This is a genomic window from Kitasatospora sp. NPDC022785 (assembly GCF_055561295.1).
In genome coordinates, this window is sequence record NZ_JBVHHB010000017.1 from 1 (window position 1) to 113,107 (window position 113,107).

92 protein-coding genes and 4 pseudogenes (1 of these 96 cut by a window edge) are annotated in these 113,107 nt (G+C 73.3%); 43 read left to right on the forward strand and 53 right to left on the reverse strand.

The features are described 5' to 3' along the window. Positions 1-268: 268 nt before the first annotated feature. The 6 genes from ACZ3YO_RS24310 to ACZ3YO_RS24335 form a co-directional block, all read right to left on the reverse strand. On the reverse strand, positions 269-493 hold the full coding sequence (locus ACZ3YO_RS24310) for a hypothetical protein (RefSeq protein WP_465572813.1): 225 nt from the start codon (positions 491-493) through the stop codon (positions 269-271). Between the two features lie 104 nt (positions 494-597). Beyond that, positions 598-1,662, reverse strand: coding sequence for a DUF2637 domain-containing protein (locus ACZ3YO_RS24315; RefSeq protein ID WP_465572815.1), 1,065 nt, complete (start codon positions 1,660-1,662; stop codon positions 598-600). After that, on the reverse strand, positions 1,659-2,228 hold the full coding sequence (locus ACZ3YO_RS24320) for a WhiB family transcriptional regulator (RefSeq protein ID WP_465572818.1): 570 nt from the start codon (positions 2,226-2,228) through the stop codon (positions 1,659-1,661). The genes ACZ3YO_RS24315 and ACZ3YO_RS24320 overlap by 4 nt, the downstream gene beginning before the upstream one ends. A 108-nt stretch (positions 2,229-2,336) precedes the next feature. Next, complete coding sequence (locus tag ACZ3YO_RS24325) at positions 2,337-3,044, reverse strand: ATP-binding protein (protein WP_465572821.1); 708 nt, start codon at positions 3,042-3,044, stop codon at positions 2,337-2,339. Then, positions 3,044-4,093, reverse strand: a complete 1,050-nt coding sequence (locus tag ACZ3YO_RS24330) for a hypothetical protein (protein WP_465572824.1) — start codon at positions 4,091-4,093, stop codon at positions 3,044-3,046. Before ACZ3YO_RS24330 ends, ACZ3YO_RS24325 begins: the two co-directional genes overlap by 1 nt. A gap of 1 nt (position 4,094) precedes the next feature. After that, a complete protein-coding gene (locus ACZ3YO_RS24335; RefSeq protein WP_465572826.1) occupies positions 4,095-4,415 on the reverse strand; it encodes a transcriptional regulator in 321 nt (106 codons plus the stop codon). A 931-nt stretch (positions 4,416-5,346) separates the two neighbouring features. On the opposite strand from ACZ3YO_RS24335, the gene ACZ3YO_RS24340 reads away from it, so the two are divergent. Together ACZ3YO_RS24340 and ACZ3YO_RS24345 are read left to right on the forward strand one after the other, a co-directional pair. Next, entirely contained in the window at positions 5,347-6,294 is a 948-nt protein-coding gene (locus ACZ3YO_RS24340; RefSeq protein ID WP_465572829.1) for a quinone oxidoreductase family protein, read from the forward strand. A 106-nt stretch (positions 6,295-6,400) separates the two neighbouring features. Then, on the forward strand, positions 6,401-7,255 hold the full coding sequence (locus ACZ3YO_RS24345; protein ID WP_465572832.1) for an IclR family transcriptional regulator domain-containing protein: 855 nt from the start codon (positions 6,401-6,403) through the stop codon (positions 7,253-7,255). 369 nt (positions 7,256-7,624) lie between these two features. Here ACZ3YO_RS24345 and ACZ3YO_RS24350 read toward each other — a convergent pair whose 3' ends face one another. Both ACZ3YO_RS24350 and ACZ3YO_RS24355 read right to left on the reverse strand, forming a co-directional pair. Continuing rightward, positions 7,625-8,287: an aspartate/glutamate racemase family protein gene (locus ACZ3YO_RS24350; protein WP_465572834.1), complete on the reverse strand. Its 663-nt coding sequence runs from the start codon at positions 8,285-8,287 to the stop codon at positions 7,625-7,627. A 57-nt stretch (positions 8,288-8,344) separates the two neighbouring features. Beyond that, complete coding sequence (locus ACZ3YO_RS24355; protein ID WP_465572836.1) at positions 8,345-9,508, reverse strand: hypothetical protein; 1,164 nt, start codon at positions 9,506-9,508, stop codon at positions 8,345-8,347. A gap of 140 nt (positions 9,509-9,648) precedes the next feature. Between ACZ3YO_RS24355 and ACZ3YO_RS24360 the strand changes: the two genes are divergently transcribed. Continuing rightward, complete coding sequence (locus ACZ3YO_RS24360) at positions 9,649-10,836, forward strand: UDP-N-acetylglucosamine--N-acetylmuramyl-(pentapeptide) pyrophosphoryl-undecaprenol N-acetylglucosamine transferase (RefSeq protein ID WP_465572839.1); 1,188 nt, start codon at positions 9,649-9,651, stop codon at positions 10,834-10,836. 60 nt (positions 10,837-10,896) lie between these two features. Here the strand turns inward: ACZ3YO_RS24360 and ACZ3YO_RS24365 are convergent, their stop codons facing one another. Genes ACZ3YO_RS24365 through rfbB form a run of 4 tightly spaced genes read right to left on the reverse strand, consistent with a single transcriptional unit; the run spans position 10,897 to position 14,474 of the window. Then, positions 10,897-11,343 (reverse strand): arsenate reductase/protein-tyrosine-phosphatase family protein, encoded by a 447-nt coding sequence (locus ACZ3YO_RS24365; protein WP_465572841.1) that lies wholly within the window; start codon positions 11,341-11,343, stop codon positions 10,897-10,899. Next, on the reverse strand, positions 11,340-12,482 hold the full coding sequence (locus tag ACZ3YO_RS24370; RefSeq protein WP_465572844.1) for a DegT/DnrJ/EryC1/StrS family aminotransferase: 1,143 nt from the start codon (positions 12,480-12,482) through the stop codon (positions 11,340-11,342). Before ACZ3YO_RS24370 ends, ACZ3YO_RS24365 begins: the two co-directional genes overlap by 4 nt. Continuing rightward, complete coding sequence (locus ACZ3YO_RS24375) at positions 12,479-13,483, reverse strand: ATP-grasp domain-containing protein (RefSeq protein WP_465572846.1); 1,005 nt, start codon at positions 13,481-13,483, stop codon at positions 12,479-12,481. The genes ACZ3YO_RS24370 and ACZ3YO_RS24375 overlap by 4 nt, the downstream gene beginning before the upstream one ends. A 4-nt stretch (positions 13,484-13,487) precedes the next feature. Next, positions 13,488-14,474, reverse strand: a complete 987-nt coding sequence (rfbB, locus tag ACZ3YO_RS24380) for a dTDP-glucose 4,6-dehydratase (RefSeq protein WP_465572849.1) — start codon at positions 14,472-14,474, stop codon at positions 13,488-13,490. Between the two features lie 535 nt (positions 14,475-15,009). On the opposite strand from rfbB, the gene ACZ3YO_RS24385 reads away from it, so the two are divergent. Further along, a complete protein-coding gene (locus tag ACZ3YO_RS24385; protein WP_465572851.1) occupies positions 15,010-16,005 on the forward strand; it encodes a hypothetical protein in 996 nt (331 codons plus the stop codon). Here the strand turns inward: ACZ3YO_RS24385 and ACZ3YO_RS24390 are convergent. The 6 genes from ACZ3YO_RS24390 to ACZ3YO_RS24415 form a co-directional block, all read right to left on the reverse strand. Next, positions 15,944-16,432 (reverse strand): LuxR C-terminal-related transcriptional regulator, encoded by a 489-nt coding sequence (locus ACZ3YO_RS24390; protein ID WP_465572854.1) that lies wholly within the window; start codon positions 16,430-16,432, stop codon positions 15,944-15,946. The genes ACZ3YO_RS24385 and ACZ3YO_RS24390 overlap by 62 nt on opposite strands. 86 nt (positions 16,433-16,518) lie before the next feature. Continuing rightward, positions 16,519-17,151 (reverse strand): hypothetical protein, encoded by a 633-nt coding sequence (locus ACZ3YO_RS24395; RefSeq protein ID WP_465572856.1) that lies wholly within the window; start codon positions 17,149-17,151, stop codon positions 16,519-16,521. A gap of 246 nt (positions 17,152-17,397) precedes the next feature. Further along, on the reverse strand, positions 17,398-18,255 hold the full coding sequence (locus ACZ3YO_RS24400; protein WP_465572858.1) for a hypothetical protein: 858 nt from the start codon (positions 18,253-18,255) through the stop codon (positions 17,398-17,400). After that, complete coding sequence (locus tag ACZ3YO_RS24405) at positions 18,252-18,872, reverse strand: hypothetical protein (RefSeq protein WP_465572860.1); 621 nt, start codon at positions 18,870-18,872, stop codon at positions 18,252-18,254. Before ACZ3YO_RS24405 ends, ACZ3YO_RS24400 begins: the two co-directional genes overlap by 4 nt. A gap of 343 nt (positions 18,873-19,215) precedes the next feature. Next, positions 19,216-19,785 (reverse strand): hypothetical protein, encoded by a 570-nt coding sequence (locus ACZ3YO_RS24410; protein ID WP_465572862.1) that lies wholly within the window; start codon positions 19,783-19,785, stop codon positions 19,216-19,218. Beyond that, positions 19,782-20,222: an ATP-binding protein gene (locus ACZ3YO_RS24415; RefSeq protein WP_465572865.1), complete on the reverse strand. Its 441-nt coding sequence runs from the start codon at positions 20,220-20,222 to the stop codon at positions 19,782-19,784. The genes ACZ3YO_RS24410 and ACZ3YO_RS24415 overlap by 4 nt, the downstream gene beginning before the upstream one ends. 256 nt (positions 20,223-20,478) lie before the next feature. Between ACZ3YO_RS24415 and ACZ3YO_RS24420 the strand changes: the two genes are divergently transcribed. Further along, complete coding sequence (locus tag ACZ3YO_RS24420) at positions 20,479-21,822, forward strand: hypothetical protein (RefSeq protein ID WP_465572867.1); 1,344 nt, start codon at positions 20,479-20,481, stop codon at positions 21,820-21,822. On the opposite strand, the gene ACZ3YO_RS24425 is transcribed toward ACZ3YO_RS24420, so the two are convergent. The 4 genes and pseudogenes from ACZ3YO_RS24425 to ACZ3YO_RS24440 all read right to left on the reverse strand — a co-directional run bounded on the left by ACZ3YO_RS24425 (position 21,819) and on the right by ACZ3YO_RS24440 (position 25,242). Next, positions 21,819-22,847, reverse strand: coding sequence for an NAD-dependent epimerase/dehydratase family protein (locus ACZ3YO_RS24425; protein WP_465572869.1), 1,029 nt, complete (start codon positions 22,845-22,847; stop codon positions 21,819-21,821). The two genes, ACZ3YO_RS24420 and ACZ3YO_RS24425, sit on opposite strands and share 4 nt — an antisense overlap. A gap of 510 nt (positions 22,848-23,357) precedes the next feature. Then, a pseudogene (locus ACZ3YO_RS24430) lies at positions 23,358-23,507 on the reverse strand (IS630 family transposase); the annotation flags it as partial. 269 nt (positions 23,508-23,776) lie between these two features. Next, a complete protein-coding gene (locus ACZ3YO_RS24435) occupies positions 23,777-24,814 on the reverse strand; it encodes a hypothetical protein (protein WP_465572872.1) in 1,038 nt (345 codons plus the stop codon). Continuing rightward, positions 24,814-25,242 (reverse strand): hypothetical protein, encoded by a 429-nt coding sequence (locus ACZ3YO_RS24440; RefSeq protein ID WP_465572874.1) that lies wholly within the window; start codon positions 25,240-25,242, stop codon positions 24,814-24,816. The genes ACZ3YO_RS24435 and ACZ3YO_RS24440 overlap by 1 nt, the downstream gene beginning before the upstream one ends. Before the next feature lie 304 nt (positions 25,243-25,546). On the opposite strand from ACZ3YO_RS24440, the gene ACZ3YO_RS24445 reads away from it, so the two are divergent. Both ACZ3YO_RS24445 and ACZ3YO_RS24450 read left to right on the forward strand, forming a co-directional pair. After that, positions 25,547-25,987, forward strand: coding sequence for a hypothetical protein (locus ACZ3YO_RS24445; RefSeq protein ID WP_465572877.1), 441 nt, complete (start codon positions 25,547-25,549; stop codon positions 25,985-25,987). Between the two features lie 52 nt (positions 25,988-26,039). Further along, a pseudogene (locus ACZ3YO_RS24450) lies at positions 26,040-26,507 on the forward strand (winged helix-turn-helix domain-containing protein); the annotation flags it as partial. Between the two features lie 11 nt (positions 26,508-26,518). Here the strand turns inward: ACZ3YO_RS24450 and ACZ3YO_RS24455 are convergent. Continuing rightward, positions 26,519-27,718, reverse strand: a complete 1,200-nt coding sequence (locus ACZ3YO_RS24455) for an IS110 family RNA-guided transposase (RefSeq protein ID WP_465572879.1) — start codon at positions 27,716-27,718, stop codon at positions 26,519-26,521. 204 nt (positions 27,719-27,922) lie between these two features. On the opposite strand from ACZ3YO_RS24455, the pseudogene ACZ3YO_RS24460 reads away from it, so the two are divergent. Further along, positions 27,923-28,532 (forward strand): annotated as a pseudogene (locus ACZ3YO_RS24460) (transposase); the annotation flags it as partial. Positions 28,533-28,800: 268 nt separating this feature from the next. Here ACZ3YO_RS24460 and ACZ3YO_RS24465 read toward each other — a convergent pair. Further along, positions 28,801-30,387: an FAD-binding oxidoreductase gene (locus ACZ3YO_RS24465; RefSeq protein WP_465572882.1), complete on the reverse strand. Its 1,587-nt coding sequence runs from the start codon at positions 30,385-30,387 to the stop codon at positions 28,801-28,803. A gap of 336 nt (positions 30,388-30,723) precedes the next feature. Further along, a complete protein-coding gene (locus ACZ3YO_RS24470; protein WP_465572885.1) occupies positions 30,724-31,056 on the reverse strand; it encodes a hypothetical protein in 333 nt (110 codons plus the stop codon). Positions 31,057-31,159: 103 nt separating this feature from the next. Between ACZ3YO_RS24470 and ACZ3YO_RS24475 the strand changes: the two genes are divergently transcribed. Then, entirely contained in the window at positions 31,160-31,855 is a 696-nt protein-coding gene (locus tag ACZ3YO_RS24475) for a TetR/AcrR family transcriptional regulator C-terminal domain-containing protein (protein ID WP_465572887.1), read from the forward strand. A gap of 290 nt (positions 31,856-32,145) precedes the next feature. On the opposite strand, the gene ACZ3YO_RS24480 is transcribed toward ACZ3YO_RS24475, so the two are convergent. Next, a complete protein-coding gene (locus ACZ3YO_RS24480; RefSeq protein WP_465572889.1) occupies positions 32,146-32,784 on the reverse strand; it encodes a TetR/AcrR family transcriptional regulator in 639 nt (212 codons plus the stop codon). A gap of 194 nt (positions 32,785-32,978) precedes the next feature. Here ACZ3YO_RS24480 and ACZ3YO_RS24485 point away from each other — a divergent pair, with 194 nt between their 5' ends. From ACZ3YO_RS24485 to ACZ3YO_RS24505, 5 genes are all read left to right on the forward strand, one after another. Next, complete coding sequence (locus tag ACZ3YO_RS24485) at positions 32,979-34,193, forward strand: FAD-dependent monooxygenase (protein ID WP_465572892.1); 1,215 nt, start codon at positions 32,979-32,981, stop codon at positions 34,191-34,193. A 461-nt stretch (positions 34,194-34,654) separates the two neighbouring features. After that, on the forward strand, positions 34,655-38,692 hold the full coding sequence (locus ACZ3YO_RS24490; protein ID WP_465572894.1) for a Pls/PosA family non-ribosomal peptide synthetase: 4,038 nt from the start codon (positions 34,655-34,657) through the stop codon (positions 38,690-38,692). Positions 38,693-38,820: 128 nt separating this feature from the next. Continuing rightward, positions 38,821-40,152 (forward strand): M1 family metallopeptidase, encoded by a 1,332-nt coding sequence (locus ACZ3YO_RS24495; protein WP_465572896.1) that lies wholly within the window; start codon positions 38,821-38,823, stop codon positions 40,150-40,152. Positions 40,153-40,310: 158 nt separating this feature from the next. Further along, positions 40,311-40,652 (forward strand): hypothetical protein, encoded by a 342-nt coding sequence (locus tag ACZ3YO_RS24500; protein ID WP_465572898.1) that lies wholly within the window; start codon positions 40,311-40,313, stop codon positions 40,650-40,652. 39 nt (positions 40,653-40,691) lie between these two features. Continuing rightward, a complete protein-coding gene (locus ACZ3YO_RS24505; protein ID WP_465572901.1) occupies positions 40,692-41,843 on the forward strand; it encodes a polymorphic toxin type 44 domain-containing protein in 1,152 nt (383 codons plus the stop codon). Between the two features lie 125 nt (positions 41,844-41,968). Here the strand turns inward: ACZ3YO_RS24505 and ACZ3YO_RS24510 are convergent, their stop codons facing one another. Continuing rightward, positions 41,969-43,942: a HEAT repeat domain-containing protein gene (locus tag ACZ3YO_RS24510; RefSeq protein ID WP_465572904.1), complete on the reverse strand. Its 1,974-nt coding sequence runs from the start codon at positions 43,940-43,942 to the stop codon at positions 41,969-41,971. A gap of 109 nt (positions 43,943-44,051) precedes the next feature. After that, positions 44,052-45,725: a carbohydrate binding domain-containing protein gene (locus ACZ3YO_RS24515; RefSeq protein ID WP_465572906.1), complete on the reverse strand. Its 1,674-nt coding sequence runs from the start codon at positions 45,723-45,725 to the stop codon at positions 44,052-44,054. A gap of 320 nt (positions 45,726-46,045) precedes the next feature. Between ACZ3YO_RS24515 and ACZ3YO_RS24520 the strand changes: the two genes are divergently transcribed. The 3 genes from ACZ3YO_RS24520 to ACZ3YO_RS24530 all read left to right on the forward strand — a co-directional run bounded on the left by ACZ3YO_RS24520 (position 46,046) and on the right by ACZ3YO_RS24530 (position 49,581). Beyond that, positions 46,046-47,425 (forward strand): serine hydrolase domain-containing protein, encoded by a 1,380-nt coding sequence (locus ACZ3YO_RS24520; RefSeq protein WP_465572909.1) that lies wholly within the window; start codon positions 46,046-46,048, stop codon positions 47,423-47,425. A gap of 330 nt (positions 47,426-47,755) precedes the next feature. Beyond that, the gene (locus ACZ3YO_RS24525; RefSeq protein WP_465572911.1) at positions 47,756-48,757 is read left to right on the forward strand and encodes a GNAT family N-acetyltransferase; all 1,002 of its coding nucleotides are present in this window, start codon (positions 47,756-47,758) and stop codon (positions 48,755-48,757) included. Continuing rightward, entirely contained in the window at positions 48,754-49,581 is an 828-nt protein-coding gene (locus ACZ3YO_RS24530; RefSeq protein WP_465572914.1) for a lysophospholipid acyltransferase family protein, read from the forward strand. Before ACZ3YO_RS24525 ends, ACZ3YO_RS24530 begins: the two co-directional genes overlap by 4 nt. A 158-nt stretch (positions 49,582-49,739) precedes the next feature. Here ACZ3YO_RS24530 and ACZ3YO_RS24535 read toward each other — a convergent pair whose 3' ends face one another. Beyond that, a complete protein-coding gene (locus ACZ3YO_RS24535) occupies positions 49,740-51,353 on the reverse strand; it encodes an MFS transporter (RefSeq protein ID WP_465572917.1) in 1,614 nt (537 codons plus the stop codon). 171 nt (positions 51,354-51,524) lie between these two features. Here ACZ3YO_RS24535 and ACZ3YO_RS24540 point away from each other — a divergent pair, with 171 nt between their 5' ends. The 4 genes and pseudogenes from ACZ3YO_RS24540 to ACZ3YO_RS24555 form a co-directional block, all read left to right on the forward strand. After that, positions 51,525-52,208 carry a TetR/AcrR family transcriptional regulator gene (locus tag ACZ3YO_RS24540; RefSeq protein WP_465572919.1) on the forward strand — a complete coding sequence of 228 codons (684 nt, stop codon included), beginning with the start codon at positions 51,525-51,527 and terminating at the stop codon, positions 52,206-52,208. 155 nt (positions 52,209-52,363) lie between these two features. Beyond that, positions 52,364-53,350: a prolyl aminopeptidase gene (pip, locus tag ACZ3YO_RS24545; RefSeq protein ID WP_465572922.1), complete on the forward strand. Its 987-nt coding sequence runs from the start codon at positions 52,364-52,366 to the stop codon at positions 53,348-53,350. Between the two features lie 131 nt (positions 53,351-53,481). Then, positions 53,482-55,095, forward strand: a complete 1,614-nt coding sequence (locus tag ACZ3YO_RS24550; RefSeq protein WP_465572924.1) for a lipase family alpha/beta hydrolase — start codon at positions 53,482-53,484, stop codon at positions 55,093-55,095. Next, positions 55,086-55,557, forward strand: a pseudogene (locus ACZ3YO_RS24555) (IS5 family transposase); the annotation flags it as partial. The gene ACZ3YO_RS24550 and the pseudogene ACZ3YO_RS24555, both read left to right, overlap by 10 nt. 70 nt (positions 55,558-55,627) lie before the next feature. Here ACZ3YO_RS24555 and ACZ3YO_RS24560 read toward each other — a convergent pair. Beyond that, on the reverse strand, positions 55,628-56,185 hold the full coding sequence (locus ACZ3YO_RS24560) for a MarR family winged helix-turn-helix transcriptional regulator (RefSeq protein WP_465572927.1): 558 nt from the start codon (positions 56,183-56,185) through the stop codon (positions 55,628-55,630). A gap of 76 nt (positions 56,186-56,261) precedes the next feature. On the opposite strand from ACZ3YO_RS24560, the gene ACZ3YO_RS24565 reads away from it, so the two are divergent. The 3 genes from ACZ3YO_RS24565 (at position 56,262) to ACZ3YO_RS24575 (ending at position 60,570) form a co-directional block, all read left to right on the forward strand. Beyond that, positions 56,262-57,536: an MFS transporter gene (locus ACZ3YO_RS24565; protein ID WP_465572930.1), complete on the forward strand. Its 1,275-nt coding sequence runs from the start codon at positions 56,262-56,264 to the stop codon at positions 57,534-57,536. A gap of 49 nt (positions 57,537-57,585) precedes the next feature. Continuing rightward, on the forward strand, positions 57,586-58,584 hold the full coding sequence (locus ACZ3YO_RS24570) for a YdcF family protein (RefSeq protein WP_465572933.1): 999 nt from the start codon (positions 57,586-57,588) through the stop codon (positions 58,582-58,584). Positions 58,585-58,938: 354 nt separating this feature from the next. Then, complete coding sequence (locus ACZ3YO_RS24575) at positions 58,939-60,570, forward strand: extracellular catalytic domain type 1 short-chain-length polyhydroxyalkanoate depolymerase (protein ID WP_465572936.1); 1,632 nt, start codon at positions 58,939-58,941, stop codon at positions 60,568-60,570. Positions 60,571-60,638: 68 nt separating this feature from the next. Here ACZ3YO_RS24575 and mca read toward each other — a convergent pair whose 3' ends face one another. Continuing rightward, positions 60,639-61,520, reverse strand: coding sequence for a mycothiol conjugate amidase Mca (gene mca / locus ACZ3YO_RS24580; protein WP_465572938.1), 882 nt, complete (start codon positions 61,518-61,520; stop codon positions 60,639-60,641). Positions 61,521-61,735: 215 nt separating this feature from the next. Continuing rightward, the gene (locus ACZ3YO_RS24585) at positions 61,736-63,097 is read right to left on the reverse strand and encodes an MDR family MFS transporter (RefSeq protein ID WP_465572941.1); all 1,362 of its coding nucleotides are present in this window, start codon (positions 63,095-63,097) and stop codon (positions 61,736-61,738) included. Positions 63,098-63,373: 276 nt separating this feature from the next. Here ACZ3YO_RS24585 and ACZ3YO_RS24590 point away from each other — a divergent pair, with 276 nt between their 5' ends. Together ACZ3YO_RS24590 and ACZ3YO_RS24595 are read left to right on the forward strand one after the other, a co-directional pair. Next, entirely contained in the window at positions 63,374-64,018 is a 645-nt protein-coding gene (locus ACZ3YO_RS24590; RefSeq protein WP_465572944.1) for a TetR/AcrR family transcriptional regulator, read from the forward strand. 126 nt (positions 64,019-64,144) lie between these two features. Then, positions 64,145-64,825 (forward strand): DUF6445 family protein, encoded by a 681-nt coding sequence (locus tag ACZ3YO_RS24595; protein WP_331741229.1) that lies wholly within the window; start codon positions 64,145-64,147, stop codon positions 64,823-64,825. A gap of 255 nt (positions 64,826-65,080) precedes the next feature. On the opposite strand, the gene ACZ3YO_RS24600 is transcribed toward ACZ3YO_RS24595, so the two are convergent. Then, complete coding sequence (locus ACZ3YO_RS24600; protein WP_465572946.1) at positions 65,081-65,725, reverse strand: endonuclease; 645 nt, start codon at positions 65,723-65,725, stop codon at positions 65,081-65,083. Between the two features lie 65 nt (positions 65,726-65,790). On the opposite strand from ACZ3YO_RS24600, the gene murQ reads away from it, so the two are divergent. Continuing rightward, positions 65,791-66,720, forward strand: coding sequence for an N-acetylmuramic acid 6-phosphate etherase (gene murQ, locus ACZ3YO_RS24605; RefSeq protein WP_465572949.1), 930 nt, complete (start codon positions 65,791-65,793; stop codon positions 66,718-66,720). A 51-nt stretch (positions 66,721-66,771) separates the two neighbouring features. Here murQ and ACZ3YO_RS24610 read toward each other — a convergent pair whose 3' ends face one another. Then, complete coding sequence (locus ACZ3YO_RS24610; protein ID WP_465572951.1) at positions 66,772-67,143, reverse strand: Lrp/AsnC family transcriptional regulator; 372 nt, start codon at positions 67,141-67,143, stop codon at positions 66,772-66,774. A gap of 394 nt (positions 67,144-67,537) precedes the next feature. Between ACZ3YO_RS24610 and ACZ3YO_RS24615 the strand changes: the two genes are divergently transcribed. Beyond that, the gene (locus ACZ3YO_RS24615; RefSeq protein ID WP_465572954.1) at positions 67,538-68,458 is read left to right on the forward strand and encodes a Rieske (2Fe-2S) protein; all 921 of its coding nucleotides are present in this window, start codon (positions 67,538-67,540) and stop codon (positions 68,456-68,458) included. A 141-nt stretch (positions 68,459-68,599) separates the two neighbouring features. Here ACZ3YO_RS24615 and ACZ3YO_RS24620 read toward each other — a convergent pair whose 3' ends face one another. The 6 genes from ACZ3YO_RS24620 to ACZ3YO_RS24645 all read right to left on the reverse strand — a co-directional run bounded on the left by ACZ3YO_RS24620 (position 68,600) and on the right by ACZ3YO_RS24645 (position 75,315). Beyond that, on the reverse strand, positions 68,600-68,833 hold the full coding sequence (locus tag ACZ3YO_RS24620) for a hypothetical protein (RefSeq protein WP_465552286.1): 234 nt from the start codon (positions 68,831-68,833) through the stop codon (positions 68,600-68,602). A gap of 159 nt (positions 68,834-68,992) precedes the next feature. Then, a complete protein-coding gene (locus ACZ3YO_RS24625; RefSeq protein ID WP_465572958.1) occupies positions 68,993-70,267 on the reverse strand; it encodes an MFS transporter in 1,275 nt (424 codons plus the stop codon). Positions 70,268-70,637: 370 nt separating this feature from the next. After that, positions 70,638-71,915 carry a sugar ABC transporter permease gene (locus ACZ3YO_RS24630; protein WP_465572961.1) on the reverse strand — a complete coding sequence of 426 codons (1,278 nt, stop codon included), beginning with the start codon at positions 71,913-71,915 and terminating at the stop codon, positions 70,638-70,640. Then, a complete protein-coding gene (locus ACZ3YO_RS24635; protein ID WP_331741217.1) occupies positions 71,912-72,700 on the reverse strand; it encodes an ATP-binding cassette domain-containing protein in 789 nt (262 codons plus the stop codon). Before ACZ3YO_RS24635 ends, ACZ3YO_RS24630 begins: the two co-directional genes overlap by 4 nt. A 107-nt stretch (positions 72,701-72,807) precedes the next feature. Further along, entirely contained in the window at positions 72,808-73,902 is a 1,095-nt protein-coding gene (locus ACZ3YO_RS24640) for a sugar ABC transporter substrate-binding protein (RefSeq protein ID WP_465552292.1), read from the reverse strand. Positions 73,903-74,274: 372 nt separating this feature from the next. Continuing rightward, the gene (locus tag ACZ3YO_RS24645) at positions 74,275-75,315 is read right to left on the reverse strand and encodes an AraC family transcriptional regulator (protein ID WP_465572965.1); all 1,041 of its coding nucleotides are present in this window, start codon (positions 75,313-75,315) and stop codon (positions 74,275-74,277) included. A gap of 149 nt (positions 75,316-75,464) precedes the next feature. Between ACZ3YO_RS24645 and ACZ3YO_RS24650 the strand changes: the two genes are divergently transcribed. After that, a complete protein-coding gene (locus tag ACZ3YO_RS24650) occupies positions 75,465-76,340 on the forward strand; it encodes an MBL fold metallo-hydrolase (protein ID WP_465572968.1) in 876 nt (291 codons plus the stop codon). Between the two features lie 87 nt (positions 76,341-76,427). Here ACZ3YO_RS24650 and ACZ3YO_RS24655 read toward each other — a convergent pair whose 3' ends face one another. Further along, positions 76,428-77,210, reverse strand: coding sequence for an NAD(P)-dependent oxidoreductase (locus ACZ3YO_RS24655; protein ID WP_465572971.1), 783 nt, complete (start codon positions 77,208-77,210; stop codon positions 76,428-76,430). A 71-nt stretch (positions 77,211-77,281) separates the two neighbouring features. Between ACZ3YO_RS24655 and ACZ3YO_RS24660 the strand changes: the two genes are divergently transcribed. Then, positions 77,282-78,241 (forward strand): LysR family transcriptional regulator, encoded by a 960-nt coding sequence (locus tag ACZ3YO_RS24660; RefSeq protein WP_465572974.1) that lies wholly within the window; start codon positions 77,282-77,284, stop codon positions 78,239-78,241. Between the two features lie 58 nt (positions 78,242-78,299). Here ACZ3YO_RS24660 and ACZ3YO_RS24665 read toward each other — a convergent pair whose 3' ends face one another. The 4 genes from ACZ3YO_RS24665 to ACZ3YO_RS24680 all read right to left on the reverse strand — a co-directional run bounded on the left by ACZ3YO_RS24665 (position 78,300) and on the right by ACZ3YO_RS24680 (position 85,563). After that, complete coding sequence (locus ACZ3YO_RS24665; protein WP_465572977.1) at positions 78,300-78,653, reverse strand: hypothetical protein; 354 nt, start codon at positions 78,651-78,653, stop codon at positions 78,300-78,302. A gap of 92 nt (positions 78,654-78,745) precedes the next feature. Beyond that, on the reverse strand, positions 78,746-81,172 hold the full coding sequence (locus tag ACZ3YO_RS24670; protein ID WP_465572979.1) for a SpoIIE family protein phosphatase: 2,427 nt from the start codon (positions 81,170-81,172) through the stop codon (positions 78,746-78,748). Continuing rightward, on the reverse strand, positions 81,169-85,044 hold the full coding sequence (locus tag ACZ3YO_RS24675; protein WP_465572982.1) for a hybrid sensor histidine kinase/response regulator: 3,876 nt from the start codon (positions 85,042-85,044) through the stop codon (positions 81,169-81,171). Before ACZ3YO_RS24675 ends, ACZ3YO_RS24670 begins: the two co-directional genes overlap by 4 nt. Positions 85,045-85,194: 150 nt before the next feature. Continuing rightward, entirely contained in the window at positions 85,195-85,563 is a 369-nt protein-coding gene (locus ACZ3YO_RS24680) for an STAS domain-containing protein (RefSeq protein WP_465572985.1), read from the reverse strand. 245 nt (positions 85,564-85,808) lie between these two features. On the opposite strand from ACZ3YO_RS24680, the gene ACZ3YO_RS24685 reads away from it, so the two are divergent. Both ACZ3YO_RS24685 and ACZ3YO_RS24690 read left to right on the forward strand, forming a co-directional pair. Further along, entirely contained in the window at positions 85,809-86,132 is a 324-nt protein-coding gene (locus ACZ3YO_RS24685) for a plasmid stabilization protein (protein ID WP_465572988.1), read from the forward strand. A gap of 429 nt (positions 86,133-86,561) precedes the next feature. Continuing rightward, positions 86,562-87,107, forward strand: coding sequence for a DUF6328 family protein (locus ACZ3YO_RS24690; RefSeq protein WP_465572990.1), 546 nt, complete (start codon positions 86,562-86,564; stop codon positions 87,105-87,107). Positions 87,108-87,120: 13 nt separating this feature from the next. Here ACZ3YO_RS24690 and ACZ3YO_RS24695 read toward each other — a convergent pair whose 3' ends face one another. Further along, entirely contained in the window at positions 87,121-87,522 is a 402-nt protein-coding gene (locus ACZ3YO_RS24695) for a hypothetical protein (RefSeq protein WP_465572993.1), read from the reverse strand. A gap of 374 nt (positions 87,523-87,896) precedes the next feature. On the opposite strand from ACZ3YO_RS24695, the gene qcrB reads away from it, so the two are divergent. After that, positions 87,897-89,552 carry a cytochrome bc1 complex cytochrome b subunit gene (qcrB, locus tag ACZ3YO_RS24700; protein ID WP_465572996.1) on the forward strand — a complete coding sequence of 552 codons (1,656 nt, stop codon included), beginning with the start codon at positions 87,897-87,899 and terminating at the stop codon, positions 89,550-89,552. A gap of 101 nt (positions 89,553-89,653) precedes the next feature. Here the strand turns inward: qcrB and ACZ3YO_RS24705 are convergent, their stop codons facing one another. Further along, complete coding sequence (locus tag ACZ3YO_RS24705) at positions 89,654-90,124, reverse strand: hypothetical protein (RefSeq protein WP_465552316.1); 471 nt, start codon at positions 90,122-90,124, stop codon at positions 89,654-89,656. Positions 90,125-90,548: 424 nt separating this feature from the next. On the opposite strand from ACZ3YO_RS24705, the gene ACZ3YO_RS24710 reads away from it, so the two are divergent. The 4 genes from ACZ3YO_RS24710 to ACZ3YO_RS24725 all read left to right on the forward strand — a co-directional run bounded on the left by ACZ3YO_RS24710 (position 90,549) and on the right by ACZ3YO_RS24725 (position 93,293). After that, positions 90,549-90,968 (forward strand): hypothetical protein, encoded by a 420-nt coding sequence (locus ACZ3YO_RS24710; protein WP_465573041.1) that lies wholly within the window; start codon positions 90,549-90,551, stop codon positions 90,966-90,968. Further along, on the forward strand, positions 90,965-92,050 hold the full coding sequence (locus ACZ3YO_RS24715) for a polyprenyl synthetase family protein (RefSeq protein ID WP_465573043.1): 1,086 nt from the start codon (positions 90,965-90,967) through the stop codon (positions 92,048-92,050). Before ACZ3YO_RS24710 ends, ACZ3YO_RS24715 begins: the two co-directional genes overlap by 4 nt. Before the next feature lie 138 nt (positions 92,051-92,188). Next, the gene (locus tag ACZ3YO_RS24720; RefSeq protein WP_465573045.1) at positions 92,189-92,857 is read left to right on the forward strand and encodes a cupin domain-containing protein; all 669 of its coding nucleotides are present in this window, start codon (positions 92,189-92,191) and stop codon (positions 92,855-92,857) included. Positions 92,858-92,960: 103 nt separating this feature from the next. Continuing rightward, positions 92,961-93,293, forward strand: a complete 333-nt coding sequence (locus ACZ3YO_RS24725) for a hypothetical protein (RefSeq protein ID WP_465573047.1) — start codon at positions 92,961-92,963, stop codon at positions 93,291-93,293. 2 nt (positions 93,294-93,295) lie between these two features. Here the strand turns inward: ACZ3YO_RS24725 and ACZ3YO_RS24730 are convergent, their stop codons facing one another. After that, positions 93,296-94,888, reverse strand: a complete 1,593-nt coding sequence (locus ACZ3YO_RS24730) for an outer membrane protein assembly factor BamB family protein (protein WP_465573049.1) — start codon at positions 94,886-94,888, stop codon at positions 93,296-93,298. A 158-nt stretch (positions 94,889-95,046) separates the two neighbouring features. On the opposite strand from ACZ3YO_RS24730, the gene ACZ3YO_RS24735 reads away from it, so the two are divergent. Continuing rightward, complete coding sequence (locus ACZ3YO_RS24735) at positions 95,047-95,703, forward strand: NADPH-dependent F420 reductase (protein WP_465573051.1); 657 nt, start codon at positions 95,047-95,049, stop codon at positions 95,701-95,703. Positions 95,704-95,808: 105 nt separating this feature from the next. Here ACZ3YO_RS24735 and ACZ3YO_RS24740 read toward each other — a convergent pair whose 3' ends face one another. Together ACZ3YO_RS24740 and ACZ3YO_RS24745 are read right to left on the reverse strand one after the other, a co-directional pair. Further along, on the reverse strand, positions 95,809-101,352 hold the full coding sequence (locus ACZ3YO_RS24740; RefSeq protein WP_465573053.1) for a non-ribosomal peptide synthetase/MFS transporter: 5,544 nt from the start codon (positions 101,350-101,352) through the stop codon (positions 95,809-95,811). Continuing rightward, positions 101,349-106,358: an amino acid adenylation domain-containing protein gene (locus ACZ3YO_RS24745; protein WP_465573055.1), complete on the reverse strand. Its 5,010-nt coding sequence runs from the start codon at positions 106,356-106,358 to the stop codon at positions 101,349-101,351. The genes ACZ3YO_RS24740 and ACZ3YO_RS24745 overlap by 4 nt, the downstream gene beginning before the upstream one ends. A 385-nt stretch (positions 106,359-106,743) precedes the next feature. On the opposite strand from ACZ3YO_RS24745, the gene ACZ3YO_RS24750 reads away from it, so the two are divergent. Beyond that, a complete protein-coding gene (locus ACZ3YO_RS24750; RefSeq protein WP_331742603.1) occupies positions 106,744-107,181 on the forward strand; it encodes a YchJ family protein in 438 nt (145 codons plus the stop codon). Between the two features lie 102 nt (positions 107,182-107,283). On the opposite strand, the gene ACZ3YO_RS24755 is transcribed toward ACZ3YO_RS24750, so the two are convergent. Further along, positions 107,284-108,363 carry a polysaccharide deacetylase family protein gene (locus ACZ3YO_RS24755; protein ID WP_465573058.1) on the reverse strand — a complete coding sequence of 360 codons (1,080 nt, stop codon included), beginning with the start codon at positions 108,361-108,363 and terminating at the stop codon, positions 107,284-107,286. A gap of 92 nt (positions 108,364-108,455) precedes the next feature. Continuing rightward, positions 108,456-108,971, reverse strand: a complete 516-nt coding sequence (locus tag ACZ3YO_RS24760; protein WP_465573060.1) for a hypothetical protein — start codon at positions 108,969-108,971, stop codon at positions 108,456-108,458. Between the two features lie 83 nt (positions 108,972-109,054). On the opposite strand from ACZ3YO_RS24760, the gene ACZ3YO_RS24765 reads away from it, so the two are divergent. Next, positions 109,055-109,603 carry a GNAT family N-acetyltransferase gene (locus ACZ3YO_RS24765; RefSeq protein ID WP_465573062.1) on the forward strand — a complete coding sequence of 183 codons (549 nt, stop codon included), beginning with the start codon at positions 109,055-109,057 and terminating at the stop codon, positions 109,601-109,603. A 12-nt stretch (positions 109,604-109,615) separates the two neighbouring features. On the opposite strand, the gene ACZ3YO_RS24770 is transcribed toward ACZ3YO_RS24765, so the two are convergent. Further along, positions 109,616-110,545: a carbohydrate kinase family protein gene (locus tag ACZ3YO_RS24770; protein ID WP_465573064.1), complete on the reverse strand. Its 930-nt coding sequence runs from the start codon at positions 110,543-110,545 to the stop codon at positions 109,616-109,618. A 407-nt stretch (positions 110,546-110,952) separates the two neighbouring features. Between ACZ3YO_RS24770 and ACZ3YO_RS24775 the strand changes: the two genes are divergently transcribed. From ACZ3YO_RS24775 to ACZ3YO_RS24785, 3 genes are all read left to right on the forward strand, one after another. Next, a complete protein-coding gene (locus tag ACZ3YO_RS24775) occupies positions 110,953-111,183 on the forward strand; it encodes a hypothetical protein (RefSeq protein ID WP_465573066.1) in 231 nt (76 codons plus the stop codon). Positions 111,184-111,690: 507 nt separating this feature from the next. After that, complete coding sequence (locus tag ACZ3YO_RS24780) at positions 111,691-112,212, forward strand: SigE family RNA polymerase sigma factor (protein WP_465555023.1); 522 nt, start codon at positions 111,691-111,693, stop codon at positions 112,210-112,212. Continuing rightward, positions 112,199-113,107: the 5' portion of a hypothetical protein gene (locus tag ACZ3YO_RS24785; RefSeq protein WP_465573068.1), read on the forward strand. It continues 6 nt past the right edge of the window; the window shows 909 of its 915 coding nt (coding positions 1-909); the start codon lies at positions 112,199-112,201; the stop codon falls past the right edge of the window. Before ACZ3YO_RS24780 ends, ACZ3YO_RS24785 begins: the two co-directional genes overlap by 14 nt.

Here is a 113,107-nt window from a genome sequence, read left to right on the forward strand (position 1 = left end):
AAGCCCGTCCCGGCCAAGCCCGCCGCCGACGCCACCACGGCGCCGGCCGCACCGGCCGCACCCGCCACCAAGGCCCCCGCCGCCCCCCCCCCGGCGCCCCCCCCCGCCCCCCCCCCCCCCCCCCCCCCCCCCCCCCCCCCCCGGGGAGCCTCCGCCCCGTTCGGGGCGGGGGCGGGGTAAGGACTCCTTACCCCACAACTTGCTCCGCCAGGAGCCTGATCACGGTCACTCCCCGGTCCCGGCGTGGTGCCGTCCCGATCGGTGGCGGTCACCGGCTGGCCTCGGTGTCACGCCGGCGGATCTCGCGGACGAGGTCCTCGACGAAGTCGATGGCGAGGACGGGGTGGTGAAGGGTCCACGGGCGGGAGTGCGAGGTCCGCCAGACGCTCCGGATGCCGTCCGGACCGGTTTCGACGCGGTAGAGGTGGCCACGCCGGTGGAGAACGGCCAGCCAGGAATCCGCCTCCGTCCAGGCGGTGGGGGTGCTGCGCATCAGCGGCTCCGGTTCGGTGAGGATCCTTGCGGGGGTATCGGCCGGGGTGACCTGGTCGGTCACCCCGGCCGGCGGGGCGTCGGTCAGTCCCGGTCAGCGATGACCTACTGACCGTGCTGGGGCCGGAGCTGGGCCATCAGCTGGGTCAGGGTGTCGTTGGACAGCGGGATCCGCTGATCGCGGATCGCCCGGCTGACCACCTTGCGGGTCAGCTTGCCCTCCTCCTGAGCTGCACGACGGGCTATGGCCAGCAGCTCCTCGGTGTCCAGATCAGTACGGCGGTCACTGGTCAGCCGCTCGGCCCGGTCAGTGACCTGGGAGCCGCCCGTCCGACCGGCGGCCACCGGACGGTTGGTCACCGGACTGGCGACCGGGTTGGTGGCGGCCGGTCGGTCACCCACCGACCGGTCGTTGTCCGGGCGACCGCCCTGGTCGGCAGCCTTGGTCAGGCTGACCGGGCTGACCCGGGTCACGCTCGCCGGGGCGACCGCGTTGGTCTTCGCGAGGCGGCTGACCGGCTGACCGGCGAGCACGGTCCGGCTGACCGGAGAGGCAGTGACCGAGCCGCTGTCCGGCTGACCTGCCGTACGGTGACCGGCCTCCCTCCTGCCGGTGTCCGCGGTCCTGGTCAGGGGCGCCGGCAGGTCGCTTCGGACGATCGAGCCGAATGACCGACCGGGGTCAGCCCCGGCCGCTCGGTCACCGCGGTCGTCCGGGTCGGTCGCGGTGACCGGTCCGCGGGCGATGAGGATGTAGAGGTGGACGGCACCGGCCAGGGCGAGCGGGGCGATCGTCGACAGCACCGCGACCACCGTGTCGCCGAGCCGCAGGCCTCCGTCGGCGGCATGCAGCTGGTTGAGCCTGACCGCGTGCAACGCGTTCGCCCACAGGCTGGCGGCGGTTGCTGAACCGAAGAGCAGCCACACGTAGGCGCGGGCCCGGAGCTGGGCGTCGCGCATCACCAGCAGCGCGCGCACGCCGTAGGCGATGAATCCGTCGACGACCAGGGGGAAGAGGTAGGTGAGCAGGCCTCGGACGTGGATCGCGGCGGCCATCTGCTGGAGCGCATCGTAGGACAGTGCGCATCCGGCCGTGCCGAGGGCGATGACGACGGCCCGGTCCCAGCCGGTGACAGGAGTCGAGGCCGGTCCGACTGAGGTGGCGCTCATGCAGCCGCCCCGAAGTCGTGGCGGCCGAGGCCGGTGGTGGTGCTTTCCACAGCCGAGGCGGTGCGGGCGGCTTCCTCGGCGATCTGCCGGTGGCGGATCGCTCGTCGGGTCTCACGGTAGAGCTTGAGCGCGTGCTCCTCTGTGATCTTCAGGAGCCGGGCGAGGCGCTCGACCGTCATTCCCTGGCGGTACCCGGCGAGGACGACGGCGCGGCGTTCGGCCTTGGTGAGGTGGACGTCGCGGCCGGCCAGGGTGGCGTTGACCCGGCTGTAGTCGAGGCGGTTGGCCAGGTTGGTGTGCAGGGGTTCGCGTTCCTGCTCGGTGAGGCCGCCCCTGATGCCGTGGGTGTCGCCCGCTTCCAGGGCGGCGTCCAGGCAGGCGCGGCGCACGGGGCACTGGGCGCACAGCGCCTTGGCGGTGGCGATCCTGTCGGCCTCCTCCGGACCGGGGAAGAACACCTCGGGATCGACGGGGTTGTGCTCGGTCGGGGAACAGACGGCCCGTTCCTGCCAGGTGTGGTCGCCGAGGGAGCGGTGGCGGACGGGGATGGTCGTGGTGCTGGTCATGCGGGGGTGCTCCGATCGCTCTCCGCGCGCAGGGCGGCGCCGGCGGAGAGGTGCGCTGGGTCGGTGAGGGTGTGGCGGCACGCCAGGAGCGGCCGGGGCGTCGGACGTTCAGGCGGCGCGCTGCAGGCGTCTGCGGTCGACCGGCTCGAACTCGACCCGGGTGGTCATCTGGGCGAGCCGGGAGGTGACGCGGTCACCGAGGTACGTCCTGAGGTCACTGATCCGCAGATTGGTGGTGATCAGGGTCGGCAGGCAGTGGTTGTAGCGACGGTTGATCAGCCGGTAGGTCTGTTCCTCGACGAACTCGCTCGACTTGGCGGCGCCGAGGTCGTCGAGGATCAGCAGTGGCACCCGGCTGTAGGCCGCGAGCACCCGCTCGGCGTCCGTCCCGGCACTCGGCCGCAGCTCGGCGTACAGGTCGGCGGCGGCGGTCGCACGCCAGCGCACGCCGATGCCGGCCTGCACCAGGGCGCGGACCGCGCCGTACGCCTCGTGGGTCTTGCCCGCGCCGACGACTCCGGCCATCAGCAGGCTGGGGCCGGTGGCGAGTTGGCGGCGGGCGCCGGTGCTCGGGGCGACGGCCTGGGCGGCAACCTGCCGCACCCAGGCCAGGACCTGCGGGTGCTCGGCCACCGCCTCGCGGTAGCGGGGAAGCATCCCGGCGGACAGGGCGTCCAGTGCCGAGTACGGCTCAGCGTCGTCGGGCAGGGCGTCGACGGCGGCTCGGTCGATGCCCCGGGAGGCCAGGATCCGGGCCATCCGGTCGAGGACCGTGGCGCTGTCGGCGAGGGTCTGCGGGTCACGGCTGGGGCGCATCACAGCTCCTCGGCGTAGGCGGTGGCGGCGTCGACCGGGTTGGTCCACGCGTGGTGGGCGGGCACGTTAGGCCGCAATCCCGGCCGGGCCAAACCGGCGCTTCCTGCGTTCATGGCGTCGTTGACCAGGCTCGGCAGACGGGAGGGGTGGCCCTGGATCTCGGCGAACCGCCGCAGCCCGGCCCGGACGTGCTCCGCCGCGATGCCCTCGGCGAGCAGTGCCTTGGTGACCTTGCCGAGGTGGCCGATCACGCTGCCTGGAGGCCGCTCGGCGCAGGCGGCGACGTACTCGCCGACGAGTTGGTTGGCCGAGACGCTCGCGTCGGGCGCGTCGCGCCCCGTAGGGAAAGAAGATCCAGGATCCAAGATCCTAGATCCAGGCGCAGAGGGCTCCGGGAGGTTTCGGGGAGCCTTCGGCGAATCCTCGGCAATTCCCTTCTGACCTGCGGTTTTCTTCTGGCGCTCGACAGGCTGCTGCTCGATGTCGAGCAGGGTGTCGAGCACGGCGGCGGAGGTGGGCAGAGCGGGGGCGGGAGGCGCCGACAAGGGCTCGACGGGCCGAGCGAGGGCTCCCGAAAGGTCCGCCGAACCGTCGGCGAAGCCTCGGGGAGCATTCGCCGAGGACGCCGCGACGCCGACGGGCTCGGCATGCGAGGCAGCGGCGAGCCGGGTGCACGGGCCCTTGCAAGGGCCGCACCGCTCCGGCGCGCAGTGCGGGCAGCAGGGCAGCCGGGACAGGCTCGGCTTGTCGATCTTCTGGTGGCGGTCCCACGTGATGTAGTGGAGGTACCGCTTGCCGTCGCAACCGGTGTACCGGTGAATCAGCCCGACGCGCTCCATCTGCATGAGGTGGTCCTCGACGTCGACCGGTGTCTGGTCGGCACGCACCACCCACAGCTTCCCGTAGATGACCGCCGCGTGGTCCTTGTGACGTCCACGGTCGTCGCACTCGGTGGCCAGGCCGAAGAAGGTGCGCTCGGCGTAGATGGTCAGCTCGGCGAGCGTCTCGGAGACATAGGCCTCGGGCTTGACCGGCCGGATCCGCGACATGTCAGCGGCCCCTGGTGGTGGCGCCGTGGCTTCCGCCGGGGACGAGCTGCCCGGTGGCGAGGTCCAGGGTGTGCGGGCGGGACCAGTCCGCGTCCGGCCAGGTCCGCAGGACCCAGCGTGCGGCAATGCCGGCCTTGATCCGGCTCAGCCGGATCGGAGTGCCCTCCGCGTTCGTCGCGCGGGCGTAGGGGTGCGGCCACTGGGTGGCGGGATCGTTGAGGCTGACACGGATGGCGGTCGCGCCTGGGATCATGCCTCTGAGCTGCACCGCGAGGCGGCGGTGGCGGCCTGTTTCCGGGCAGGCGAGGGTTCCGCTGGGCATGGCGAGCATGCGATACTCCGGCTGTTCGTAGGAGCGCGCGGCGGTTCTCTCGTGCAAGGAAGTCCCGCCGCTGCGTGGTGGTGAATCGGTGCCCTTCGGGGCGCCGGCCCGGCGTCCAGGAGTTGGTAGCTCCAGGGCGCCGGTCGCTTTTCCGGTCCTCGCGGACCGGGACGGTGAGGTTGCCCTCCCGTCGTTGTTCGCCGCCTGCTGTGGCGGCGGGAGCACGACCATAGGGGGACCGGGCTCACAGATCCAGCCCGTTAACGGCCCTCCTGACCAGGCATGACGCGCTCTGCCTCGTCGGCCCCAACCCCCAGAGCGTCCAGTGGCTCCGCTCGGCCATGACTACGGCGGGTTGCCGCGGAAGCGGTCGAGGCGCCGGCAGGACGTGGCAGCACGTCCTGCCGGCGCCTCGACTGCGCTCTCACTCGCGGTGACACCTGTCCCGCGTGGGTGACCTGGCCATGCCGGCCGACCCAGCCACTTACCGTCACCGCGTTTGCTGAGACATCGTGACTTGACTCCCTATCAAACAATCTGCGCAGGTCTGATCCGCAGGGAGGACATTAGGTTTCGACGCGGATATCGGTCAACAAATTCGAGGTATCTACGCGGGTAGCAGGACGCAATTTTCAGGGACTGAGAAACGATCTTGATTCGACCATCGATGAACGCTCCGCAACCAGGCGTGCGGGGCGACCCACCACGATCCACCTGCCCATTTCACGGTGAGCGAGCAGCCGATCGCAACTACTCAGAGCGACGTGACCAATACCACTTGATACATGATCTTGGAATCCCACATAAGCTCTCCCCTATACGCGCAGGCGGAATCGACCGCTTCCCTGCCAGGTATATTCCATGTCCGAAGCGCCGCAAGGGCGTGATGCTTCGTCAAGAAACCACCATGCAACATTTAGGGTTTAACAACATGCGAGCCATTGCTGTGAGGCAGTTCGGCGGTCCCGAAATGCTGGAACTGTGCGACATGCCCGAGCCGGCGGTCCGTCCCGGCCACCTGAGGCTCCGCACCCGTCTGGCGGGCGTCAACTATGCCGACATCCACCTGCGCGAGGGCACGTACCCCGCTCCGATGCCCTGCCCCTTCATCCCCGGGAACGAGGTCCTCGGCACCGGCGAGGACGGGCGCCGCTTCGTCGCGCTCGGGCGCGGCGGTGGCTACGCCGAGACCGTGTCGGCCCACAAGAAGCTGGCCTTCGAGGTGCCGGACAGCGTGGGCGACCACGACGCCATCGCGCTCATGCTCCAGGGCAACACGGCCTGGCACCTGCTCAACACCGACCTGCGCCTGACCGCCGAGGACACCCTCCTGATCCCGGCCGCCGCCGGAGGTGTCGGTTCCCTCGCCGTCCAGCTCGCCAAGCGCGCCGGCGCGAAGGTCGTGGCCATGGCCGGCACCCAGGCCAAGCGCGAGATCGCCACCGCCCTCGGAGCCGATGCCGTCGTCGACTCCTCCACCACCGAAGGCCTCACCGAGCGAATCGTCGACGCCGCCGGCGGACACGTGACGGCCGCGCTCGAAATGACCGGTGGAGACGTCTTCCACTCCACCCTCGACGCCCTGACGCCGCGCGGACGGCTCAGCGTCTTCGGAGCCGTCACCGGCGTCAACGGGCTCGTACCGATCACCCAGCTCGTCGCCGGGTCCAAGTCCGTGACCGGTTTCTGGCTCCCCAGCCTCTACCCGTCGCGCACCCACCTCAACGAGTCGATGAACGCCCTGTTCACCGCCGTCGCCGACGGCTGGCTCAAGCCGCTGCGCGGCCGCAGCTACCGGCTCGGCCAGGCCCGGCAGGCACACCACGATCTCGCCGCCCGTCTCACCACCGGCAAGGCCGTCCTCGACCTGGACAGCTGACCGCCCCGGTCTCCGATAACCCTCGCCCGCCCGCACCACGCGGGACCGCGGCAACCGTGGTCGCGTCCTCGGTAGGCGCGCCAACCCTCAAACGGAACCACCAACCATGACCAGCACCGTGAACGACAGCGTGCCAGGGCAGCGCCGGCACGTCGCACCAGCGGGCCGCCCGGCCTCTTCCCTCGCTGCTCGCGCCTACGCCGTCCAGCAGGCCTTCACCCGCCTGCCGGGCGAGGTCCACGCCCTGCGCGAGATCGCCGACGCCGCCGGGCTGGACCGCGCCACCACCCACCGCATCCTCCAGACCGGCGTCGCCGACGCCGACGGCGTCTTCGAACAGGTCGGGCGGGGCCTCTACCGGCTAGGCACCGCAACCGCCCGAGCCGGGGTCCAGGCCATGGCCCACACCCCCAACGCCGCCTCCACCCACCACTTCCTCGAACGGCTCAACCGCGCCACCGGCGGCCTCGCCCTGTTGTACGTGCTCAGCCCGCTGGGCGGTGCCCGCCGCCTGTGCACCGACTACGTGCTCGGTGACCTGGACCCCGCCGAGGTGGGCATGACCGCTGAGGACGTCGTCTCCGTCTCGCGGTCGCTTCGCACCGGCGCGTCCGGGCGGGTAATCCTGGCCCACCTGCCCCGGAGCATCCAGGACCAAGTCCTCGCCGAGGAAGTACCCGCGACCGCCGGCCCCGGCGTCATTCGCGACAACGACGCCCTCGCCGCCTCGCTCGCCGAGATCCGACAGCTCGGCTTCGGCGTCGGCCGCCAGGAGTGCATGGCCGGCTGGGACTCGGTGGCCGCGCCGGTCCTGTGGCGAGACTCGATCATGGGCGCCGTCCTCATGCTCAAGCCGAGCAGGGAAATGCCCGCCGACCTGCGACCGCTGATCTACCACACCCTCAGGACCGCCGAGGACGTCAGCCGACTCACCGCGACACCACTCTCCGCCGTCGTGTAGGCGCAGCACTGCCCGGCGAATGCCGACGCTGCCGCCCCGCGATTGTCCCGCGGGGCAGCAGCGATCGACGAGGAACGCCTGGGCCACTGCTCGCTGCCCGACGCGCCGTCGAATGGTCGAGTTCCTGGCGACCCCGGGAAGTGCCGACCCCGAACAGGCCCAGGCCGGAGCGCCGGCGCGACCGTCACCGAACTGCTGCGCCACGCGGTGGGGGCGGACGTCCAGGCACAGCGCAGCATCGCTGCCCAGCTGCTCGTCGACCACCGCGGGCCGCAGGCCGCCGCCGGGGAGGAGCTGGGGATCAACAGGTCGACGCTCTGTGAGTTGTTGTCCGGTCGGTAGGTGCAAGGGCGGCGGCGCATGCTGCGACTAGGCAGTCAAGGCTGTCGACGACGGGCGTGAGCGGGGCAAGGGCGTCGCGCAGGACGGTGAGGTCGGTGCAGCCCAACAGAACGCCTTCCGCGTCGGGGACGTCGAGCAGTGCGGTTCGCAACGCGTCCAGGTCGATCGCCTGGAGGTCGCCGCCCACGCACTGTTCGAGCAGCTGGTCGATGCCCGCTTGCCTGGGGGTTGGATCAGTTCGATGCCGTGACCGTTCGCGGTGGCGTAGGCGGCGCCGTTGAGGCTCGTTCCTGTTGCCAGCAGAAGGACGCGCTTGAGTCCGTGTGCTGTGGCGGTCTCGATGGTCGCTTCCACCATGTCGATGAGCGTGAGGGTCCTGCCGGTGAGCAGGGGGTGCAGAAACGGGTGGAAGGAGTTGCAGGGCATCGCGATGGTCGTGCAGCCGGCGTGTTCGAGTGTGTCCAGGGCAGTGGTGAGCAGGTCGGTGATTTGTGCCCTGTCGGGGTCGGTGAGGTTGCCGGCCAGTACGGCCAGTTCGAGGTCGACGGGCATGGGCAGGCTGTGGATCACCAGGTCCGGGGATGCTCCGGTGCGGCGGCGGACCTGGTCAATCAGGCTTCGGTAGAACTCGACGGTTGCCACGGGGCCGACGCCGCCGATCACGCCGAGTCGCTGTGCGGGTGGCTTCACGTTGCTTCACCTCGGGGGTAGTCGGGGGTGCTTGCGCTCGCGTGCGGGCTCGCTGAACTACCGGTGGGCGCCGGCGAATGCGGTTCGGGCGAGGGGGAGGTCGGTGTAGGGGGTGTCGAGGAGGGGGCGGCCGAACATACGGGCGCCGAGGTGGCGGTAGTAGTCGTCGCGCAGCCTCCACATCGCGCCGGCGAGGATCGACAGCTGGCGGGGCCGGTGCTGTGCGACGGCGGTGGGGTCTACGGACTTGGCGGTCTGGAGGACGTCAATGGTGGTGTCGGTGAGGCCGGTGGTGCCCATGCGGTCCCAGATCAGGCACAGGGTGGTGGTGTAGCGGGCGCGCTCGTCGGTCAGGAGCAGGCCGGCGTAGGCGAGGAGCGCGAGCTGGTAGGCGGCCATGACGTCGGCGGCCGCGGGGGCGAGGCGCTGTAGTTCGTCCGGGAGGTCTCCGGTCGCGGGGGCGAGGAAGCGGGCGATCAGCCGGATGAACAGGTGGTGGGCGTGGTCGTGGCCGATGCCGAGGGGCCGGCCGCGTTCGCGGTCGGTGACGAGCTTCTCGACCCGGGCGGCCGGCAGGACCGGCTCCCACTGCGTGCGTGCCTGAGTGCTGAGGATGTCCTTGTGGCGGGTGCAGCCGTCGACGCCGGCTGGGGCGAGGGCGCGCAGGGTCTCCAGGAGGAGTTTGCGCAGCAGATGGTCGTCGGTGTCGTGGCGGTGTTCGGGTTCGGTGCCCGGCATGAGGTAGGTGGCGAGTTGGTGGGTGATGACCTGGAGGGAGTCGTTGGGGCCGAGGTCGGGGGTGGGGATGGTGGCGGGTGCGATGGTGCCGGTGAGCGGGGAGCCGGCGGCCAGGGCGAGGTCGCGGGCGAAGTGGGAGCGGGCGTGCGGGAGGTCGCTTCGGTACAGCGGCCAGGCGGTGGCGGTGATCTGCGGGTAGAGGCGGGTGAGGTGGTCGGTCAGGCTCTGGGCGGTGGTGGTGCCGTCGGCGCCGTCAGGTAGGACGAGAGCGAAGTCGATGTCGCTGCCGAGCTCCCAGCGGCCGTTGCGGTTGGTGACGGCGGCTTCGCCACGGCCGATCGACCCGGACACCAGCAGTGTCGTGCCTGGGGCGGCGCGTTCGATGTGGTCGGCCGCCCGTCGGAAGAGGCCGTTGAGGTGTGCCTGGGCCTGGTCGCGGGCTTCGGCGGCGATGGAGACGGTGTGGTCGAACGCGGGGATCATCGTGGTCTCCCAGATGTGTGAGGTGGGCGGGGTCGGCCGGCGTTCGGGGGCGGGTTGGAGGGAGATGGCCTGCTATCGTCCGCAATGTGCCGCCCCACCGGCTAACTGTGTTGGTGTCAGAGGGATTTGGGAGCTAATACGTGAATAGCGATGGCGTCGAGCACCTTCCGCGGCGGGCCTTCCGGTTGTTGGTGACGGGTGGTGGAACGGGCGGTCACACGTACCCGGCTCTGACGGCCCTGCGGGCTCTGGAGCGGCGTCTGGAGGCTTCGGGGCGGTCGCTGGAGGTGCTGTGGGCGGGGACGGCGGACGGGTTGGAGGCCCGGGTCGCCGCGGCGGAAGGGATCGAGTTCGCGACGGTCGCCACCGGCAAGATCCGGCGTTCGAGCAACCCGTTGAAGATGGTGTCGCCGGCGAACATCCGGGACATGGGCCGGGTGCCGCTGGGGGTCGCTCAGGCCCGGTCGCTGATCTCCCGGTTCGCTCCCGACGTGGTGCTGGCGACCGGCGGCTACGTCGCGGTTCCGGTGGGCGTGGCGGCGAAGATGCGCGGCTGCCCGCTGGTCATCCACGAGCAGACGGTGCGCCTGGGGCTGGCGAACAGGACGCTGGCGCGGCGGGCGACGCGCATCGCGGTGTCGTCGGAGTCGACGCTGGCGCTGCTGGCCGACGGGGTGCGTCCGGCGGCGGTGGTGACCGGCAACCCGGTCCGGCCAGAGGTCCTGACCGGGCATGCGTCGAAGGCGATCGAGGCACTGGGCCTGTGGTCGTTCGACCAGGCCAGGCCCACCGTGTACGTGACCGGCGGCGCCCAAGGGGCGCAGCAGATCAACGACCTGGTGCGGGAGGTGCTGCCGTGGCTGTTGTCCCAGGCGAATGTGGTCCATCAGTGCGGTCCGAGTCATGAGGCGGGGTTGCGGCAGGCGGCCGCGGCGCTGCCGGCCGAGCTGGCAGGCCGGTATCTGGTGACTGGGTTCCTGGGTGCGGAGCTGCCGGATGTGCTGGCGCTGGCGGACGTGGTGGTGTCGCGGTCCGGCGCGGGGACGGTCGCGGAGCTGACCGCGCTGGGGAAGGCGTCGGTGCTGATCCCGTTGGGGACGTCGGCGGGCAACGAGCAGGAGCACAACGCGCGTCATCTGCAGGACAGCGGGGCGGCACTCGCGCTCGTGGGCGAGGCCACGGGCGGCGCGCTGCGCGAGGCGGTGGCTCCGCTGCTGGCCGATCCGGCCCGGCGGGCCGACATGGCGCAGCGGGCCCGCTCGCACGGTCGCCCGGATGCCGCGGAGCGGTTGGTGGACCTGCTGCTGTCGGTGGCCGCGGGCGGCTGAGGGCCGGTGGGTGGTGCGGCCGGTCCGCCCTCTCGGGGGCGGGCCGGCCGCGTCGTGATGTCAGGGCAGGTAGGGGGCGGCGCCAGCTTCGATGATGGCGGCGCTGGCCGCGAACTCGCGGGGGCCCTTGCCCATGGGGTCGGGGACGTCACTGCCGTCGGCGAGGTAGAGACGCAGCTTGTGCTCGTTGCGGGGCCCGGCGATCGGGTGCAGCTGGTCGAGGACGGAGCGGTCCATCGCCAGGACGAGGTCGGCCCAGGTGATGAGGGGCCGGTCGACCTGGGTGGGGTGGTGGTCGGTGAGGTCGTAGCCGAGGTGGGCGGCCGCGGTGATCATGTCGGGGTGGGCGGTCTTGCCGACCCACATGTCGATGAGGCCGGCGGTGCGGACGTCGAGGGTGGGGCCGGCCTTGGTGGCGAGGACGGCGCCGGCGAGGGGGCTGCGGCAGTAGTTGCCGAGGCACACCGTCAGGATGCGTCGGGCGCGCACGGGGGTGGGGTTGGTCATCGGGGGGCTCCGGTGCTGGTGAGGGCCTGCTGGAGGGCGGTGGTGACGTGGTGGATGTCGTCGTCGGTGAGGTGCTGGTGGAAGGGGAGCGTCATGATCTGCTCCCCGAGGCGTTCGGTGTCGGGCAGGGGCCGGTGCCAGGGCGTGAACGCCGGCTGGGTGTGGTTGGGCGGGTAGTGCACGCCGACGCCGATGCCCTGTTCGTGCATGTGCCGCCAGATCTCGTCGCGGTGGGGGACGGTGATCGCGCACAGGTGGGGGACGGAGTGGTCGACGTCGACGTCGACCAGGGTGACCGGCAGGTCGGCGAGTGCGGCGCGGTAGGTGCGCCACAGGTGTCGGCGGGTGGTCTCGGCGGTGGCGAAGTGGGCGAGCTGGACGGTGCCGATCGCCGCGTTGATCGCGGACATCGGGTAGCGGAACCCGGCGCTGGTGACCTGGTAGGTGGTGGAGGCGGCCCGCTGGTCGGCGCTCGCGGTAATGCCGAGCAGGCGCAGTTCGCGCAGACGGTCGGCTTCGGCGGCAGTGCGGGGGATGACCATGCCGCCCTGGCCGCAGGTGAGGTTCTTGATCGGGCCGAAGCTGAAGCAGGTCAGCTGCCCGGTGGCGCCGACGCGGCGGGTGCCCTGGTAGGAGCCGAAGGCGTGGGCCGCGTCCTCGATGACGGTGATGCCGTGTTCGGCGAGGTGGGGGTGGATGGGGCCGAGGTCGATGGCGCGGCCGCCGTAGAGGACGGGCATCACCGCGACGGTGTCGGCGGTGACGGCTTCCAGCAGCGTGGTGGGGGTGACGCAGCCGGTGGCGGGGTCGACCTCGGCGAAGCGGGGGTGGGCTCCACAGGCAAGGATGGCCTGGATGCTGGCGGTGAAGGTCAGGGAGGGCACGATCACCTCGTGGCCTCGGCCGATCCCGGCGGCCACGAGCGCGGTGTGCAGGGCGGCGGTGCCGGTGGCCACGGCGACGGCGTCGGGGACGCCGAGGAAGCGGGCGACATCTCGTTCGAAGGTCTCGGTGACGGCGGTGTGGCCGTAGTGGCCGCTGTCCAGGACGCGGGCCACGGCCTGGTGCTCGGGTCCGTACAAGTAGGGGCTGGCGTTGCGGGTGGCGTCGGGCCGCTGGAGCGCCGGGCTTGCGGTCATCGGGGGGTGTCCTTCCATGCGGGGTGGGTGGCGCGGTCGCCGGTGGCGAGGGTCTCGATGTACTTGGTGAGGAAGACGCCGGGCCGGTAGGCGAGTCGGCTGTGGTCGACCGGGTCGCCGAACAGGCCGTTGACGGCCTGGCCGACGAGGTCGGCGCCGGCGGCCTCGCTCAGGGCGAATCCGCCGGCGACGCGTACGTTCAGCTCGGTGATCAGGACGCGGTGCGGGCCGTCGTCGGTGATGAAGCCCTGGACGCAGCACAGGCCCTGCGCGCCGACCGCGGCGAGGGTCTGCTCGACGCGCTCGGCGACCTCCTGGTCGTGGAAGGTGGTGGCCACGGCCGCGAGTCCGGCTTTGACCAGGTCGCGGTGGCGCAGGACGGCGGAGGCGCGGGAGGTGCGGTCCACGACGCAGTCCGCAGTGAACTCGGTACCGCGGACGCGTTCCTGGATCAGCGGCTCGGGCACCAGTTCGCACAGCACACGGGCCTGCTCTCGCGTGTGGCAGAAGAAGACGTTCTGCGCGCCGTGGCCGCGGCGGGGCTTGACGACGAGCGGACGACCGTCGTCGGGGACCGTGTCGAGCTGCTCGGGCAGGTAGATGCGGGGGGCGGGGATGCGGTGCGCGCGCAGGGCGGCGTCGAAGGCGGCCTTGTCGAGGCAGGTCTCCACCGCGCTGGGCTGCGGCAGCCACAGGCGCACGCCGGCGGCGGCCAGGTCGTGCTCCAGGTCCAGCAGCGGCGCGAGGTCGTTCTCGATACCGACCATGATCGCGTCGGCGGCCGTCTCCCGGCACAGCCGCATCATCGCCTCGCCGTAGCGGGGGTCGTCGGCGCGCGGGGTGGTGCGGGCGGTGACGCCGGGCAGGAGCAGGCCCGGGGCGAGCGGGTGGGCGTCGGTGGCGATCACGTGCTGGCCGCGGCGCTGGAGGGACCGGGCAAGGTCGAAGCCGGGGTTGGCGCCCATCCCGGTGACGACGATGCGGCGGGGTTCGGTCGTCATGCGGTCACTTCCCTGCGTAGGTGGGGACGGCCTCCGCCGGCAGCGGCCAGCGGGCGGCGTGGTCGCGGTACCAGGCGACCGTCGAGGCGAGGTGGTCGTGCAGCGGCCGGCTGGGCCGGTAGCCGAGGGTGCCGGCGATCTTCGACCAGTCCATCGCGTACCGCTCGTCGTTGGACTGGCGGTCGGGGATGTGGCGCACGCTCCCGGGTCCGGCGCCGCAGGCCCTGAGGATGAGCTCGGTCAGGGCGACGGTCGTCAGGTCGGTGCCGCCGCCGATGTTGTAGACCTGCCCGGGCACGCCACCGAACAGGACGAGTTCGATGCCGGCGCAGTTGTCCTCCACGTGCAGCCAGTTGCGCACGTGCTGGCCTCGGCCGTGGATGGTGACCGGCTCCCCCTGCAGCAGGAGGGTGACGAACCGCGGGATGACCTTCTCCGGGTGCTGCCGCGGCCCGAAGTTGTTCGAGGAGCGGGTCACGCACACCGGCACGCCGTAGGTCTGCCGGTAGGACAGCGCCACCAGGTCGGAGGCGGCCTTCGACGCCGCGTAGGGGACGGTGGGGCGCAGCGGGGAGTCCTCGGTGGCGCAGCCGGTGGGCAGCGGCCCGTACACCTCGTCGGTGGAGACGTGGACGAACTTCTCGATGGAGGCGTGGCTGGCGGCTTCGAGGAGGGTCTGGGTGCCCGTGACGTTGGTGGTGAGGAAGCCCCTTGCGTCGAGGAGGGAGCGGTCGACGTGGGATTCGGCGGCGAAGTGCACGACGGCGTCGTGGCGCTGCATGAGGCTGTCGACGAGCGGGCGGTCGAGGATGTCGCCGTGGACGAAGTGGAGGTGGGGTGAGTCCCACGCGGCGCCCAGGTTGGCCGGGTTGCCCGCGTAGGTGAGGAGGTCGAGCACGGTGACGCGTTCGATGTCCGTGCGCTGCAGGAGGCGGTTGACGAAGTGGGAGCCGATGAAGCCGGCCCCACCCGTGACAAGAATCTTCTGCACGGTGGGTACTCCTCTGCTGGGAGTGGTGGGGAGCCGGGCGGGCGACGGTGAATTGCCCGCGTCTGCGACCGACCAAGCTGATCCCGCCAGCACTCAGGCACGGAGAGTGACCGACGGTGGGGCCGAGGCATCTGTCCCATCGACCGGAAGGCCATGAAAGCGCGGACCGGGGAGCCGCCAACACCCCAGATTTGTCGGCATTTTGGGCGCGTGATTCACCCATTCGGGTCGTTCTTCGACGCGGCCGCCCGCTGCTACGCTGACCGCCCTTCCTCAACGGAACGCCGATGCCCGGGGGGCCACAGTGGTCAACGAGGCGCTGGTCACGGCCAGAACGCTGAAGGAACTCACGCAGGAACAGGTCGCCGAAGCGGTCCAGGACCGCATACGCGAGCTGATGATGCGTCAAGTCCGTTCGAACACAAAGCCGGTCAGGCCGACCTCGTTTGACGCCAAGGCCGTGAGCCGGTTAGAACGGGGAGAGGTCACATGGCCCGGGCGCGACGTCCGGGACGCCCTGTGCTACGTACTCGGCGTGACAACCCCGAGCGCACTGGGGCTGTACTCCAAGAGGGCCCAACCGCTCGCCGAAGGGGTGAGGACCTCGCACCGCCGTACCCTCCTCGCCGGTTCACTCGCCGGCCTCGTTCCCGTCCCGTCCCTGGCCCCGTTGCCGGAGCGCCTCGGCATGGACGACCTCGCCGCCATCGAGGAACGCGTCCACGCCCTCAGCGCGCTGGACCGTCAGAGCGGCGGCGCCCCCGTACGCCACTACGCGCTCGACGAACTCGATCGCACCCTGCGCCTGACCAAGGCGTCCATGCTCCCGGGCGTACGCCGCCGACTGTGCGCGGCAGTCGCCCACCTGGCCAACCTCGCCGCCTGGTCCTCCTTCGACGCCGGCCACGGCGCGCACTCGCGACCTGTCTTCCACCTCGGCATCGACGCCGCCCGGGAAGCCGAGGACCCGGACGCCCTGTGCCACCTGGCCACCAACCTCGCACGCCAGGAGATCCAGGAACGCAACCCCGCCCAGGCCCTCACCCTGACCGCCATGACGGCCGGCGCCGCCCTCTCCCCCGCCGCGCTCGCCATGGTCGAAGCGGTCAAGGCCCAGGCCTACGCCCTCCAGGGCGACGAAGGCCAGCTGCTGCGCCGCATGAACAACGCGGAGACGCTCTTCAGCAGGTCCACCGACCCGCACAGCGGACCACGGTGGACCTGGTCCATCACTGCGGAGAAGCTGAACAGCGACACCGGCTACGCCCTGTACCTCGCCATGGTCACCACCGGCAGGCACGCCCCGGACCTAGTTCGGACCCTGCGCGAGGCCGAACAGCGCACCGACCCGTCCCGTGCCCGGGTGAAGGCAATGGTCTCCACCCGCCTGGCCAGCGCCCTCTACGCGCAGGGCAAGCGCGAGGAGGCCGACCACTACGCGGCGTCGGCGTCCTCTCTGGCGTCCAGCGTCAGCTCCGCCCGGCTCGACCTGGCCCTTGCCGAGATGCGGACGATGGCGACTGCGGCCTGACGCCTGCCGCGCACCCCTGCCGGTCGTCGACGCACCGGCAGGGGTGCCGGCCGGGCAGCAGGTCGAGGGAGTGCAATGCGTGGACCGCACAGACGCTGCCCCCCACCCCGAGCCGCCGTCCGAGCTGGTACAGATCGGTCTTGATGGTGTTCTCGCTGAGGAATAGCCGCTTGGCGATCCCGTCTACGGTAAGACCGCGAGCGCGCAGCTCGACGATCCACAGCATGCGACCGGTGATCCCCCCCTCAGGCGGCAGGATGCCGGGAATCGGCGCGAGCAGGCCCACACGACAGCCGATGTCCACGGCCTGAATCCGGCCGGCAGCGCCGAGGCCCTGATAGAGGCTGAAGATCCGACGACGTACGCCGACTTCGGAGATCCCGGTGCCGGTGGCGATCTCCGGATTGCTCAGCCCGGTGGCGATCATGGTGAGGACACGGTGCCGCTCGGCGTCCAGGTCGATCCGGTGACCGCAACTCGGGCAGGGCCGGCCGCTGACAACGTGGGGCCCGGTCACGACATCGATCCGAGGGTCGCCCGGGCACCCGTGCGGCAGCCGCACGGGTGCCCGGATGGAAGGCGCCTGAGCCCGTGCAGAAGGTAGACGGCGTGGGCGGCGTTGCGGGCGCCGATCCGGACCTGGAGCAGACGTACCTGCCCGTTGACGGTGTGCCTGCCGATGCCGAGGGCGAGCGCGGCTTCCTCGTGGGTGAGGCCGCGGGTGATGGGCTCGAAGGCGCGCAGCTGGCCGCCGGTGACCCGGGCGGCCGTGAACGGATCGCCCGGGGGCGGGGTTAGCAGGCCGGTACGGCAGGCGATGTCGACTGCCTGGACGGTGGTGGCCGCGCCGAGTTCCCGGTAGGTTGCCCGCGCCAGCCGGCCCACTGTGCCGATGCTCGAACGGAGACGGCCCGCGATCGCCTTGTGGGCGAGGCCTTCGGCCAGCAGCGCGAGCGGCCGGTGGTGCCGGCCGCTGAGGGTGAGCGCCGCACCGCATCGCGGGCAGGGCCGGGCAACCGGCGGCGCGGCAGCGGCCCCGGAAACGGCGCCGAGGGGGCACCGGACGGTGGCCGGCGCCACGGTCATAGACCGCCGGCCAGGCACGCCACCGTGGGCGCCCGCATCCAGCAGGGACACGACGGCCATGGTCTCCTTCTCAGTAGGAACGGGACTCGGCTCCGGGCACCCCGGTACCAGGGCCACCGCCGGTCAGTACGAGCGCACGGTCGCCGGCGTCGAGGTCCAGGCTCACTCGGGAGCCGACACCGGCCGGAAGGCTGGTGCCAGTGGGCGGCCGACGCGCGGGCCCGGGTTCCCCAGAGCCCCGGGAACGCGCGCCGGGCCGCTTTCTCTGCCGCCACCGCGTTGCTCCCCGGGCGGCAGAGGTTCAGGTCAGCCGGTCGCCGTCTCCGCGTAGGCCTTGGCGAGGACCGTGGGGTCGGTGCCGGTGATCTGGGCCATGGTGGGCAGCTGGCCGGGGTGAGTCAGCAGATGCAGGACCAGGTCGTGGCCGCCGAGGTCGTCGAGCGCGGCCACGAAGGCCTCACCGATGTCGTACGGGCCCCGCCGCCCCTCGTGCTGGCCCTGGCCCAGGGTCCACAACAGGCTCGGCTCGGGCTCGCCGTCGATCCGACCGACCACGGCCTGGCCGCAGTATTCGACCATCGCCCTGCGCTGAACCCACTGGGCGTGTCCCTCGAAGACCGGTTGTGAGGCGATCATCTGGTCCTGCGGCAGGCCGGCGGCGAGGGCACGAGCGCCGGAGGCCAAGTGCTCCCAAGGCATGGTCGGCCAGACCAGCAGCTGGCCAAGGTGAGCCAGCTCGTGGGCGAACGCGCCGACCAGGTTGCGGTCGGTGGCCCGAAGGGCCGAGAGGACAGCGGGTATGACGACCAGCTCCACACTGCCGTCCAGGCGATGCGCGACCGCTGCCCTGACGCCCGGCCACGACCTGCCGGCGTTGGTCCCCATGGCAATGCGGCCCGCCTCGACCTGGCCCAGGAGCACGTTGCGCTCGGCGGAGTCCGCGCCGAACTCTTCGGCGGCACGGCGGCCGCCGGCCTCGGCGTGTTCGGCCATCAGGTCGACGAAGCCGTCCGGGTACACCAGGCGCACGGTGATACCGGCGGGCAGGGGCAGGCCGGAGTGGCGTTCGGCAAGGGGCGCGGCGAGGTTGAGGAGGCGGTCGACGCGGTCGCGCACCGTGGTGGTGGCGTCGGCGTCGTTGTGGAAGGTGAAGGTGGGAGTCACGGTGTCCTTCGCTCTGGTGGTGTGGCGCCGGCCGGTGGTCGGCGCCAGGGTCGGTGGCCGGCCGGTACGGGCTCCCGGGCCGGGCTGAGTTCGGCACCGGCGGCCCGCTGCTTGGAGGCGCGCCGGGGAGCGGGTTCGGCACGGGTCCAGTTCCGCTCGGCGGCGGCCAGGGCGTGCAGTCGCATCGCCTGGCCGGCCCCGTAGGTGGCCGTCTCGTTGGCGGCGTCGGCCGCCGGCCGCGCCTGCAACAGTTGCCTGCTGGCGCGCAGCGCCCCACAGACCCGGCGCAGCAACTCCAGTTGTCGGTCGGGGTCCTCGTCGGCCAGTTCGATACCGGCGATGGCGTCGAGCCAGTCCGCGCACGTGCTCAGGAAATCGAGGGCGTCGCGGGCCAGTCCCAGGTGGACACCGACGCGCGCCAGCTCGCCGCAGGCCTCGGCCAGCTGTTCGGTCGACGGCGTGAGGAGTGTGGGGGCGCCCCAGCGGCGCAGGTCCGCGGCGATGCGGCTTCGCGCCTCGTCGGTGGTCAACCGCGGCAGGTGCCCGTCCTCGGGAAGCTCCGGCGCGACCCCGGCCCCCAGGCTTGCCGGTGTGGCCGCCTCGTCGTCCACTCCCACCCGTTCCGTCCCTCTGGCTCGCGTTCCGACTGTTCTGCTGCGTGGTGGCGGGGCCCGGACCCCGACCGTCAGTCCGGGCCCCGCCTGTTGTGCCGGCCGGCAAATCGGCCGCCATGGCCCGCCGCCGCGTCCCCTCCGGGCGCGACGGTCGGCCAGACGCACGTCTCCCCGAAGGAGTCACGGGAGGACGGCGGCGCTCGCGGTGAACGTGGCGTGCCCACGGGGGTGGGGCACGCTGTTTCTCCCGCGGCCCGTCCGCTGTCGGACGGGAACCCCCGGTCCTGGCGGCCGAGTCAGAGCCGCTGATCGACCGCCAGGAGTCACAAGCCGGGCCGGAGCCCGATCACGCCGAACCGGCGGCTCTTCGGCCGGCGGCGAAGAAGCCGGCGACCGCGCTCACCGACCCGGGTCCGGCGGTCATAGCGGTCACGGCGGCGCCGCTGTCCGCGGGGTCCGTGGCGAAGTGGGCGTACTCGGCGGCCACAGCGCCAAGCACCGTCCGGATGTCCATGAGGCGACCGATGCCGTCGGGCTCGACCACCCAGACCGGCGCCCTGCGCTGCTCCACGGCCCGGACGGGCGGCGGGCACAGCAGCGCCCCGTCCCTGAGCAGCCGTACCCCGGGCTGGTCGACGAGCATCGTGGTCGGCGCGACGAGGAACTCGACCGTGCCGCGGCCGACGCTGTGCAGCACGGGTCCGATCGGATCCAGCCGCTGCACTGCCCGTATCCCGAGCGTGGCACTCACCTGCAGGGCCGCGAGGTGTTTCAGGGGGATCTCGGCCAGGTCGCCGGAGTGCCAGGTGTCCAGGCAAGCGACCGCGTCGCGGTGGAAGCCGGCGAGCCAGCGCAGCCCGGCGAGGTTGGCGGGCGGGATGGCGGACGGAACTTCGTGCTGTCGCGTGCTCTTCACGGGGAACTCCTCAGCGAATCGTCCGCGGCGAGAAGAACCCTCGCCCACACCTTCTTGGCCGTGGGGGTCGCCGCCACGTCCATGTCGTCCGCGAGCTCGCGGACGAGGATCAGTCCGCGGCCGCTCTCCCCACGGGGGACAGAGAGCCTCGGCAACGACAGGTCCGGGCGCGCATCCAGGACCTCGATCCGGCAGTCGCCATCGATCTCCTGGAGCCGCAGATCGACCGTGTCGCCCGGCCGGCTCGCGTGCCGGATGGCGTTCGTCACCAGCTCCGAGCAGATGGTGACAAGGTCGTCCGCTCGCTCGCCTTCCCATCCCCACTCGGTGAGCACCGAGCGCACGGCTCGGCGCGCCATGGCAACCATCGTCTGCGTCGCCTCGAGGGTGGTCCCCCACTGGCGGAGACCTGATCTCGGCTGCTTGACGGCCACCATGTGCATCGCTCCCGTCATCAGGAGCGTCTGCGCGCCCCGTTCTTGGTCCGCTTGCGGGGATCAACAGTGGACTGGTTATCGGGACATAACCACCGCCTAGGCAGGGACATATGGCCCTCGTTCAGGTGACACGACGGACAGAGTGCGGACAGTTCGCCAGCACTTCTCCATGGCCTCTGTGATCAGCGGCCCAGTGGTGGTAGGCAAGGGGACGAAGGTAGTTCGCAGCTGGGGCGGCGGCCCCGAAGGGACCGCGATGAGCACACTGTTCGATGTCTTGGTCTCTCAGGCGAGGATGGACTTCCGTAGCTTCCTCGCCGAGTACAAGCAGGTCGCGAGGGCTCTCTACCAGGAGAGCAGCGATCTCGCCTTCAGGAACGCCACTCTGACGGAGAAGAGCTTCGGGCGGTGGCGTGCGGGCGATGTATCCCGGCCCCATCACCCGACTCCCGCGATCCTCAAGCGCATGTTCGACATGCCCGCGCACGAACTCCTCGCGCCCTGCACCGACGAGCAGGTCCGAGCGCTGCAAGCAGCGCCGGCTCCTGTGCTCGATGAAAGAGAACTCGCCATGACCGCACGAGACGCCCGGGCCCACGCGGCCGACGCGGCCTCACAGTTGCTGCCCGACCTCAGCCTCGACCAACTCGAGGACGACCTGGTGCGCCTGGTCCGGGCCACGAGTCTCACACCACCCCACGTGATCTTCATGCAGGCGAAAGAGCTTCTCGGTCTCGCGACAGTGATGTTGGACCGTACTCAGGTGTTGTCGCAGCGGGGGCGCCTGTTCCTCGTCGCCGGCCAGGCATCAGCACTGCTGGCCGCATGCGCGTTCGACCTCGGTTCCATGCCGAACGCCTTCGAGCTGACGCGGGCAGCCGCCCTGTACGGCCAGGTCGCCGAACACGGGCCGCTTCAGGCCTATGCCCACGGCTACCTGGCCGTGCTGTACTACTGGAACGGCAACCCCGCCCAGGCTGTCCGCCAGATCGAGCAGGCGCAGTCCTTCCCCGGCGTCGGTGCCACCGGTACGGCACGGCTCTCCGCGATCGCGGCGCGCGCCTACGCGCACCTCGGCCGCGCCGAGGAGGCCCACCAGGCGATAGAACGCAGCGTGGCCGACCGCGGTCCCGCCGTGGACGATCTTCACGACAAGGTGGGCGGCGAGTTCGACTTCAGCGTGGAACGGGTCGCGATGAGCAACAGCTCCAGCCTCCTGCTGCTGCGGGACGGCGCCGGGGCCGAGGCCTCGGCCCGGCGGTCGTTGGAACTGATCGCGGCTCGTTCCGCAGGCTCCAGCCCGCTGGTCGTGGCTCCCCAGGCCGGCGCAGATCTGGCCACCGCCTTGTTGATGCGCAACGACCTGGACGGTGCCGCTGACGTTCTCCGCCCCGTCTTCAGCCTTTCCCGGGAGTGGCGCGGGGCAGGCCTCACCGTCCGTGTGAACGCGATCCGGGCCGAACTGGCGTCGCCGACCTTCCGCAGCGCGCAGCTGGCTCGGGACCTCGCGGAACAGATCGACGACTTCACGGTGGTCGCTGCACCGCAGATCCTCGGGCCCGGCCCGGTGCGGCTCGCCGTCGACCCACGGACCGCCTAGCGGATGCTCTCCAGGATGGCGTTCTCCTTGGCCGGGTCGATGCCGTGCCTGTCCCAACGCCGATGAGGTACAGGCAGGTTGCCCTGGCTCAACCAGGACCACGTGTCGGCGACGGTCTCCACGAGCGGCCGGCCGCGGAAGCCGGCCGCGACCGCCGTTGACGAGTCGATGACCGAGACGCCGGGGTGGGTCCACCACAGCGGGAGTTCCGTCCACTGGCGCAGGCCGCTGCGAAGCAAGACCTCGTCCTTGACCCACACCAGCTCTCCGGAGCTGCCGGTCACGTCCAAGCACGCCTGCAGGAAGCCGCCCATCGTCTCCTGGCCGGTCGGTGCGGCGATGTTGTGGACCTGGTGACCGACGCGCAGGGCCTGGTCGAGCGCGAACGCTGCGACGTCCCGGACATCCACCGGCTGGATGCTCCTCGCGGGATCCCCGGGCGCGAGGATTCGGCCGCCGTGTTCGGCCCGTCGCAACCACCACGGCAGCCGCCCCACGTACTCCCCCGGTCCGAGGATCACGCTGGGCCGCAGAAGGCTCGTGCGACTGAGGCCGAACGTCTCGATCACCGCACGCTCGGTGCCGGCCTTCCGCCGCCCGTAGTAAGGATTGACGCCCGACGCTCCCTCCGGCGGCTGGCCGTATTCCGGGCCGGCGTCAGCCGGAGCCTCCCACACCGGCGAGTCGGTAATCAGCGGCTCGGTGGGCCACCCCTCGTACACCGCCACCGTGGACACGTACACGTACCGGCCGGCGACCGGTTCCAGGGCGCGGGCGCCGGCGAGTACTGCTCGCGGGTAGAGCGCAGAGGCAGAGGTATCGATCACCGCGTCCCACGGGCCGTGCGCTGCCAGTCGCGCGAGGTCTTCAGGTCGCTCTCGATCGCCGTGCACAGCGCTCGCGCCGGGAACGGGACTTCCAGACTGCCCGCGCGTGAACGTCGTCACCTCCCAGCCTCGCGTCAGGGCATCACTCACGACTGCCGGGCCCAGGAACCAGCCTCCGCCCAGTACAAGGATCCTCATGCGGGCGATCCTGCCAGTCCGGCGCCGCCGCGCCCAGCAAAGCCTTGAGCTCGCTACCGCGCTACCACTCCCACAAGAGATCGAGGTAACAATCCAAGGCCAGCTGGAGCCGGGCCTCGCGGCCGTTTCACCAAACCGCTCGAATCGCCGTGATCGCGGAGGCGCCTACCCGAATGCTGCTCTCGATGATCGACTGGCAAGGCAAGGTGATCCGCAGCAGCTCGGCACCGCCTCCGGCCACCCGTAGAGTCTGACCATTGCTTGCCTCTGCCTGAAATCCCAAGGCAGTGCTCACGCCGCATTCAGGACCGCGAGGCCGAAGTCTTCGAAGCCGGCTGGCTCGCGGTGCGTTGCTTCGAGCAGGAGGTCGGGCCTGAGAGACATCAGCTCCTGACCGAGGAGACGAGTCTTGTCTGGAAGGCTCTGCGAGCGAGGACCCGGCAGGGCGCATCCACTCCCTCAGCCGGATCCCGACCGGCTACTGCCCGAACAGCTACTGACTTCGGCTTTTCAGGGTGGTAGGTCGAGGGAGAGGCCGGTTCCGGTGAGGAAGCCGTCGAGGACGTCGGGGCGGTACTGGAGGCGTTTGAGTCGGTTGCGGACGAGGGTTGCGCGCCGGTCGAGGGCGACGCTGGCGAGGTTCGCGAGGCTGTGCTTGACTGCTCGCACTCGGCCAGGGCCGTGTGCATCCGCGCGGAACATCCGGCGACATGGACCGCCGAGAGTGCTCCCGGTGGGCCCGTGTGTAGCCCCAGGGCTACACACGGGCCCACCGGCGCAGAGTGGGTCCAACGTGCGGCGGGCGGGGTTCGGACCGGCACAGCCGAAGCGGGGGCTCTACAGGCCTTGGGCTCTACAGCGCCCAGCTCGCCCTTGGCGGAGGCCCTGGCCGCGGCCCGGGTCGGTGCCCGCACGCTCGTTGCGAGCCGTCAGAGGAGCGTGTAGACGCCGGCGTCTACACGCGGCTCGCCCTCAGTGCCCTCCCCGATGGGCGGGCTCTTGGTGGGGGCCGGGGGGAACGGTGCTGGCACGTCGGCCAGAGGCTGCCCGGTAGGCGACGCCTTGAAGTTCCGGAGGGCGCGGTCCAAGCCCGCAACTTCCCTCGAAACGACAAGTTTTGGTGTTTTCAAGACCTCGGACACCAGCTCGATGTTCTCGTCGATACACCCCTCGGTGGGCTTGTCGGGGATCTTCCACTTGTCGTCGGCCGGGTAGAACTCAGAGTTGGCGCCACTGTCCACGAGCGCGACGGGGCCGATCTTGAGCTGTTGGCCGCCGTCGTGCTCAAGGACGACGTCGACCACGCCCAGCCACGGCGACTTGCCAAAGGGGATAGTCGGCACTCCCACCGTGAGCATGAGGCGGTCGTGCTTGTTAGCGGTCACCTCGTAGCTGATCTCCTTCGTGAGCGTGAAGGGCTTCGCCGGCGGTACCGGCTGCTGACCATCGGGGATCTTGAACTGGTAGTTCACCGAAACGGCCAGCGGGCCGCCGACAGCAGCGCACGATCTCAGGGACTGGAGGCGGTTGAAAGTAATGCTGGCCTTCGTGACCAACGAGGTGCCGTTGGCGATGTTCCCCAGCGTGATGTCGATGTGGGGACCGCGAAGAGCCACCTTCGTTCGCGCTGCGTTCTGGACAGAGGCGTCGTATTCCTCGCCGTCGATGCCTCCCTCGATGTAGGCCGAGACCTGCGACACTGCGAGGTTGGACTTCAGGTCCGGACCGCTCCGAGCCAGGTCGTTCGAGGTCTTCGACTCCCGCTCGATCCGGAAGACGACGAAGCCCACAGTTACCGCGGCAGCCAGGCCCAGGGCGATACCGGTCCTGACGAACCGGTTGTGCTTCGCCCGGCGTTCGGCTTCCTCAGGTGAATCCAGAACAATGTCGCCGTTCTGGGTGACGTTCTGTGTGGCGTTGCCGTAGGCGTTGTTGGCCTGAGAGCTCGGCTTGTCGGGGCTGCCCACTACTGGATCCGGGACTTGTTGCCGAACACGATGTCGCCGGCCTGGGTGATGTTCTGCGTGGCGTTGCCGTAGGCGTTGTTGGTCTGGACGAAGGACTTCTGCGCCGCGGGGACGGCGGCGCGGACCTCCTCAACCAGAGACCGGAGGTCGTCCTCGAGCTCCGGGTTCTCCTCCAGGAGCTCGGCCAGCTTCTCTGTCCACCGGTTCTGGAGGGACGTCCGGACGCGTTCTTGCTGCGGTTCGGCCGCCTGGTCGAGCTCCAGCAGGATGCGATCGAGCTGCACCGAAACGCGCTGCTCGTCCCGGTCGTCGCCTCGGCCGAGCAGTCGGGCGACCCTGCCCTTGGTACCCTGCCAGATGTCCGTTGCCGCCGCGCTGACGACGGCGGTTCCGCCCGCCGCTGCCAGCTCCATGAGTGCGTCCGTCAACACCGCTGATCTCCCACTCCGTTGAGGGATGCGCGAGCCAATCCAGCCCGCCGTGCAAACAAAGTAATGCATGGTCAGATCCGGAGGAGTGGACGCCCAAAAGCAGACCTGGCGGCGTGCGCGCAGGGCGGCTGATCCGGGTGAAAGGGTGAGGCCCACAGGCTGGCCTTCGTGCGCGTAGTCGTGCCGCTGGCGGACCGCTCGTGCGCGCAGGGAGTGCCGCGCTCCGGACCTGGCTATGCTGGTCGGAAGCGCCGCTGGCGATAGGCCGGGCCACACTCCACGTACAGCCTGGAGACGGCCCATGGACCCGTTCGAGCCCCCCGAGAACTCTTCCGCGCTGACCGACGACGGGCTCGGCGCGCTCCTGGACGCGGCGACCGCCCTCGATGCCCGCTCCGCTCGCAGCAACATCATCACCACCGACCTGGGCGAGCTGCGGGCCCTCGCGGCGGGCGTCGCCAACATCCAGGCCGAGCAGGCCAACCGCATGGAGGCGGCGCAACAGGCCGCCGCCGAGATCGACGCCCTCGCGGCGCAGGTGCGCGGCGAGTCCCGAAGGAGCCCGTCGTCGACCCGGAGCCGGTCGTGGAGCCGGAGGCCAAGGCGACCGCCTCCGACGAGCCCGAGCCCGAGCCGGATGTCACCGCGGTGGTGGCGCCGCCCCGCCCGACGCTGGACCTCGGCGCGGACAGGACCCGGCAGCGACGCGTCCTCCCTTACTGACTTCGGCGCTTCGGGGTGATTGGCCTGTTCGCGTAGCTGACTGACCGTCATTTTGACACTATGCCGTAGGTATGCGCTATGCGGATGGGGGCAGGCTGACGGCGAAAGGTCGGCAGCGCCGCGAGGCGGTGCGGCTGGAGGCCGCCGGGTTGTTCGCCGAGGGGCTGGGGCCGCCGGAGGTCGCTTGCAGGCTGCGGGTGAGCTCGAAGTCGGCCTACCAGTGGCACCAGGCGTGGGCAGAGGGCGGGGCGGCGGCCCTGGCCTCACGAGGTGCGAGCGGCCAGCGTTGCAAGCTGTCCGCGCGCTGCCAGGAGAAGCTTGCCGTCTACCTCGACCAGGGGCCGGCTGCCCACGGCTGGGACGAGGACCAGGTCTAGACCGGCGCGCGAGTGGCGACGCTGATCGGTCGGAAGTTCCACGTGTCGTACAACGTCTCGGGCGCCACCCGCCTGATGCATCGGCTCGACTTCAGCCCGCAGGTCCCGGCACGGCGGGCCGCCGAGCGCGACGAGCGGGCCGTGACCGCGTGGAAGGAGTCTCAATGACCGAGTCAAGCCGTCTGCGCAACTGGTTCGGGGGTGAAGATCCGGTTGTCGCGCAGGAGGGCCCACAGCACGCTGACCCGGCGGCGGGCCAGGGCGATGACGGCTTGGACGTGCTTGCAGCCCTCGGCCCGCTTCTTGAGGTAATAGTCCCGGTTGGGGCCGTCCTTGATGATGCTGGTCTGCGCGGACAGGTAGAACACCCGTCGCAGGCGGCGGCTGTAGTGTTTAGGCCGGTGTAGGTTGCCGGTCCGCCGCCCGGAGTCACGGGGGACGGGCACGAGCCCGGCCGCCGAGGCCAGATGGCCGGCGTCCGCGTAGGCCGTCAGGTCGCCGGCCGCGACGACGAGCTCGGCGCCGAGTATGGGCCCGATGCCGGGCAGGGACTCGATGATCTCGGCCTGCGGGTGGGCGTGGAAGGTGTCGCGGATCTGCTTGTCGATCCGCTTGAGCCGGTCGTCCAGGGCCAGGATCTGCGTGGCCAGGTCGGCGACGAGTGCGGCCGCGACGTCCTCGCCGGGCAGTACGGTGTGCTGGGCGTCGGCGGCCTCCAGTGCGGTGGCCGCCACGGCGTCGGCACCGCGGGCGCCGCGGTTGGCCAGCCAGGCCGTGAGGCGTGCCCGGCCGCGGCGGCGGAGCGCGGCGGGGGCCTGGTAGCCGGTCAGTAGGACCAGGGCGCCCTTGTGCGCGGAGTAGTCGAATGCCCGCTCCAGAGCGGGGAAGATGCCGGTCAGCACATCGCGGAGCCGGTTGATCATCCGCACCCGGTCGGCGACCAGGTCTGAGCGGTGGGCGGTCAGCAGGGCGAGGTCGGCGGCGAGCTGGGCGGGCACCTCGATGGTGGTGAAGTCCCTGCGCTGGCGGGCGGTTTCGGCGATGACGTAGGCGTCGCGGGCATCGGTCTTCGCCTCGCCCCGGTAGGCGCCAGCCATGCGGTTGACGGTGCGTCCGGGCACGTAGACGGCCCGCTGGCCGTGGGCCGCGAGCAGCGCCAGCAGCAGCGCGGACGACGTCCCGGAGATGTCCACCGCCCAGTGGACCTGATCGGCCAGGGCGAGGATCTCGCCGAGCGCGGTCAGGATCGCGGTCTCGTCGTTGTCGAACTTCTTCGACCACAGCGTGGCGCCGCCCTCGTCGACCACGGCTGCCCAGTGGTGGCCCTTGCCTGCGTCAACACCGGCCCAGACATAGGCCCTTCGCTCGCTCACACACTCCTCCTCGAAGGCACCGGCATCCCGTTGGCCCGAGGAACACCCCGCTGTCATCTCCGTAATCAGCGACCGCACGAGGCGCGCACATCTCAATCAGCAGCCAGGGCGCCCCGAAGAGCCGGGCGGCCACTCCTTCCAAGCCACTGAGGACAAGGCGACCTGAGCCACACCCGGCCCTCCCGGGCCGGACAACACCTTACGGAGGTGACCTGGGCGGAGGTAAAAGCACCAGGGCGGCCTGTGACGGCTGGATCTGCTTCGAGGACGAAGCCGGGTTCACCCGCAGGCCGCCCAAGGGACGCACGTGGGGCCGGCGCGGCATCACCCCGGTCGTGAAGGTCTGCGGCCGGGCTCCGGACGGGTCTCGGCCGCCGGACTGCTCGCGATGCGCCCGGGCTCTCGGACCCGGCTGTGCCACCGGCTGCGGCGCCATACCGGGCGCAGGGGCGAACGCCGCAGCCTGTCCGAGCGCGACTACATCGGTCTGATCGACGGAATCCACCAGCTGGTCGGGGCGCCGATCGTGCTGGTCTGGGACCGGCTCAACACTCACGTCTCCCATACCATGCGCGACTTGATCAGCGCGCGGGTCTGGCTGACGGTGTTCATCCTGCCTGCCCACTCACCCGAGCTGAACGCGGTCGAGTACCTGTGGGCCCATGTCAAGCACAGCCTCGCGAACCTCGCCAGCGTCGCCCTCGACCGGCTCGCAACCCTCGTCCGCAACCGACTCAAACGCCTCCAGTACCGCCCCGACGTCCTCGACGGCTTCCTCACCGGAACCGGCCTCTCCCTCGACCGCCCACCCTGAAAAGCCGAAGTCAGTAGCTACGCCGATCGCATCTGACGACCCATCAGCTCAGGTCAGCAAAAGTCAGCATCAGTCCGAGTTCACCCTCACAGATGCGCGCATATCTGAGAACTCAGCGCACGGCGCGACGGACCCGCGCCGGCGCTGTGAGGAGGTACGGCCGAGCCCGCCACGCTCGGGGCAGCACCCTGCGCCGACCCCTTTACTCACACCATTCGCCCCGATATCATCTACTTTCCGGATGGTCGACATGGCTCTGCGTGTGCGGTCAGGACGGCAGGGTGATCGACTGGGCGTGGTGGAACACGTTCTTCTCGTCCCAGGTCTTCTTGGCCCGCTGCAGTCGGCTGTAGTTCTGCTTGTAGTACAGCCGCTGGTAAGCCGGGTTCGCCTGGCCGACCACGCCAAGGTCGGTGTCGGGGTAGTTCACATAGGCGCCGTCGGTGTCGGTGTCGATCTCGGGGATGCCGCCGGTCGCCTTGTACACCGCCCGGTAGAGGCCGCGCAGGTAGTCGAGATGAGCGGTGTCCTGGGCGGGGTCGGTCCAGTAGGTCTGGTACTGGAGCTTCATGATCGAGTCACGCTGGGGGATGGCGTCCTCGGTGGGCCTTCGCTCGTTGATCCTGCAGCCGTACGAATCGACCTGGACCAGCGTCTGCGTGAGGTCGACGCCCTGGACGTCCTTGGTCAGCCATTCCCAGAAGCTGTCGACCTGTGCGGGGGTGAACGCCCTGCGGTGGTAGGCCGACTTGTACTTGCCCCGCTGGTTGTCCCCCGAGGGGTTGAGCGTCATGGTGGCCTGGAACCACGGCACCTGGCGGCTCTTGTCCGGATAGGGAAGGAACAGCCCGCCGGCGCTGTAGGTCTGGACGGCCGCCTTGGTTTTCATCCCGGCCTCCATCGCGGCCAGGAATTGCTCCAGCGGCCCGGGATCGTCCTCGTCCCACTGGCTGAGCAGGACGACGTTTCCGTTCGTCCGATGGGTGAGTTTGAGGATGGCGAACAACCCCCGGTAGACCGATTCGCCCGTTCCGCTGTGCTCGGCGAAGAAGGCGGCGAAGTTGTTCACCAGCCGGTGGAAGTCCGCCGGCTGCTTGACCAGCTCGTCCCACGGCCAGGCGACACTGCTCAGCCAGACCCTCAGCGGTGGCTTCGGGAGCTCGTGGTGGAAGTGGTAGCGCAGCACCACGCCGAAGTTCCCCCCGCCACCGCCGGTGTGCGCCCAGAAGAGGTCCTTCTCGGCCGAGCCCTTCGAGTCGTCGCGGTGCGCCCTGGTCACCTCCACCTTGCCGCCGCGGACGGTGACCACGTCGACCTGGACCAGATGGTCGACGGTCAGCCCGTGCCGCCGGGAGAGCAGCCCGTACCCGCCGCCGCAGATGTGCCCGCCGGCCCCCACCGAGTAGCACGAGCCGGCCGGCAGCGTGACTCCGTACTTGCGGAAGAGCGTGGTGTAGACGTCCCAGTTGGTGGCGCCGCCCTCCACGCAGTACGTGGACGCGCCGTACTTGTCCGTCGCCGCGCGGACACCGCGCAGGGTGCTGAGGTCGAGGATGACGCCGTTGTCGTTGTCGACGAAGCCCTCGTAACAGTGCCCGCCGCCCCGGATCGTCGGCCGCAACCCCTTGTCGAGCGCCGTCTTCACGGCCGCCACGGCGTCGGCATCGTCGCCCACCAGCCGGATGTAGGCCGGTGTGCTGCTCCACCGCTGATTGAATCCCTGACTGAGCGTCTGGTACCGCGGGTCGTCGGGGAGCACCGACTGCCCCTCGGGCACCTCGGCGGACTCGGCGGCTGCCGGGCCGGCGCCGGCCGCCAGGCCGAGGGAAGCGGCGGACGCCCCGGCGGCGGCCATTCCCGCGGTACCCAGAAATCCACGCCGGGAGAATTCTTGACGCATGGCAGGACCCACTTTCTCGACTCTGAGAAGCTGGCAGCCGCACGCTAGCACGTACGTTTGGCCCTGTGAATCCATATACGAATTAGTGTGACTGTACGCCACTTTCCTGGAATGCCTCGTTCCCTGCGGGGCGACCGCATTGTCAGTGGCATCGGTTAATGTCCCGTCACCTTCTCGGAATCACCGCCGAGCGAGGTCGAACACCGGGAACGGGAGAGCGCCGTGCGAAACCAGACGTCCGGCCCCATGGGCCGCACACCGGAGCCACCGGCCGCCCCACTCCCACTCGCGCTACTCGGCGATCGGCCTGGAGAGGTCGTCCTCGGCGAGCACCCGGTAGACGGCGTTCAGGGTGGGCGGGCCGACCAGGTCCTTGATCCGCTCGAAGCGGCGCTCCTCGACGGGGGCGAGCCGTTCCATCCACTCCTGGATGGACTCGGGCCCGTGGTCGCCCTCGATGATCGCGATGGTGACGATCTTCTGCGGGTCCTCCACATCGGCGGCGGTGATCACCCGGGTCCGCGGGTCACCCGGGACGATCTCGTCCGGGATCCAGCTCTTGCGGAACTCCCCGTAGTCGACCCCGTCGTTGAGCCTGCGCACCATGACACTGACGAGCTGCATGACGTCCTCCCTGAACTTTTTCTTGCGGTGCAAGAAGCCGATGTCCGCTATTGTTTTCTTGCACCGCAAGACATGTCAAGTCCCAGCACGGAGGAGCACATTGATGGCGAGTGGACGCGGGCGCCCGAGGACGGGGCTGACCAGGGAGAAGGTCATCGACGCAGCCCTGGCCTTCGTCGACGAGCACGGGCTCGCCGCCCTCTCCAACCGCAAGCTCGGCGCGGCGCTCGGCGTCGAGGGCATGACGCTCTACTACTACGTGCCGAGCAAGGCCGCCCTGCTCGACGGCATGGTGGAGCGTCTGCTGGAGCTGTCCGCCGGCGACCTCTTCACCGACCCCACCGGGCGCCCGTGGACGACGGTGGTGGGCGACTTCGCCGCCGCCCTGCGCCGGATCCTGCTCGACCACCCGGCGATGCTCACCGTCCTGGCCACCCGCCCGGCCGCCACTCCGGCGGCGCTGCGCCTGCTGGAACGCGGCGTCGGCGCGCTGCGCGCCGACCGGGTTCCGCTCGCGGACGCCCTGGACGTCCTCAACGCCGTGGTGTCGTTCACGCTCGGCCACACCCTCGCGGAAGTCGGCGAGACGCCTCACCACGAAGGGACGGAGCCCGATCCGGAGCAGTTCCGCTCACTGGACCCGGCGGTATTCCCGCAGTTGGCCGAAGCCTTCGGCACCGGCGCCGGCCTGGACTCGGAGCAGCGCTTCCACCGCACGCTGCGCATCCTGCTCGCGGGGTTCGCCGCCGAGATCGACGAAGGCGCCGGGGCCGGCGATGAGGGGAGGCCGCAAGGCTAGGGCAATTTCTTTCGCATCAGCAGAGGTGATCACCGTGCGATGGGCGGTCCGGGGTCTGATCACCGGCACGCGGGACCGTACCTCGCATGGCATCGGAGGCGGGCGAGGTCGACGCGCCATTCGCCCGCGGGCCGAGCCGACGGTCCGCCAGGCGGGACTCTCGTTCATCCCGCGCGCCCGGCACCGGCGGCCCGGATCGGCCTCCCGAACCGCCCGTCCGACAGCGACTCGGCCCCACGCCGCTGGTGCTCGTCCACCACGGCGTGTGCGACCGACCGGCGCCACACGGGTCAGGCCTCCGCGCCACCCGAGACGCCCAGGCCATCCGAGCTCTCCGGCCCGCGCAGGGCCGCCACGACCAGGCCCTGGATCTCGTCCGCCCGCAGGGTCCCGCCGCCGACCAGCCGGTCGAAGACCAGGCCGTCCACACAGGCCAGCAGTGTGAGGGTGCGTGCCGCCGGGTCCGCGACGCCCTGGGCTGCGATGAAGGTGCGGACGGCCGCGTGGCCCGCGTTCTCGCGCGGGACGAGAATCTCGCGCAGCTCGGGATCACGCACGCTCTCCACCGCACAGGCGTAGCGCGCGAGCGAGCGCCGCCGCCCCTCCCCCGTCAGCCGGCGCTCGGCCAGCAGGGCGATGCCCTCGGCCAGCTCGGTGGCCGAACGCGGCGCCGGCACCTGCTCGCCCATCGCCTGGAGCTCGCCCTGGTCCAGCTCGACCAGGCGCCGGACCAGGGCGGTGAGCAACGCCTGCCTGGTCCGCAGGTACGCCGAGGTGGTGCCGACCGCCAGGCCGGCCGCCGCGTCCACCGCCCGATGGGTCAGCCCGCGCATGCCCGCGTCGGCGAGGACGCCGATGGCCGCGTCCGCCAGCAGGGTCCGCCGGTCGGCCCCTCGCGTCGCCGAACCGTGCATTGCCGAGCCCTGCATTGCCGAACCACGCGTTGCCGCCCCGCGCGCCGTGTGCCCGGCCGGGCCGCGTTCATGCGGCCCACGCCCGTCCGGCTGCTTCTGCCCGTCTGCCTCAGCTTCCTGCATCCCCCCTTTCTACACCCGTAGTAAGTGCGAGTACTCTCCCTCTACAGTTGTAGAAGGTCACGCGAACGACAGGGGAAGGACCGGGCATGAGCAGCAACAGCGCGGTAGTGGTCGGGGGCGGCATCGGAGGGCTGGCAGCCGCGATCGGGCTCCGGCTCGCCGGGTGGGACGTCACGGTGGTCGAGCGGGCAACGGTGCTGGACGACGCGGGCGCCGGGATCTCGCTGGCCGCCAACGGCCTGCGGGCGCTCACCGCCCTCGGCGTCGGCGAGGCGGTGGAAGCGGCCTCGCGCCGCCAGTACACCGGTGGCACCCGCACTCCGAGCGGCCGCCGGCTGGCCCGGATGGACGGCACGGCGCTGGAGCGCGAGCTGGGCGCGCCGATCATCGGTATCCCGCGCGCCGCGCTGCACCGGATCCTGCGGGAGGCGCTGCCAGCCGAGTCGCTGGTGATCGGCGCGGAGGTGACGGCGGTCGAGGCGGCCAAGGCGGCGGTGGGCGCCACCCGGCCCCCGCGGATCCGGGCCGAGTACGGCGGCACCGCGCTCGACGCCGACCTGGTGGTCGCGGCCGACGGGATCGGCAGCCGACTGCGCCGCCGGCTCTTCCCCGACCACCCCGGCCCGGTCTACAGCGGCTCGACGGTGCTGCGGGCGATCACCGAGCGGCCGGTCGAGGGGACGACCGGCGACCCGATCGCCGACTTCGAGCTGACCTGGGGCCACGGCGCGGAGTTCGGACACATCGCCTTCCCCGACGGCCGGGCCGAATGGCACGCGGTGCTCAACGCCCCGGCCGGTGTGCGCTACCCGGACCCGCTGGCCGAGGTCCGCCGTCGCTTCGCCGGCTGGCACGAGCCGATCCCCGCGCTGCTGGCCGCGACCCGCCCGGAGGCCGTCCTGCATCACGACGTCAACGAGCTGGTGACGCCGCTCCCCTCGTTCACGGCGGGCCGGGTCGCACTGCTCGGCGACGCGGCCCACGCCATGACCCCCCACTTGGGGCAGGGCGCCTGCCAGGCCCTGGAGGACGCGGTGACCCTGGCTGCCGCGATCGGCTCGGAGCCCGGCGTCGAGGCGGCCCTCGCCCGGTACGACGCCGAGCGGCGCGCGCGGAGCCAGGCGGTCGCCCGCGATGCGCGGCGCGCCGGCCGGATGGGACAGCAGCTCGCCCACCCGTTGGCCGTCGCCGCCCGCAACGCGGCGATCCGCCTGACCCCGCCCGGTGCGATGGTGCGCACCGCACTGCGTCACGCCGACTGGACGCCGCCACAGATCACCGCCGCAACCACCCGGGCCTGACCCGGACCCGCCCCGCATCCCGCACCCCACACCGCGCGGCAGGCCCGGCTCCAGGGGCCGCCGCGGGGCCGCGGTGGGGCCATGACGGGCACGCCGCCGGACCCGCAGCCGCGTCCAGCACTCTCCAGCGCGGCGTCCGCCACCCGAAGGGAGCACCTTTCGGTGTGGCGTGGGTCACGGCCCGAAAAAAAGGCTGACGGTCCGTCAAGCTGACTGACAGCTCGTCACAATCGACTCACAGAAGCTCAGTTATTCACTGACTTACGGTCAGATTCGGCCAGTTGGGCGCAAGTTGGGTGGAGTGTCGGGCAGTACACCGTTCATCACCCCGGGCTACCATCGGTCGGGTTGTCCGCTCCGGCCCCGGAGTGGGGTCACCCGATCAGGCGTGTGCTCCCACCGCCCCCAAGGGCCGAGCGCCGGTCGGGACAGGGGCGAGGACGAGGAGCGCACGGGCTGCCATGACAGCTGAACCGAGCCACATCGAGCACGCCCTGCACGCCCCGCACGCCCCGCACACCCCACAGGCCCCCGCCCCCGGCGTGACGGCCGCCCCCGAGAAGGCCCAGCAGACCCCGCAGGCCCCGCCAACCTCCCAGACCCTGCAGACCTCGCACACCCCGCAGGCCCTCACCCCGGCCCTCTTCCCCGGACGCCCGGCCCCCGCGCCGCGTACCCTGGTCGACCTCCTGGACGCCACCGTCCGCGCCCACCCCAACGAACCGGCCCTGGACGACGGCCGGACCGTGCTCAGCTACCGGGCGCTCGCCGCCGAGGTCGAGCAGCTGCGCCGCCGGCTGGCCGCCGCCGGGATCGGCACGGGCGACCGCGTCGGCATCCGCGTCCCCTCCGGCACGAACGACCTCTACGTCTCGATCCTCGCCGTGCTCACCGCCGGGGCCGCCTACGTCCCGGTCGACGCCGAGGACCCGGACGAGCGCGCGCAGCTGGTCTTCGAGGAGGCGGCCGTCGCCGCCGTGCTCGGCGCGGAGCGCGCCCTGACCCTCACCGGCGGACCGCAGGAGGCTGCCACCCCGGCCCGGCCCACCCCGGCCCATTCGACCCCCGCCCGCCCCACCCCGGCCGACGACGCCTGGATCATCTTCACCTCGGGCTCCACCGGCCGCCCCAAGGGCGTCGCCGTCACCCACCGCAACGCGGCCGCCTTCATCGACGCCGAGGCCGCGCTCTTCCTCCAGGACGAGCCGATCGGCCCGGGAGACCGCGTGATGGCCGGGCTCTCCGTCGCCTTCGACGCCTCCTGCGAGGAGATGTGGCTGGCCTGGCGTTACGGCGCCTGCCTGGTGCCCGTCCCGCGCTCACAGGTCCGCAGCGGCGCCGACCTCGGGCCGTGGCTGGCCGAGCAGGAGATCACCGTGGTCTCCACCGTCCCCACTCTGGCCGCCCTCTGGCCGGCCGAGGCCCTGAACGAGGTCCGGCTGCTGATCTTCGGCGGCGAGGCCTGCCCGCCGGAGCTGGTGCAGCGGCTGGTCACCGAGGGCCGCGAGGTCTGGAACACCTACGGGCCCACCGAGGCGACCGTGGTGGCCTGCGCAGCGCTGCTGACCGGGGACGGCCCGGTCCGGATCGGCCTGCCGCTGGACGGCTGGGACCTCGCCGTGGTGGACGAGGCCGGCGAGCCGGTCGCGACGGGCGGCACCGGCCAGCTGGTGATCGGCGGTGTCGGCCTGGCCCGCTACCTGGACCCGGCCAAGGACGCCGAGAAGTACGCGCCGCTGCCCTCGCTCGGCTGGGAGCGCGCCTACCGCAGTGGCGACCTCGTCCAGGCCGACCCGGCCGGCCTGCTCTTCCTCGGCCGCGCCGACGAGCAGATCAAGCTCGGCGGCCGCCGGATCGAACTCGGTGAGGTCGACGCCGCCCTCCAGGCCCTGCCGGGCGTGGCCGGGGCGGCCGCCGCCGTCCGCACCGCGCGCGGCGGGAACCAGCTGCTGGTCGGCTACCTGGTGACCAAGGACGGCTGGGACCGCGAGCAGGCCGTCGAACGGCTCCGCGCCGAGCTGCCCGCCGCCCTGGTGCCGCTGCTCGCGCCGGTCGAGTCACTGCCCACCCGCACGTCCGGCAAGGTCGACCGCAACGCGCTGCCCTGGCCGCTGCCCGGCCTGGAGACGGCCGGGCCCACCGAGCAGCTCTACGGCACCGAGGCCTGGCTGGCCGAACAGTGGACCGAGATCCTCGGTGTGCCGGTGAGCGGCCCGCGCGAGGACTTCTTCGCCATCGGCGGCGGCAGCCTCGCCGCAGCCCGGCTCACCACCCTGCTGCGGACCCGCTACCCCAGCGCCGCCGTGCTGGACATCTACCAGCAGCCGACGCTGCGCAAGCTCGCCCGCCACCTGGAGCGCGGTGCGTCCGACGGCGGCGAGGCCCGCACGGTCGCGCTGGTGCCGACCCGGGCCAAGGTGCTCCAGCTGCTCCTGCTGATCCCGCTCTTCACGGTGGTCGGGCTGCGCTGGACGGTCGCGCTGCTGGCACTCGGCAACGCGCTCACCTGGCTCGGCGACTACCCGTGGGCACCGACCGCCTCCTGGTGGGCGGTCGGCGCGGGCGCACTGGCGCTCTACACCCCGGCGGGCCGGCTGGCCGTCGCGGCCGGGGGCGCCCGGCTGCTCCTGCGCGGCCTGCGCCCGGGCCGCTACCCGCGGGGCGGCTCCACCCATCTGCGGCTCTGGACGGCCGAGCGGCTCGCCGAGGTGACCGGCGCGACCGCGCTCTCCGGGGCGTGGCTCGTGCGCTACGCGCGGGCGCTCGGCGCCAAGGTCGGCCCCGAGGTGGACCTGCACTCGCTGCCGCCGGTCACCGGCATGCTCAAGCTCGGCCGGGGCTGCGCGGTGGAGGCCGAGGTCGACCTCTGCGGCTACTGGCTGGACGGTGACCGGCTGGAGGTCGGTCAGGTCAAGGTCGGCCCGGGCGCCGTGGTCGGGACGCGGTCGACCCTGCTGCCCGGCGCCAAGGTCGGCAAGGGGGCCCAGGTGGTGGCCGGCTCCAGCATCACCGGCCAGGTGCCGACCGGCCAGCGCTGGGGCGGCGCGCCCGCCGTCAAGCTGGGCCGCGCCGAGCGCGCCTGGCCCAAGGAGCGGCCGGTCCGCCGGGCCCGCTGGGCCGCGCTGTACGGGGCCAGCGGCACGGCGCTCAGCCTGCTGCCGGTCCTGCCGGCGCTCGCCGGGCTGGCGGTGCTCGCCCGTTCCGTGCACCCCGGCACGGGCCTCGGCACCACGCTCGGCGGCGCCCTGCTCGGCCTGCTCCCGGCTACCCTCGCCTACGGGGTGGTGTACGCCGCGCAGCTAGTCGCGGCCGTCCGGCTGCTCAGCATCGGGCTGGCGCCCGGGGTGCACCCGCTGCACGGGCGGGTCGGCTGGCAGGCGTGGACCGTCACCCAGCTGATGGACCAGGCGCGCGAGATCCTCTTCCCGTTGTACGCGGGTCTGGTGACACCGCTCTGGCTGCGGGCGCTCGGGATGAAGGTCGGCCGCGGCGCCGAGGTGTCCACGGTGCTGGCGCTGCCCAGCCTGACCACGGTCGGGGACGGCGCGTTCCTGGCGGACGACACCCTGATCGCCCCGTACGAGCTGGGCGGCGGCTGGGTGCGGCTCGGCGAGGCGAAGGTCGGCGAGCGGGCGTTCCTCGGCAACTCGGGGATGACCGCACCGGGCCGGTCGGTCCCCAAGCGGGGGCTGGTGGGCGTGCTGTCCGCGACCCCGGCGAAGGCCAAGAAGGGCGGCTCCTACCTGGGCATGCCGCCCATGCGGCTGCCGCGGTCGGCCGACCAGGCGGACCAGAGCCTGACCTACGAGCCGCCGGCCCGGCTGCTCTGGGCCCGCGGGCTGGTCGAGGTGGCCCGGCTGCTGCCGGTGCTGGCCTCCGGGGCGCTCGGCGCGCTGACCCTGGCGGCGCTGTCCTGGCTGGCGGCCGGCTGGTCGCCGGTGGCGGCGGCGCTGCTGTCCGGCGTAGTGCTGCTGACGGCGGGCGGGGCGGCCTGCCTGGTCGCGGTGGCGGCGAAGTGGCTGCTGGTCGGGCGGTTCCGGGCGGTGGAGCACCCGTTGTGGAGCGGTTTCGTCTGGCGCAACGAGCTGGCCGACACCTTCGTCGAGGTGCTCGCGGTGCCGTGGCTGGTGGGCGCGGTGCCGGGCACCCCGGTGCTGAACCTCTGGCTGCGGGCACTCGGCGCGGACGTCGGGCGGGGCGTCTGGTGCGAGAGCTACTGGCTGCCGGAGGCGGACCTCGTCACGCTCGGGGACGGCGTGAGCATCAACCGGGGCTGTGTGGTGCAGACCCACCTCTTCCATGACCGGATCATGCGGATGGATACTGTCATCCTCCGCGAGGGCGCCACCCTGGGCCCGGGCGGCATCGTGCTGCCCGGCAGTACGGTGGGCGCGCGCAGCACGCTGGGCCCGGCCTCGCTGGTGATGCGCGCCGAGTCCGTGCCCGCGGACACGCGGTGGCTGGGCAACCCGATCGAGGCGTGGCAGACCACCTCGTGACCGGCCCCGCCTTCCCCGCACCCACGTCCGTCCCGTCCGCCACGCCCCCCATGTCCGCCGTGTCCCCCGTGGACGCGTCCTCGTCCCCCAGCTCGCAGGGAGCGCACGACCCGGTGAAATCCCGCCCGGTGAACCACCAGCACGCCCCGGCGGCCCCCGCCGCCGCGCCCGACCCGTACTTCCCGAACAGCGGCGACCCCCGCTACAAGGTCCACCGCTACGAACTCGCGCTGGACTACCGGCCCGGCCCCAACCGGCTGGGCGGCACCGCCCGGCTCAGCGCCGTCGCGGGGACCGCCCTGCCCGAGTTCGCGCTGGACCTCGCCGATTTCCGGATCGGCCGGGTGCTGGTGGACGGCAAGGCCGCCCGCTACACCCACCGGGCCGGCAAGCTGCGGGTCCGCCCGGCCAAGGCGCTCGCGGCGGGGGCCGCGTTCACCGTCGAGGTGCACTACACCGGGAACCCACGCCCGGTGCGCAGCCCGTGGGGCGGCCTCGGCTGGGAGGAGCTGACCGACGGCGCGCTGGTCGCCAGCCAGCCGGTCGGCGCGCCCTCCTGGTTCCCGTGCAACGACCGGCCGGCCGACAAGGCGACGTACCAGATAGCGGTCACCACCCCGTCCCCGTACACGGTGGTGGTCGGCGGCCGGCCGCTCACCCGCACCCCCCGGGCGTCCAGCACGACGTGGGTGTACGAGCAGTCCGCGCCGACCTCGACCTACCTGGTCACCGTCTCGATCGGCCACTACCTGCCGGTGGCGCTCGCCGAGCGCCCGGCCGTGCGGCAGACCGGCTACGTGCCTGCGGGGCTGGCGGCCGAGTTCGCCGCCGACTTCGGCCGGCAGCCGGAGATGATGGCGTACTTCGAGGAGGTCTTCGGCCCGTACCCGTTCGGCGAGTACGCGGTCGTGGTGGCCGACGAGGAGCTGGACGTCCCGGTGGAGGCGCAGGGCGTCGCCACCTTCGGCACCAACCACCTCGGCGGCGGCTGGGAGAACGAGCGGCTGATCGCCCACGAGCTGGCGCACCAGTGGTTCGGCAACAGCGTGTCGATCGCCGACTGGAGCCACATCTGGCTCAACGAGGGCCTGGCCAAGTACGCGGAGTGGCTCTGGTCCGAGCACACCGGCGGCCCGTCCGCGGCCGCCCACGCCGCGGCCGCGCGCACCCTGCTGGCCCGCCTTCCGCAGGACCTCCGGCTCGGCGACCCGGGCCGGAAACTGATGTTCGACGACCGGCTCTACCAGCGCGGCGGCCTCACCGTCCACGCCCTCAGGGTCACTCTGGGCGAGGCCCCCTTCTTCCGGATGCTCAAGGACTGGGCGACCCTCAACCGCCATGGCAGCGTCACCACCGCCGACTTCACGGCGCACGCCCAGCGGTACGCGCAGGGGCTGGCGTTGGGCGGCCTGTTCGAGGCCTGGCTGTGGCACGGCACGCTGCCCCCGGTGTCCGCCTGACCGGCCGCTCCCCGTCGTCGGGGGCTGTTCGGCGGCGACGGCTCGCCCGCTACCATTCGCCGCATCAGAAACGTACATCCGTACGATGAGCTGGGCCGGTCGGCGGGGCGGAGCCCCTCCTCCGGCGCGCGGAACCGACGACGAAGGGGGCAACAGGGATGCCGGATGGCGGAAACGGCGGCTCGGGCGGGGTCAGCGTCAACACCGGGGTGCTGCGCAAGTCCGCGGGGCACTGCAGGGAGATATCGCCGGCCGTCCAAGCCGGATCGAAGCATCCGGAGGCGCCGGGCCAGCGGGCCGGCAGCATGCTGGCGCACCAGGGCTTCGAGCTCGGCGCGGCGCTCCAGGCGGCGGTCACGCGCTGGTCCAGGCAGACCGCCTCGATCCTCCAGGCGGTCGACCTCACCGGCCGCAACCTCGACGAGAGCGCCGCCGGCCACAGTGCGACCGACAACGGGATCGCGCAGCAGATGCAGGGCATGGGTTCGCAGTTCCACTGACCGCCGACGACTACGGGCGGATCGCAACACAGCACGGGGATGAGCATGCTGACATACGAACAGGTGCTGGCCGCGCCTCTCACCGAACTCAAGGAGGCGGCCGACCAGTGGTCGAACGCCGCCCGGGCCATGGGCGAGCAGCAGGGCAAGTACCGGGACCAGGTGATCGTTCCGACTCACGCCAGCTGGAGCGGCGCCGACGCGGACGCGGCGCAGACCTTCATGGCGAAGGTGTCCAAGGAGCTGTACGACGCCATGACCGAGGCGGACGCCATCCACGGCGTCCTGCTGGACGCCCACACGGCGATCTCCGCCGCCCGCAAGGAACTGCTCCGGCTGGCCGAGCAGGAGGCGCCGCGGCTGAACCTGGTGGTCGGTGCCGGCGGGAAGGCGATGCCCGCCCAGTGCCTGGCCGAGCCGGACCCGGAGCAGGACGCCCGGGACAAGAAGAACATCGAGGAGCTGGAGCGGGCCATCGTCAACGCCCGCGCGGCCGCGCACGAGGCTGACCGCGCGGCGGCCTGGGCGCTGGGGCGCAACACCGGCGCCAGCGACAAGGAGTTCAACCCGGGCGGGTACAACACGCTCGACAAGGCCGAGGCGGGGCTGGGCGAATCCCACTTCACGGACGCCTCGAACTTCATCTTCGACGAGATGAAGACCAACATCGACTCCGCGCAGGTCGCCGAGATCCGGCGGAACATGGAACAGAGCGAGAGCCCCTGGGCCATCATCAACCCGATCCCGGGCTCGGTCGCCGGGCCGCGCGCGGTGGGGCTGGCGATCTGGTACGAGCAGGTCAAGAGCGGTGGTCCGTGGGACCACAAGCCGATCCTGGAGAAGCGCTACGACCTCCAGTCGGCGAACGACTTCTACTTCAAGGTGCCCGACCGGGATGTGGAGGTCTCGTACGACATCTACTCCAACATCCACTACGGGTACGTCGGGAGGTCGGCCGGGATCAGCCGGGTGGAGCTCGTCGAGGCCGCCAACGCCGGTACCGGCGGCACCGGCACCAACGACCCGGGTGACGACATGTCGATGAAGATCGGCATGGACCTCTACGAGAAGTACGGCCCGAACATGACGAAGGAGCAGATGGACGCGGCGGTGCTGCAGCTGATCGACGACATGGAGGCCAAGCGGCGGGCCGGTGACACGAGCATCACCCAGGTCCGCCCGGCCCGGTAGCAGGCCGGGGAGGCCGATGCGCGTCCGGCTCGGGGCGGGGTGCCTCGCCCGGGTCCTGACGCCGCGGCCCTCGTCGGTGGTGCCCCGGTCGCCCCGGACCGGGGCCCGGGCACCACCGGAGTCGCTCAGCCCGCCGGGGCTGTCGCCTCGGCGGCTGTGCGGCAGGCGTGGAGCAGTTGCTCGTCGTCGTGGATGACGTGGCTGCTGCCGAAGCCGGCGTTGTGGCGGCGGGTGGCGGCCAGTTCGGCGTGGACGAGTGGCAGGGCGGGCGCGGCGGCCGCGCCCATCACGGTGAGGCAGCCGGCGGCGGTGGCGCGGGTGTGCGGGTTCTCCGTCCAGGCGGCGGTGAGGACGGGGAGGACGGCGCCGGCGTCGGCGGTGGTGTGCCAGAGGGCGGTGGCGCCGTCGACCCGGACCCAGACCTCACCGTCGGCGAGCATGGCGCGCAGGGCCGGGGCGGCCTCGGCGGCGGCCGGGCCGATCGGGGCGAGGGCCCTGGCGGCGGCGCGGCGGACCCACGGGCTCGGGTCGCCGGCCTTGGCGAGGAGCAGCGGCAGGACGGCGCCGGAGTCGCCGGTGGCGGCCCAGAGGGCAGCGGCGGCGGGCAGGGCGTGCGGCGAGCCGGGATCGGCGAGCACTGTGCGCAGTGCGGGGGCCGCCTCGGCGGCGGCCGGGCCGAGCCGGGCGAGGGCGCGCAGGGCGGAGTCGGTCAGCGGGCCCGCGGGGGCGGCGCGCAGCACGCGCAGGACGGCGGGGACGGCGTCGGCGCCACCGGTCGCGCCGAGGGCGGTGAGGAGTGGATCGACCTGGTCGAGATGCGGTGGGCGCTCCAGTGGCAGGGCGGCGAGGCGCTCGCGCAGCGGGCCGGCGAGCGGAGCGGCGGCGGGGCCGAGTTCGGCGACGAGGAAGCCGAGGTCGTGCGGGAGGGCCGGCCGGTCGAGGGCGGCGGCCAGCGCCGGGAGGGCGCGCGGGTCGCCGAGCCGGGTGAGGGTCCGGAGCAGGTGGTGCGGGTTGGGCAGGTCGTCGGAGCGGGTGTCGGACCAGGGGTCCTCGGCCGTGGCGAGGCAGTCGGCGACGGCGTCGGCCGCGGGGGCGGCGAGGCGGAAGAGGTCCGGCAGGACGGCGGCGGCGGCCTTGCCGACGGTCCGGTCCGGGTCGGCGAGCCGGCGGCCCAGCAGGGCGGCCAGCTCACCGAAGGGGCCGCGCACCTCGCGGAACAGCAGGCCGGTCTGCCGGATGCCTCCGCGTCGCAGCGCCGGGTCTGCGGCGGTCAGCTGCTCGGTGCAGAGCGCCACCCGGTCGGTGAGGCGGTCGCCGAGGGCGCGGTGGATGATCTGCAGGGCGGCGTCGGCCGACCGGCCGGCCTGGCCGACGGGGATGTGGCGGAGCAGTCGGGCGGTGGCCGCAGCGGTGTCGGCGGGCAGGGGGCCGGGGGCGCGGGCGGCGAGCCGGGCGGAGGCGGTGAGGCGCAGGGCGGCGGGCTGATTCCCGTCCCCGGCCAGGGTGGTGAGCCAGGCGGTGGCTGGCGCGGCGAGCTCGGGGAAGCGGTCGGCCAGGGTGGCGGCGGCGGTGGCGAGGGCGGTCCGGGCCTCGGCCCCGGGTTCGTGCGGCAGCCGCCCGCGCAGCAGCGCGAGGGTGGCGGGGCCGTCGGCGTGCAGGAGGGCGAGCGCGGTGGCCGCGGCGCAGCGCACGTCCGGATCGGGGTCGGTGAGCAGGGGGGTGAAGGCGTCGGCGCGCGCGGCCACGGCGGCCCGGCCCTGGGCCAGGGTGAGCCGCCAGACGGACCCCTCCGTGCTCTCCTCCTCGCCGGCCGGGTAGTGGCGGACGGCCTCGCCGATGCTGGTGAGCAGCTCGACCACCGGCCCGCGGTCCGGCCGGGCCCGGTCGGCGATCAACTCGAAGAGGAAGGGCACGCAGTTGAGCGTGGAGTCGTAGATGTCGTACTGGGGGTGGACGGCGTCGTGCAGGTCGTCGAGGGCCGCCTCACGCTCGCCGGGGTGGTCGGAGGCGAGGCCGAGCAGCATCCCGGGCACGTCGTCGGCCGGGCCGTAGGCGTGGTGGAGGGCCGCCCAGTCGATGTCGTGCAGGGTGTCGAACATGCCCGTCCTCCCGGTGGTCCTGTGCACGGCCCACTCTGCACCACCCCGCTGACAGTCCGGCCCGGGCCTTTCTCGACGAGGGGCCCGGGCCGGCCGCACGGACGGGGTGTCAGCCGGTGAAGCCGGCGGTGACGGAGGTGAACTGCCAGTCGTTCTGGGCGATGCCGGAGCAGGTCTCCTGCTGGCCGCCGCCCGGGCAGCCGCGGTCGCGGTTGACCGACCAGAAGGCGAGGCGGGCGATGTGGTGGCTGTCGGCCCAGTCGCGGATCGCGGTCCAGTTCTGGACGGTGGTGGTCTCTCCGGTGTCGCTGAGGCCGTTCATGCCGGAGATTCCGACGTGTGCGTAGGCGGTGGCGTCGTCCCACCCGAAGGTGGACTTCAGCTTCGTCTTCAGGCCCTCGGCGGCGCTGACGGTGGCGGCGTACATGTCGGTGGAGGCGTTGCCGAAGTCGAACGGCATGACGGTGAAGACGTCGACGTCCGCGCCGAGCGCCCTGGCCTGCTCGATCAGCCGGTTGCCGTAGGAGGTCGGGCCACTGGTGTCGGTGCCGAAGGTCAGGATGGTGCGCAGACCGGGGTTGTTCTGCTTGACGATCTTGAGCGCGCCGAGGATGCGGTCCTGGACGGCGGTGTTCTCGAACTCGTCGGTGTTCTCGATGTCGACGTCGATCGCCTTCAGGCCGTAGGCGTCGATGACCTTCTGGTAGGCGGCGGCGAGGTCGGCGGTGGTCGCGCAGTTGGGGCCGAGCTTGTTGCCGCTCCAGCCGCCGATGGACGGGACGATGTCGCCGCCGGCCGCGCGGACTGCGTTGACGGTGGCCTGGTCCACGCCGTTCAGCAGCGGGCGCTCGCCGTCCCAGGTGGGGTTGCAGCCGTTCTGGGCGAGGACGAAGGCCAGGGTGAACCACTTGACGCCGGTGGCGTTCATGACGGTGGTGGCGGCGGGCGGGTTGCCCCAGCCGTTGTAGAGGTAGGGCGCGGCCTGCTTGAAGCCGGTGGGAGTACCGCCGCCGGTGTCGGTGGTGACGGCGAGTGCGCCGGAGGCGGCCGAGGTGTTGCCCGCCGCGTCGCGGGCCTTGACGGTGAAGGTGTAGGCGGTGGCCGCGGTGAGGCCGCTGACGGTGGCGGTCGTCCCGGTGGCGGTGGTGACCTTCGTGGCGCCCTGGTAGACGTCGTAGCCGGTGACGCCGACGTTGTCGGTGGCGGCGTCCCAGGCGAGGCCGACCGTGGTGGCCGACTTGCCGGTGGAGCGCAGGTTGCCGGGGGTGGTGGGAGCCTGGGTGTCGGTGGGGGTGCCGCCGCCCCCGGGCCCGTCCAGGCTGAGGTCGTCGGCGTAGTAGGTGCCCTGCCCGTACCAGCCGTTGAGGTAGACCTCGGCGCTGGTCTGGGTGGCGCCGGTGGTGAAGGAGACGCTCAGCTTCGTGTAGTCGGCGGCGGAGGTCCAGGTGGAGCCGCCGCCGGTGACGCCGAGGTAGACGTAGCTGCCGCGAACCCAGCCGGAGAGTGTGTAGGCGGTGTTGGGCTGGACGGCGACGGTCTGGGTGCACTTGGCGTTGTCGCTCGCACCGGCCGCGCCGGCCAGGGCCTTGGTCCCGCCGTGCACGGGGGCGGCGACGACGGAGCCGAGCCCGCCGGAGCAGGACCAGCCGGACAGGGTGCCGGTCTCGAAGCCGGGGTTGGCGAGCTGGTTCGCCGCATGGGCGACGGTCGGCGCGGTGAACGCGGCGGCCGCCGCGAGCAGGACGGCCGCTCCGGCGGCGGGAATTCTGGTGCGCTTGTGCACCGGTGACCTCCAGTGGGGGTGTGGGGGCGGAGGTGCGGGGAGAAGCCCAAAATGGACTGGACCAATTCACGGTGTCAAGTACCGTCCGGCGGGCGGACGGTGAACGGACGGGGTCGGCCGCTCCTCGCCCGGGAGAGCTTTCGGGCACCACCCCGCGACATTGCGGGACGACCGGGGAAAACGGGGTGGAGCCGAGCGGGCCGCCGGACTAGGTTGAGGGAGCCCGCCGTCCGCGCCACCACCGACACCCGGGTGGCGGCCGGCGCCACCCTCGCGCCCGACCCGTTCAGCCGTTTCCACCCGATGATGCAGAGGATCAGATGACCGACCAGTACGACGAGTTGCTCCCCACCACCCGCCGCGCCCTGCTGCACCGGATCGCGGTGGCCCAGACCGAGGGGCGTACGCCCTCGCTGGTCGCCGCGGTGGTCCGGGACGGCCGGCCGGTCTGGAGCGGTACCCGCAGCATGATCGACGACCACGCCCCCACCACCGACGTGCAGTACCGGATCGGCTCGCTCACCAAGACGTTCGTCGCCGTCCTGGTGCTCCGACTGCGCGACGAGGGCCTGCTCGACCTCGCCGACCCGGTCGGGCGCCATCTGCCCGGGAGCCCGGCCGACGGTGCCACCGTCGGCCGGCTGCTGGCGCACTCGGCCGGCCTCGCCTCCGAGACGCCCGGGCCCTGGTGGGAGCGGACCGACGGCGCGCTGCGCCCCGCCCTCGGCGACGTCCTGGAGAACGAGCGCCCGCAGAAGCACCCGGCCGGGCAGCGCTTCCACTACTCCAACCCCGGCTACGCCCTGCTCGGCGCGCTGGTCGAGCGGCTGCGCGGCGAGCCCTGGGGCGAGGTACTGCGCCGCGAGATCCTCGAACCGCTCGGCATGGACCGCACCACCCTGCTCCCCCAGCACCCCCACGCCGGCGGCTTCGCCGTCCACCCCTGGGCGGACGTCATGCTGCCGGAGCCGCTCACCGACACCGGCCTGATGGCTCCGGCCGGGCAGCTCTGGTCGACCGTCGCCGACCTCACCCGCTGGGCCGCCTTCCTGGCCGGCGGCGACGACAAGGTGCTGTCCGCCGACACCCTCGCCGAGATGCGCCGGCCCGCCACCGGCCCGGACAGTGCCGACTGGTCCGGCGGCTACGGACTGGGCCTCCAGCTGATGCGCCACGACGGCCGGGTGCTCTTCGGGCACACCGGCTCGATGCCGGGCTTCACCGCCGGCCTCTGGGTCAGCGAGGCGGACGGCCTGGCGGCCGTCGCGCTCTCCAACGCCACCAGCGGCGCCAACACCCCGCTGGTCGCGGCGGACCTCATCGCGCTCACCGCCGAGCACGAGCCCCGGCTGCCCGAGCCCTGGCGCCCGCTGCCCTCCGTCGACGAGGACCTGCTCGCGCTCACCGGCCCCTGGTACTGGGGCGCCGCCCCGCACTCCGTACGGCTCAGGGCCGACCGTCTGCTGGAGCTGGCCTCCCTCGCCGGCAGCTCGCGCAGCTCCCGGTTCCGCGCCGAGGCCGACGGCACCTGGACGGGCCTGGACAACTACTACGCGGGCGAGACGCTGCGGGTGGTGCGGGCCGCCGACGGTTCGGTCAGCCACCTGGACGTCGGCTCCTTCGTCCTCACCCGCGAGCCCTACGGCCCGGCCGGCGCCGTGCCGGGCGGGGTCGACCCGCAGGGGTGGCAGGCCTTCTGAGACACCGCTGCCCGGCACACCGGGGCCGGGGCCCGGGCGGACACCGCTGCCCGGCACGCCGGGGCCGGGGCCGGGGCGGGCCCCGGCCCGCGGTTTCCACCCCGTGGAGCGGAGCATGCGGCGACGTCCGAGCGCCCGGCAGGTGGCCGAAAGGCGCCGGGTGCCCCCATTCAGCAGGTGCACATCTGCGCTCCGCCGAACCGCAACGTGGACGCCAGCCGGCTCGGAAAAACATACGGATACCGGCCCGCAGGCGACGACCGCGCGGGCCGGGCAGGTGCCACGGCGATCCGTGGCCGCCGTCGTCCGTGCTGCCCTGGAGGGTCTGCCATGACCACCGTCCCCACATACGCTCCGCCCGCAGTCGCCCCCGGCCACCTCATCGGCCACCCCGGCGTGGTGCCCACCCCGCGTCAGACCCGTCCGACCGGCGCCCGGCCGACCACCGCCCGGCCCGCCCCCGTCGAGGCACCCGCCTACACCGTCTCGCTGGCCCGCGACGAGGACGACGTGCGCGCCGCCCAGCGGCTGCGCCACCAGGTGTTCGCCGCCGAACTCGGCGCCGTGCTGCACAGCCCGGTGCCCGGCCTGGACGTCGACCCGTTCGACGAGTACTGCGACCACCTGCTGGTGCGCGAGGGCGAGGACGGCCCGGTGGTCGGCACCTACCGGCTGCTGCGTCCCGAGGCCGCGCGACGGGCCGGGCGGCTCTACTCCGACGGCGAGTTCGACCTCTCCGCCCTCGCCCCGCTCCGCGACGGACTGGTGGAGCTGGGCCGTTCCTGCATCGACCCGCGTCACCGGGGCAACGGCGCCGTGATCAACCTGATGTGGGGCGGCATCGCCCGCTACCTCGCCGAGACCGGCAACACCTGGGTCGGCGGCTGCTGCTCGATCCCGCTGGACGACGGCGGCGCCACCGCGGCCCGGGTCTGGGACACCGTCAGCGCCAAGTACCTGGCACCCGAGCAGTACCGGGTCGCCCCGCACCGGCCGTGGGACGCGACCGGCCTGCCGCGCGCCGAGCGGGCCGCTCTGCCGCCGCTGCTCCGCGGCTATCTGCGGCTGGGAGCCTGGGTCTGCGGCGCACCCGCGCACGACCCCGACTTCGCCACCGCCGACCTGTACGTGCTGCTGTCGCTGGAGCGCACCGACCCGCGCTACCTGCGGCACTTCCTCGCCGGGCTGGCCGGACCGACCAGCCCGGCCCCTTCCGGCGCCGCAGCCTCCCCGGGCGCAACCGCTTCCCCGGACCCGTCCGGCGCCGCAACCGCCGCTCCCGTCGCAACCGCCGTCGGTGCCCCTGCCGCTGCCACCGCCACGACCGAATGAGCGTCTGGCTGCCCACGGCCCCCTGCACGCCGGCGAGCTGCCTGACCGAACCGGCCCCGGTGGTGGCGCTCCCCCGGCGGGTGATGCGGCTGGCCGCTTTCCTGCCCGTGCTGGTGGCGGGCATCGCGCTCATCCCGCCGGTGCGCGCCCTCCCCGCGGGGGTGCGCGACCGGCTGGTCCGGCTCTGGGCGCGCACCCTGCTCGGCGCGCTCGGGGTGACCGTCCGGCTCGCGCCGCCCCCGGCCGCCGACGGCGGCGTCCTGGTGGTGGCCAACCACGTGTCCTGGCTGGACATCCCGCTGATCGCGGCCGGGCGCCCCGGCCGTTCCGTCGCCAAGGCCGAGGTGGCGAAGTGGCCCGTCCTCGGACGGCTGCTCTCCTCGGGCGGCACCGTCCTCGTGGAACGGGACCGGCTGCGTGCCCTGCCGGCCGCGGTCGATGCCGTCGCCGGGGTACTCCGGGCAGGCCGGCCGGTGGTCGTCTTCCCGGAGGGGTCGACCTGGTGCGGGCGGGAGAGCGGCCGGTTCCGCCCGGCCTTCTTCGAGGCCGCGGTGCGGTCCGGCGCTCCCGTCCAGCCGGTGACGATCCGCTACCGGCTGGCGGACGGGCGGCCGACCAGCGCGCCCGCCTTCGTCGGCGATGACGACCTGGTCACCTCGCTCGCCCGGGTGGTCGCGGTGCGGGGGCTGGTGGCGGAGGTGACGTTTCTGCCACCGATCCCGGCGCCGTTGGCCCCGATCGGGCCGCACGGGCCGGAGCGGTGGCGGGCCCGGCGTGACCTGGCCCTGGCCGCCCAGGCCGCGGTGGAGACGGCCGGGCGGTGACCGTCTGCCGGTGGACGGTCACCGGCAGACGGTCCCTGGTCTGCGGTCGCCGGCGGGCGCGCACTTGCAGGCGCTCAGGGGCGGGCACTCGCCGGCGGGCGCGCACTTGCAGGCGCTCAGGGGCGGGCACTCACCGGCGGGCGCGCACTTGCAGGCACTCAGGGGCGGGCACTCGCCGGGCGAGTCGGCGCCGGCCCAGCAGTGCGGGCGGAGGCGGCACCGGCCGGTGACTGCCGGTCCAGGCCGCCGGCCCCGGTCGGCGGCCCGGACCGGGAGCCCCGCCGGAGCAGGACGGCGACCAGGACGGCGGTGGCCGCCAGCCCGGCCGAGCCGCAGCGCACGGCGAGGTGCACGCCGTCGACGAACGCGCCGTCCACCGCTGCCTGGACCGGCCCCGGCAGCGCCGCCCCGGAGCCGCCGCGCCCGCCGCCCGCACCGGCCAGGGCGTCGGCGGCCCGCCCGACCGTGTCCGGCGCCACGCCCAGCCGCTCCAGCGAGCCGGTGAGGCTACCGGTCATGCGGTGGGTCAGGACTGCGCCGAGGGCGGCGACGCCGATCACACCGCCGAGCTCGCGCAGGGTGTTGACGGTCGCCGAGGCCATCCCCGTCCGGGCCGGGTCGACCCGCTGGAGGACGGCGATGGAGACGGGCGTGAACGTCAGCCCCATCCCCAGGCCCATGGCGAAGAGCGTCCACACGTACTCCGGGTAACGCGCGTGCTCGCCGTAGAGGGAGAGCCCGCCGAGTCCCACGGCGCAGAGCAGCAGGCCCAGGACGAGCGGCAGCCCCGGGCCGTGACGGCCGGTCAGCCGCCCCGCGACCGGGGCGCCGGCGACGATCACCGCCGCCATCGGCAGGCCCGCGTACCCGGCGTCGGTCGGGGCCCACCTCAGCACGCCCTGCATCAGCAGCGGCAGGAAGAACATCGCCCCGAACATCCCGAAGCTCACCATGAACCCACTGAGCAGGGCCCCGCCGAGGACGCCGTCGCGGAACGGCCCGAGGTCCAGCATGGGTTCGGCCAGGCGGCGTTCGAGCAGGAGGAAGGCAGCCAGCAGCAGGGCGGCCGCCACCGCACAGCCGAGCACCCGGCTGTCCGTCCAGCCCCGGGACGGGCCCGCGATCAGCGCGTAGACGAGAGCGCCGAGGCCGGTCGCGGAGAGCGCCAGGCCCCCGAGGTCGATGCGCCGATCCCGCCGGGCGATGGCCGGCAGCACCCGGCTCGCCAGGACCAGCCCCACCACCCCGATCGGCACGTTGATCCAGAAGACGCTGGCCCAGCCCAGGTGGTCGACCATCGGCCCGCCGATCACCGGCCCGACCGAGAGGCCGAGTGCGGAGACGGCCGACCAGAGGCCGACAGCCCGGGCCCGCTCGCGCTCGTCGGTGAACACATGCCGCAGGATCGCCAGGCTGCCCGGGGTGAGCAGGGCCGCGCCGACGCCCTGGAGCATCCGGGCCGCGACCAGCACGTCCGTCGTCCCGGCGAGCGCGGCGACCGCCGACCCGGCCGTGAACAGCGCGAGCCCGAGCCGGAACACCCGGGTACGGCCGTAGCGGTCGCCGAGCGCGCCGCCGGTGAGCAGCAGCGCGGCGTAGACCAGGCTGTACCCCTCGACCACCCACTGAAGGCCGCTGATCCCGGCGTCCAGGTCGCGCCCGATCCGGGGCAGCGCGATGTTGACGATGACGTTGTCCAGCATGGACATGAACATGGTGACGCACAGTGTCGCCAGTGCGAGCCGCTTGCGCAGGGCGCTCGACTCCCCCATGGGTACTCCTCCATCCTCCAGGCCCCTAACACCGTTAGGGGCCGACCGGCACGGACAGAGTGCCCCTAACAGTGTTAGATTGCAAGCGGGATTTCCGCGGCGCGGGAGTCCGGCGAGACGCGGGGCCGGACAGGCCGAGCCCGCGAATCCACGGGAGGCGAGCGGAGGCCCATGCCGGCGGACGACGACAGCGGCACCCAGCCCGCACTGACCAGGGACGCCCTCGCCGCGGCGGCCCTGCGGGTGCTGGAGCGGGACGGCCTGGCGGGCCTGTCCATGCGCAAGGTCGCGGCCGAGGTCGGCGTGAAGGCGGCCTCGCTGTACTGGCACGTCCGCAACAAGGACGAGCTGCTCGACCTCCTCAACGACGCGATCATGGCCGACGCCGTCGCACCGCCTCGCGAGGGCGACTGGCGCACCCAGTTCCTGGAGTACGGCCGCCGCTACCGCCGCCTACTGCTGGACAAGCGCGACGCCGCCAAGGTGGTCGCCGGGCGGCTCGCCCCCGGCCCGCACCTGCTGAGGCTCATGGAGGAGCAGCTGGACCGGCTGCGCGAGGCCGGGTTCTCCGACGCCGACGCCGCCATGACCACCTATCTGCTGGGCGCCTACGTCCAGGGCTTCGTCCTCCAGGAGCAGTCGCCGATCTCCGCCGACGAGACCAGGGGCGCGAGCCGCGGCGAGATCGTCGCAGCCGCCGGCGACCGCTTCCGCGCACTGCCGCCCGAGGAGTTCCCCAACCTCGTCGCCCTGGCCGGCGACCTCACCGAGCCGGTGATGGACACCCGGTTCGACTTCGGACTGGAACGCATCGTCGACGGGCTCGCCGCACTGCTTCCGCCGGAGAAACGCTGACACTGCAGCGCACTTGACGATCCGTCGGACGCCGCGGTCCCGGCGGGGGCCTGCTCGCCCCGCCGCCTCACCACCGGGATCAACGGCGTCGACGGCCACCGCGGCGGGCGGGTAACCTCACCACTCCCCGTCCGTCCGCCCAGGAGGTGCTCCGCATGCCCGAGTTCTATCCGCACAGCGAGCCGTACGCGCAGGGGTGGCTGGACGTCGGCGACGGCCAACAGATCCACTGGGAGGCCTCCGGCAACCCGCAGGGCAAGCCCGCGCTGACGGTGCACGGCGGCCCCGGGTCGGGGCTGCGCACGGGCAACCGGAAGTACTTCGACCCGGAGCGCTACCACCTGGTCCACTTCTCCCAGCGCGGTTGCGGGCAGAGCCGGCCGCACGCCGCCGACCCGACCACCAGCCTGGAGCACAACACCACGGCCCACCTGATCGCCGACATGGAGCGGCTGCGCGAACACCTCGGCATCGAGCAGTGGCTGCTCTACGGCGGGTCGTGGGGGTCCACCCTGATCCTCGCCTACGCGCAGGCCCACCCTGAGCGGGTTTCCGAGATCGTGATCTGCGGGGTCACCATGACCCGCCCCGAGGAGACCGACTGGCTGTACCGCGGTGCCGCCCGGCTGATCCCCGGCCCCTGGGAGGCTTTCCGGGACGCGCTGCCGCCCGCCGACCGGGACGGCGACCTGGTGGCGGCGTACAGCCGGCTGCTGAACAGCCCGGACGAGGCCGTCCGGCGCAAGGCCGCACGCGACTGGGCCACCTGGGAGGACGCGGTGATCGCGCACGAGGTTCTCGGAGCGCCGAACGCCTACACCGACCGGCCGGACGACGCACTGATGGCCTTCACCCGGATCACCGCGCACTACTTCTCCCACCACGCCTTCCTGGAGGACGGCCAACTCCTGCGCGACGCCGGGCGGCTGGCGGGCATCCCGGGTGCGCTGATCCACGGGGCGCTGGACCTCGGCGCGCCGCTGGAGAGCGCCTGGACGCTGGCCAAGGCCTGGCCGGACGCGGAGCTGACGGTCGTCCAGGACTCCGGGCACACCGGCAGCCCGGCCATGGGCGAGGCGGTCTTCGCGGCCATCGAACGGTTCGCCGGGCCGGCTCCGGAGCACAAGCCCCGACACGAGTAGTGACGAGTCATCAACGGTCCGCACCGGGGGGTGACAGCCCGGGTGCGGACCCCGACACTGGAGGGAGAACCTCCACTTCCACAGGTCGGCCGGTGCCGGCCGGTACCGGCCGCGGAGAGGGCAGGCCGGCCATGAGCACGCCGTCCGCCAGGCTCCCGATCATCTACGTCCGGGGTTACGCCGGGGGCACCTCGGGGATCGAGAAGGCCGTCACGGATCCGTTCTACGGATTCAACGAAGGCTCGACGCACATCCGCGTCGGGCGCGAAGACTCCCCCGTCTTCTACCAGTTCGAGAGTCCCTTACTGCGGTTGCACCTCGACGAGGGCTACCACATCTTCGTCGAGGGCGGTCAGGGGACGTACCTGGAGACCCACGACGACATCCCGCCGGACAGCATCTGGATCCACCGCTTCTACGACCTCTGCTCCGGCACCTGGGGCGCCAAGCCCCAGCAGTTCGACCTGGAGTCCGCCGCCGCCGACCTGCTGGCCCTGATCGAGAAGCTGCAGGCCAGGACGGGCGCGCCGCGCGTCAACCTGGTCGCCCACTCGATGGGCGGCCTGATCTGCCGCTGCCTCCTGCAGAAGACCATCCCGGACCTGCGCCCGGGCCGCCGGGCCGCCGACTACGTGGCCAAGCTCTTCACCTACGGCACGCCGCACGGCGGGATCACCTTCGACGTCGGCTTCGGCGTCCCGGAGGCGCTGCGCGACACCCTCAACGTCAACGGCGCGGACATCTTCGGCCCGGACCGGATGTACCGGTACCTGACGCCGACGGCCCGGCTCGACCCGGACGGGCCGCCGGACGGCTGGCGGGCCGTCGACATGCCGGACGACGACGGCACCGGGCCGGCGGAGGACGCCGCCGGCGCGTTCCCCCTGGATCGGGTGTTCTGCCTGGTGGGCACCGACCCGACCGACTACGACGTGGCCCACGGGATCTCGGCGGCGACGGTCGGACCGCGCAGCGACGGGCTCGTACAGATCACCAACGCCCAGGTCACCGGCGCCCAGCAGGCCTTCGTCCACCGCAGCCACAGCGGGCGCTACGGGCTGGTCAACTCCGAGGAGGGCTACCAGAACCTGCGCCGCTTCCTCTTCGGCGACCTCCGGGTCCGTGCCGACCTGGTCGGGATGGAGCTGCCGACCGACGACCCCGACGTGACGTGGCAGGCCGAGGTCGCCCTCTCGGTACGCGGGCTGCCGGTGACGATGCATGAGCGGGTCGCACCGCACTGGTGCCCGATCCAGCTCTCCGACCCGGCGGAGAACGGTCACGGCGGTGGCGGTGACGGTGGCAGTGCCGATGGCGACGGGGACGGCCACGGCGGCGGGGGCGCGGGGAACGGCGCCGTCCGGCTGGCGACCGCCTTCCTCTCCAGCGCCCTGCCGCGACCCGATGCGACCGGACCGCTGCGCTACGCGCTCGACCTGCGGGTGTTCTCCCTGCGCGAGCACCACGGCTTCTTCGGCTTCGGCGACCACCTCGAACGGACCGCCGACTTCTCCGACAGCCTGATCGTCGACGTGGACGCCTCGAGGCCGCGCCCGGCCGCCTGGGCCCACTGGAACTCCCGGATCGCCGGAGCGATCAAGGACCTCCAGCCCGAGGACACCCCGCTCCCCGACGACGACCCGGCCGCCGACTCCTGGGTGGGCCACGTCGACCTCCCGACGACCGCCGCCCCACTCCTCGGCCCGCACGCCGCCGTCCGCCTCTCGGTGAGCCCATGGAACTAGCTAGGCCGTGTCTCATAATTGATCTTGCGGTGGGCCGAGGAGAGATAACGGATGCTGCGTGGGCTCGGATAGAGCCATTGCTGCCGCAGCGGGACGGGGCCGGGCGTCCTTGGCGTGATCACCCCCAGGTGTTGAAGGGGGTGCTGTGGCGGCTGCGCACCGGTGCCCCCTGGCGTGATCTGCCCGAACGCTACGGCCCGTGGCAGACCGTCTACCGGCGCTTCGCCCAGTAGCGGAAGGACGGCACCTGGGCCGCGCTCCTGTGTGAGGTCCAGGTCCGCAACGACGCGGTGGGGATGATGGAGTGGACGGTCTCGATCGACTCCACCGTCCCCAGGGCCCACCAGCACGCCGCCGGCGCCGCAAAGAGGGGATCAGCCCGAGGACGAATCGGATGATCCGGCAGCAGTTGCGCGTCGCGAGGCGCTCGGCCGATCCCGGGGCGGGGTGACCACCAAGATCCAGCGGATCTTGTCGTGGCGGGCGATGGCCTGCACCGCGCGGTGCGGGCCATCGCCGACAGGTCCGGCCGTCAGGGGTGTGGCTGCCCACCCCGCCCGCTCCCGTCGGCCGGCGCGGGCGCCTCCGAGGCCAGCAGCACCCGGCGCAGCAGGTCGGAGAGGAGACGCCGCTCCTCGGGTGCCAGGACTCCGAGCAGTCGGTGTTCCTCGCGTCCGACCACGTCCAGCGCCTCCTGCCAGGCCGCCCGGCCTGCCTCGGTCAGCTCGACGTCGACGCGGCGGCGGTCCTCGGTGGACGGGGTGCGGACGACGAACCCCCGGCGTTCCAGGGCTTCGAGACGGCCGGTCACCGAGGCCGGAGCCAGGTTGAGATCGGCCCGCAGCTCGGAGGGGACGGCGCGGCCGCCACGACCGGCCAGCTCGTGGAGCGTGTCGAACTCGTGCTTCTGCAGGCCGTAGTCGGCGACGCCCTGTTCACGCACCCGGCGCAGGTGGCGGGAGAGCTTGTTCATCCGGGTGACGGCGCCCTCGATGTCCGGGTCGAGGTGCGGCAGGACCGACTGCCAGCGCTCGACGTGGCCGTCGGTCCAGTCGCGCGGCTCGTCGAACCGTCGTTCGGGGTGCTCCATGGATCGAGTCTAGGCGTCGGCGGCCACCGCCAATATTTCGTTGCCGAAATTTCGGCGCCGAAATATAGTCCCCGTCGTGACGCATCCACTCGGGCTCCGCGACTTCCGCCTGCTCTTCGCCGGCCGGGCCATCTCCACCCTCGGCGACGCCGTCGTCCCGGCCGCACTGGCCATCGCCATCACCCGGGCCACCGGCTCCTCCGGCGCGCTGGCGCTAGTACTCGGCTGTGCGATGGTGCCCCGGCTCCTCCTGCTCCCCCTGGGCGGGGTGGTCGGCGACCGGTTCAATCCCCGGGTGGTGGCGCTGCTGACCGACCTCGTGCGAGCCGCCGCGCAACTGTCCGTCGGTGTCGAGCTGATCGGCGCCGAACCGCGGCTGCTCCACATCGCCGTGGCCGAGGCGATCGGCGGGACGGCCTCCGCGTTCGCCATGCCCACCGCCTCCCCGCTGGTCGCGGCCACCGTCCAGGGACCACTGCGGATGCGGGCCAACGCCCTGCTGGCGTCCGTCACCAGCGCCGCCCGCCTCGGCGGGCCCGCGCTGGCGGGCCTGCTCGTGTACACGGCGGGCGCGGGCTGGGCGTTCGTGCTGGACGGGGCTTCCTTCGCGGTCAGCGCCGCCCTGCTGACGCGGATCACCGTCCGGCACAACCCCGCCGATCGCCGCCCGTTCCTCGCCGACCTGACCGAAGGCTGGACCGAACTCCGTTCACGGACCTGGTACTGGACCAGCCTCGTCGCCCACGGCGCGTGGAACGGCGCCAACACGGTGCTGCTCACCCTCGGCCCGCTGATCGCCGCCCGCGAGCTGGGCGGGGACGGCGTCTGGATCGCGATGACCCAGGCCGGGGCGATCGGCGTGCTCGCCGGATCGCTGATCGCCGGCCGGGTGCGCCCGGGCCGCCCGGTCCTGGTCGCCAACCTCGGTCTCGCCCTCTACGCGCTGCCGCTGCTCGCCCTCGCCACCACCGCCCCGGCTCCGCTCACCGTCGCCGCGTACGCCGTGGCGATGGCCGGGCTCGGCTTCCTCAACCCGGTCTGGCAGACGGTGGTGCAGCAGGAGTTCCCCGAACAGGTGCTGGCCCGGGTCACCTCCTACGACTGGCTGCTCTCGTTGGCCGCCGCACCGCTCGGTTACACGCTCGCGCCACTGGCCGCGGACGCCTGGGGCAGCACCGGGCCGCTGCTGGTCACGGCCGCCCTGGTCGCCGTCGCCTGCGCAGGCACGGCGGCGGTGCCGGGCGTACGGAGGATCGGACGGACGGCGCCGGACGGGCCCAAGGAGGCGAGCGGGCCTGCCGGTTCGGACGAACAGAGCGAGCGCACCGAGACCGCCCAGGCCCGCCCCTGACCCGGTTCCAGCGGTCTTCCGGTCCTACCGAGGCACCTACGATACAAACATGATCGCCTATGCCCCAGCAGCCCTCTTCTTCGTCCTGTGCGGGATCGGGGTCCTGCGCGACCGTCGCCAGTTCAGCAATGCCGTCCTGCTCGGCATCGCCGTGTCCTTCCTCGCCCTCGCGCTGCTCGCCGAACTACGCAAGGCGCCCACGCTGGTGGCCGAACTGGCGGCGGTCGCGATCATCCTGCTGCCGGCGATCGGCACGCTCGCGCTGATCGGCTTTCTGATAGCCAACGGCCTGACCGTGATCCGGAAGGAGGGCCTCCGGCCCGCCAACCTGCTCTCCCTGCTCGCGGGCCTCGGCATCCTCGCGGTGCTCGTCCTGCTCGCCGCGGCGCTGTTCACCCGCTCCTACCGGCTCGGCATCCTCGCGGGAACAGCCGTGCTGGTGGTCGGATACGTCGCCTTCCTGTTCGTCTGCTTCGTCGGCTACGCCTTCCTGTACGGCCGTCACCGGCCGCGCCGGGACGTGGACTTCGTCGTGGTTCTCGGCTCCGGCCTGATCGGCGGCGACCGGGTGCCGCCACTGCTGGCCAGCCGGCTCAACCGTGGTCGCGACGTCTTCGAGAAGCAGGCCGCGCGCGGCAACCCGCCGATACTGATCACCTCCGGCGGGCAGGGGCCGGACGAGAAGCTCCCGGAGTCCCACGCGATGGCCGACTACCTCGTCGGGCGCGGGTTCCCGGCGGAGCGGATCGAGCGCGAGGACCGCTCCCGCACCACCGAGGAGAACCTGCTGTTCAGCAAGGCGATCATGGAACAGGCCAAGCCCGACTACCGCTGTGTGATCGTCACCAACAACTTCCACGCCTTCCGGGCCGCGCTGATGGCCCGCAAGACGGGCGTCAACGGGCAGGTGTTCGGCTCGCCGACGGCCGCGTACTACTGGCCCAGCGCGACCATCCGCGAGTTCGCCGCGGTGTTCCTCGCGCACAAGCTGATCAACTTCGGCATCTGCGGCGTTCTCGCGCTCTGCGGACTGCTCGCCGCGCTCTGACACCGGCAGCCCTGCCGCCTCACCTCCCTTGGTTCGTTCGTTCGCTCCGGGCCCCGGCCGCTTCGACGGCCGGGGGCCCGGTGTCTCGGGCCGTGGGCGCCCGCCACGGTCACGACGCGGGTGCGTCGAGCCCGGTGCTCCGGGCAGCCGGACGTGCGGTCAGGATCGCGTGGTCGATGGTCCCGTGCGCGTGCAGCCAAAACGCAGCGGTGCCCGCGGCCACGACCACGCCATGGCGGTACCGGCCATGACGGGCCGCCCGAGGCCGGGGGACCGTCACATACCTCCCGCCGGCCGGACACGCCACGCTGCACGGCATCCCACCCGAACTCCTCCCCCACCCCGGAGTCCTCCATGGCTGTGCTGCCCACCACTGGTACGTCCACCCCGTTCACCCCGTCGACCCCGTCCACCCCGTCCGCGGCCTCCACCGACGCTCCGCCACGGCGCGGCGGGCGGTTCGCGCTCTGCACGGCCGCCGCGGCGCTGGCGGCGGGCGCGCTCGCGGCCACCACCGTGCCCGCGGCGGCGGGCCCTGCCGTCGCTCCGGTCACCGGCGTCACCGGCGTCACCGCCGTCACCGGCGTCTCCGCGGCCAATGCGGCTACCGCGGTCACCGTGGCCGATGCCGCACCGGGCGGGACGTACCAGCAGGTCACAGGCTTCGGTGCCAACCCGGGCAACCTCGCCATGTACGCGTACGCGCCCGCGGGTCTGCCCGCCGGTGCGCCGCTGGTGGTCGCGCTGCACGGCTGTGTGCAGACCGCCGACGACTACTACCGCAACTCCGGCTGGACCAAGTTCGCCGACCTCTACGGCTTCGCCGTGGTGTTCCCGCAGACCGGCTCCGCCAACAACAGCCTGTCCTGCTTCAGCTGGTTCGACGCGAACAAGGACAGCCGGGGCACCGGCGAGGCCGAGTCGGTGGTCGAGATGGTCTCCAAGGCCGAGTCGATGTACGGCTCGGACAGCCGCCGGGTGTTCGTCACGGGCCTTTCGGCGGGCGGCGGAATGGCGGCCGACCTGCTGGCCGACTACCCCGACGTGTTCGCCGGCGGTGCGATCGACTCCGGCCTGCCCGCCCACTGCGCCACCGCCCAGAGCGCCGCGTCCGGCTGCCAGAACAACGACCAGCGGCTCACCCCCGCCCAGTGGGGCGACAAGGTCCGCCGGGCGTACCCGGGTTACACCGGGCCGTGGCCGAGGGTCGCGATCTGGCAGGGCAGCGCCGACACCACCGTGAAGCCGGTCAACGCGACCGAGCTGCGGGACCAGTGGACGAACGTGTGGGGCATCGGCCAGACCGCGTCCGCCACCCGGAGCCTGCCGGGCGGCACCACCCAGTCCCTCTACAACGACGCCGGCGGCCGGCCCGCCGTGGCGCTCTACTCGGTCGCGGGGATGGGCCACGGGCTCGCGGTCAGCCCGGGCTCCGGCGCCGACCAGTGCGGAGCCACCGGCAGCTACTTCCTCAACACGATCTGCTCCGGCTACTACACCGCACAGTTCTGGGGTCTGGACGGCGGTGGCGGCCCCACCGACCCCTCGCTGCCCGCACCCACCGGACTGACCGCGACCGCCACCGGTGCGGACACCGTCTCGCTCGCCTGGCAGGCCGTCACCGGCGCCGCCGGGTACGCGGTGTACCGCGACGGTATCCGCGTGGCGGGCCCGTCCGGCGCGTCGTACACCGACACCGGATTGAGCGCCGGGACGGCGTACGCCTACACCGTGGCGGCCGTCGACACGGCGGGCGCCGAGGGTGCCCGCTCGGCGGCGGTGACGGCGACCACGGGCGGCGGCGCGCCGCAGTGCTTCACGGACAACAACTACAACCAGGTGAAGGCCGGGCGGGCGACGCAGAGCGGCGGCCTCGCCTACGCGCTCGGCTCCGGGCAGGGCATGGGGCTCTGGAACACCTTCATCACCCACACCCTCAAGCAGACCGGCCCGGGCTGGTTCGTCCTCGCCGACGGGCAGTGCTGACGTACCGGCAGAAGGCGTCGCGGCCGGTCGGCCCGGCCGGCCGCCACAGGCCGCACAGCTGAGGCGCCTCATCCGCTCGCCTCCCCGGGGCGCAGGCCGGCGAAGAGGTCGGCCTCGGGGAGCGCCGTGCGCACCACGCTGCGCGCGAGGTGGTAGTCCTCCGTCGGCCAGACCTGGCGCTCGATGTCGCGCGAGTGCGCCATGAAGCCGGCACCGGGCTCGATCTGGGTGGCGTGCGCGAGCAGCGCGGCGTCCCGGACGGCGAACTGCTCGGCGCACGCGATCCGCGTGGTGGTGGCGAGCGCGGGCGGGGTGTCAGGCCAGTCGGCGAGCAGCTCGCCCATGGCCGAGGCGACGCCGTGCGCCGTCATGGCGTCGTGCAGGGTCTGGAACCAGGCCCGGGAGAGCGCCAGGTGGTAGTAGAGCTTGGCCGGCTGCCAGGGCTCGCCCGCCTCGGGGTACCGGTCCGGGTCGGGGGCCGCCTCGAAGGCCTCGACGGTGACCTGGTGCGTCATCACATGGTCGGGGTGCGGGTAGCCGCCGGTCTCGTCGTAGGTGATGACGACGTGCGGGCGGAACTCGCGGATCAGGGCGACCAGCGGTGCCGCGGCGGTCTCGACCGGCTGGAGGGCGAAGCAGCCCTCGGGGAGCGGCTCCTCCGGGCCGGGCATGCCCGAGTCGGTGAAGCCGAGGAACCGCTGGTCGACCCCGAGGATCTCGCGGGCGGCCGCCATCTCCTCTCGCCGGATCCGGGTGAGGTCGGCCCGGACCTCGGGGCGGTCGAGCGCCGGGTTGAGGACGGATCCGCGCTCGCCGCCGGTGCAGGTCGCGACCACGACCTCCACACCGTCGGCGGCGTACCGGGCGAGGGTGGCGGCGCCCTTGCTCGACTCGTCGTCGGGGTGGGCGTGCACGGTGAGCAGGCGGAGTCCTGGGTGCTTGGTGAACATGCGTGGTCCTTCTCTCGGATCTCGGTGGTCGGTGGTCGGTGGATGGTCGGGATCCGCCCGCCGTGTCTCGACGGCCGGTGTTTCGGTGCCGGGTGTTTCGGTGCCGGGTGTTTCGGTGCCGGGTGATTCGGCGCCGGGTGATTCGGCGCCGGGTGATTCGGCGCCGGGTGATTCGGCGCCGGGTGATTCGGCGATCGGTTGATCAGCGGAGCCGGTCAGTGCTGCTTGCGGCCGGCCGGATAGAGCAGGGCGGGTGCGATCGCGAGGGCGGAGAGGCCGAGCACCCACCAGAAGGTGGAGCCGAAGGCGGCGGCTTGGTGCGCCGGTTGCTCGGCCTGCGCGTGCTGGAGGACGAGCGTGAGGACCGCGGTGCCGAGCGCGCCGCCCACCCGGTTCAGCACGTTGACCGCACCGGCGGCCGCGGGGACCTGGGCCCGCTCCACGCTGCCGTACACCGCCGCCATCCCGGGGATGACGATGATGCCCATGCCGGCGCCGCGCAGGGCCAGCGAGGCCGCCAGCAGCCCGTCGGCGGGGCCGGAGCCGGCGCCGAGCCGGGTGAAGGCGAGCGTGCCGAGCAGCGAGCAGGCGATGCCGACGAGGATCAGCGGGCGCGGGGCCATCCGGTCGGCGATCCGGCCGGCCAGCACTGAGGTGACGGCCGTGCCGACCGCCTGCGGCGCCAGCAGCAGCCCCGCCTCGACGGCTCCGCGGTGCTCGACCTGCTGGTAGTAGAGCGGCACCAGGAACATCGAGCTGTACAGCGCGGCGCCCTGGAGGAAGGAGTTGGCGGTGGCCACCGCGAAGCCGCGCCGGGCGAACAGCCGCAGGTCGATCAGCGGCAGCCGGCCCTCGCCTGGAGTGCGGAGCGCGTGCACGCCGTACCCCAGCAGCAGTGCGGCCCCGATCCCGACGGCCGCCCCGCTCGCCCCGCCCCCGGCGTCGCCGATCGTGGCGAGCCCGTAGACCAGCGCCGTCAGGCCCGGTGACAGCAGGGCGAGCCCGAGGGCGTCCAGCCGGGGCCGCGGCTCCGGGTATCGCACGTCGGCCGGGATCAGGCGGGCGGCGAGCAGCAGGGTGGCCAGGCCGACCGGGACGTTGAGCAGGAACATCCACCGCCAGTCCAGTTGCTCCAGGACGAGGCCGCCGAGGACCGGCCCGAAGACCGGGGCCAGGCTGATCGGGAGCATCAGCACGCCCATGACCCGGCCGATCCGGGACGGGCCGGCCGCCTGCACCATGATCGTCTGCCCGAGGGGCTGGATCATGCCGCCGCCGATCCCCTGCAGCACCCGGAAGGCGATCAGGCTGCCCGTCGACCAGGCCAGCCCGCAGAGGGCGGAGCCGGCGACGAAGAGCGCGACCGAGACCAGCCACGTCCGGCGGGCGCCGAAACGCCCGGCGGCCCAGCCGGAGAGCGGCATGACGAGCGCTATGGCCAGGAGGTAGCCGGTGGACACCCACTGGACGGCCGTCATCGAGCTGTGCAGGTCGCGGGCGACGGAGTCGATCCCGACGTTGACGATCGTCGTGTCGAGCAGCGCCAGCACCGGCCCCAGCGCGAGGACGGCCCCCATCCTCATCAGGCCGGGTGGCAGCGGCTCGTGCCCGCTCCCCCGTTGCCGGGCATGCTCTGCGCTTCGCCCGGCACGCTCCACGTGTCGCCCGGCCCGTGCCGCGCCCGATGTGTGTGACGTGCGCGCACCTGCCGCCGATCCGGCCATGGCCCCTCCCCGAAGTCTCCCCTGCGACGACCTTCCCGGCCGCCGGGACACAACTTAGGTCCGACCCAGTGATTGGGTCAAGCACAATTTCTGTGTTCGACCCAGCGAGGTTGCGCTAGGCTCACGTCCATGACCGAGGGCACCCCGAATCTGCGAGAGCTCAACAAGCGCCGCACCCGCCAGGCGATCTCGCACGCCGCGACCCGGCTGTTCATCGAGCGGGGCTTCGACCGGACGACGATCGCCGAGGTCGCGGCCGCAGCCGGCGTCGCCAAAATGACCGTCACCAACCACTTCCCGCGGAAGGAGGACCTGGTCCTCGACCTGCACGAGGAGATCGTCGCCGGGCTCGCCCGGACGGTCGCCCGGCGGGCGCCCGGCGAGTCCGCACTGGCCGCGCTGCGCCGGGAGTGCCTGGCCGCGATCGACCGGCACGACGCCGCGCTCGGGTTCTCCGGCCCCGCCTTCGCCCGCACCATCGCCGAGAGCCCCGCGCTGGTCGCCCGCCTGCGCGAGATCCACGAGCAGAGCGAGGACGCCCTCGGCACCGCCCTCGCCGAGGCCACCGGCACCCCGCCCGCCGACCTCACCGCCCGGCTCGCGGCCGGCCTGCTCGCCGCGGTCCACCGGACACTGTTCGCCGAGGTGTTCCGCCGCGTCCTGGCGGGCGAGGAGTACGAGCCGATAGCCGACGCCATCCGCCCGGCCGCCGGCCGCGCCTTCGACCAACTGCAGAGCGCCCTCGGCGGATACGCGGTCCGGCCGGCGCCGTGATCGAGACCTGCCCCGGGACAACCGCCCTGAGCAGCGACGACAGGCGGCAGCGCCGCCGCGGCCCTTGACGAAAGGTTGACCTGCCCACGGCAGAAAGTTGGGCAGTGCCGACCCTATGGTCGGCGCATGCCCTCACAGCCCCTCAGGCGGACCGCCCTGCCGGTCCTGCCCTACCGCAAACCCACGCCCGGCCGGGACTACTGGGTGATCAACGACGTCCTGTCCGATCCCGACGCCGTCCGCGAGCGCGTGCTGGCCCGCGGCGAGTGGACCGAGGGCTACCCCTACCGTCCCGAGGCGTGGCCGGGGCTGCGCACCATGCCCGGGCTGGAGCCCGACGAGCTGGCCCGGGTCGAGGCACTGGTCCGCAAGGCGACCGGAGCCTCCCGGCTCTGGGTGCAGAGCACGCCCGGCGGCGGGACGCTCAACCACAACTGCGTCCAGGTCGTCGGCGCCGGGGAGTCGACCTCCCGCCCGCACACCGACTCCCGCGCGCTCTGCCGCTACGCCGCTGTGCTCTACCTCAGCCCCGGTGCCCCCAAGGACGCCGGGACCAGCTTCTACCGCCAGCAGTTCCCGGGCGGCCGGCTCGGCGGCAACCTGGTCAACGCGCCGCACAACAACCTGGTGGAGGCGCTCGGCACCCGCCACGTCCCCGGCGACGCGTTCACCGAGGACGTCCGCGTCCCCAACCGCTACAACCAGTTGCTGCTCTACCACGCCAACCTGATCCACAGCGCCACCACGTACTACGGCACCGAACTGGAGGAGCGGCGGATGACGGCGGTCTTCTTCTGGATGGCCTGACCCGCGGTTACGCATGGCCTGACCCGCGGTTACGCGTGGCCGGACCCGCGGTTACGCGTGACCGGACCCGCGGTTACGCGTGACCTGACCCCACGGTGACGGCTGACCGGACCGCAGCCGGGGGGACCGGACCGGGCGGACCGCAGCCGGCCGGGCCGGGCGGACCGCAGCCGGGCAGGCCCCGCAGACCTCACGAGCCGAGCGGACCGGGCAGGCCTGACGGACCTGACGCGCCGGGCAGGCCGGACGGCCCGTTCACGAAGCGGCGGCCACCAGCTCACGCGGCGCGCCGTGGGCCAGCCCGACCCTGGTCAGCGCGGCGGCGAGGCGGTCCAGGTCCCCGGGCGGGACCAGCTCCGCGAGACCCTCCGGGGACTCCGGGAGGCCCAGCTCAGCCGCCACCGCGAGGGCGCGCCCGTCGAAGAAGGGCCGCAGCTCCGGCCAGACGGCCTGGGCCTCGCGGCAGAAGATCCCGGCGCCGACCGGCCCGATCCGCGGGAACTCCTGGAGCAGTTCCACGACCCGCCCGGGTACGCCGTCCGCCTCGGTCCGCAGGCGCCGGAGATCGCCGTGCCAACGGTCGAGCAGGAGGTCGGCGCCCCGGCCGAGGGCGGTGGCGGTGCTCTCGTCGTACCGGACGTAGTGGGCGCGCCCGAGGGCCTCCACCCGGGACCGCCAACTCGCCCCGGTCATCGCGCGCGGCGTCCGCAGGCCCGCCGCGAAGAGCTCCCCGGCGGCGGCCACGGCGGTGGCGGCGCCGATCCGTACGGAGCAGAGCACGGTGAGGACGAGCAGTTGGTAGAGCGGCGCCGGGGTGTCGCGCAGCGCGATACCGGCCTCCTCGGCGTAGGTGCGGCCGTACCGCTCCAGCAGGGCGGCGACGGTGCGGTCCTGGTCCATGGCACGCCTCCCTCCCCCGGCACCTGCCCGGGTTGACGCCGTCCATGCACGGGGAGGGTGCACCCATGGAAACGCAACCACCCTCGCAGCCGGCGACCGAGGCGGTGCGGCCCGAGTGGGCCGCCATCGACCGGATGGCGACGCTCGATCTCCTCCGGCTGATGAACGCCGAGGACCGCACCGTCGCCGAGGCGGTGAGCGGCCGGCTGCCGGACGTGGCGGCCGTGGTCGACGCGGTCGCCGCCCGGATGGGGCGGGGCGGCCGACTGCTCTACGCCGGCGCGGGCACGGCCGGTCGGCTCGGGGTGCTGGACGCGAGCGAGTGCCCGCCGACCTTCGGCACCTCACCCGACCAGGTGGTCGGCCTGATCGCGGGCGGGCCGCCGGCCCTGGCGGGCGCCGTCGAGGGCGCGGAGGACCGCACCGACCTTGCCGTCGCCGACCTGGAGGCGCTGGCGCCGACGCCGGCCGACAGCCTGGTCGGCATCTCCGCCTCGGGGCGGACGCCCTACACGGTGGCGGCCGTCCAACGGGCCCGCACGGCCGGGGCGCTGACGGTGGGGCTGGCCTGTGCCCGGGGCTCCGCCCTGGTGGCGGCGGCCGAGCTGGGCATCGAGATCGAGGTCGGGCCCGAGGTGGTGGCGGGCTCGACCCGGCTCAAGGCGGGCACGGCACAGAAGCTGGTGCTGAACCTGATCTCCACCGCCGTCATGGTCCGGCTCGGCAAGACGTACGGAAATCTGATGGTCGACGTCCGCGCGGGCAACGAGAAGCTCCGGGACCGGGCACACCGCATCGTCGCCGGGGCCACCGGCGCCGACGAGGCCACCGTCCGGGCGGCACTGGCCGCGACCGGCGGCCGGGCCAAGGACGCCGTCCTGGTCGTCCTCGCCGGGGTGGACGCGCCGACCGCCGGCCGGCTGCTCGCCGCCTCGGGCGGACGGCTGCGCGAGGCGCTGGAATCCCTGCCGCCAGGGGCCCGGCCGAGGGGCTGACGCCGGCCACCGCGCCGACCGCGTGCGTACTGACCTCCCGGTCGGTGCCGATCAGCGACAGATGGGGACGGCGGCGCCGGCGCCGTTGAGAGTTCGGATGACCGGGGCGGTCTCGATGGACCGGATGGCATCGAGTGCGGCCACGCGTTCGGTGAGGTAGCGGCACAGGTCTTCGGCGTCGTGGCAGCGGACGGCGGCCACGAGGTTGCTGGGGCCTGTGGTCATGGCGGCGAAGCAGACCTCGGGGTGGTCGGCCGTCGTTCGTGCCACGTCGGCGAGCCCGGAGGGCTTCACGGACATCCCCAGCCGTGCTTCGACGGGGAAGCCGAGCGTCGCTGGGGCGATGTCGACGGCGAAGGTGAGAACGCCGGCCCGGCGCAGTGCGTCCAGCCGACGTTTGGCCGTGGAGTCCGCACTGTCCATGACGGTTTGCGAGTTCGGCGTAGCCGACCCGTCCGTCACGAGCGAGGATCTCCAGCATGGCCCGGTCCTGCTGGTCGAGGGCGACCGGCTCGGCAGCGGAGGACGCAGGCGCGGGACGGAGCCTGTGGACCTGCTCCTCGGTGAGCCACGCGGATCCCGCCCAGGTGCCGGGCAACGCGGTGGCCCGCACCAGGAGGTGTGCGGAGACGGCGGTGACGCGGCTGGTGCGGGGGAGCTTGCCCAGTAGGCCGGCGCCACCTCGTGACGGCGCCGCCTCGTGACGGCGCCGCCTCGTGACGGGGCCGCCTCGTGACGGGGCCGCCTCGTGACCGGGGCCGACGGCCTCCCGCGCGGACGGGAGTGGCCGGCCGAGGTCGGCGCCGGCGGACCGCGCATGTTTGGGATCCCGGGCAGCGGCCAGCCGCTGACCATGGACACCTTCGCGCACATCTCCCCGTGGTCCCGGCGGCTGCGTGGCGCCCTGGACGCGCCGGCGGGCTGGGACTTCCTGGACGCTCCGGCCGGGCCGCTGCACGACGCGGTGACGGCACTTCCGCTCGGGCCGTTCCGCGACGTCCTGCACGGCGTCCCGCTCGGGCACCCGCTGCACCCGGCCCTGGTGCAGGTGCCGCTCGGCTGCTGGTTCTCAGCGGGTCTGCTCGACCTGACCGGCGGGGACCGCCGGGCGGCGGGCCGGCTGGTCGCCGCGGGCCTGGTCACCGTCGGCCCCGCCGCCCTGGCGGGCTGGGTCGACTGGGCCCGGCTGGATCCGCCGCGACGACGGACCGGTCTGGTGCACGCGGTCTCCAACACGACGGGGGTCGTGCTGTACGCGGCTTCGCTGGTGGCCCGCTGTCGCGGCCACGGGTTTCACGGGCGGCTGCTCGGCCTGGCCGGGCTGGCCGCCGTCTCGGCCGGTGCGGCGCTCGGCGGCCACCTCTCCTACCGGCAGGCGGCCGGGCCGAACCGGGCGGCGGCGGTGCACCGGCTGGCGCCCGCGGACTGGGTGGAGCTGGGCGGGGTCGAGGAGTTCCCGCCCGGTGAACCGGTCCGCCGGAGGGCCGGTGGGGTGGACGTCGTCGTGGTCGCCTCCGGGGACGGCTTCGCGGTGCTCGCCGAGCGCTGTTCACATCTCTCCGGCCCGCTCGCGGAGGGCACGGTGGTGGACGGGTGCCTGCGCTGTCCGTGGCACGGCAGCACGTTCCGGCTCGGTGACGGCGAGGTCGTGCGCGGGCCGGCCACCGCCGCGCAGCCGGTGTTCGAGACCCGGGTGCGCGCCGGCCGCCTGGAGGCCCGGCTCCCGGGCGCAGGCTGACGGAGCCGGGCGCGCGGCCGGTGCGGTCCCGACCGGCCGCGCGCCCGGCTGACGGCTGACGCCCCGCCGGGCCGCTCACGCAGAGCCGCTCACCCACTGACGGGCCGCTCAGGCACCGCCGGGCCACGCCCCGAGGAGTCGCTACGCCTCCTGGGCGTCGAGCCAGCTCAGCAGGACGGTCCGCTCGGCCGGCGTGCCCGGCATGGTGGCGGGGTCCTTGGCCCACCGGCGGATCCGTTCGACGGTCTCGCGATCGAGGTCCATGTAGAGACGCCAGTGTGCGCGCGGATGGCAGTTCGGGTCACGCGGCTCCTGGCAGTGGTCGCAGTGGGTGAAGAAGGCGTCCACCAGGCGGTACACGATCTCGTCGGACATGGACGGGGTACTTCCTCACTCTCGGGCTCCGGCACCGCGGGCCTGCCCGGGCCGGCGGCGGTGTGCTCCTTCCAGGGTGCGCGGCAGGCCCCCCGCAACGGCCGGTGCGAACGGCCCGTGCAGCCGGGACCAACGTCCCGACCGCACGGAACACTCGGCTTACGACGCCGCGCCGGCGTCGCCCCCGCCGCCGGGAGCGCCCCGGAGCCGCATCGCGCCCAGCGCGAGGAGCGCCGTGACGCCGCCCAGCACCATGACCGTGGGGGTCGAGGCGGCGTCCACCACGGCCCCGCCAGCCAGCGCACCGAGCGAGATCGTCGCCTGGAAGGAGGCGGTGAACAGCACGGATGCGGCCTCGGGGGCGTGCGGTGCCGCCGCCAGGAACCAGGTCTGCGAGCAGACCGGCACCGCGCCGTACGCGAATCCCCAGACGAGCAACAGCAGGAGTGCACCCGGCCGGCCGGTCCCGAGGACGGGGAGCAGCAGCGTCGCCGCGGCGAGCAGGCCGGCGGCGGCGGTGAAGGTCGGGCGCAGGGCGCGGCGGGCCCGCGGGCCGGCGGCGAAGGTGCCGGCGATGCCCGCGGCGCCGTATGCCAGCAGGGCCGCGGTGATGAACCCCGGGCCGGCATGGGCCTCGTCGGCGAGGAACGGGGTGATGTACGTGTAGCTGCCGAAGTGCGCGGTCACGACGAGGCGGGTGACGAGCAGGCCGGTGCGGACGCGGGTGTCGCCGAGCAGCCCGCGCAGGACGGCGAGCCGGGTGGCGTGCAGGGGTGGCAGCGGGGGCAGCGTCAGCGCGAGCGCGGCGGCGACCAGCAGGGAGAGGGCCGCCATCGCGAGGAAGGCCGTCCGCCAGCCGGTGAGGTCGCCGAGGTAGACCCCGGCGGGGACGCCGAGCACGGAGCCGAGCGGGACGGCGGAGAAGATCACGGCGGTGGCGACGGCCCGGTGCCGCTCGGCGACGAGGCGGTCGGCGAGGCCCGAGCCGATCGACCAGAAGGCGCCGATGACCAGTCCGACCAGGATCCGGGCGAGCAGCATCGTCCAGTAGGCAGGCGCGAGCGCACTGAGCAGGTCGGCCGCGGCGAGCACCAGCATCAGGGCCCAGAGCATGGGGCGGCGGTCGATCCGCGCGGTGGCGGCGGTCACGGTCGGGGCGGCGAGGGCGGCCAGCAGGCCGGGGATGGTCATCATCAGTCCGGCGGCGCCGTCCGAGATGTGGAAGGTCGCGCCGATCGGGGTGAGCAGGCCGATCGGCAGGATCTCGGTGGTGACGAGGGAGAAGATCCCCGCGGTCAGGGCGAACACGGCGGGCCGGCCGCTCAGCGGCGGACGGGCGGTGGGATCGGCACGAACGGTCCGGGCTGTTCGGGCGGGCAGAGGGGAGGCGGCGGAGGCGGCGCAGGCTGCGGTGGAGGAGGAGGCGGCGGACATGGTCCCGTCCTGTCGGGGTGGCGGTGGTCACCCCGAGTCCAGCAGCCTGCCCCCACCGGGCTCCGGCGCATTTGCGACCCGGACGTCCGGCCCGACGGTGAGGTCGCAGAACCGCTGCTCCCCCGAACGCCGAAACAAGTCCGCTCCCCCGGAGAACCGAGGAACGGACGCTCCCCCGGCAGGACGATCCTCTCCCTCGAATGGGAACGCGAAAGGGAACGCGAAAGGGAACGCGCAAGGGAACGCGGAAGGGAGCGCGAAAGGGAAGAGGCCCGGTACCCGTGGGGGTGGGTACCGGGCCGTTCGAGGGAGGGCGGGTCAGCGCCTGCGGGTCAGCGAGCGCGTGTCAGCGCCCGGGTCACCGCCCGGGTCATCCGCGGCCGGAGGACTTCTGGGTGCGGCGCGAGACCGAGTCGAGCACCACGGCGGCGAGCAGGACGGCACCGGTGATCATGTACTGGATCGCCTGTGCGGCGTGGACCATGTCCAGGCCGGTGGTGATCGACTGGATGACCAGGATGCCGAGCAGCGCGGACCAGGTCTTGCCGCGTCCGCCGAAGAGGCTGGTGCCGCCGATGACGGCCGCCGCGATGGCGCTCATCAGGACGTTCCCGCTGCCGAGCGTCTTGTCGGCGGAGCCCTGCTGCGAAGCGATGAACAGACCGCCGAGGCCGGCCAGGCCGGCGGAGATCATGAACACCGAGATGCGGACCCGGGCCACGTTGATGCCCGCCCGGCGGGCCGCCTCGATGCCGCCGCCGACGGCGAAGATCTGCCGGCCGTAGGAGGTGCGGCGCAGTACGAAGTCGGTCAGCACGACCACGCCCAGCAGGATGACCAGCGGCAGTGGCAGGCCGCGGTCCTGGTTGAGCATGTAGGCGCCGACCAGGGCGAGCACGGCGAGGGCGCCGGTGCGCAGCGCGATCTCACTGGTGCTGCGCGCGGGCAGGCCGGCGGCGGTGCGGCGGCGGGCGTCCAGCAGCTGCCCGGCGAGGAAGACAGCGATGGCGAGGAGCGCGAGCAGCCAGGCGTAGACGATGTCGCCGTCGCCGATGAAGTAGGTGTCGAGGTTGGCGACGACGCCGTCGTTGATGTTGTTGACGGTGCCGAGCTTGCCGAGCACATAGTCCTGCAGGCCGCTCCAGGCGAGCATGCCGGCCAGGGTGACGACGAAGGCGGGCACGCCGATCTTGGCGAAGAAGAAGCCGTGCAGGGCGCCCATGGCCACCGCGGTGGCAAGGGCGAGCAGGATCGCCAGGCCTTCGTTGAGGCCTTCCCGTACCGCCAGGACGGAGGTGACGGCGGCGCAGACGCCGGCGAGGGAGCCGAGCGAGAGGTCGATCTCACCGAGCAGCAGGACGAACACCACGCCGACCGCGATCAGGCCGGGCCCGGCGATCCACTTGGTGATGTTGGTCAGGTTGTCGGCCTGCAGGAAATGGCCGGTGACGCTCTGGAAGATGACGGCGATCAGGACCAGGCCGATGACGACCGGCAGCGAGCCGAGATCACCGCTCTTGATCTTGCGGCGGAACTCCTCCAGGTAGCCGGCGAAGCCGCCCTGGCGGACCAGCAGCCGGGGGTCGGTCGCCGGTGCGGCGGAGGTTCCTCCCGCGGCCGGGGTGGGGGTGGTCTGGCTGGTGCTCACTTCGCTTCCTCCGCTATGCGTGCCTGGCGCCGGGTGACGGCGTTGTCGGTGGCGCCGGTGATGGCGGAGATGATCTCCTCGTGCGAGGTCCCGGCCACCGGGAAGACCCCGTTGTTGCGGCCCAGGCGCAGGACGGCGACGGTGTCGGCGACCGCCTTGACGTCCGCCATGTTGTGGCTGATCAGGATGACGCCGAGGCCGCGCTCGCGCAGCCGCTCGACCAGGTCGAGGACCTGCGCGGTCTGCTCGACGCCGAGGGCGGCGGTCGGCTCGTCCAGGATGACGATCTTGGGGTCGCCGACCAGGGCACGGGCGATGGCGACGACCTGGCGCTGTCCGCCGGAGAGCGCGGCGATCGGGATCCGCACGCTGGGGATCCGGATCGAGAGGGTGTCCAGCAGTTCCTTGGCGCGCCGTTCCATGGCGACCTCGTCCAGCGTGCCGTGGCGGCGCAGTTCACGGCCGAGGAAGAGGTTGGCGACGACGTCGAGGTTGTCGCAGAGCGCGAGGTCCTGGTAGACGGTGGCGACGCCGAGCGCCTGGGCGTCCTGGGGGCGGCCGATGCGCACGGCGCGGCCCTCCCAGCTGATCTCGCCCTCGTCGATCGGGTGGACGCCGGCGATCGTCTTGACCAGCGTGGACTTGCCGGCGCCGTTGTCGCCGACCAGCGCGACGACTTCGCCGGCGTGGACGTCGAGGTCGACGTCGGTGAGTGCCTGGACGGCGCCGAAGCGCTTGGAGACCTCGCGCAGCGCCAGTACGGGTGCGCCTGTCACGTGAACCATCTCCTGCGGGGTAGTGCGTGGGGTGGGGTGGGGTTCGCGCAGGGCGGCGGGCCGGCGCTCCCCGGATGGGACGGGGAGCGCCGTGGCCACTGCTCCTGGCGGGCGCGTTACTTGATGCCGGCGGCGGTGCAGGCGGCGGCGAAGTCGGCGGTGCAGATGTCCGCGGCCTTGTAGAGGCCGTCGGCGATGACGGTGTCGTTGATGTTCGCCTTGGTGACGACCTTGGGCTCCAGCAGCTTGGCCGGGATGGCCTTGTCGGTGTCGCTGTCCACGCTCACGGAGGCGACGGACCTGACGTCCTTGCCCTGCAGCAGGTTGACGGCGAGTTCGGCGGCGCTGTCGGCGAGCGGCTTGTACGCCTTGTAGATGGTGTACGCCTGGTCGCCCGCGACGATCCGCTGGACGGCGTCGAGGCCGGCGTCCTGGCCGCCGACCGGCACGCTGATGCCGGCGGACTTCAGCTGGGTCACGATGGCGCCCGCCATACCGTCGTTGGCGGAGTAGACGGCCTGGAACCCGTCCTTGCCGAACTGGGTGATGGCGGCGCCGATCTTCTGGCCGGCCACGGTGGGCTTCCACTCACCGGACTGCTCGTAGACGACCTTCTTGACCTTGCCGTCGAGGGTCTTGTGCGCACCCTCCTTGAACTTCGCGGCGTTCGGGTCGGCCTCGTCGCCGTTGATCATGACGATGTTGGAGTCGGCGGCCTTGGCGCCGAGCGCGTCCAGCAGGGCCTGGCCCTGGAGCTCTCCGACCTTCTCGTTGTCGAACGAGACGTAGGCCGAGACCGGGCCGGTGGCCAGGCGGTCGTAGGCGACGACCTTGACGCCCTTGTCGGCGGCCTCCTTCACCCAGGACTGGGTGGACTTGGCGTCGAAGGCGTCCAGGATGATCACCTTCACACCCTGGGTGATCAGGGTGTCGAACTGCTGCTTCTGCTTGGCGGCGCTGCCCTCGGCGTTGCTGTACTGCACCTTGCAGTCCGGGCAGAGGGACTTGACCTTGGCCTCGATGAAGGGCCGGTCGAAGGACTCGTAGCGCGTGGAGGAGGCGTTCTCCGGGAGCAGCAGGCCGATGGACTTGGTGTCACCGGAGCTCGCGGTGTCCTTCTTGTCGCCGCCGGCCTTGCCGCAGGCTGCCATGGACAGGGCCATCGAGACCGCAGCGGTGCCGATGACGAGGCGGCGCGTCATTGCGTTCATGTGGGGGGTGCCTCCCTGACGGTGCCGCAACGCTGCGGCGGGGTGGGAGGAGTAAATCCGCCGCCGCGGCATGACGTCAATAAGTAAATCCAACGCCGGGCAAGTCGAGGGCTTTTCGTTATCTTCATGAACACCTATCCGCGATTGAAACTTGGAGGAACCTCCGAGTACCAATCTGACAGGGCATGACAGAACGGACGAATCGGCACGCCCGACCGCTGTGACCTGGTACGGACCTGAGGGGGTCGGAGCAGGACCAGAGCATCACGACTTCTTCGCGCGCTCTCCACATTCTCTTGACAAGGACAGGGCAAGTCACGTCTTGCGTTCAAGAGTTTGAGCGGAGAGCGCGAAACAACCGCCCCACCCGCCTCAGTCGGCACCGGATTCACCCGCGACGCGGGCGCGGTAGCGGCCCGGTGTGGTGCCGAAGAGGCGGCTGAACGCGTGCGAAAGGGCGTACGGCGTGCTGTAGCCCACCCGGCGGGCGATCGCGTCCAGCGGATCGTCGGTCTGCCGGAGCAGGGTGGCGGCGCGGGTCATCCGCCACCAGGCGAGGTATGCCATCGGCGGCCGGCCGACCAGGGCGGTGAAGCGCCGGGTGAGCGTGGCACGGGAGACGCCGGCCTCGGCGGCGAGGTCGTCGGTGCTCCAAGCCCGGGCCGGGTCCTCGTGCACGGCCCGCAGCGCGGCGGCCACCACCGGGTCGCCGAGCGCCGCCGGCCAGCGCCCGCCGGACGTGGGAACGCCGGGCGTGGGACCGCCGGGCGTGGGACCGCCGGAGGTGGGACCGGCCGCCTCGGGCGGCGATGCCGACCGGTCGGCCCCGGACTCCTTCGTCAGCCAGGCCCGCACCATGTACACCAGCAGCAGGTCGATCAGGCTGGGCACGGCCAGCGCCGAGCCGGCCCGGTCCGCGACCAGCTCGCCGCCCAGCAGGTCCACGGCAGCCCGAAGCTGGGGGTGGCTGCCGACCCGGTTCGGCAGGTGGACGACGTCCGGTAGCTCCTGCATCAGCGGGTGCGTGCGGCTGTGGTCCAGCCGGTACTTGCCGCAGAGCAACTCGGCGACGGGACCCGCCTGTTCGGGGGCACCGGCGGGCGGGGTCGGGACCGGGCGGCCGGGGCCGAGCAGCCGGTCGACGGAGACCGCCCGCGCGGCCTCCGCCGGCTCCAACGGCGCGCTCGCGATCACATGGCCCGTCCCGTGCGGCAGCAGCACCGCGTCCCCCGAGCCGAGGCTCACCGGCGCGCCACCGTCCGGCAGCAGCCAGCAGCCGCCCTCCAGCACCACGTGGAAACCGGCCCCGTCGTACCCGGGGATCCGCGCGCACCACCGGCCCCCCACCCGCAGCCGGTTGGACGACGGCTGTCCGATCCGCACGGCGGCAATCGCGTCACTGACCACATCCATGGGCTCATGCTAGTCCGTACGGTGCATGACTGAGCCGCTCCCGTATCCGGACGAGCGGTTCGCGCATTGAGCAGCTCACCCGCTGCTCCCTAGGCTCAGGATCAGCGGAGGCGAGAGCGCCGCCGCAGGACCTCGCGGGGAGAGACACCATGGAGCGGATCGTGCTCGGCGACGCCGAGATCATCAGGGTGGTCGAGTGGCAGGGGCCGTTCGTACCGGCCCCTGCCCTCGTGCCCGGGGTGGCGGCTGCCACCTGGAAGGAGAACGAGCACTGGCTGGCACCCGACCACTGGGAGCCGTCCACCGACAGCTACGTCGGAACACTGCAGACCTGGGTCATCCGCCACGGAGGCCGGACCGTGCTCGTGGACACGGGCGTGGGCAACGGACGCGAGCGCCCGAACTCGCCGCAGTTCCACCACCGGCAGGGTGACTTCCCCGGCCGGCTCGCGGCGGCGGGCGTACGACCGGAGGAGGTCGACGTGGTGGTCAACACCCACCTGCACGCCGACCACGTCGGCTGGAACACCGTCGACCAGGGCGGTACGTGGGTGCCCACCTTCCCCAACGCCGTCTACCTCATGCCGGCCGCCGACCACGCCGGCCTCGCCGCCGCCACCGATCCGCAGGACGACCGGTACCAGATGTTCGCCGACAGCGTCCTGCCGGTCCAGCAGGCCGGGCAGGCGGTGCGCTGGGAGGGCACCCACCGGATCGACGACGCACTCACCCTGGAGGCCGCGCCCGGCCACACCCCCGGCTCCTCGGTGCTCCGGCTCGCTTCGCGCGGCGAACGAGCCGTGTTCGTGGGCGACTTGCTGCACAGCCCGGTACAGCTCCTGCACCCCTCCTGCAACAGCTGCTTCTGCGAGGACCAGGCCCAGGCCGCGACAAGCCGGCTGCGCGTCCTCGAACGGGCTGCGGACAAGCTCGAGTTGGTGATCCCGGCGCACTTCGGTGGCACGGGAGCCGCCGAAGTGCGGCGCGACGGTTCGGGGTTCACCGTCTCCCGCTGGATGGCCTGAGGAGGGGCCGCCCCGGCCCGGCCCGGACCCCCGTGCCGGGCCGGCCGGGCCGGGAACCGGAACCGGCCCCGTCCGCACCGGCCCCGGTCAGCGCCGGATCGCGTCGACCACCCGGGAGAGGTCCTGCTCGGCGACGTCCGGGTGGGCGAGCAGGACGTCCCGGACGGCGGTGAGGACGGGGCCGCCGCCGGCCAGGGCGAGGTCCTTGGCCGCCAGCCGGACCGGGAAGTCGGAGTCCTCGCTGCGGGCGCGCGCCACCGCGCCGGCCAGCGGACCCCGGGAGAGCGCGCCGAGGGCGAGCTCCTCCGGCAGGCCAAGCGAGTCGGCCAGCGCGAGCGCCTCGCCGACCACCGCGACCGCCCCGACCATCGCACCGATCACGACGAGCTTGAGGGCGGCACCCGCACCGGGGCCGCCGCAACGCACCACCGTGCCGAAGACGTCGAGCACCGGCTGCGCGCGGTCGAGGTCCTCGGTCCGGCCGCCCGCCAGCACGGTCAGGCCGCCGGCGGCAGCCGGGCCGACGCTGCCCAGCACCGGCGCGTCCACCAGGGCCACCCCGTCGGGCAGGCGGCCACGAAGAGCAGCCGTGGCGTCCGGACCGATGGACGACATGTCGATCCAGAGCGTGCCGGGTGCCAGCTCCGCCGCGAACTGCCCGGCCACCGACTCGACCGCCGCCGGGTCGGCCAGCATGGTGATGACGACGCCGGCGCCGGCGACGGCCTCAGCGGGCGTCGCCGCCGCATCGAGCCCCTCGGTCTTGGCGGGGCTGCGGTTCCACACCGTCAACGGGTGTCCGGAGGAGGTGAGTCGACGGGCCATCGGCAGGCCCATCCGGCCGAGTCCGAGAAATGCGATCTTTTCCATGGCCTCCACGCTAGGGAGGGCAAAGACAGGCGACAAGCGAATGTCTCGCATGGTAGCCATGCGGAATGGACATGTCCTGGCTCGAAGTCTTCCGCACCGCCGCCCGCCTGGGCTCATTCACCGCCGCCGGTGAGCGACTCGGGTTCACCCAGTCGGCGATATCCCGTCAGATCTCGACCCTGGAGGCAGAGTTCGGGGTCGTCCTGTTCGACCGGCTGGCGCGCGGAGTCCGGCTCACCGAGCACGGACGCACGCTGCTGCCGCACGCGGAGGCGCTGCTCGACCGCCTCGACGGCACCCGGCGGGAGCTGGCCGCCCTGGCCGGGCTCAACCTCGGCCGGCTGCGGGTCGGCGCCTTCGACAGCGCCAACGCCGCCCTGGTGCCGGGAGCGCTGGCGGCCTTCCGGGCCGCCCACCCCCAGGTCTCGATCTCGCTCACCGAGGGGCTCTCGGCCGCCCTGCTCGACCGGCTGCGGGAGGGCGACACCGACCTCGCGGTGGTCGTCGGCCCTCCCGAACAGCTCTACGACGCCGAGGCGTTCGACCTCCGGCCGCTGGTCGAGGACGTGGTCCTGGTGGCGCTCCCCCGCGACCACCCGCTGGCCGGCCGCAGCCGCCTGCGGCTGGCCGAACTCGCCGAGGAGAACTGGATCGCCGGCAGCCGCAACGTCGAGTCCACCCTGCTCGCCGCCGGACTGCGCAGCGGGTTCCGGCCCCGCATCGAATACGTGGTGGCGGGCTGGACCGCCAAGTTGGGCCTGGTCGCCGCCGGGCTGGGGCCCACCCTCATCCCGTCGCTGGCCGCGCGCGCCGCACGACCCGACGTCGCCCTGGTCGCCCTGCACCCGGAGGACACCCCCGTCCGCCTGGTGCAGACCGCCACCCGCCGCGGCCAGTCCCTGCCACCGGCGATCGCCGCCTTCCTCGACATCCTCCGGGCGGCGGCAGGAGCACCGGGAGCACCCGGGTCGGCACAAGCACCGGGAGCGGCAGAACCAGCGGGAGCAGCCGGAGCACCGGTCCTGCCGTGACGCCGGGCCCGCGGCCGCGCCCGCAGCCAGGCCCGCCGCCGGCGGCAGAAGACAGGCGCTACGCCCGACCGACCCGCACCCCGCCGAGCAGGCCCCAGGCGTCCACCCGGACGGTCGGGCCGCCGGGCTCGGTCGGCCCGTCGTCGCTCACCCCGCCGAGGCGCAGGCCGCCCACCACCACGCGCACGTTCGGCCGGACGGTGAGGCGCACCCCGCCTATCAGGCTCAGCTTGGTGATCCGCAGCTCGGCGCCGTCCGGGAGGTCCACGTCGGTCAGATCGACGTCCGCGCCGCCGATCAGCGAGGCCGTCACCGTTCGCTCGTGGATGGTCTTCCCGGCCAGCCGGTGACCGCCGATGATGCTCACGTGGAGGTCGGTCCGGTCGTTGTCCTGCTCGATGCTCTTCGTCATGCCCCTACGGTAGGGCTCCCGCCTCGCCGCCCGGCAGTGTGTCAGTGCCTGCCTTTCCCGTGACAGTTGTCACCCCCGGGGCGCCGGCGATGTCACTCGGCCCGGACGGCGATCAGGCAGGTGTCGTCCTCGGTGTCGGCCGGGCTGAGCTCCAACAACCGGTCGAGGTACTGCTCCAGGTCGTCGCCGGGGGCGCCGGCCGCGCGGATCAGCTCGTCCACCGAGTCCTCGACCGGCCGGTCGCGCCGCTCCACCAGCCCGTCGGTGTAGAGCAGCAGGACGTCGCCTGGGTCCAGCCGCCCGGTCCGCTCCTCGTACTCCGTCCCCTCCAGCGCCCCGAGCAGCACGCCGTGCGGCAGTGGCAGCACCTCCGCCCCGGCCCTGCCGAGCCGGATCGGCGGCAGGTGGCCCGCCCTGGCCCAGCGCAGCGCCCCGGTGACCGGGTCGAAGAGCACGCAGACGGCGGTGGCGGTGACCTCGCCGGGTTCGCGCAGGGCGACGGTGTTGGCCCAGCCGAGCAGCCGTCCGGGGCCGGCGCCGGTGACGGCGAGGCCGCGCAGTGCGTGCCGGAGCGCGACCATGCCGGTGGCCGCCCCGACGCCGTGGCCGGCCACGTCGCCGACGGCGAGCAGCACCTTCCGGTCGGGCAGCAGCAGGACGTCGTACCAGTCACCCCCGACCCGGTCGTGTTGGGCCGCCGGACGGTAGCGGACGGCGGCGTGCAGCCCGGTGGTGCCGAGCGGCGGCGGCTCGGGCGGCAGGATCGCCTGCTGGAGCCGGAGGGCGAGCCGCTCGCGCTCGGCGGCCTCCTGTTCGGTGTCGGCGAGCCGCTCCCGGGTGGCACCGAGCGCGACCTCGGTCCAGTGCTGGGAGGAGACGTCGTGGTACGCGCCGCGGACCGCGGTCAGCCGGCCCGCGTCGTCGACGACGGGCTCGGCGATGATCCGGGTGTAGCGCTGGGAGCCGTCGGGCCGGACCAGCCGGAAGACCGCGAAGGAGGAGCGGTGGCGCCGCTGGACGGTGTCCAGCAGGCGGCGGACGGCGGGCTCGTCGTCCGGGTGGGCGTGGTCGGCGAGGCGGGCCAGCGGGACGGGCGGGGCCTCGGGGGGCAGCCCGTAGAGTTCGGCGAGGCCGTCGTTCCAGAGGATCCGGCCGGTCGCGGTGGATTCCTCGAACCCGCAGACCCGGGCGAGCCGTTGGGCCTGGCGCAGCAGCCCGGCCTGCTCGCCCTCGCCGTCCCGTTCGGTGGTGAGCTGCCAGCTGACCAGCAGCCGTCCGTCCAGCGGGGCGACGGAGAGCCGGACGGTGGCGGGCAGCGGGGCGTCGCCGCGGCGGAAGACCAGGTGCAGGCGCTCGCCGGGCCGGGGTTCCCCGGTGGTGTGGGCGTCGGCGAGCAGGTCGTAGAGGCCGGCGGCGCAGGCGTCCGGGTAGGTCTCCAGCAGCGAGGCGCCCTCCAGTGCGGCGCGGGGGCGGTCGAGCGGGTCGCGGAACCGCGCGTTGGTCCGGGCGATCCGGAAGTCGGCCAACCGGCCGTCGCGGAGCAGCGGTTGCAGCAGCAACGCGGGGGTGAGCAGGCCGTCGAGCAGCGCACCGGCCGGGTCGGGTGCCGGCGGGCCTGGCGGGTCGGGCGGGTCGGTGGTGTCGAGCAGGGTGGCGCAGAGGTCGGCGAGGGCGTACAGCTGGCGGCGGAGGCTCTGGGTGAGGGCTGGGGCGGGCCCCGGCCAGAGCAGTTCGAGCGCGCCGCGGCACCGGCCGGCGTCGACCAGTGGAAGGACGGCGCGGTCGGCCGCGGGCCCGCCGACCGAGACGGCGGAGGGGCGCCGACCGGTGGGCCAGAGCTCGCGCCCGGTGTGCACGACGTACTGGGCGGGGGTGTCGACGCCCGGCGGGACGCGGCTCCAGGGCTGCGCCTCGGCGGTGGTCAGGCCCGCGTGGGCGGCCAGCGCGAGTGCTCCGCCGGGCAGACGCTGCCAGAGCACGACGGCGCGGGCGCCGAGTGGTCCGGCGCTCTGGTCGAGTACGGCCTCGGCCGCCCGTTGCAGGTCGGGGACGGCGGCCAGGGCCGGGGTGACGAGGAGGGGGCCGGGCCCGGCTGGTCCGCCGGGCCCGCCGGGCGGTTCGCCGGGCTCGCCGGGCGGTTCGCCGGGCTCGGGCGGCTTCACGGCCTCGGGCGGCTTCTGGGGCTCGGGCGACGTCTGGGGCTCGAACCGCCGCACGGCCTCGGGCGACGTCTGGAGCGCGGACAGCCGCACGGCCTCGGGCGCTCCCGCGAGGTCGGCGGCGAGCACGGCGACGGGCTGCCCGGCCTCACGGGCCAGCCGGGCGAGGCGGGCGGCGGCCTCGGCGGGCGTGCACCGCAGCCGTTCGGCGAGGATCCCGGTGGCGACGTCCACCGCGGCCCGGTCCCGTTCCCCGGCCCGCAGCCGGTCGGCGTCCTGCCGTAGCCGGCGGACGGTGTCGGCGAGCTCCTGCGCGACGGCCCCGGCACCGCCCTGCCCGGCACCGTGCCCGGCTGTCATGACACGTCCAGCCAGTGCCGCATCCGGTCGAGCAGGCGCTCGGTGTCGACGGGCTTGGTGATGTGGTCGTCGGCGCCGGCGTCCAGGCTCTTGGCCCGGTCGCCGGGCATCGCCTTGGCGGTGACGGCGATCACCGGGATCCGGGCGAGCCGCCGGTCGGCCCGGATCGCGCCGATCGCGGCGTAGCCGTCGAGCCCGGGCATCATCACGTCCATCAGGACCACGTCGGTCTCGGGGTGGGCGCGGAGTTGGTCGAGCCCGGCCCGGCCGTCGGCCGCGTACAGGACGGTCACGCCGCGCTGTTCCAGGGCGGCGGTGAGCGCGAACACGTTGCGCACGTCGTCGTCCACGATCAGGGCGGTACGCCCGGCGAGCGGCTCGTCGGCGGCCCGCGCGCGGTCCGGCGGGGCGATGGGACGCCCGCCCAGGCAGCCGATGATCCGTTCGCGCAGCTCGTCCAGGCCGGTGACGGTCTCGATCCCGCCGGGGCCCGGCCCGCCCGGCCCACCTGGCCCGTCGCCGCGGTAGCCGAGGACGGGCGCCTCGCCGACCCGCTCGCCCACCGCGGTCGCGGCCGCCCGGAGGAAGTCCGCGGGCAGCGCCAGGTCGAGGACGACGCAGCGGTACGGGCCCTGGTCGAGCGCGGCCCGCAGCCCGTCCTGGTCGCCGGCGGTGCGGACCAGGGCCGGGGGCGTCCGGTCGCCGAGCGCGGCCGCCGCGTTCCCGGCGAGCAGGGTCAGCAGTCCGGGCGGACCTGCCTCGACCACCAGCACGCTCGGCTCGGCCGGGGCCACGGGCGGGGCGGCTGCGGTGTCCTGCTCCCGCTCCCGCACCCGGGTGCCGAGCGGCAGGTAGAGGCTGAAGCAGCTGCCCGCGCCGGGGCTGGACTTGACGGTGATGGTGCCGCCGAGCAACCGGGCCAGCTCACGGCTGATCGACAACCCGAGGCCGGTGCCGCCGTAGCGACGGCTGGTGGTGCCGTCGGCCTGCTGGAAGGCGCCGAAGACGGTGTCCAGGTGGGCGGGGTCGATGCCGATGCCGGTGTCCTCCACCCGGAAAGCCACCGCCGCGCCGGCCCGGCCGAGTTCGTCCGGGAGGCCGGCGCCGGAGACGCGCTCGATCCTCAGCTCGACCCGCCCGGTGTCGGTGAACTTGAGCGCGTTGGACAGCAGGTTGCGCAGCACCTGGCGCAACCTGGCCTGGTCGGTGACCAGTTCTGCGGGCAGGGCCGGGTCGACGGTGACACCGAAGGCCAGTTCCTTCTGGTCGGCCAGCGGCTTGAACGCGGACTCGACGTACTCCAACAGCTCGCGCACGGCGAAGGGTTCGGGGCTGAGCTCCATCTTCCCGGCCTCGACCTTGGAGAGGTCGAGGATGTCGTTGATGAGCTGGAGCAGGTCGGAGCCGGCCGAGTGGATGACGCCCGCGTACTCGACCTGTTTGGACGTCAGGTTGCCGGCCGGGTTCTGGGCGAGCAACTGGGCGAGGATCAGCAGGCTGTTGAGCGGGGTGCGCAGCTCGTGGCTCATGTTGGCCAGGAACTCGGACTTGTACATCGAGGCGAGGCTGAGCTCCCGGGCCCGCTCCTCCAGCTCCTGCCGGGCCTGCTCGATCTCCAGGTTCTTGGCCTCGATGTCGCGGTTGCGCTCGGCCAACAGGGCCGCCTTCTCCTCCAGTTCGGCGTTGGAGCGCCGAAGCTCCTGCTGGCCTTCCTGCAACTCCTCGGACCGGGCCTGGAGTTCGGCGGTGAGCCGCTGGGACTCGCCGAGCAGTTCGTCGGTGCGCGCGTTGGCCAGCAGGGTGCCGATGTTGACGCCGCAGGACTCGGCGAACTGCTCCAGGAAGTCGCGGTGGACCTGGCTGAAGGGGTGGACGGAGGCGAACTCCAGCACGCCGATCAGCCACTCCTCCAAGGCGATCGGCAGGATCACCAGCGCGCGGGCGTCCGCCCGTCCGGCTCCGGAGGCGAGGGTGGCGTAGCCGGGCGGCAGGTCGTCGACGGCGACGGTGCGGCGGCTGCGGGCGGCCTGGCCGACCAGGGACTCGCCGAGCCGCAGCCGTTGCGGCCCCTCGCCGGCCGCACGGCCGTAGCAGCTGATCAGGACGAGCTCGGTGCCGGAGGGGGTCTCCTCGGCGAGGTAGAACGCGCCGAACTGGGCGCCGACCAGCGGCGTCAGCTCGTCGGTGATCATGTCGGCGACGGCCCGGATCTCCCGCCGGGCCTGGACGGCGCCGGAGAACCGGGCGAGGTTGGTCTTGAGCCAGTCCTGTTCCTGGTTGGCGCGGGTGGTCTCGCGCAGCGACCCGACCATCGCGTTGATGTTGTCCTTGAGGTCGGCGACCTCGCCGGAGGCGTCGACGGTGATCGACCGGGTGAGGTCCCCGGCGGCGACGGCGCTGGTCACCTCGGCGATCGCGCGGACCTGCCGGGTGAGGTTGCCGGCCAGGCCGTTGACGTTCTCGGTGAGCCGCTTCCAGGTGCCGGAGACGCCCTCGACCTCGGCCTGGCCGCCCAGCCGGCCCTCGCTGCCGACCTCCCGGGCGACCCGGGTCACCTCGGCGGCGAACGAGGAAAGCTGGTCGACCATGGTGTTGATGGTGGTCTTCAGCTCCAGGATCTCGCCGCGGGCGTCCACGTCGATCTTGAGCGTGAGGTCGCCCTGGGCGACGGCGGTGGTGACCTGGGCGATGTTGCGGACCTGGTTGGTCAGGTTGTTCGCCATCGAGTTGACGTTCTCGGTGAGGTCCTTCCACGTCCCGGCGACGTTCGGGACGAGCGCCTGGCCGCCGAGGATGCCCTCGGTGCCGACCTCGCGGGCGACGCGCGTCACCTCGTCGGCGAACGCGGACAGGGTGTCCACCATGGTGTTGATCGCGTCGGCGAGCGCCGCCACCTCGCCCTCGGCCTCGACGGTGATCCGGCGCGAGAGGTCTCCGCGGGCGACCGCCGTCGCCACCTCGGACATCGAGCGGACCTGTCCGGTGAGGTTGGAGGCCATCACGTTGACGTTGTCGGTGAGGTCCTTCCAGGTGCCCGAGACACCCCGGACGGTGGCCTGCCCGCCGAGGTTGCCGGCCGTGCCGACCTCCCGGGCCACCCGGGTGACCTCGTCCGCGAAGGCGGAGAGCTGGTCGACCATCGTGTTGATGGTCTCCTTGAGCTCCAGGATCTCGCCGCGCGCGTCCACCCGGACCTTCTGGGTGAGGTCGCCGTCGGCGACCGCGGTGGCGACCTGGGCGATCGCCCGGACCTGGCTGGTGAGGTTGCCGGCCATGAAGTTCACCGAGTCGGTGAGGTCCCGCCAGGTTCCGGCCACCCCGGGCACCTGCGCCTGCCCGCCGAGCCGCCCGTCGGTGCCCACCTCACGGGCCACCCGGGTCACCTCGTCCGCGAAGGCGGAGAGCTGGTCGACCATCGTGTTGACGGTGTTCTTGAGCTCCAGGATCTCGCCGCGCGCGTCCACCTCGATCTTCTGGGTGAGGTCGCCGCGGGCCACCGCCGTGGTGACCTGGGCGATGTTCCGCACCTGCGAGGTCAGGTTGCCCGCCATCGCGTTGACGGAGTCGGTGAGGTCCTGCCACGTGCCGAAGACGCCGGGCACCTGTGCCTGTCCGCCGAGCCGCCCGTCGGTGCCCACCTCACGGGCGACCCTGGTCACCTCGGAGGTCACCCGGGAGAGTTGCTCGGCCATGCCGTTGAAGACAGTGGCGATCTCGCCGAGCAAGCCGGGCTGGTCGGCGGCGAGCCGGGTGCCGAAGTCTCCGTCGCGCACCGCCGTCAGGCCGTCCAGCAGCCGGCGCAGGCCTGACTCGGCCAGCTCCGCGGGCGGGTCGGCGGGCGTGGCCGACGAGTCCACCGGGAGGTCGTCCACTGGTCCCAGCCTCCGGATCGGGCGCACGGCGGGGCGCTCCGTCCGGGCTGCCCCGAGCTGTGGGGGCGGCGGCGCCGCCCCGTTCCACTCTGCCACCGGAGGGACGGCGGCGACACGTGGGCCTCGGCCCGCACACACCGGCCCGATCCGCTAGGGCGGTGCCTCGCCCCGGATCCGGAAGGCATCCGTGGCGCCGGTGAGTTCGAGCATCCGCAGCACCAGCGGCCGGGGGCGGGCCAGTTCGATCCGGCTGCCGTCGTCCTCGGCGCGGGCCCGGGCGCGCAGCATCACGTTCAGGCCGGTCGAGTCGCAGAACTCCAGGCCCCCGCAGTCGATCACGACGACGGTGCCGGGGCTCTCCAGCGCGCGGTCCAGGGCGGCGCGCACCGGCTCGGCGGTGTCGAGGTCGAGTTCACCGCGGAGGGTGAGCACCGTTCCCTCGGCCCACGGGCGCGCCTCGACGGTCAGCCCGCCCGGTTCGGCCGCCGGGTCGGCGTTCTTCGGCGTGCGACGCTTCATGGGCTCGGCTCCTCCCGCCCGCGTCTGCCGGGTCCTTCCACGATAGGCCTGTTCGGCCTGGTCCGGGGCCGCCTGCGGGACCGGTCCCGTTCCGCATCCGCCGGGGGCGGTCAGGTCCCTCCCGCCATGGTTCGGTGCCCGACTCCCGGGTAGACGCGGCGCAGGAACAGGGGACCCGACCGGCCGTACCGGCGGAGAGCCCGACCGGAGAGCCCGACGGCCCGGGCACCGAGGAGGAGAGCGCCATGCCCCGAGGATCGAGCCCCAAGCGGGAGCGACAGTACGAGCACATCAAGGAGAGCGCGCTCGACCGCGGCGAGAGCAGGGAGCGGGCCGAGGAGATCGCCGCCCGGACGGTGAACAAGGAAAGGGCCCGCCACGGCGAGTCCAGGACGGCGAGCCGCTCCTCCACCCACGACATCTCCTCCGGCCGGCGGGGCGGTCTGCGCTCGCACCAGGGCGCCCAGGGCCCCACCTACGACCAGCTGTACAACGAGGCCAAGCAGCGCAACATCAAGGGGCGTTCGAAGATGAACAAGCGGGAGCTGGAGCACGCGCTCGGACGCTAGCGCCGAGCACGCGCCCGGACGCCGAGCGACACACGGCGCAGCCCGCCCTGCGGAAGGAGGCGGTCGCGATGACCGTACCGACACCCCCTGACCCGGACACCGGTCCGTTCCCCCACCCGTACCCCGGCCCGCCCAAGCCCGGCCGGGAGCCCGATCCGGCACCCCCGCCGGTCCCTCCCTTCCCGGACCCGCTGCCGGGTCCGGACCCGGCGCCGCGTCCGGAGCCCCCGCCCGACGCCGCCGTCCGGCGCATCCCCTCGCCGTCCGGCAACGTGACCCGCGCCCGGGCCTGCCGCTCGACCACGCGCAGCCCGTGACCGCCGGGGCGGCCGTGTCCCGGGAAGGTGTCCTCGCCCGCCGGGCGGCAGAACCGGCCCGCGCGGCCGGACCGGCGCCGCCGGGCCGACAGGGGCGAGGGAGGCGAATGCCGTGACGACCCCGGAGACCGGCGGCCCGGCCGCCTCACCCGACCCTCCCCGGACGGGCCGGCACGAGTCGCCGGAGGAGCGGGCCGACCGCCGCTGGGGCGAGATGCTCCAGGAGGTGCGAGTGGCACAGACCGGCTCGCAGATCCTCTTCGGCTTCCTGCTGAGCGTGGTCTTCATGCCCCGCTTCGCCCAACTCGGCGACTTCGACCGCGGACTCTACGTGCTGACGGTGGTCATGGGCGCCCTGGCCACCGGTGCACTGACCGCCCCCGTCTCGTACCACCGGGTGCTGGCCGGCCGCCGCCTCAAACCACAGCTGGTGGACGGCGCGGCGCGTCTCGTCGGGGTCGGGCTGGTGCTGCTGGCCCTCACCGTCAGCTCGGCTCTGCTGCTCCTGCTGCGGGTCGCCACAGGTTCGGCGACGACGGCCGCGGGGATCACCGCGGGCGTCATGCTCTGGTTCGCCGCCTGTTGGCTGGTCCTGCCCGTCCAGGCGCTGCGCCGCCACCACGGGCACGGGCCCGACCGGGGTCAGGACCGGCCCTGAGCCCGGCTCGCCGTCAACCCCACCACTGCTCGGGGACGGCGTCCGCCTCCTCCGGCGGGCCGGCCGCCGGAGGGGCCGGTTCGGGGCCGGCCGTGACCAGCAGGCCGTCGCTCCCGGCCGCGGCCACCCGGTAGCCGGATTCGCGCAGCACCACGGCGACGGCCCCGCTGACCGCCGCCCGGATGCCCTCGGCGGGCGGCGGCCCCGCCGCACCCTCGTGCCCGCCTGCCACTGCCGCGCCTGCCGCGTCGGCCTGACCGGTCGGCTCCGCCCGCTCCGGGGCGGGGGTCCAGCCCACCACCACGCCCTGCGGCCGGTGGCCGATCCGCAGGCCCGACGGGCCCGGCCCGGTGTCGAACCCGGCGCGGGCCAGGGTCGCGGTCACGTCCTCGAAGAGTTCCCGGTGATCCACCATTGGCGCAGCGTAGGCCCCTGGGCGCGCCCTCCCGGCGCACGGCGCGCGCCGAAACGGTTCAGCGCCCCGCCAACAGCACCCGGGCGCACCACACCCGCTCCCACCGGCGGCCGATCGCCCCGCACACCCCCCGGACGGCCCGACACGAGCGGCCGTACGGGCCGATGGACGTGCACAGGCGGCCCCCTGCCGACAGCATGACAGAGTAAGCGCTCCATCACTTTGAGCAACGTGGCCAGTGGATCGGCGGATCCGCGCGCCGGCGAACCCGGCGGCCCCGTATCGAGAGGTCCCATGATCACATCAATCCGCCGGCCGGCAGCTCCGCAGGCGGGCTCCCCGGTCGGTACGCAGCGGACGCCGGGGAGCCGGTCGTGAGCAGCCACCAGAAGTCGCGCCCGGGACCGGCCAACAGCACGCGTGCGGCGCCCGCGAACAAGGCCGAGGCCCTCGCCGACTGGACCGACGGCCGGCTCGGCATCTACGCCCTGGCCAAATCCAACATCCGCAAGATCTTCCCGGACCACTGGTCCTTCATGTTGGGCGAGATCTGCCTGTACACCTTCGTCGTCATCATCCTGACCGGTGTCTGGCTGACCCTGTTCTTCAAGCCCTCGATGGCCGAGGTGATCTACGAGGGCAGGTACATCCCGCTCAGGGGCGTCCAGATGTCCGAGGCCTACGCCTCGACCGTGGACATCAGCTTCGACCTGCGCGGCGGTCTGCTGATCCGTCAGATCCACCACTGGGCGGCGATCGTCTTCGTCGCCGCCATGCTCGTGCACATGATGCGGGTGTTCTTCACCGGGGCGTTCCGCAAGCCGCGCGAGATCAACTGGCTCTTCGGCGCGGGCCTGCTCATCCTCGGCATGTTCGACGGCTTCATGGGCTACTCGCTGCCCGACGACCTGCTCTCCGGCACCGGCCTCCGGTTCATGGAGGGGGCGATCCTCGCCGTCCCGATCGTCGGCACCTACATGAGCTTCTTCCTCTTCGGCGGGCAGTTCCCCGGCACGGAGATCGTGCCGCGGCTGTTCACCGTGCACATCCTGCTGATCCCGGGGATCATGCTGGGCCTGCTGGTGGCCCACCTGATCCTGGTCTTCTACCACAAGCACACCCAGTTCGCCGGGCCCGGCCGCACCCGTGACAACGTGGTCGGCATGCCGCTGATGCCGGTCTACATGGCCAAGGCGGGCGGGTTCTTCTTCCTGGTGTTCGGCGTGATCGCCGTGATGTCGGCGATCGCCACCGTCAACCCCATCTGGGCGTACGGCCCGTACCGGCCCGACCAGGTGTCCACCGACGCCCAACCGGACTGGTACATGGGGTACTCCGAGGGCCTGATCCGCGTGATGCCGGGCTGGGAGATCAGCGTCTGGGGCGGACACACCCTCAACATGGGCGTCTTCATCCCGCTGATGATCTTCCCGACGGTGCTGGTGGCGCTCTGGTCCTACCCCTTCCTGGAGGCCTGGATCACCGGCGACAAGCGTGAGCACCACATCGCCGACCGCCCGCGCAACGCCCCCGTCCGCACCGCCTTCGGCGCGGCCTGGATCAGCCTCTACCTGGTGCTGCTGGCCGGCGGCGGCAACGACCTGCTCGCCACCCACTTCGACCTGTCGATCAACGCGATCACCTACGCGGTGCGGATCGGCTTCTTCGTGGCGCCGGTGGTGGTCTTCGTGATCGTCAAGCGGTGGTGCCTGGGCCTCCAGCGCCGCGACAAGGAGAAGGTGCTGCACGGCCGGGAGACCGGCGTCATCAGGCGGCTCCAGCACGGCGAGTTCATCGAGGTGCACGCGCCGCTGCCGCAGGGCTCCCTGCACACCCTCACCGACCACGACCAGCCGCGGCCGGTCGTCCTGCCGGCCGAGGTGGACGAGAACGGGGTGGCCCGGCGGGCCGGCCTGCTCGCGCGGCTGCGGGCCCAGCTCTCGCGCGGCTTCTACGGCGCGGGCAGCCAGATCCCCAAGCCCACCGCGGAGGAGCACGAGGAGATCACCAGCGGCCACGGCCACCACTGACCCGCGCGCCGGTACGACAGGGCCCGCCACGCCGTCTCGCGCGTGGCGGGCCCTGTGCCGTCTGCGGACCGGCCCGGCCGGCCCCTCCTCCCCCTGAGCGCTCAGCCGCGCAGGGCGGCGGGAACCACCGCGCAGAGCGCGGCCGCGAACGTCACCGAGAGGCAGAGGGCGGCCCAGCGGGCGCAGATCCGACGGCACTCGCTGCGGTAGCGGGCCGCCAGCTGCCGGCACCGCTCCACGGCCCGGTCGACCACGTCCTCGGCATAGCGCAACCGGTCGGCCGCGTAGGCCTGTTCGAGGCTCTCCCGCTCGCCGGGCGAGAGCCAGGGGAACCGGTCGGCGAAGGCCCGCGCGTCGCGCTCGGCCGCCGACACCTCGGCCTCCCAGGCGAGATAGCCCTCCAGCCGGGCGATCTCCACCTTGGGGTCCACCCGGCCGCTCCCGCCTTCCGCCCGGCCGCCCCCGCCGCCCGGCCGTCCGTCCGCCTTGCCGCCCACCCGGGCGCTCGCCGCCCCGGCGCTCTTGCCCGGCCGAGCGCCCCGTGCTCTCGGCGGGCGCTGTCTGCCACCCATGACCGCTCCTTGTCCAGCACCCGGGCACCGCGGCGAGCAGCACTGCGGCAGCGGCGCGCACCTGTCGAGATCGGCCGGCCCGACCCCGCACGGGGCCCCGTGGCGCAACCACGCAACTACTATCAGTGACCAGTCGTGGAAGGTGGGCCGACTCGCCGGGGCACGGCCGCCGACACGGCTCCGACCTGCGAAGACGGGGGCGCCGCCCGGCATCGACGGGGTGCACGGGTGGGTGGCCCGGCGCACTGCGCCGACAGGGAGCGCCCGCGGCGCGGCGAGCGCCCCGCCAGACCGGTGACACCCGGAAAGGCCATCGGCACGCTCCGCACACACGCCTGTACGATCGGCGATCTAGGCGGCCCTCTGCCCGGCCGCCGGTCCGGCCCGCCCCGGTCCGTCCGGGGCTCGAACCAGGAGGTCTGCCATGCCCGACGCCGGTCGGTTCAGCGATGTCGGCGAGCAGGGCTCGCGGGCGGTCATGGAGGCGGCCGCGGTGTTGGAGCGCGAGCTCGCCGCCGGGCTGACGGACGCCAAGGCGGCCGGTGACCGGCTCACCGGAGAACACCGCGTCGACCCGGACGAGTTCGGCCGGCTGGTGCAGCGCGTGTCGGAGAACACCCACGAGCTGATCGACGCCGTCAGCGACCGGCTGCTCGGCAACACCTCCGGCGAGGCCGCCGAGCACACCCAGCGGCTGGCCGCCAACGCGCACGACGTCCTCGACCTGCTGCTCAACCTGAGCACCCTCGCCCCGGGCTTCGCCAACCGGTCGATGCAGAACACCTTCGGCCCGCAGCAGAGCCCGGCCCAGCGCCCCGGCGGGGCCGAAGGCCACCAGGGGTGACGGCCGCGGCGCCACCGCTCCCCGGCGGGGAGCAGCTGGTCGAGCGGGTGCTGGACCGGTACCGGGCGCGGACGGTGACGGCGCTGCTGCGCCACATCCCGGAGCAGAGCCCGCCGTACCTCTACGAGCTGGCCGCCGACTACCCGGCCCGGCCGTGCAAGGGGCTGCGGGCCGCGCTCTGCCTGGCCACCTGTGCCGCGTTCGGCGGCCGCCCGGAGCGCGCGCTCAACCCGGCGGTGACGGTCGAGCTCTTCCACAACGGGTTCCTGATCCACGACGACATCCAGGACGGCAGCGAGCTGCGCCGCGGCGAGCCCACGCTCTCCGCCGCCTACGGTGTCGAGGTCGCGCTGAACGTCGGCAACGCCACCAACCTGCTCGGGCTCCAGCGGCTGATGGCCAACCGGCGGGAGCTGGGCGGCGGGCTGGCCTGGCGGCTCTTCGAGGAGACCGAGCTGATGTGCCGCCAGTCGCTGGAGGGCCAGGCGCTGGAGATCGCCTGGATCCGCGACAACGCCTGCGAACTGGTGCCCGCCGACTACTACCGGATGTGCCTCAAGAAGACGTCCTGGTACACCTTCCTCTACCCGTGCCGAAGCGGCCTGCTGGTCGCCGAGGGCGCGGGCACCGACGCCAACCGGCTGGACCGGTTCGGCTGGTACCTGGGCGCCGCCTACCAGATCCAGGACGACGTGCTCAACCTGGTCGGCACGCTGGCCGACTACGGCAAGGAGATCGCCGGGGACCTCTGGGAGGGCAAGCGCACGCTGCTGCTGATCCACCTGCTGGAGCGCTGCACCCCGGCCGAACGCGCCCGCACCGAGCGCTACCTGCACGGCACCCGGGCCCAGCGCGGCCTCGGCGCGGCGGAGGACGTCCGCTGGCTGCTCGACCGGATGGCCGCGTACGGCTGCGTGGAGAGCGCCCGCGAGGCCGCCGCCGGTCTGGTCGCCGCCGCTGAGCGGGAGATCGCGGAGGTGCTGGCGGCCGCCCCGCCGCCGGACGGACCGTCCGAGGAGGCCGCGGAGGCCCGGGAGTTCCTGCTCGCCCTGCCCGGCTTCGTGGTGGCCCGGGGGCGATGAGCCCCGGGCGTACCCCCCATGTTCACCCGGTGCGCTCCGGGCAAGCCCTAAGATCCACGACTGCGGACCGGGAACCGGTCGTGGAGTGGCCGGCGTCACCGGGGATGACGTCGCCGGGGCGGAGCATGGGGGTGGCCGATGTCCGTACGATCCGGGCTGCGCGGGCTGGAGCGGCTGGCCCGCCCGCTGCCCGCCGGGGTGGACGTGTACCAGTTGCGGCCGGACGGCCACGTCCTGGTCGCCGACCGGGACGGCGCCCGGGAGCTGGGGCCCGGCAGCGCGCACGGCGTGGCCGGCGAGGAGCTGTTGCGGTTCATCGACGAGGGCCAGTTCGCTCACTACCTGGTCGGTGACGCCAAGACCTCGCCCGAGCGGCCCTCCAACGCCACCTACAAGCTCGGCATCGTCGCCCCGCACAGCGCGTTCACCCCGCACGCGCACGGCGGCGAGCACCTGGTGCTGAGCCTGGGTCACGCCTCCTGCGGGCTGTACGACTCCGAGCACCGCCGGGTCGTGGACGTGCCGCTCACGCCCGGGCTGCTGATCCGCATACCGGAGCTGATGCCGCACTCCTTCGCCAACCGGGGCGCCGGGCCGCTCAACATCCTGGCCGCCAACACCGGGTTCGGCATCGACCACGAGGACTACGCGATCACCGCGGCCGAGGCCGAGCGCCGCGACGACGCCCAACTGGCCTCCGCCCTAAGGGAAGTGGAACGGAACCAGCGCGTGGGTACGGTCAGCCCGAGAGAGCGGCTGGCCGCCCGGCTGCGTCGCTTCGCCGCGACGCTGGAGACACCGCGATGATCTGCCCGCACTGCGACGCACCCACCCGTCTGAGTACTTCGCACCCCCGGAACTGAGTATCCGTCCGCTGATCTCCGCGGCGCCGGGCGGCGAGGATCGGTGCATGACCAAGACCGCCTTCCGGCGCCACGAGAACTGGTGGCGCGCGCCGATGATCTCCACCCTGGTGACGGGGCTCTGCCTGCCGGTCGCGTGCGGCCTGCGCGGGCTCGCGGAGATGGCCACCGACCCGTGCGACGGGCCCGGCTCCTGCCCCTCCACCTACGCCCAACTGGCCTTCGCCGACCACCTGTTGCAGGCCGTCCTGGTGCTGGTCGTGGTGCAGTGGCCGGTGGCCTACCTCGCGTCGCCCGCGCGGGTGTGGGCCGCGCTGACGCCGGGCGCGACCCTGGGGCTGGCCGTGCTCACGATGGTCGGCACCCACCCCGGGGCATGAGGTCAGGCGAACGCCGAGGGGCGGCCGAGGGCGACCAGGCGGTGGTCCTTGGTGCCGACGTAGATCCGGCCCTTGTCGGTGGCCGGCACGGAGAACTTGCTGACCGTGCCGAGCGGGAAGGACCGGCGCAGCTTGAGCGTGCCGCCCACCGGGACGGGGTCGTAGGCGCGCAGTTCGCCGCCCTCGCCGTACTGGCCGGTGCCGGACCAGATCACCCAGACCAGGGCGGAGCCGGTGCGGGTGCCGTCGGAGGTGACGACGGGTGAGCCGGACATCTTGAGGAAGTCCTCGGCGCTGGTGCCGGCGGTGGTCAGCTGCGGGGTGCCGGAGGCGGAGACGGAGTACTTGAGGGCGCGGAGCTTGCCGTAGTTCTCGACGGTGTAGACGTAGCCGCCGTCGCCGCCCCAGACGGCGGGGTGGCCCCAGACGCCGCCGTGGGGGCCGGTGATGCCGACGGCCTTGTCGGTGCCGCCGGGGCCCTGGCCCATGCCGCCGAGGTCGTCGCGGTCGAGCAGGAAGATCCGGCCGTCCTTGCCGACCTGGACGAGGAGCCGGGGGTGCGCGGGGGTGCCGAAGACGTCGGCGGGGAGGGCGACCGGGCCGCCGGACCCGAGGTCGGTGTCCTTCTTGTCGAGGGTGGTGTTGTTGGTGGGGCTGAAGAAGTCCTTCGGGGTGAAGGTTCCGTCGCCGTTGACGGCGAAGCGGATCACCGACTCGCCGAGGCCGCCGGGCGGTTTGCTGCCGGGCCCCTGGGCGGGTGAGGCGCCGGCGCCCTGGCCATTGGCGGTGCTGAGGATGATCCGGCCGGGGCCGTCGGAGACGAGGCCGCTGCCGGCCATCCAGATGGAGGCCCGCTGGGTGTCGGAGCCGGCCACCGTGGACCAGAGGGTGAGTTTGCGGGTGCCGGTGTCGAGGCCGGCCAGGGTGCCGATGTAGTCGCCGATGCCGCAGAGCGAGCCGAAGCCGAAGTAGATGTGCCCGTCGAGGAGGAGCAGCCCGGGGCGCTGGAGCGAGCGGTAGGCGCTGAACGGCTTTCCGGGGGCGTTGACCGGGTCGCCCTGGACGGTGACCGGCCAGCCGCTGCGCTCGGCGCCGCTCTGGGCGTCGACGGCGTGCACGTAGTAGTGCGGGTGCTTGTCGTCGGGGCCGTCGTTGACCTTGCTGGTGAGGTAGACGGTGCCGGTGGCCGGGTCGTACACCGGGGTGGAGGTGGTGCCGACGTTGGGGCCGGGGTCGGAGCAGCCGATGGCGGCGGACGGCCAGGCCGGGCCCATCTCACGGTGCCAGGTGATCTTCCCGGTGTTGGCGCTGATCCCGTAGACGTGGTTGGTCTCGGTGGCGACGACCACGGTCGGGCCGATGACCAGCGGCTGGGCGAAGACCTGGCCGTCGAGCGGGGTGGAGAAGCGGACGCCGAAGTCGGACTTGGCGACCTCCTCGGGGCCGAGCCCGGGTTCGTCGCGGTCCCAGGCGGTCCGTTCGGTGGTGACGGAGACGGTGGTGACGTCGGCGCGGGCGGCGGCCGCAGGGGCCAGCAGGGTGAGGCCTGCGAGTACCGCGGCGGCCCTGGCGGACCGTCTGTTGGTTCGGTTCATGGCGCCCATGGTTCGGCGTCAGGCGCGGGGCCACCAGCGGAGGTGGTCCAGTCGGCGGTAGGCCGTTCGCCGCGTTCCGTCCTCCGGGCGGGGCAGGTTGATCTATGGTCGTCGCGGCGCGCGCCACCGGGCGTGCGACGGGAGAGGGCGGAGAAGCGGTGCGATTCGGAATCATCGGCACGGGCACGGTCGGGCAGACGCTCGCGGACAAGCTGGTGGCGCTCGGCCACGAGGTGACGCTGGGCTCGCGGACCAAGGACAACGAGAAGGCGGTCGCCTGGGCCGCGAAGGCGGGCCCGAACGGGCACCACGGCACCTTCGCCGACGCGGCCGCGTTCGGTGAGGTGGTGCTGAACGCCACCGCGGGGACGGTCTCGCTGGCGGCTCTGCGGGCGGCGGGCGCCGAGCGGCTGGCCGGCAAGGTGCTGGTCGACATCTCCAACCCGCTGGTCTTCTCCGCCGAGGGCGCAGCGACGCTGGACCCGGTGAACACCGACAGCGTGGGCGAGCAGATCCAGCGGGAGTTCCCGGACGCCCGGGTGGTGAAGGCGCTGAACACGCTGTCCGCGCCGGTGATGGTCGACCCGGGCCGGGTGCCGGGCGAGCACAACCTGTTCGTGGCCGGGGACGACGCCGGTGCGAAGGCCGAAGTGGTGGCGCTGCTGGGCGAGTTCGGCTGGCCGGCCGGGTCGGTCCTGGACCTCGGCGGGATCTCGTCCGCGCGGGGCATGGAGATGCTGATGCCGTTCTGGATCCAGCTGATGCGCACCTTCGGCACGACCGACTTCAACTACTCCCTCAAGCGCGCGCAGTAGCCGCCCCGACGGGAGCGTCCCCGTCCCTTCCGCTGCACGGAAGGGACGGGGACGCGGCCTACAGGGGCCCGGCCCATCGGAGGCACGGCCCACCAGGGGCGCGGCCTACCGCGGCCCGGTGCCGGCGGGCACCCGCGCGGCGGGCTCGTCCTCGACCGGTTCGGGGGCGGCGCCGTCCCGGGCCGGGCGCGGGACGGCGGCGCGGCCGGTGCCACCCGGCCGGGCGGCCCGGGCGAGCGACAGCTGCCGGTCGGCCGCCGCCTGGATGGCGTCCTTGTCGCCGATCTCGGCGTCCGGCAGCGCATCCGGCAGCAGGTCCTCGATCAGCCGCAGCGGCCGGTAGGCGAGGCCGAGCAGGCCCCAGACCGCCAGCACCGCGCCGACCAGGACGAGCAGCAGTCCGGCGCCGCGGCCCGGCCCGGTGCCGAGCACCAGGCCGACCGAGTCGGCGAGCGCGCCGCCGGGCCGCATCAGCGGTTCGAAGACGTGGTCGGAGAGCGGGCCGGCGGTGAGGAAGCCGAGCGGCATCATCGACATCGCCAGCATCTGGTTGGTGGCCAGTACGCGGCCCTGGAGCTCCATCCCGACCTTGGTCTGGATCAGCGCCATCCAGTGCGAGTTGAGGATCATCAGTGCCGCCCAGAGGACGAAGAGCCCGCAGGCGGTGAGCGCGGCCTGGGGCCGGGCACCGGTGACGATCGCGGCCAGGCCGACCACCGAGGTGAAGCCGATCATGCCGGTCGCGCGCCGCCGGGTGCCGCCCCAGAGGGCCATCACCAGGGCGCCGGTCATCGCGCCGACGCCGCCCACCGCGGTGACCACCCCGAGCTGCACGGCCGAGCCGCCCGCCAGCACCATCGGCGTGACCAGCACGGTCGCGACGGCGAAGAGGTAGTTGAACACCACGAAGAAGACCACCATCGCCACCAGGCTGTGCCGGCGCACGATGTAGCGCCAGCCGGTGACCACCTCGCGCAGCAGCGGCTCCTCCTGCTTGTCGAACATCGCGTCCGGGAAGCGGACCAGCAGCAGGCAGGTGACGCCGGTCAGGAAGGTCGCCATGTCGAAGAGCACCACGCCGTGCAGGCCGATCAGCGAGACCAGTACGCCGCCGGCCAGGACGGCCATCATGTCGCCTGCTCCGGTGCCGAGTTGGGCCAGCCCGTTGGCCTGTCCGAGGTAGCGTTTGGGCACCAGCTGGGTGATCGCGGCCAGGTAGGCTGGGCGCTGAAAGGCCGAGCACACCGCGCCGGTGCAGGCCACCAGGTAGATGTGCCAGACCTCCAGCAGCCCGGCCCAGAGCAGCCCGCCGAGCACGAGCATGCCGGCCGCGGCCACGGTGTCCGTGACGATCATGATCTTCCGGCGGTCCACCCGGTCGGCGAGCGCACCCGCGACCGGCAGCAGCAGGACGGCCGGCAGCACCGCGACCACCGAGATCATCGCGAAATCGAAGGCGGAGCCCGTCTGTTGGTACACCCAGACGCCGAGGGCGAAGGTGGACAGGCTGGTGCCGATCATCGAGACGAACTGCCCGATCGCCACCTTGGCGAAGGTGGCCAGCTCGGCCCGGGCCGCCGGACGCTTGGCCGCCACCTGGCCGGCCACCCTGCCGGTCGCGGTGAACTCGGCTATCACCCGCGCGAGTTCGTCCGCTTGATGCTTGAGGAAGTAGTGCCCGGCACGCGGGATCACCGCCAGGTCGACGGTGTCGCCGAAGTGCTCCCACTCGGCGTAGCGCTCCTCGTACAGCTGGGTGGCGCGGTCCTTCTCGCCGACCACGCACAGGATCGGGGCCGCGATCCGCGCCGGGCGGGCGTCCCCGTACGCCCGGGTGTAGAAGTCCTCGGCCTGCCGAACGTCGTGGCGCAACGCCCGGACCAGGAAGTCCTGTTCGTCCTGGTCGTAGACGTCGGTGAAGCCGCCCATCGCGCGCAGGTAGTCGAGGTAGGAGCGGTTGGAGAGCATCCGGTCGCCGGGCAGACGTCTGGCCATCCACTCGGCGAACCTGCCGGGGAGCCGGGCCGCGGGGAAGGTCCCGCCGAGGGCGACGCCGCGCAGGTCGACGCCGGCCGCCTCCAGCCTGGAGCCGAGGGCGGTGGCGAGCGCGCCGCCGAGGCAGTGGCCGTAGAGCACCACCGGGCCGTCGATCCGCTCGGTGATCTGCTCGGTCAACCGGTCGGCCAGGCCTTCGAGCCCGGCCAGTTCGTCGTCGGGGCGGCTCGGGTCGTGGCCGGGCAGTTCGACGGCGTAGAGGCGGTGGCCGCGCGGCAGTGCGTCGGCGAGGGGCTGGAAGGTGATCGGGCTGCCGCCGCCGTAGGGGACGCAGACGACGTTCACCTCCGCGGGCGCGGCGCCGCGGGTGAGCTTGTGCAGCAGGGTGCGCGGGCCCTCGTCCGCGGTGCCGCCGGCCCGGGCGTCGAGCAGGGCGGCGAGTTCGCGGACGGTGGGGTGCTGGAAGAGGTCGATCACCGACAGCCCGCGGCCGATCAGCCGGACGGCGTGCACGGCGGAGAAGGAGTCGCCGCCGAGCGCGAAGAAGTCGTCCGTCGCGCCGATCCCGTCCGCGACCAGGACCTGCCGGTAGGCGGCGGCCACCTCGTGCTCGGTCGCCGTCTCCGGCTCGCCGCCGTCCTGGGCCGGCCGGGTGGCGGCAGGCTCGGGCAGCGCGGCCCGGTCGACCTTGCCGTTGGCGTTCAGCGGCAGCGCCTCCAGTACGACCAGGGCGGCGGGCACCATGTAGTCGGGCAGCCGGGTGCGCAGCTCGGCGCGGAGCGCGCCCGGGTCGGGGGCGGCGGCCGGGTCGGCCGGTACCAGGTACCCGGCCAGGGTGCGGGCCGCGCCCTCGCCGCGCGCGACCACCACCGCCTCGCGGATCTCCGGCCGGCTCGTCAGCTCTGCTTCCACCTCGCCGATCTCGACCCGGAAGCCGCGGATCTTAACCTGGTGGTCGACCCGGCCGAGGAACTCGATCGCGCCGTCCGGCCGGCGGCGGACCAGGTCGCCGGTGCGGTAGGCCCGCCGGCCGCCGACGGGGGCGAACCGCTCGGCGGTGAGGTCGTCGCGGCCGAGGTAGCCGCGGGCGACACCGCCGCCCGAGACGTACAGCTCGCCGGGGACACCGACCGGCACCGGGCGCTGCCGGGCGTCCAGGACGTGCGCGCGGGTGTTGCCGAACGGCAGGCCGAGCGGCGCGGTCACCGCGTCCCCGAGATCGGCCGGAACGGCGGCGCCGAGCATGGAGACGGTGGTCTCGGTCGGTCCGTAGTGGTTGTGCAGCAGCAGCTCGGGCCGGGCCGCGCGGATCCGGGCGACGAGGTCCGGCCGCAGGGCCTCGCCGGCGCAGATCAGCAGCCGGGCGGGCAGGATCCCGCCGAGGCCGGCGCCGTGGGCGGCGAGGCCCTCCAGGTGGCTGGGGACCAGCTTCATCGCGTCGATCCGGTGCTCGGCCGCGTAGGCGGCGAAGGCGTCCGGGTCGGTGGACTGGTCGCGGGTGAGCAGGTGCAGGCAGCCCCCGGCGGTGAGCGCGCCGAACACGTTGGTGGTGCCGAGGTCGGCGGCGAAGGTGGAGACCAGCGCCCAGTTCCAGCCCTGCTGGTCGCCGCCGATCCGCTCGCGCAGGCCGTGCAGGTAGTTGCGGTAGTTGCGGTGCTCGACGGCGACGCCCTTGGGGGTGCCGGTGGAGCCGGAGGTGAAGACCAGGTAGCAGAGATGCTCCGGGCGGACGTCCACCGCGGGGGCGTCCGTGCGGACCGAACCGTCCAGGACCACGACCGGCGGGCCTCCGGCACGGTCGGCCAGGTCTTCGGTGGTGACGACGGCAACCGCCTCCGCGGCGGTGAGCAGGGCGCGGATCCGGCCGTCCGGGTAGACCGGGTCGAGCGGCAGGTAGGCGCCGCCCGCCTTGAGGATGCCGAGCATGCCGACGACCAGCGCGGCCGAACGCTCGACCAGCAGGCCGACCGGGCGGTCCGGGCCGACCCCGAGCGCGCGCAGCCGGTGGGCCAGCGCGTTGGCCCGCCGGTCGAGTTCGGCGTAGGTCAGCACACCGTCGGCGCCGCGGACGGCCGGCGCGTCAGGGGTCCGGCCGGCCTGCTCCTCGACCAGGCCGTGCAGGGTGCCGCCGAGGTCCCAGCCGCGCAGGGTGTCGTCCCACCCGGCGAGCCGGCGCTCCTCGGCGGGGGTGAGCAGCGGCAGACCCGCGAGGGGGCGGTCCGGGCCGTCGGCCATCGCGTCGAGCACCGTGGTGAGGTGGCCGAAGACGCGGCGGACGGTCGGCTCGTCGTAGAGCTCGGTGCGCCAGACGAGGTCGGCGGTGAGGTCGCCGCCCTGGTCGACGACGGCGACGGCGAGGTCGAACTTGGCGGTGTCGGTGCCGACGGGCTGCCAGTCGGCCTTCAGCCCGGGCAGGTCGAGGGTGGCCTCGGCCTGGTTGTGCACGTTGAGCATGACCTGGAAGAGCGGGGTGTGCGCGAGCTCGCGTTCCAGGCCGAGTGCGTCGATCAGCCGCTCGAACGGCAGGTCCTGGTGGCCGAAGGCGCCGAGCGTACCCTCGCGGACGCGCTCCAGCAGCTGCCGGACGGTCGGGTCGCCGGAGAGGTCGGTGCGCATCGCGAGGGTGTTGACGAAGCAGCCGACCAGCGGCTCGGTCTCGCTGCGGGTGCGACCGGCGACCGGCGTGCCGACCACCACGTCCTCCGCACCGGTGTAGCGGGAGAGCACGGTCTGCAGGGCGGCCAGCAGGACCATGTACGTGGTGGTGCCGGTCTGCTCGGCGAGAGCCCGGATCAGCCGGCTGCGCCCGGCGCCGAACCCGACGGTGATCCGCTCGCCGCGGGTGCCGGCCACGGCGGGGCGGGGCCGGTCGGTGGGCACGGTGACGGTGGCGGTGGCGCCCCGCAGCCGCTCCTGCCACCAGGCTTCCTGCCGGGTCAGCTCCTCGGCGAGTTCGGTCTGCTGCCAGTGCGCGACGTCGGCGTACTGGACGGGCAGCGGCGCGAAGACGGGCGCGCGGCCCTCGCGACGAGCCGTGTACGCGGTGGCGAGGTCGGCGAAGAGGACGCCGATGGACCAGCCGTCGGCGGCGATGTGGTGCAGCACCAGGCTGAGCACGCTGCCGCCGTCGCCGGTGCGCAGCAGCACGGCGCGCAGCGGCAGGTCGGCGGCGAGGTCGAACGGCCGTCGGGCCTCGGCCTCCAGTGCGGCGTCCACCCGGCCGGCGGGAACGTCGGCGGTGGCGAGGGTGAACGCGGCCGCGTCCCTGGTCTCCGGTCCGACCTCCCCGCCGGCGGCCGGGTAGACGGTGCGCAGCACCTCGTGCCGGTCGAGCACGTCGGTGAGCGCGGCGCCGAGGACGGCGGGGTCGGGCTCGCCGTCGAGGTGCAGGGCGAGGGGGATGTGGTACGCGGCGCTGTCGGGCTCGTACTGGGCGAGGAACCACATCCGGCGTTGGGCGGAGGAGAGCGGCGCCGGGGTGCCCTCGGGGCGGCGTGTGATGCCGTGCCGGGTGACTCCGGTGTCCGCTCCGGCCTCGGCTCCGGCGTCCCTGGCGGCCTTCGCGGCCTTGGCCTTGGCGAGCCGGCGGCGGAGCAGTTCCTGGCGTCTCTCGTCCTGGTCCGGTCGGGTCCCGGTGGTGGGCTGGTCGGTCATGCGTTCTCCCCCGTCCGGGCGGCGGCGTTGCCCGTGCCACCCGTGTCGTTCGTGCCGTTCATGCCGCTCGCGTCGCCCGCGGGTCCGTCCGGGGCACCGCACTCGTCCTGGTCACCGAACTCGTCCAGTTCGTCCAGCAGTTGGTCCTCTATCCGGCGGGCCATCGCGGCCAGGGTGCGGGCCTCGAAGACGGTGCGCATGGGCAGGTCGGTCTCGAAGGTGTCGCGGATCCGGGCGGTCAGGCGGGTGGCGAGCAGGGAATGGCCGCCGAGCACGAAGAAGTCGTCGTGCCGGGAGACCTGTTCCAGGCCGAGGACCTCCTGCCAGAGGTCGGCGAGCAGCTCCTCGCAGTCGCCCTCGGGCGGCGCGCCGGCACCGCCGAGCTGCGGCGCGGGCAGCGCGGCCCGGTCGACCTTGCCGGCGGGCGTCAGCGGCAGCGCGTCGAGCAGGACGAGCGCGGCGGGCACCATGTAGTCGGGCAGCCGCTCGGCGAGGGCGGTGCGCAGCGTGTCCTCGGTGAGGGTGCCGTCGGTGACTGCGTACCCGGCGAGGACGGGCCCGGCCGGGGTGCCGGCGAGGCGGGCGGCGCCCGCCGTGACGCCTGGGACGGCGGTGAGCGCGGCCTCGATCTCGCCCAGTTCGATCCGGAAGCCGCGCAGCTTGACCTGGGCGTCGGTGCGGCCGTGGTACTCCAGCCGGCCGTCGGCGCGGCGGCAGGCGAGGTCGCCGGTGCGGTACATCGGCGCACCGTCGCGGCCGCCGGGCTCGGGGACGAACCGCTCGGCGGTGAGGTCGGGGCGGCCGTGGTAGCCGAGCGCGACGCCGTCACCGGCGATGCAGAGCTCGCCGATGCCGTTGACCGGGACGGGCCGGCCGGAGACGTCGAGCAGGTGCAGCCGGGTGTTGGCGACGGGCGAGCCGAGTGCCACCACCCCGCCGTGGGCGGCGAGTTCGGGGGTCACCCGTTGGACGGTGGACCAGACGGTGGTCTCGGTCGGCCCGTACAGGTTCCACAGCTCGCCGGTGCGCTTGAGCAGCGCCTCGGCGAGGTCGGCGGTGAGCGCCTCGCCGCCGCAGAGACCGGTCAGGCCGGGGCGGCCGGGCCAGTCGGCCTCCAGAAGCATCCGCCAGGTGGCGGGGGTGGCCTGGAGGTGGGTGATCCCGCGCTGCTCCAGCCAGCCGGCCAGGGCGTGGCCGTCGGTCGCGGTGGCGCGGCCGGCGATCTCCACCCGCGCACCGGTGACCAGTGGCAGCCAGAGTTCGAGCCCGGCGATGTCGAAGGTGACGGTGGTGACGGCGGCCATCACGTCCTGCTCGGTGAGGCCGGGTTCGCGGCCCATCGAGGTGAGGAAGTTGACGATCGCCCGGTGCGGCACGGCGACGCCCTTGGGGCGGCCGGTGGAGCCGGAGGTGTAGAGCAGATAGGCGCGGTCCTCCGGGCCGACGGCGACGGCCGGGGCCTGCGGGGCCGCGGCGGCCTCCGGTCCGTCGGCCAGGACGACGGCCCGGCCTTCGAGCATCTCGTCGGCAGAGGTGGCACGTTCGGCGAGCACCAGGGTGACGCCGGCATCCTCCAGCATCGCGTGGTTGCGGGCAGTCGGCTGGTCGACGTCGATCGGCAGGTAGGCGGCGCCGCTGCGGAGCACGCCGAGCAGGGCGGCGGGCAGCAGCCGGCCGCGCCGGACGGCGACCGCGACCAGCGTGCCCGGGCCGGCCCCGCATTCGGCCAGCAGGTGCGCCAACCGGCCGGCGGTGGCGTCGAGTCCGGCGTAGTCGAGGACGCCGTCGGCGGCGGAGACGGCGACCGCCTCCGGGGTTCGGGCGGCCTGCGCGGCGACCAGTTCGTGCAGCCGGGCGTCGGGGACCGGCGCCGCGGTCCGCTGTCCTGTCTCCTGGGCGGCGAGCTCGGCGGCCGAGAGCATCGCCAACTCGCCGATCGGGCGGTCCGGTTCGGCCACGGCGGCGGCGAGCAACGCCACCAGGTGGTCGAGCACGGCCCGCACCGACCGCTCGTCGTAGCGCGAGGTGCGGTACTCCGCGGAGAGCAGCGGTCCCTCGGCCGGGAACTCCAGGAACAGCGAGAGGTCGGTCTTGGCCCTGCCGTTGCACACCTCCGCGACGAACTCCAGGTCGAGGCCCGGGAGTTCCACACCTGCCACCGGGTGGTTCTGGACCGCGAGCAGCACCTGGGCGATCGGCGAGGCGGTCAGCCCGGCCGAGCTGCCGGCTCGGCGGGCGTGCTCGAGGAACGGGTAACCGCTGTGCTCGGCGGCGTCCAGCACCACCGGGCGCACCCGGGCGACCAGTTGGCGGAAGGTGTCGCCGTCGGCCGCGTCGAAGCGCAGGGCGACGGTGTTGATCAGCGAGCCGAGCACCTGCTCCAGCTCGGGGACGGGCCGGACCGCGAACGGGCTGAGCACGGCGAGGTCGGTGCGGCCGGTGTAGCGGTGCAGCACCCCGCCGAGCGCGGCCAGCACCGCCATGTAGAGGCTGGCGCCTTCCTGGGCGGCCCAGCGCTCCGCCGAGCGGACCGACCCGGCGTCGAGCCGACGGGCGATCCGGCGGCCGGCGGTGTCGTGCGGGTCGGGGTGCGGACGGTCGCCGGGCAGGTGCTGTTCGGCGTCCAGCCCGAGCAGCCCCTCGCCCCAGCGCAGCGCGTCCTCCCGGGCAGCGGCGTCGGCGCGTTCCTCCCAGCGGGCGACATCCGACAACTGCAGTGCGGGCTCGGCGAGTTCACCGTCCTGGTAGGCACGTCCCAGCTCGGCGAGGAACAGGCCGGCGGCCCAGCCGTCCATCGCGGCGTGGTGGACGGTGAACAGCAGCTCGTGCCGGCCGTCGCCGGTCCGCAGGGCGAGGGCGCGCAGCAGCCGGCCCCCGGCAAGGTCGAGCGGCCGGGCGGCCTCGGTGCGCAGGGCGGCGTCCAGCTCCTCCTCCCCGGCTCCCGTGAGGTCGAGCAGCGGGATCTCGACGGGGTACGGCGGGCGGACGTCCGCGACCACCTCGCCGTCCCGGCCGGCCAGCGCCGTGCGCAGCACCTCGTGCCGGCGGACCACCTCGGTCAGGGCCCGGCCGAGTGCGGCGAGGTCCAGCTCGCCGGTGGCACGAATCCGCAGCGGCACGTTGTAGAGCGGGCTGCCGGGCTGGACGGACTCGTGCAGCCAGAGCTCCCGCTGGAAGGCGGTGGCGCGGGCGGGCAGTCCGGCCTCGCGCACCGGCGGTGCGACGGACGGGCGTCCGCCCCCGCCGTTGGCGACCCGGACGGCGAGCGCGGCGACGGTCGGCGCGGCGAAGAACTCGGCGAGCGGGACGCGGGTGCCGTACTCGCGCTCGATCCGGGCGAGGAGGCCGGCGGCCAGCAGGGAGTGCCCGCCGAGGTCGAGGAAGACGTCGTGCACGCCGACCTCGGGGACGCCCAGCAGGCCGCGCCACAGCTCGGCGATCCGGGACTCGACGGGCGTGCGCGGGGCGACGAACAGCTCCTCGCCGCCCCGGCTGCGGGCGGCCGGGGGCAGCGCCCGGCGGTCGGTCTTGCCGTTGGGCGTGAGCGGCAGCCGGTCCAGGACGCCGACGGCCAGCGGCACCATGTAGCCGGGCAGCGCGGCGGCGCAGTGGGCGCGCAGCTCGGCGGCGGTCGGCCCGGCCGCGCCCGGTCCGGGCTGGACGAAGGCGGCCAGGTAGTCGCCGGCCTCGTCCCGCTGGACGACGGCGGCGGCGGCCTCGACGGCGGGGTGGGTGGCGAGCACCGCCTCGATCTCGCCCAGCTCGACCCGGAAGCCGCGCACCTTCACCTGGTGGTCGACCCGGCCGTGGTACTCCAGGTTCCCGTCCGGCAGCCGGCGAACGAGGTCCCCGGTGCGGTAGCAGCGCTCGCCGCCGACGGTGACGAAGCGCTCCTCGGTGAGGTCCGGGCGGCGGTGGTAGCCGCGGGCCAGGCCCTCCCCGGAGAGGTACAGCTCGCCGATGCCGCCGTCGGGCACGGCGGTCCGCCGCTCGTCGAGGACGTGGCCGGTGGTACCGGACAGCGGGCGGCCGATGACGGGTTCACCGCGGTCGTCGCGGTCGACCAGTGACCAGGTGGAGTAGACGGTGTCCTCGGTCGGCCCGTAGAGGTTGTACAGGCGCTCGACCTGCGGCTGGGCGTAGACCTGATCGGCCAGGTGGCGGGGCAGCGCCTCCCCCGCCAGGTTGACCACGCGTACGCCGCCGGGCAGCCCCCCGCCGCCGGGCAGGCCGGCGCCGCGCAGCAGCGCGGCCATGGCGCTGGGCACGGTGTTGACCAGGGTGACGGCCTCACGGGCGGGCAGCTCGGGCAGCGCCAGGACGTTCTCGGCCACCACGACGGTGCCGCCGACGGCGAGCGGGAAGAACAGCTCGTACACCGAGATGTCGAAGCAGACCGAAGTCCCGAACAGCACGCCGGCCACGTCGGCGGGAGTGTAGGTGTCGGCGGCCCAGCGGAGCATGGCGTTGACGCCGCGCCGGGTCACCGCGACGCCCTTGGGCCGGCCGGTCGAGCCGGAGGTGTAGAGCACGTAGGCGAGCGCGTCCGCCGCACCGGCCACGTCGGCCGCCGGGGCGAGCGGCGCTGCGGGGCTTCCTCCGTCGGTGTACAGCAGGGTGGCGCCGGCACCGGCCAGCAGGTGCTCGTGCGCCCGGTCGGTCACCACGACGGGGGCCTGCGCGTCGCCGATCACCAGCTCCAGCCGGTCCCTCGGGTACGCCGGGTCCAGCGGCACGTACGCGCCTCCTGCGCGCAGCACTGCCAGCAGGGTGACCACGAGGTCCGCCGATCGTGGGAGACAGACCCCCACCAGTGTCTCGGCGCCCACCCCGGCCCCGGCCAGGCGGCCCGCCATCGCGTCCACCGCGGCGGCCAGTTCACGGTAGGTCAGGCGCCGCTCGCCGTCGATCACGGCGATGGCCTCGGGTGTCCGTCCGACCTGGGCGCCGACCAGATGGGCCGGCGACGCGGTCGGGTGGAGCGGAGGAAGTCCCGTCGAACTCATCAACTCTCCTGAGGGATGGCCCTGCGCCGACTTGTGGTCGGCGGGAAATGGGCGGTGTGCCCTCGGAGATGGTGGGGTAAAGGTCTCCGGATGACCAGCACATTTCCGACACTCGTTCGATATGCCGGAAAGATCACTCTCCTCTCGACGCTGAGCGGTACGGCGACGTGACGGTTCGTCGGTCGTATCTCACGGATTGTCAGCATCCATGACATCGAACCCGGTTGGCGCTACCGTCTTCGCAGCAAACGGACCAGGGGCGGTCGTGCACCGACGCGCCCCGTGCGCGGCCCTGCCCGTCGACCTCCGCATTGTCCGGCGCCCGCGCCGCAGCCCGGCCCGGACCGGACCATCGCACCCCCAACGAGGGGCCAGAATGGACGCCATGTCCCGACGCCGCCCCGCGCCCCGCGCCGCCGCCCCCGCAGCCCGGCTGCTGCCCTCCTCGCCCTGCCCGTGCGGCCTGCCCGCCGCCTACGGCGACTGCTGTGGCCGCTACCACCGCGGCCAGGCCGCCGCGCCCACCGCCGAGGCGCTGATGCGCTCGCGCTTCAGCGCCTTCGCCGCCCACGACGAGGCCTACCTGCTCCGCAGCTGGCACCCCGACACCCGGCCCGCCACGGTCGACTTCGACCCGGCGCTGCGCTGGGTCCGTCTGGAGGTGCTCTCGACCACGGACGGCGGCCCGTTCCACACCGAGGGAACGGTCGCCTTCCGCGCCCACTACACCGAGGGCCGGGAGGAGGGCGCCCTGACCGAGCACAGCCGCTTCGTCCGTCACGAGGGCGCCTGGGTCTACCTCGACGCCCTCACCGTCGACTGACCGCCCTCGTCGCGGGCCGACGGCCTCACCGTCGACCGACCCCTCACCGACGGCCTCAGCGTCGGCTGACGCCCTCACCGTCGGCCGACGGTCACCCGGCCGCTACAGGTAGTCGTCCAGGCGGGCCAGCGTGAAGCCCTGCGCGGTGACCTCGTTCACGACCTTGCGGAGCAGGTCCGGCATGGTGCCATTCCACAGGTCGGTGCCCCGGAAGTGGGTGAGGATGATGTCCCCGGGGTGCAGCCGCTGGTCGTCGTACCGGTACTCGACGTGGTCCGGGAAGGCCTCCTCGTTCCAGAGCGGCACCGCCTCGATCCCGCAGGAGGCGGCGGCCCGCAGGGTGTCGTCGTTGTACTCGCCGTACGGGGGCCGGAACAGCCGGGGACGGGTGCCGATCTGCTCCTCCAGCTGGTCCTGCTGGCGGCAGATCTCGTCGCGCTGCGTGGCGTAGTCGAGCACCTTCAGGTTGCGGTGGTTGATGGTGTGGTTGTTGACCGCGTCGCCCTGGGCGGCGAGCCGGCGGAAGTAGCCGTAGTCCGAGCGGGCCAGGTAGTCGGCGACGAAGGTACTGAGCGGTACCCCGAGCTCGTCCGCCATCCGGGAGAAGTCCGGGTCCTTCTCTGCCCCGTCGTCGACGGTCAGGAAGACGATCTTCTCGTCCGTCGGGACCCGGTACACCACCGGGGGCAGCCCGTCCTGGAGCTTGACCCCCTGCACGGGCTTCAGCTCCGGCTTGACCGCCGGCCGCCGGGGCGCCTGCGGCGGCAGTTGCTCCAGCCCCCACCGGTGCGCGGTCTCCAGCTGGGTGCGGACCGCCGCCTCCCGCCGGGCCACCGCCTCGCTGCTGCTCTCCTCCTCGGCACGGGCCAGCCCCGGCAGCGCCAGCGACACGGCCGGAGGCTTGGGCACGCCACGGTCGGCCGCCGGACCGGCCTCGGCCTGCCCGCCCTGCTCCTTGGCCTGCTCCTTGGCCTGCGCCTTGGCCCGTTCCGCGCCCTGTTCCTTGCCCTGATGGGCGTCCTGTCGCCCGTCCTCCCCGGCCGGCGCGGCGCGCACGCCGGCCCCCGAGGACGGCCCGCCCCGTCCGCCCGGAGCGGCGCAGCCGGCGACCACGGCGGCCAGGCAGACCGCCGCCAGGAGACCGGCCCCGGCCCGGCGGCCGGTCCGGTGACTTTCCCTCAAGCCCCCATTAATACGATGATCGGATGGTGTGTCCATGGAGCACTGCTCCCCCGACACACCCGCTCGCCAATCCCCCCATCACCCGCCCGGCCCTACCTCCCCAGCCCCCGGGCCCACGTCGCGAGCACCTCGAAGTCGGCTTCCACCAGCCCGCGCCCCGGATGCACCCGGTGCAGCAGCGCCGGCCCCGGGTGCCGCGCGGCCACGTACGCCCGGTCCGCCTCCCCGATGTCGTCGTCCACCCACGCGAACGGGCGGCCGGCGGCCCAGCTGACGATCGGCCAGGTCTTCGGGCTGGTGTCGTCCGGCCGCCAGACCGCCGGGCCGGGCAGCGCGACGAACGGCAGCGGGGGGAGGCCGAGCACGGGCCCGATCCAACGGTTGGCGCAGTCCTGCCAGGTGGTCGCCCAGACCAGGTCGAACGGCAGAGCCCGCAGGCGCTCCCCGTGCGCCTCGTCCAGCCACACCTCCACCGCCGCCCCGCAGGCCCACACCGGCTCGGCCCGGTGCGGGCGGTAGCCTGCCGGACGGACCTCCGGGCCTGCGTGGTACGGGTTGAGCGGGCCGTCGACATCCAGCAGGAGGACCGGGCGCGGGAGTTGGTTCACCGTCCGGACGGTACCGGGGCACCAGCGGGCCGGCCTCGGAAAACGCCTCGCGGCCGAGGTGGCAGGGCGTCGATAATGCGCGCATGACGATCAGCACGCCGCGTACTTCTGACCTCTGGGCCGTCTCCCTGGCCGACGTGGGCTCCGCGGCGGCACAGGCGTTGCTGCGCGAGTACTACAGCGATGTCGCCAACCGGTACTACCGGCTTCACCTGGGGCGCGACTGCACGGACGAGGAGATCGAGTCCGGCCTGGCCGACTCGCCCAGTGACGACCTGGCCGAGCCCACCGGACTGTTCCTGCTCGGCCGTTACGGCGGCGAGGCACACTCCTGTGCGGGGCTGCGCATTCGCGACACCGACACCGTCGAGCTGACCAGGGTGTTCGTCCGGCACGCCCTGCGAGGCACCGGTGGCGGCGGCCGTCTGCTGGCCGCCGTGGACGAGGCGGCCCGCTCGCTCGGTGCGGAGCGGATCGTCCTCGACACCCGGCTCGACCTGGTCGAGGCCCGTGCGCTCTACGCCCGCCACGGCTACCGCGAGATACCGGCCTACAGCAGCGGCCCGTACGCCCAGGTCTGGTACGGCAAGGACGTCACGGCACCGGCCACCGGGCGCGACCTGGCCGAATGACCGTCGCCCGGGTCAGCTGACCCGCCCGGGGTCGGGCAGGGCTGCGGAGCCGAGAGCCGCGCGTAGCTCGGCCGCGTCGGGCGGGGCGGCGCCGGGGCGTGCGACGGTCAGGGCGGCGGCGGTCACGGCCCAGGTGAGCGCCTCGGCCAGGCCGGCTCCGGTGTGGCGGGCGTGGAGGAGCGCGGCCGTGAAGGAGTCGCCGGCGCCGACGGTGTCGGCCACCGTGACCGGGAGCGCGGGTGCATCGGCGCGCCGGCCGTCGGCGGTGAGCGCGAACGCGCCGTCGGCGCCGCGGGTGACCGCCACGGTGGCGGGGCCGAGCGAGAGCCAGTGACGGGCGACGTCCTCGGGGGCCTGCCCGGGGTAGAGCCAGGCGAGGTCCTCGTCGCTGGCCTTGACCAGGTCGCTGAGCCCGACGCAGCGCTCGACCCGGCGGACGGCCTGCCCGTGCCCGCCCATCAGCGCGGGCCGCACGTTGGGGTCGTAGCTGACGCCTGCCCGGCCGCGCCACCGCTCGGCCAGCGCGAGAACGGCCGTGGCGCCGGGCTCGGTGACGGCGGCGATCGACCCCAGGTGCAGATGGCCCGGCTGGTGGGGGAGTCGGCGCGCGGCGCCGACGGGCAGCGTCCAGCCGATGTCGAAGGTGTACTGCGCCCGGCCGTGCCCGTCGAGGCGGACCACGGCGGACGGCGTCCGGCCGCCCTCGGCCGGGTCGGCCAGCACGGTGACCCCGGCCGATTCCAGGTGTGCCCGGATCAGGCGGCCGTTGGGGTCGGCGCCGAGCTGGGTGAGCAAGGTGGTCGGCCGGCCGAGCCGGGCCAGCCCGTAGGCGACGTTGGCGGGGCTGCCGCCGGGGTGGACCCGGTCGGGGGCGCCCTCGGTGCGGACGATGTCGGCGACGCACTCGCCGACCACCAGGACGTGCGGGGCGGGGCTGGTCAAGGCTGCGACTCCTGCCGGTCCGGGCCACCGGCGCAGCGGCGGGCGCCGGGGTGCTTGCGGCTGACCAGCCTACGCGGTGGAGTGCTGCCGGACGCGACCCTGCCCGGGTTTCCGGGCACCGGGCAGGGCGCGGGCACGAAGGACGGCCGCCGGACCTGGCCAGGTTCTCCGACGGCCGTGGCCCCGTCCGTCAGGGGGCGGGGCACTTCGAACGCTATGACAGTCCGCAGCCGCTCGGCCACCACAGTCGTCCGTCCGGGGGATGCCGCGTGTCACAACGGGCCGCCCGAACCGTCCGATCCCTCCGCTGCGATCCGTACGCACATGATCACAGAACGGTACTGGCCTTCCGTCCCGAGGCCCGCCGCCGCCGACGACACGAGCCCGCGGAGGACGACTCGAAAGCGGTGATCACCCTGTTCAGGCCCCGTTCCGGCCTCGCCGTCGCAGCCGCGCTCGCCGCGCTGCTCCTCGGTACCGCCGTGCCCGCCGCCACGGCGTCCGCCACGGCCGGCACCGCCGATGCCGGAGGTGTCGGCGATCCGGTCTTCCCCTCGCTCGGCACCGCGGGCTACGACGTGCTCGCCGCGGTGCGCACGCCGCGGCCCCCGGGCCGCGGCGGCGTCCGGGCCGTGTGAGCCCTCCGATCCGGCCGAGCGCTCCGGGCCGTGGGCTGTCGGTTGTACGCCCGGCGCGCCGGTCCGGTGCGCTAGGGCGCCCTGCCGCGCGCCCTTGGAGGGTGGGGCCCCCGGGCGCATCGTGGTGCCACGGCCCGCCCGCCGCCCGGCCGAGTTCCGGCCGGCTCGCGGGCCGTCCACCGTTCCCGGGCGCAGCCCCCGGCCCCCGGCCCGCAGCCCGCAGCCCGCAGCCCGCAGCCCGCAGCCCGCGCAGGATCCCCGGTCAGGACACCGGACAGACACCGGACAGGCCCCGGACAGGCCCCGGGCAGGGCACCGGCCACGTCCCGGAGAATGTCCCGAGAAAACCGCCACCACCAGGCAACCCGGGCAGGCTCCCACCGCGTTCAGCTGCCGTGAGACGAACACGGACGACACCGAGGACGCGGCCGGCACAGCCGGAGCGCCCGGCGGACGCGGCAGGGACGACGGGAACACCGACGGGCACACCATGGCGGGGGCGGGACGATGAGGGAAGCGATACCGGACTTCGAGGAGTTCGTCGCCGCCCGCAGCCCGCGTCTGCTGCGCATGGCGTGGCTGCTGACCGGCGATCCGCACCTGGCGGAGGACCTCCTGCAGACGGCGCTCGCCAAGGTGTGGCCGAAGTGGGACAAGATCTCCATCGAGCGGCCGGAGGCGTACGTCCGGCGCGTGCTGGTGAACTCGCACGTCTCCTGGTGGCGCCGCCGCTGGCAGGGGGAGCTCCCGCACGGCGAGCTGCCGGAACCGCCGACGGACACCGACCCGTTCGAGGACGTGGTGGTCGGCCAGGTGGTGGCCGCCGCCGTCAGGGCGCTGCCACCGCGGCAACGGGCCGTGGTGGTCCTGCGCTACTTCGAGGACCTCAGCGTCGAGGAGACGGCCGAGGCCCTGGGCTGCACCACGGGCACGGTGAAGAGCCAGACGCACCGCGCGCTGCTGGCCCTGCGCGGCACCCTGCCCGCCCGGGAGCTGCTGCTGGACGGAGGACGCCGTGACCGGGTCTGACACCGGCCGCTACGGTGACGCGTACGGCCGGGGCCACGACGAGCCCGTCGACACCGAGGTGGAGCGCGAGCTGCGCGTCCTGTTGCAGCGGGCCGCCCCGGACCTGCCGGCCCCCGACGACCGGATGGACCGGGTCCGCGAGCGCGCCGCCCGGACCCTCCGACGGCGGCGGACCGCCGCGCTGGCGGCCGGGCTGACCACCGGTCTGGTCGCCGCCGCCCTGGCCGCCGCCCCTGCCCTCGCACCCGGCCCGTCGGCCACCGTCCTGCGGCCCGCGACCACCGCGCCGCCGCTGCCGGGAGCCCCGTCGGCACCCGCACCGACCCACGCGACGGACGCCCCGAGCCCGGTAGCCAGTGCCGTGCCGACTTCCGTGCCCGGTGCCGCGACGAGCGAGTCCCCGGCCCCTGAGGTCAGCGCCTGGCCGCTGCGGTTCCCGGACCTCGGCGGGGTGACCGTCGACCTGCCGGCCGGCTGGTCGAGCACGGCCGTCCCGGCGGCCGAATCGCGCGCCTCCACCGGGTACATGGCGAGCGAGCCGCTGGACCCCAAACCGTCCTGCGGGCCCCAACAGAGCTCCTGCGGGCCGGTCGGCCGACTGGCCGGCGGCGGTGCGCTCGTCACGATCACACTGGTCGGCGACCAGGACACGGCCGAGAAGCTCTCCGGTGGCCGCGCGATGGTCGAGACCGACGTCGACAAGTCATGCGGCCTGCGCGGTGGCACGCGTGAAGTGGTAGGCCACCGGATCGTCGCCGTTGCGAACGCGGCGGCCGTGGTCGAGCTCACCGCCTGTCTCAACCGCCCGTCCGGGCAGACCGTGCAGCAGGTGCAGCACATCCTCGACTCGGTCCGCACCACCGGCGACGCCCCGACCGCCCCCGGCAGCACCCGC

Excerpts from the sequence above, each read along its gene's own strand:
- ACZ3YO_RS24310 (WP_465572813.1), bottom strand. The coding sequence starts at position 493 with ATGCGCAGCACCCCCACCGCCTGGACGGAGGCGGATTCCTGGCTGGCC.
- ACZ3YO_RS24315 (WP_465572815.1), bottom strand. The coding sequence starts at position 1,662 with ATGAGCGCCACCTCAGTCGGACCGGCCTCGACTCCTGTCACCGGCTGG.
- ACZ3YO_RS24320 (WP_465572818.1), bottom strand. The coding sequence starts at position 2,228 with ATGACCAGCACCACGACCATCCCCGTCCGCCACCGCTCCCTCGGCGAC.
- ACZ3YO_RS24325 (WP_465572821.1), bottom strand. The coding sequence starts at position 3,044 with ATGCGCCCCAGCCGTGACCCGCAGACCCTCGCCGACAGCGCCACGGTC.
- ACZ3YO_RS24330 (WP_465572824.1), bottom strand. The coding sequence starts at position 4,093 with ATGTCGCGGATCCGGCCGGTCAAGCCCGAGGCCTATGTCTCCGAGACG.
- ACZ3YO_RS24335 (WP_465572826.1), bottom strand. The coding sequence starts at position 4,415 with ATGCCCAGCGGAACCCTCGCCTGCCCGGAAACAGGCCGCCACCGCCGC.
- ACZ3YO_RS24340 (WP_465572829.1), top strand. The coding sequence starts at position 5,347 with ATGCGAGCCATTGCTGTGAGGCAGTTCGGCGGTCCCGAAATGCTGGAA.
- ACZ3YO_RS24345 (WP_465572832.1), top strand. The coding sequence starts at position 6,401 with ATGACCAGCACCGTGAACGACAGCGTGCCAGGGCAGCGCCGGCACGTC.
- ACZ3YO_RS24355 (WP_465572836.1), bottom strand. The coding sequence starts at position 9,508 with ATGATCCCCGCGTTCGACCACACCGTCTCCATCGCCGCCGAAGCCCGC.
- ACZ3YO_RS24365 (WP_465572841.1), bottom strand. The coding sequence starts at position 11,343 with ATGACCAACCCCACCCCCGTGCGCGCCCGACGCATCCTGACGGTGTGC.
- ACZ3YO_RS24370 (WP_465572844.1), bottom strand. The coding sequence starts at position 12,482 with ATGACCGCAAGCCCGGCGCTCCAGCGGCCCGACGCCACCCGCAACGCC.
- ACZ3YO_RS24375 (WP_465572846.1), bottom strand. The coding sequence starts at position 13,483 with ATGACGACCGAACCCCGCCGCATCGTCGTCACCGGGATGGGCGCCAAC.
- ACZ3YO_RS24390 (WP_465572854.1), bottom strand. The coding sequence starts at position 16,432 with ATGATCGCCACCGGGCTGAGCAATCCGGAGATCGCCACCGGCACCGGG.
- ACZ3YO_RS24395 (WP_465572856.1), bottom strand. The coding sequence starts at position 17,151 with ATGGCCGTCGTGTCCCTGCTGGATGCGGGCGCCCACGGTGGCGTGCCT.
- ACZ3YO_RS24415 (WP_465572865.1), bottom strand. The coding sequence starts at position 20,222 with ATGGTGGCCGTCAAGCAGCCGAGATCAGGTCTCCGCCAGTGGGGGACC.
- ACZ3YO_RS24420 (WP_465572867.1), top strand. The coding sequence starts at position 20,479 with ATGAGCACACTGTTCGATGTCTTGGTCTCTCAGGCGAGGATGGACTTC.
- ACZ3YO_RS24425 (WP_465572869.1), bottom strand. The coding sequence starts at position 22,847 with ATGAGGATCCTTGTACTGGGCGGAGGCTGGTTCCTGGGCCCGGCAGTC.
- ACZ3YO_RS24445 (WP_465572877.1), top strand. The coding sequence starts at position 25,547 with ATGGACCCGTTCGAGCCCCCCGAGAACTCTTCCGCGCTGACCGACGAC.
- ACZ3YO_RS24465 (WP_465572882.1), bottom strand. The coding sequence starts at position 30,387 with ATGGCCGCCGCCGGGGCGTCCGCCGCTTCCCTCGGCCTGGCGGCCGGC.
- ACZ3YO_RS24470 (WP_465572885.1), bottom strand. The coding sequence starts at position 31,056 with ATGCAGCTCGTCAGTGTCATGGTGCGCAGGCTCAACGACGGGGTCGAC.
- ACZ3YO_RS24475 (WP_465572887.1), top strand. The coding sequence starts at position 31,160 with ATGGCGAGTGGACGCGGGCGCCCGAGGACGGGGCTGACCAGGGAGAAG.
- ACZ3YO_RS24480 (WP_465572889.1), bottom strand. The coding sequence starts at position 32,784 with ATGCAGGGCTCGGCAATGCACGGTTCGGCGACGCGAGGGGCCGACCGG.
- ACZ3YO_RS24485 (WP_465572892.1), top strand. The coding sequence starts at position 32,979 with ATGAGCAGCAACAGCGCGGTAGTGGTCGGGGGCGGCATCGGAGGGCTG.
- ACZ3YO_RS24490 (WP_465572894.1), top strand. The coding sequence starts at position 34,655 with ATGACAGCTGAACCGAGCCACATCGAGCACGCCCTGCACGCCCCGCAC.
- ACZ3YO_RS24500 (WP_465572898.1), top strand. The coding sequence starts at position 40,311 with ATGCCGGATGGCGGAAACGGCGGCTCGGGCGGGGTCAGCGTCAACACC.
- ACZ3YO_RS24505 (WP_465572901.1), top strand. The coding sequence starts at position 40,692 with ATGAGCATGCTGACATACGAACAGGTGCTGGCCGCGCCTCTCACCGAA.
- ACZ3YO_RS24510 (WP_465572904.1), bottom strand. The coding sequence starts at position 43,942 with ATGTTCGACACCCTGCACGACATCGACTGGGCGGCCCTCCACCACGCC.
- ACZ3YO_RS24520 (WP_465572909.1), top strand. The coding sequence starts at position 46,046 with ATGACCGACCAGTACGACGAGTTGCTCCCCACCACCCGCCGCGCCCTG.
- ACZ3YO_RS24525 (WP_465572911.1), top strand. The coding sequence starts at position 47,756 with ATGACCACCGTCCCCACATACGCTCCGCCCGCAGTCGCCCCCGGCCAC.
- ACZ3YO_RS24530 (WP_465572914.1), top strand. The coding sequence starts at position 48,754 with ATGAGCGTCTGGCTGCCCACGGCCCCCTGCACGCCGGCGAGCTGCCTG.
- ACZ3YO_RS24535 (WP_465572917.1), bottom strand. The coding sequence starts at position 51,353 with ATGGGGGAGTCGAGCGCCCTGCGCAAGCGGCTCGCACTGGCGACACTG.
- ACZ3YO_RS24540 (WP_465572919.1), top strand. The coding sequence starts at position 51,525 with ATGCCGGCGGACGACGACAGCGGCACCCAGCCCGCACTGACCAGGGAC.
- pip (WP_465572922.1), top strand. The coding sequence starts at position 52,364 with ATGCCCGAGTTCTATCCGCACAGCGAGCCGTACGCGCAGGGGTGGCTG.
- ACZ3YO_RS24550 (WP_465572924.1), top strand. The coding sequence starts at position 53,482 with ATGAGCACGCCGTCCGCCAGGCTCCCGATCATCTACGTCCGGGGTTAC.
- ACZ3YO_RS24560 (WP_465572927.1), bottom strand. The coding sequence starts at position 56,185 with ATGGAGCACCCCGAACGACGGTTCGACGAGCCGCGCGACTGGACCGAC.
- ACZ3YO_RS24570 (WP_465572933.1), top strand. The coding sequence starts at position 57,586 with ATGATCGCCTATGCCCCAGCAGCCCTCTTCTTCGTCCTGTGCGGGATC.
- ACZ3YO_RS24575 (WP_465572936.1), top strand. The coding sequence starts at position 58,939 with ATGGCTGTGCTGCCCACCACTGGTACGTCCACCCCGTTCACCCCGTCG.
- mca (WP_465572938.1), bottom strand. The coding sequence starts at position 61,520 with ATGTTCACCAAGCACCCAGGACTCCGCCTGCTCACCGTGCACGCCCAC.
- ACZ3YO_RS24585 (WP_465572941.1), bottom strand. The coding sequence starts at position 63,097 with ATGGGGGCCGTCCTCGCGCTGGGGCCGGTGCTGGCGCTGCTCGACACG.
- ACZ3YO_RS24590 (WP_465572944.1), top strand. The coding sequence starts at position 63,374 with ATGACCGAGGGCACCCCGAATCTGCGAGAGCTCAACAAGCGCCGCACC.
- ACZ3YO_RS24595 (WP_331741229.1), top strand. The coding sequence starts at position 64,145 with ATGCCCTCACAGCCCCTCAGGCGGACCGCCCTGCCGGTCCTGCCCTAC.
- ACZ3YO_RS24600 (WP_465572946.1), bottom strand. The coding sequence starts at position 65,725 with ATGGACCAGGACCGCACCGTCGCCGCCCTGCTGGAGCGGTACGGCCGC.
- murQ (WP_465572949.1), top strand. The coding sequence starts at position 65,791 with ATGGAAACGCAACCACCCTCGCAGCCGGCGACCGAGGCGGTGCGGCCC.
- ACZ3YO_RS24610 (WP_465572951.1), bottom strand. The coding sequence starts at position 67,143 with ATGGACAGTGCGGACTCCACGGCCAAACGTCGGCTGGACGCACTGCGC.
- ACZ3YO_RS24615 (WP_465572954.1), top strand. The coding sequence starts at position 67,538 with ATGTTTGGGATCCCGGGCAGCGGCCAGCCGCTGACCATGGACACCTTC.
- ACZ3YO_RS24620 (WP_465552286.1), bottom strand. The coding sequence starts at position 68,833 with ATGTCCGACGAGATCGTGTACCGCCTGGTGGACGCCTTCTTCACCCAC.
- ACZ3YO_RS24625 (WP_465572958.1), bottom strand. The coding sequence starts at position 70,267 with ATGTCCGCCGCCTCCTCCTCCACCGCAGCCTGCGCCGCCTCCGCCGCC.
- ACZ3YO_RS24635 (WP_331741217.1), bottom strand. The coding sequence starts at position 72,700 with ATGGTTCACGTGACAGGCGCACCCGTACTGGCGCTGCGCGAGGTCTCC.
- ACZ3YO_RS24640 (WP_465552292.1), bottom strand. The coding sequence starts at position 73,902 with ATGAACGCAATGACGCGCCGCCTCGTCATCGGCACCGCTGCGGTCTCG.
- ACZ3YO_RS24645 (WP_465572965.1), bottom strand. The coding sequence starts at position 75,315 with ATGGATGTGGTCAGTGACGCGATTGCCGCCGTGCGGATCGGACAGCCG.
- ACZ3YO_RS24650 (WP_465572968.1), top strand. The coding sequence starts at position 75,465 with ATGGAGCGGATCGTGCTCGGCGACGCCGAGATCATCAGGGTGGTCGAG.
- ACZ3YO_RS24655 (WP_465572971.1), bottom strand. The coding sequence starts at position 77,210 with ATGGAAAAGATCGCATTTCTCGGACTCGGCCGGATGGGCCTGCCGATG.
- ACZ3YO_RS24660 (WP_465572974.1), top strand. The coding sequence starts at position 77,282 with ATGTCCTGGCTCGAAGTCTTCCGCACCGCCGCCCGCCTGGGCTCATTC.
- ACZ3YO_RS24665 (WP_465572977.1), bottom strand. The coding sequence starts at position 78,653 with ATGACGAAGAGCATCGAGCAGGACAACGACCGGACCGACCTCCACGTG.
- ACZ3YO_RS24670 (WP_465572979.1), bottom strand. The coding sequence starts at position 81,172 with ATGACAGCCGGGCACGGTGCCGGGCAGGGCGGTGCCGGGGCCGTCGCG.
- ACZ3YO_RS24680 (WP_465572985.1), bottom strand. The coding sequence starts at position 85,563 with ATGAAGCGTCGCACGCCGAAGAACGCCGACCCGGCGGCCGAACCGGGC.
- ACZ3YO_RS24685 (WP_465572988.1), top strand. The coding sequence starts at position 85,809 with ATGCCCCGAGGATCGAGCCCCAAGCGGGAGCGACAGTACGAGCACATC.
- ACZ3YO_RS24695 (WP_465572993.1), bottom strand. The coding sequence starts at position 87,522 with ATGGTGGATCACCGGGAACTCTTCGAGGACGTGACCGCGACCCTGGCC.
- ACZ3YO_RS24705 (WP_465552316.1), bottom strand. The coding sequence starts at position 90,124 with ATGGGTGGCAGACAGCGCCCGCCGAGAGCACGGGGCGCTCGGCCGGGC.
- ACZ3YO_RS24710 (WP_465573041.1), top strand. The coding sequence starts at position 90,549 with ATGCCCGACGCCGGTCGGTTCAGCGATGTCGGCGAGCAGGGCTCGCGG.
- ACZ3YO_RS24720 (WP_465573045.1), top strand. The coding sequence starts at position 92,189 with ATGTCCGTACGATCCGGGCTGCGCGGGCTGGAGCGGCTGGCCCGCCCG.
- ACZ3YO_RS24725 (WP_465573047.1), top strand. The coding sequence starts at position 92,961 with ATGACCAAGACCGCCTTCCGGCGCCACGAGAACTGGTGGCGCGCGCCG.
- ACZ3YO_RS24730 (WP_465573049.1), bottom strand. The coding sequence starts at position 94,888 with ATGAACCGAACCAACAGACGGTCCGCCAGGGCCGCCGCGGTACTCGCA.
- ACZ3YO_RS24740 (WP_465573053.1), bottom strand. The coding sequence starts at position 101,352 with ATGACCGACCAGCCCACCACCGGGACCCGACCGGACCAGGACGAGAGA.
- ACZ3YO_RS24745 (WP_465573055.1), bottom strand. The coding sequence starts at position 106,358 with ATGAGTTCGACGGGACTTCCTCCGCTCCACCCGACCGCGTCGCCGGCC.
- ACZ3YO_RS24750 (WP_331742603.1), top strand. The coding sequence starts at position 106,744 with ATGTCCCGACGCCGCCCCGCGCCCCGCGCCGCCGCCCCCGCAGCCCGG.
- ACZ3YO_RS24765 (WP_465573062.1), top strand. The coding sequence starts at position 109,055 with ATGACGATCAGCACGCCGCGTACTTCTGACCTCTGGGCCGTCTCCCTG.
- ACZ3YO_RS24780 (WP_465555023.1), top strand. The coding sequence starts at position 111,691 with ATGAGGGAAGCGATACCGGACTTCGAGGAGTTCGTCGCCGCCCGCAGC.